Genomic DNA, 115,343 nt, shown 5'->3' on the forward strand with positions numbered 1-115,343 from the left:
GCCACGTGGTCCATGGCGTCGACGAACGCGGCGCCGTCGTCCGGTGCGACGCGGTAGACGACGGAGACCAGCACCGGGCCGTCGGACGGGCCGGGCACGAAGACCAGGGGCGGGGTGGGCCAGTGGTCGGAAGGTGTGGGATCGATGCCCTCCATGCCGTAGAGCCGCCAGCGGTGGAGGCTGAGCGCGCTCAGCAGCATGACGGCCGTGCCGGTGAGGAGGGCCGTGGTCAGGCCCAGCCACTGGACGAGGGCGCCCCACACGGGGGCGGCGAGGGCCTGGCCGCCCTGGAAGACCAGCAGGTAGACGGCGAGTCCGCGGGCCCGGACCCAGCCGGGCAGCCGGGTCTGCATCGCCGCGTTGAGCGTGGACAGCACCCCGATCCAGGCCAAACCGGCGGGCAACAGGACAAGGACCGCGAGCCAGGTGACGTGCACGGTGGCGAGGACCAGCAGGACGAGGGCGAACACGACGGCACCGGCGGCCAGAACGCCGTTGACGCCCAGGCGCCCGCGCAGCCACGGCAGTGCGAACGCGCCGCCCACCGCGCCGAATCCGACCGCGCCGAGCAGCAGTCCGTAGCCGCCCGACCCCATCCCGAGCGAGTCGGCGGCGATCAGCGGGAGCAGCGACCACAGCGCCGCCGCGCCCGGGATGAACAGGGCGGTGCGCAGCAGGACGCGCCGGATGCCGGGCGCGTTCCACACATAGCGGCGGCCCGCGTACAGCGCGGTCAGCAGCCGTTCCCGCTCTGCGGCGGGCACGGTCGTCCTCGGACGGTGCCACAGCAGCAGTACGGCGGCGATGCCGAGGAACGAGAGCGCGTTGAAGCCGAACACCCAGCCCGCGCCGGCCGCGGCGACCACCACACCGCCGAGCGCCGGTCCCACAGCGCGCGCGAGGTTCATGTTCACCGCGCCCAGCGCGGACGCCTGCCCCAACTGCTCCCGCTCCACCAACTCAGGCTGGATCGCCTGCCACGACGGCCCCATCAGAGCCGTACCGCAGCCGAGCAGGAAGGTGAGCGCGAGCAGGGGTACGGCGGACAGGGCGTCCGCGAAGGCCAGCGCCGTCAGTGCGGCGGACACGGCGAACATCGCGAACTGCGCGGCGAGCAGCAGCCCCCGTCGGTCGAACCGGTCGGCGAGGACGCCCGAGGGGAGCGCCAGCAGCACGATCGGCAGACTGGACGCCGTCTGGACCAGGGTGACCATGGTCGCCCCGTGCCCTAGCAGCAGCCATTGCGCGCCGACCGTCTGCATCCAGGTGCCGGTGTTCGACACGAACTGGGCGATCCACAGGGCCCGGAACACCGGCCGGGCCAGCGGCGCCCAGGCCGAGCCGGACCGCGCGTCGCTCCCGGTCGTCGTACTGGCGCTCATGGTGCTGCTCCCGGGGCGAGAGGACTAGGGGACTAGAGGGACCGGAAAGGAGAGGTGTGGACCGTACGGCGATCAGAAGCAGCCGTCCAGCGGGTCGAGCGCACCGCCGAGTTGGTGCGGCACCGGGGCGGGGTCTCCGCGCCGCTCGCGCCAGGCGCGCTGCTCCTCGGAGTCGGCGGCGGCCTCGGTGAAGGCACGGGCCTGTCGTACGCCCGTCACCGCCCGCGCCTGGTAGCCGCCGAAGCGGGCGACCGGGCTCCAGGCCGGGCTGATCTCCGGCAGCGGGGCGGCGATGTTCTCGTAGTCGCCGGCCGCGTGCACGATCTTCCCGCCCGCCACGGTGAGCAGCGCCTCGATACGGTCGATGTCCTCGTCGGGGACGGAGAAGTAGTCGGCGGACAGCACGGCCAGGTCGCCGTACTTGCCCTCGGTGATGGTGCCCTTGACGTCGGCCTCGCCGGTCAGGTGTGCGCCCGCGGCGGTGTACATCTCCAGGGCGGTGGCGCGGTCGACGCGGTTCTCGGCCGGGTAGAGGAGCGTGTCGCCGACGGTGCGGCCGGTGACCAGCCAGGACAGCGACAGCCAGGGGTTGTAGCTGGAGACGCGGGTGGCGTCGGTGCCGGCGGCGACCAGCAGGCCGGTGTCCCGCATGGCGCGGATCGGGGGTGCGGTCGCGGCGCGCTCGGCGCCGTAGCGGTCGATGAAGGCCCGGCCCTGGAACATCATGCGGTTCTGGACGGAGACGGCTCCGCCGAGGGCCTTGATCCGGTCCAGGCTCGCCTGGCTCACGGTCTCGGCGTGGTCGAACAACCACCGTGTCCCGGACGGGAATCCGCCGTCCGCGGCGATCTTCTCGAAGACGTCCAGGTCCTGACGGATCGTCTCGTCGTAGGTGGCGTGCAACCGGAAGCCCCAGCCGTTGCCGAGCAGCAACCGGGCCGCCGCCTCCAGGTCCTGGCTCGCGCGGGCGGTGAGTTCGGGGCGGGGCTCGGCGAAGTTCTCGAAGTCGGCCGGGGACCAGGCCAGGTTCTCGCCGGCGCCGTTGCAGCGCAGCCACTCGTCGCCGTCACCGGGACGGACCATGCCGATCCAGCGGCGCAGGTCGTCGAGTTCCTGCCCGGCGGTCTGCGGGAAGAGGTGGTAGGCGATCCGGACCGTCAACTCCCCGCGCTCGGCCAGCTCGGTGACGGCCGCGTAGTTGTCGGGAAAGTTCTGGAAACCGCCGGCGGCGTCGATGGCGCTGGTGATGCCGAAGCGGTTCAGCTCGCGCAAGTAGTGGCGGGTGGAGCCGAGTTGGTCCTCGGGGGCGAGGATCGGGCCCTTGGCGAGGGTGGAGTAGAGCAGTCCGGCGGCGGGCGCGGCGAGCAGGACGCCGGTGGGGTTGCCCGCGAAGTCGCGGACGATCTCGCCGCCGGGCGGGTTCGGGGTGTCACGGGTGAAGCCGACGGCCTCCAGCGCGGCCCGGTTGAGGATCGCCGACTGGTACAGGTGCAGCACGAAGACCGGGGTGTCGGGCGCGGCGGCGTTCAGCTCGGACACGGTCGGCAGCCGCTTCTCGGCGAACTGTTCGCCCGTCCATCCCCCAACCACCCGTACCCACTGCCCGGTTGGCGTCCGCTCGGCCTGCTCCCGCAGCATGCGCAGCGCGGTGCGCAGCGACCGTACGCCGTCCCAGCGCAGTTCCAGCAGATAGTTCAACCCGCCCCGGATGACGTGCAGATGGGAGTCGTTGAGCCCGGGGATCACCCGCCGGCCGAGCGCGTCCACGACACGGGTGGCGGGGCCGATGTGCGGGGCGATCGTCGAGTCGTCTCCTACGGCGGTGAAGACACCGTCGGTGACGGCCACGGCCGACGCGGCCGGACGGGCCGGATCGCCGGTGTGGATACGGGCGTTGCGGACGACGAGCTGGGCGGGGTTCTCGACCCCGTCGTGCGGGCGTATGCCACCCACGGGCATGGTGCTGCTGAACACGTCTCGGCTCCTGAGGTCGGTCGGCTGGTGGCGGTTCGACGCTAGGTCTGGGACGATGGATCGGTCCAACACATGGTTCCTGTCGAATCAATAAGTCAAATGGATGGATGAGAGGACGGGAGCGGGCGTGGATCTGCGCCATCTGAAGTACTTCCTCGCCGTCGCGGAGACCCGCAACTTCACGCAGGCGGCGGCCAGTTGCTATGTCGCCCAGTCCGCGCTGAGCCAGCAGATCGCCCGTCTGGAGAAGGACGTGGGCGCCCGGTTGTTCAGCCGCACCAGCCGTTCCGTACGGCTGACGGCCGCCGGGGAACTCCTCGAACCGCTGGCCCGCCGCATCCTCGCCGACGTCGACAACGCGCAGGCGGCCCTCGACGCCCTGTCCGGGCTGCGGCGCGGGCGGCTGCGCCTCGGCCTCGTCCAGACCCGCGCCTCCTCGGTCGACCTGGTCGAGGTGATGGCGGACTACCACGCCCGCTATCCCGGCATCGACTTCCATGTGACCAACGCGCCCAGCGTGGAGATGGCCGCGTCGGTCCTGGCCGGGGACCTCGACATCGCGATCGTGGGCCTCGGGCCGCGTCAAGTCCCGGAAGGGCTCGACCACTTGGTGCTGGCCGTCGACCCGCTGGTCCTGATCGTGCCCGCCGATCACGCCCTGGCCGGCGCGGACACGGACTCGGTCGACCTCGCCGATCTGCCGGAGAGCCATCAGCTCATCCAGTTCACCCGGGGCAGCGGACTGCGCCGCCAGGTGGAGGCGGCTTTCGCCCGTGCCGGGGTGGAGCCCGGCCAGCACTTCCAGGTCGGCCAGATCCACGACATGATCCGGCTGGCCGCGCGGGGCATCGGCGTGACGGTCGTACCGCGCTCGTCCGTGTTCGACGACTCGATGGCCGGCGACGACTCCCCGGGCGCGCTGCCGTACGGGGCCCGCGCGCTGCGGGTCGCGGACGAGGCGGCGGTGCACACCATCTGCGCGGTCCACGACAGCAAGCGGCTGGCGCCCGCGGGGGCCGCGTTCCTGGAGGTGGTGGAGCGGCACGCGATACGGGGCAGGCCGTAGCGCGATCGATCGGCTGATCGATCGGTGTAGGAGATTGCTGCGCCCGTATCCATATGTTGGACGGAACGCTCCTGTGGCGCGAGGCTCGTGAGGAAGCCAGATCTCCAGCGAATGGGAGCAATGCCATGCCTGCCGCACTGCGCGACGCGTGGGCCACGGTCGTCCCCGACATGGAGGACCGGCACGGCCCGCTGCCCCCGTTGATGCTCGCGCTGACGGTGGTGACCGGGCTCGTGGACGCGTTCAGCTATCTCGTGCTGGGCCATGTCTTCGTCGCCAACATGACCGGCAACGTCGTCTTCTCCGGCTTCGCGATCGCGGGCGCGGCCGGCTTCTCGCTGGCCGCGTCCGTCGCCGCACTCGCCGCGTTCGCCGCGGGCGCGCTGCTCGGCGGCCGGCTCGCGCACGGGGCCGGGGCCCACCGCGGCCGGGTGCTGCATCTGGCGCTGCTGCTGGAGACGAGCCTGGTCCTGGCGGCCTACGTCGTAGCCCAGGTCACCCACACCACCACCGCGCACATCGGCACGGCGGTCCAGTACACGTTGATCGCGCTCCTCGGCCTCGGGATGGGTGTGCAGAACGCCACCGCCCGCGCCCTGGCCGTACCCGACCTGACCACGACCGTGCTGACGCTCACCATCACCGGAGTGGCCGCGGACAGCCGGCTCGCGGGCGGCAGGGGCAGCAAGGTCGGCCGTCGACTGCTCTCGGCCGGCGCCATGTTCGCCGGGGGTCTGGCCGGTGCCCTCGCGGTCCAGCACGGCGGCCCGGCGCTGCCCCTGCTGTTCGCCGCGCTGCTCCTGGTGGCGGCGTCCGGCACCGCGTTCGCCCTGACGCGCTCCGACGCCTCCTGGACGAAGCCGCTGTGACCGGCGAACGTGCGCGTACCCTGCACTCCGCCCTGCTCGAACTCGCCCTGACCGCACTGATGTTGTTCGTCGTGGCCACCACGGTCCGCTGGCTGATGGGCTCCATCGACCCGGGGTCCGGCGGCTGGTGGAACACCCCCGAGGGCCGGCTCCTCGCCGTGGCCCCGCTGTCCGGGTACACCGTCACCGCCGTGATGCTCTCGCCCTGGGGCCGGACGACCGGCGGACACGTCAACCCGGCGATCACCCTCGCCATGTGGCGCTACGGCCGCACACCCGGCCGAGATGTCCTGCCGTTCATCGTGGGCCAACTGCTCGGTTCGGTGCTCGGCATCGCGGCCGGACGCCTCGTCTGGGGACCGGTGTTCGCCTCTCCGCCCGTGGACTTCGCCGTCATCCGGCCCGCCCCCGGCTGGAGTTGGGCCGCCGTCGCCGCGGTCGAGGCCACCACGATGTTCGTCATCGTCGCCGTCGCGGGCATCGCCGGCTCCAGCCGCAGACTCGCACCGTTCACCCCCTGGGCGGTCGGCACGATGATCGCCGCGCAGATCATCGCCTTCGGCACCCTCTCCGGCGGAATCGCCAACCCCGCCCGCGAGTTCGGCCCCGCCCTCCTCTCCGGCGACCTCTCCCTCCTGCCCGGCTACCTGCTCGCACCACCACTCGGGGCACTCGCCGCGACCACCCTGATCACACGGCTCGGCACCGGCCCTCACACCACCGCACGGGCACCGGCACCCCACACATAGGCGCCGCGACCCGTCCTCGTCCAGCACCCCCGAGGTGGCCGAACGACCCTGCCGGACGGGCGGGTTCATGCGGGCGGTCGCTCGACAATCGCCACGGAGAACGTCACCTTCGACACCCCGACCGGCCGAATCGCCAACCACGCCCCCACGTTCGGCCCCACCCTGCTCACCGGCGACCTCACACGCCCGCCCGGCTACCAACTCGCACCACCGCACCGGCACCCCACGCATACGCGCTGCGACCCACCCTCGCCCAGCACCCCGCGAAGTGACCGAACAGCCCTGCCTGATGGGCCGGTTCATGCGGGCCATCGGCACAATGATCGCCACACAGATCATCGCCTTCGACACCCCGACCGGCCGAATCGCCAACCACGCCCACGAGTTCGGCCCCACCCCGCTCACCGGCGACCTACTCGCACCACCGCACCGGCATCCCGTACCTAGGCCCCGCGCCCCGCCCCCGTCCAGCACCCCGCGAGGTGCCCGAACAGCCCTGCCGGACGGGCGGGTTCATGCGGGCCGCCCGGAGTCGCCGGGTGGGGATTCCGCGCTTCTCCGCGCCCCGGCAGACTCGCGGCCGACGCCGTGCGGTCACCCTGTCCGGAACCGGCCGGGCGGGAGCGTGGTGTGCGCCGGGAGAGGACGTGACGCCATGGAGGGTGTGGGAGGCCTTGGGGTTCCCCTGCCGGTGGACCGCCTCGGAGCGGGCTCCTGCTCCGGTACGGCCGTGGAGTCCAACTCCCGCTACCGGCAACTGATCTCCCGCGGGGCGACGGACCTGAGGGTCGTCTTCGACCTGCCGACCCGGCGGGGCCACGACTCCGATTCCCCCCACTCGCGGGGCGAGGTCGGCAGGGCCGGATTGGCGGTCGACTCGCTCGACGACATGCGGGTGCTGTTCCACGGGATCCCGCTGGAGAAGGTGTCGACGTCGATGACGATCGACGCACCGGCCGCTCCACTGCTGCTCCTGTACCACCTGGTCGCCGAGGAACAGGGCATACCGGCCCGGCAGTTGACGGGCACGCTGCACAGTGACGTGCTCAAGGAGCACATCGTGCAGGGCACCTCCCTCTTCCGGCCGAGGTCGTCGCTGCGGCTCACCTCCGACCTCCTGCGGTACTGCCGGGCCGAACTCCCCGGGTGGAACGCCCTCTCGATCTCCGGCCGTCCCCTGGCGGAGGCCGGCGCGTCACCCGCGCAGGAGATCGCCTTCACCCTCGCCGACGGCATCGAGTACGTCCGTGCGGCGGTCGCGGCCGGCATCGACATCGACGGCCTGGTACCCCGGCCGTCCTTCTCCTTCGCGGCGCGTACGACCCGTGCGACCACGCTCGACGAGGTCGCCAAGTTCCGTGCGGCGCACAGAACTTGGGCCCGGGTGATGCGGGACGGGTTCGGCGTGAGGAGCACCGGGGCGGTCATGCCGTACGTCCGGACACCGGCGTGCGGGACCGACGTGACCGCGTCCCTCGACGCCCGCCTCCTGGAGCGGACGACCGACGACATGGAGGCGGCGGCAACCGGGCTGATGGCCGAGGTCGCGGCGCTGGGCGGCGCGGCCGTCGCGGTCGAACTGGGCTTCCAGCGGCGCGAGATGGGGCGGGACGCCTGCGCTCCCGGCCACCGCTTCCGGGCGGACGAAGGGGAACCGTACACGTCCGTGTGTGTCGATCCGGCCGTCGAGGCCCGGCAGGTCGAACGGCTGGCGAAACTGCGTGCCTGGCGGTGTCATGAGCGGGTCGGCACGGCCGTCCTGGCGCTGCGGAAGGCGGCCGAGGGCGACGACAACGTCCTGTATCCGATGAAGGACGCGCTCGCCGCCGGTGCCACCGTCGGGGAGGTCTGCGACGCGCTGCGAGGAGTGTGGGACACGGACAACCTGCTGGACGATTGCCATCGCGTCTCCGACACGAAAGGGTAGACTCGCCGATCGAACAGTTCGAGCTTGGCACATGGGGGAAGAGTTGCTCAGCTTGCCGCTGAAAGCACGGCTTGACACGGCCGCTTCGAGTCGGCGCACACCCGACGCCGGCAGAAGCGGCAGACCGAGGGGCGCGGCACACGGCCGAACACTGTGAGGCCCGTCATGGACGACGGCCGCCACCCCACCCTCCGTACCCGCGCGCGCCGGGGTACATCGTGCCCGACCGGTCCGAGTCCCACTGGTGACAACGATGTCCCGTGGTACGGGTTCACGGAGGCGGCGGCATGACGGCGAGGACGGCTCCAGGGCCGCCCGGCACCTTCGCCGACCCTAGCGCGCATCACCCCTCCGCGTCAGCCTCCGCCCGGCAGGAACGTCACGGGCGCCGGCGCCGGGCACCGGCGTACGGCAACTCCCGGGACACCGGCGGAAGATGTCCGCCGGGTACGGCCGGACCGCTCCCCGCCCGCCAGGGCTGTCGCCCTTCCCACGGCTGACCCACCGTGGCCGTTCTCCGTCGCCCCCACCGACGGAACCGTCGTCCCACCACAACCGCACGCTCCGGGCCGCTCTCCCGGGGTGCCGGTGCGCCGCGTCCGGCGGACATCCGTGCGGTCTTCCTCCGACGAGTCCCCTCGTGCGCTCCTCACCTCCCCAAGTCCATGCTTCACGCGCCACGTCAGGAGTACTCATGTACAGCCAGGACGCGCGTTCCCGCGCCGAAGGACCGAACGCCGGCGGCCAGAAGCGGATCCGGTTCCATGTGCTGGGTCCGCTGTCCGTCCGGGGCGAGGACGGGCGGACCGTCCCCGTCCCGGGGACGAAGCAGCGGGCCGTGCTCGGCTTCTTCCTGCTCAACCCCAACCAGGTCGTCGCGACCAGCCGGTTGGTGGACACGCTGTGGCCCGGAAGGAAACCGGCGACCGCGCGGAAGATGGTGCAGAACTCCGTCTCGGCACTGCGCACGGTGCTGGCCCAGGGCAACGGTCCGGCCGACGAGGTGGTCCTGCTGACCCACGCGCCCGGCTATCTGCTGCGCGTCGACCCCGACCTGGTCGACCTGCACCGTGTCCGGCGTCTCGCCGAGCAGGGACGGCGGGAGATGGACGCCGGATCGCCCGCCACCGCGGCCGAGTTGTTCCGCCAGGTGCTGGCCCAGTGGCACGGCACGGTGCTCGCGGATCTCGTCGAGGCGGGCGTCTCCTGGCCGGAACTGGCCGCCATGGCCGACGAGCGCCAGGCGGTGCGCGAGGACCGCGTCGACGCCGAGCTGCGGTGCGGCCGGCATCAGCAGATCCTGGGCGAACTGCGGCTCCTCGCCGAGGCGGAGCCCATGAACGAGCGGCTGTGCGCGCTGCTCATGACCGCGCTCTACCGCAGCGGCAAACAGGCCGAGGCGCTGGAGGCGTACCGGCGCCAACGGGCGGTGATAGCCGAGCGGTTCGGGAGCGAGCCCACCCAGGAGCTGCGGGATCTCGAACGGGCGGTGCTCACCCACGACCCCGTCCTCGACCTGACGGTGCCGTCCGCCCCGGCCCGGTCCCAGCCCGCCGCTGCGGCGACCCCGCCGGCGCCCGCGCCGCCCGCCCCGGCCCTCGTCACCGAAGTGCCGCCGTCGTCCCCGGACCCCGCCCCCGCCCCTGCCGCCGGCCCGGACGCCGTGCCGGACCGGGAGGGTGCCCCGGAGACCGGACGGCATCCCGGCGCGGGGGAACGGAAACGGCTGAGCGCCGTCCTGGTGCGGGTCGAACCGCCGACCCCCGGTCCCTGCGACGACGCCGAGGCCTTCGACTCGCACTTCCGCGAGATGTCGGCCGTCGTCGCGATGGAGGCCGCGCGCTACGGCGGAACGGTCGCCGGGCAGATCGGCTCCACGCTGCTGATGCTGTTCGGGCTGTTCCGCAGCCGGGTCGACGACGCGCTGCGGGCGGTGCGGGCCGCGCACGCCGTACGCGACCGGCTGCTGCGGCATCCCCGGCCGGGCGGTCCGTCGTCGGTGCCGCTGCAGGTGCGGGTGGCGGTCTCGACCGGTGACGCGCTGGTGCGCTCCGCCGAGCCCGGCTCCGCCGCCGCGCCCACGGTCGTCGGCGCCCTCCTCGACCGGTGCCTGCGCCAGTTGGAGTCCGCCGAGCCCGGGCACATCCGGCTGTGCGAGGCGACCCGCCGGTCGGCCGAGCTGCTCACCGGCAGCCTCGGGGACGCCCTGCGCCCCTTACCCGTGACCGGCGCCGCGGGAACGTCCGGCCGGCGCCCGCACGCGCCCGGAGCGACGGCCCCGCTCGTCGAGCGCGAGGGCGAACTGGCCGTCCTCACCGCCCTGTTCAACCAGGCGGTGCGCACCGGCAGGCCGCACCAGATCACCTTGCTGGGCGAGCCGGGCGTGGGCAAGTCCCGGCTCGCCGAGGAGTTCGGCCGGGCGGTGCGTGCGCGTGCGGAGGACGCGCACGTGCTGCACCTGCGCATCTCGGTCTTCGGCCGTACCACCGGCCTCGCCACCCTGGGAGAACTGGTCGGTCTGTGCGCGGACGTACAGCCCTCGGACTCCCCGGCGACCGTCGACGAGAAGCTCGCCGCCGCGCTCCGACGCTGGCTGGGCCCGGACGCGGAGGCCCGGGCGGCGGTCCTGCGGCACCTGCGTGTCCTGGTCACCCGGCCGCGGTCCTTCGACACCACGGCCGCCGAGGCGATCGCGGCCTGCCGGAGCGTGCTGGAGGCCCTCGCGTCCAGGAAGCCCCTGCTGCTCGTGGTGGACGACCTGCACCTGGCGGACGACTCCGTGCTGCACTTCATCGACGGGCTGGCCGAGTCCCCGGCCCGCGCTCCCCTGCTGGTGGTGACGACGGCCCGTCCCGACCTGATAGAACGCAGGCCCCACTGGGGCGGGGGCGGCTACCGGACGTCGAGCACCATGAACCTGGAACCGCTCAGCGCGACCGCCACGGCACTGCTCGTGACCCGGCTGTGGGAACGCTGGGGCGTGATGCGGCGGAACGCCGCGACCGACCCCGCGGCGGTGACCGGCGGCAACCCGCTGTTCGTCACGGAGTACGCGGCCCTGTTCCGGCCCACCGAGTCCGGCGTCCACGCGAGCCCTCCGGACCCGCTCACCGGTCAACTGCCCGAGCGGGTACGGGCGGTGGTCACCGAACACATCGACGCGCTGCACCCCCAGGCCAAGGCGGTGCTGCGGGACGCGTCGGTCCAGGGCACCAGGCTCTGGCCGGCGGCCGTCGCGGCCGTCGGACGGCGGGAGGTGGCCGAGTCCGAACGGTGGCTCGCCCATCTCGAACGGCGTCACTTCCTGGTCCGTGCCGCCCGCAGCTCGGTACCGGGATCGGCCGAGTACGTGTTCCGCAGCGCCTGGGTGCGGGAGGTGGCCCGGCTCTCGGTGCTCCAGCCGGCCCGGCAGGAGGGGCGGCGCCGGGCGGACGCGTGGCTCGCGGAGCGGACGCCGCTGCACCGGTGACGCTCAGTGGACCGGGTGTGGAAGGTTGCCTCTACGTCCTCGACCTGGTCGCTGACATGCTGTCCTCCTGGGGCCGGTGAGACCACCGTCGCGCCCGGCTCCGGAAGTGTCCAGGTTCGTACGAGGGGGATGACCGATGTCGTACTTCCACACGGAACTAGAAAAGCCCGCCGACCGGGCGGGCGCGGACGTGCCCGTGCTGACCGTGCTGCCCAACGAGATCGCCCGCCGGGGGGTCGGCAGTCTGCTGGACGGGCACGGGACAGGACGTCCGGCGGTGGCCTGCGCCGATCCGGAGGAGGCCGTCGCACGGCTGCGCGTCAAGCCGTTCGGCGTGATGATCGTGTCGGCCGTCTACGGTGAGCCGCAGCTCGCCGAGCTGGTCGCGGAGAGCTCGCGGCACGGGGTGAAGTCGCTGCTGCTGCTCGACAGCGCCGAGCCGGAGTGCATCCCGTGGATCGCCGCCATACCGTTCGACGGCTATCTGATGCAGGAGGATCTGACGGCGGACTCCCTGGCGGAGGCGCTGAGCCGGCTGGAGCAGGGCAGTCTGCCGATAGCGGACCGGCTGGCCCGGCTGTTCATCCGGCACGCGGGCCGGAGCCGGGACGGGCACCGCAGTCCCCGCGTCCAGCTCACCCCGCGCGAGCAGGCGGTGCTGGGGCTCATCGCGGAGGGGCTGAGCAACCGGATGATCGCGCGCCGGTTCGGTATCTCGGAGCACGGTGTGAAGCGTCATGTGGCCAATCTGCTGGCCAAGTTCAACTGCTCGAACCGCGCGCAGGCCGTGTCCGTGGCCCTGCAGCAGGGGCTGCTGGCCTGAGCGGCATGGTGCCGCCGGAGCACGACCGGCTCCGGCGGCACCGGTTGCTCGCGGCCCGGGCCGAGGCTCAGTCCGCCGACGACAGGGCGTGCCACGCCCCGGTCGCCATCGTCTCGGGGGGAACCGGGTCCGGCGATGTCAGCCAGTGCCGCAGGACGCCGATGAAGGCTCCCGCCGCGCAGTGCGCCCGAAGGGCGACGTCGGAGCCGTCGCCCGGTCCGGCGGAGCGCTCGGTGAGCTGGTGCGCGACCTGCTCGGCGACCAGCTGCTGCAGGCGGTTGAGGAATCGGGCCGAGCCGCACGGGCCCAGCATGCGCCGGTAGAGCACGACATGGGACTCGATGTGGCGGAAGACGTCGACGAAGGCCGACGGTGTCCGGCGCGGGCCGTCCACCAGCGGGCAGCGCGCCAACAGCGCCACCAGTCCGGTCAGTTCGTCCTCCGTGGCGTCGAGCAGCAGCGCGTCACGGTCGCTGTAGTGCTGATAGACCGTCGCGCGGTTGACCGTCGCCCGCTCGGCCACGTCCGCGATGGTGATGCCGGTCAGCTCGCGCTCGGCGGCCAGTTCCAGTGCGGCCGACCGCAACAGCGCCCGGGTGCGCAGCACGCGCGGATCGACGCGTTTGGCGCCGGGTTCTGTCGTCGTGTCGGACATTCGGCCAGGCTACCTCGGTATCCGACAGATGTCGCAGAGTGGTCCGGGCGGGCCGGTGGCGGTGCCCGCACGGTGTGCCCGGACGGCCCGGCCGGACGGGCCTGGGCGGCCCGGCGGGTCTTCGTGAGGATGGCCGACGACCGACGGCCCGAAGACGGAGGAACCCGATGACCGCAGACGATCACAACCCAGTCGACGCCGAGGTGGACGTGTGCGTGGTCGGCGGCGGGGCGACGGCGCTCTTCGCGGCGCTGCGCTGCGCACGGGCTGGCCGTTCCGTCGTGCTCGTCACCCCCGACGCGGAGTTCGAACCGGCCGGCGCCGGCATCTCCCCCCTCGTGGCCCCGCCGACCCTCGGTCTGCTGGGCGCCGAGGGGATCGAGCAGGAGCTCCTCGACGGCGGTCAGCGCATCCTCGGCGCCGAGGACCACGGGCCGGCCGGTCTCCTCCACAGCTGGCGGTACGCCGACATCCCCGGCATCGACCGCCCCTACGGTCTGGCCGTGCCCACCGGGACACAGGTGCAGGCGCTCCTCGCCCGGCTGCGGGCGGAGCCGTCCGCGACGGTGCGCACCGGGCTGCGGGTGAGCGCCGTCGACCAGGACGACAACGGCGTCCGGATCGCCTTCGCCGCGACCGCCGACACCGGCACTGACACCGACGGGGACCCGTACCGGGTCGGGGCCCGGTACGCGGTCGCCGCGGACGGCCGGCACTCCCCGCTGCGGGACCTGGTCGGCATCACCGTCCGCGACACGCCGTTCGGACGTCCCGCATGGCTGGTCGCGGCGCCCGTCGTGCCGCACCGCGAACCGGTGCTGCTGGTGCGGCACCCGGCGCCGCAGGCACTGTTCACCATCCCCACCCCCGGCTCGTCGATGGCCGTCGTCTGGTGCCCCGACCGGCAGCAGGGCGAGGCGCTGGAAGCGGGGGATCCGGAGGTGTTCGCCGCGCAGATCAAGGCGGTGGACCCCGAACTCGCCGACTGGCTGGGCCAGGTGCGGGAGCGGACCTCCCCGGTGTTCCGGATCGACTTCGCGATGTGGCGGGCGGACGCCTGGCGGGCCGGCCGGGTGCTGCTGCTCGGCGAGGCCGCGCACGGTCTGCACACGCTCGGCGGGCAGGGCCTCAACCAGTCCCTGCACAGCGCCGCGTCGCTGGCCCGTGCCGTGGACGACGCGCTCGCGCACCAGGACCCCTCCCGGGTCGAGGTCTACGAACGCGTCCGGCGGCCATACGTGGAGCGGCTGCAGGAGTTGCAGTGGAACACCCCCGCACTGCGCTCGTACAGCGCCGAGCCGCCGGAGCGGGGCGCTCACCAGGACTTCGTCGACGTGATGACGACCCTGCAGCCGGAAGTCGCCGAGCAGCTCGCGGCCGGTCGCTGACCCATCCGTCCCACCACCTCGGTCCGGTCTCCCTCAGGGGGGCCGGACCGTTCGCCGTCCCCGGGCGGGCGGCTGAACGGGTACCCCCGACGCGCGGTCCGGACAGCCGCTCGAACAGCCACGCCGTCCGCGCATTACCGCGCTCCCCCACCGCCGGGAAGCTGTTGCTGCACCGCCGCAGGAGGTGACGGCAGGTATCCGCCGCGCCCCACGTCACGTACCGAATCGAGGTCGACATGGCTCTACCGGACGGCTGGTGGGCACCGCACGACGGCTACGTCGCGCAGGTGCTGTCGGCGCTGACGGCGCACCCGGACCGCATCGTCCTGCACTGGCGTCAACAGGCCCTGTCCGCCGGGGAGTTCGCCGCGTCGGTCGCCGAAACGGCGGACCTGCTGCGGGAGTCGGGCACCGGGCCGGGCAGCGTGGTGGGCATCCTGACCGCGTCCAACAGCCCCGACATGCTCCGGGTGCGGTACGCGGCGCACCTGCTGGGCGCGGCCGTCTGCCATGTGCGGTCCACCAACCCGGGCACCTCCGCGCCCGCGCTGCCCGTCGAGACCCAGCTCCGCATCCTCCTCGACACCCGGGTCGGGGTGCTGTTCACCGACCGGGAGAACGCCGGGCGCGCGCACGTCCTCGCCGAGCGGGCCCGGGGCCGTATCGCGGTCGTGGGACTCGACGTCCGGGACGGCACGCGGGCCGTCGCCGCCGCTGAGTGGCAGCCCCGCGCCCTGGCGGTGATCGGCTTCACCAGTGGCAGCACCGGCCGGCCCAAGGGGATCCGCCTCTCGGCCGCCGCCTGGGACAACCTGGTACGGGTGACCGGGGAGGCGTTCGCCGGGGCGGAGGGGGCCGGCACCCGGCTGCTGGTGACCACACCGCTGAGCCACACCGTGGCCACCATGGCGGACGCCGTACTGGCCGGCGGCGGCGCGGTCGTGCTGCACGAGGAGTTCGCGGCGGACGCGGTGCTGGGGGCCCTGGCCGAGCACCGGATCACCCACACCTTCATGGCCACGGCCCACCTGTACCAGCTGCTCGACCACGAGCGGACGCCGGCCACCGACCTGTCCGCGCTGCGCCAGCTGATCTACACCGGCAGCGCCGCCGCGCCCGCCCGGATCGCCGAGGCCGTACGGCTGCTGGGCCCCGTCCTGGTGCAGGGCTACGGGACCAGCGAAAGCGGACGGATCACCTATCTGCACCCCGGCGACCACCAGGATCCCGCTCTGCACTCCACCGTGGGCCGGGCGTTCCCCGAGAACGAGATCCGCGTCCACGACCCCGACACCGAGCAGGAGGTGGCGCCGGGCGTCACCGGCGAGGTGTGGGTGCGCTCCCCGCACCTGATGGACGGCTACTGGGCCGATCCGGCGCAGAGCATGCGCACCCTGCGCGAGGGCTGGTACCGGACCGGCGACCTCGGCCGGCTCGACGAGCGGGGGTATCTGCACCTGCTGGGCCGGATCGCCGACGTGGTCAAGGCCGACGGGGTGCTGATCCATCCGGCCGTCGTGGAGCGCCGGATCCTGACGCTGCCCGGCGTCGCGCAGGCCGCCGTCTACAGCGTGCGCGACGCGGACCTGCTCGAACACCTCCACGCCGCCGTGGTGTCGCGGCCGGATGCCCGGGTCGGCGCCGAGGACGTCCGCGCGCACCTCGCCGCGGGCCTGACCGCCGAGCACGTGCCCGAGGAGGTCCTGATCCTCGACGAACTGCCCCTCAACGCCGGGGGCAAGCCGGACAAGCACCGGCTACGCCTCGCATGGCAGGACATGACCCATCCGAACACCCGTATACAAGAGGTGAGTTGACGCCATGAACCAGCATCTGGAGCACTTCGCCGGCGAGATGGAGGAACTGGGCGCGCAGCGCCGGGACTTCCTGGAGATCGGCCGTCGCGCCGGCCGGTTCCCCAGCGCCCTCGCCCGTCTGCACGACGCCCCCTCCGACGTGGAGATCAGCGTCTGGTGCAGCAACGACTACCTCGGTATGGGGCAGCACCCCTCCGTCCTGGAGGCGGCCAAGAGCGCCGTGGACGCGTTCGGCGCGGGCTCCGGCGGTTCCCGCAACATCGGCGGGACGAACTTCTACCACGTGCTGCTGGAGCGGGAGTTGGCCGAACTGCACGGCAAGGAGGCCGCGTTGGTCTTCTCCTCCGGGTACACGGCGAACGACGGGGCGCTGACGGTGCTGGCCGGCCGGGCGCCCGGCACCCTCGTCTTCTCCGACGCCCTCAACCACGCCTCCATCATCGACGGACTGCGGCACAGCGGCGCCGAGAAGCACATCTTCCGCCACAACGACGTCGCCCACCTGCGGGAGTTGCTGGCCGCCGCCGACCCCGACCGGCCCAAGCTGGTCGTCCTGGAGTCGGTGTACTCGATGTCCGGCGACGTCGCGCCGCTCGCCGAGATCGCCGCCGCCGCCGAGGAGTTCCACGCCACCACGTTCGTCGACGAGGTGCACGCGGTCGGCATGTACGGTCCGCAGGGCGCCGGCATCGCCGCCCGCGAGGGCATCGCCGACCGCTTCACCGTGTACATGGGCACCCTCGCCAAGGGCTTCGGCACCGCGGGGGGTTACATCGCCGGGCCCGCCGACCTGGTGGACGCGGTGCGCGCGCTGTCCCGGCCGTTCATCTTCACCACCTCGCTGCCGCCGGCCACCGCCGCGAGCGCCCTGGCCGCCGTCCAGCACCTGCGCTCCTCGGAGACCGAACGCGACCGGCTCGCGGCCAACGCGCAACTGCTGCACCGGCTGCTCGGCGAGCGGCGGATCCCGTTCGTGTCGAACATGTCGCACATCGTGTCGGTGTTCGTCGGGGACGACGCGCGGTGCCGCAGGGCCTCGGCGATCCTGCTGGAGCGGCACGGCATCTACGTCCAGCCGATCAACGCGCCCAGCGTCCGGGCCGGCGAGGAGATCCTGCGGGTCGCGCCCTCCGCGACCCACACCCTCGGCGACGTGGAGAAGTTCGCCGAGGCGCTGGACGGCATCTGGCAGGAACTGGGCATCCCCCGCGGCGGCGTCCGCGGCGCCTGACCCCTCCCGGAGTCCGACCCCGCGGGGCGGCCGCGTGACGCGGCCGCCCCGCACCTCTCGGCCGCACAGGCCGGTGCCCCACACCCCTTGCCCGTCGCCGGTGCCCGAAGTCGGCCCGGGCGGAACGGAGTTGATGGCCGATGTCCCTTTCGGTGGCCGCCGTGCTCAGTGAGCCGGCCGCGCGACGCCCGCACCACCCGGCGATCGTCCAGGACGGACAGGAGTGGTCCTACGAGCAGCTGTGGCACCGGGCCCGGCAGTACGCGGCCGTGCTCGGCGAGCACGGGGTGCGCCCCGGCGACCGGGTGGCGCTGCTGCTGGCCAACACACCGCACTTCGCCATGGCCTACTTCGGGGCGCTGGCGGCCGGCGCGGTGGTGGTACCGGTGCACGCGCTGCTCAAGGCCGAGGAGATCGCGTATGTGCTGCGCGACTGCGAGGCCCGGCTGCTGGTGTGCTCGGGCGCCTTCCTCGGCGAGGGCGCGAAGGCGGCCGAGGTGGTGGGCGTCGAGGTGCTGACGGTGCTCGCCGAGGAGGACCCGGAGCACCGGCGGCTGGACGTCCTCGCCGAGCGGGCGGTGCCCCTGGACCACCCGGTGCCGCGCGACGCCGAGGACGCCGCCGTCGTGCTCTACACCTCCGGTACCACCGGCCGGCCCAAGGGCGCGGTGCTGACGCATCTGAACCTGACGCTGAACATCGGCGTCACGATGCTCTCCCCGTTCGACTTCCGCGCCGACGACGTGCTGCTCTGCCCGCTGCCGCTGTTCCACACCTTCGGCCAGATCTGCGGCATGGGGGTGTGTTTCCGCGCGGCGGGGACCATGGTGCTGATGCGGTCCTTCGACGCCGAGGAGGCCGTCGAGCTGATGACCCGTCACCGGCGGATGGCCTTCATGGGCGTGCCCACCATGTACCTGGCCCTGCTCGACGCGGCACGCGAACGCCGGGGACCGGGCCGGCCGCTGCTGGACCGCGCCTACTCGGGCGGCTCCGCGCTGCCGGTGAAGGTCCTGGAGGAGATCCAGGAGGTGTTCGACTGCCCGGTGTACGAGGGCTACGGCCTCACGGAGACGTCGCCCGTGGTCGCGTACAACCAGCCGGGGCTGCCGCGCCGCCCGGGCACCGTGGGATGGCCGGTCTGGGGCGTGGAGGTGGCCGTCGCCGCGCCGGACACCGAGGGCCGGATCGAGACGCTGCCCGCCGGTGAGGTCGGCGAGATCGTCGTCCGGGGGCACAACGTGATGGCCGGTTACCTGGGCCGTCCGAAGGCCACCGCCGAAGTCCTGGTGGACGGCTGGTTCCGCACCGGCGACCTGGGGACCCTGGACGAGGACGGCTGTCTGACCCTGGTGGACCGCAAGAAGGACATGGTGGTGCGGGGCGGATACAACGTGTACCCGCGCGAGGTCGAGGAGGTGCTGTCCCGGCATCCGGCGATCGCGCAGGTCGCGGTGATCGGCGTGCCGCATCCGCGCTACGGCGAGGAGGTGTGCGCGGTGGTGCGCGCGGTGCCCGGCGCGGACGCCACCGGGCGGCTCGGGGCGGAGATCGTGGCCTGGAGCAAGGAGCGGCTGGCCGGGTACAAGTACCCGCGGCGCGTGGAGTTCGTCGACTCCTTCCCGCTGGGGCCGAGCGGGAAGGTGCTCAAGCGGGAGCTGACGGCCCGGCTCGCGGGCTGACGAACTTCCCCTGCGGAAAAGGGCGTTGCCCGGCACCTGGGAGGGTGCCGGGCAACGCCCGTTCTGGTGTCGTCTACTGGCCGGCGAAGGCGCGGGCGAGGTCGGCCGTCCACTGGTAGGAGCCGCTGACGCCCTTGAGGGAGCCGTTGAAACGGGGCGCCACGAACCGGGCGAGGAGTTCCAGACTGCGCTTGGTCTGCTCGCGCCCGGCCCAGTCCATGACGTTGACGAGCAGCCGCCCGAAGCCGCCGGTCTCCTCCTGCACGTCCCGGATCGACTCGACGACCTCGTCGACGGAGCCGACGATCGTGGAGCGCTGGTCGATCAGCTCCTCCAGCAGCATGCGGGCCTCGCCGCGGGAGTGCACCGGCGGGGTGCCGAGCAGGGACCAGTACTCGTTGCGGTACCGCGTCCAGCCGTCGACGATCTCGTCGAGCGCCTGGGCCCGGCTGTCCGACACGTGCACGCTCAGCGCGACCCGCCAGTCGGCCCGGTCGAGCTTGTGGCCGTGCTCGGCGGCCGACTCCTCGGCGTGCTGCCACTGGCCGACGAGGTCGCCGATACGGCTGCCGGGTTTGGGCGGGATGCCGAACGACAGCGGGGTGATGCCGTACTGGCCGGCCAGCCGCATGCCGAACGGGGAGACCGCGCTGGAGACCGCCATCGGCAGCCCGGCGGGCATGCAGGGCCGCAACTGGAGGCGGGCGTCCCGCAGTTGGAACCAGTCGGTCTCCTGGGTGACGGGCTCCTCGCCGGCCACCAGTTTCCGGATCACCTCCAGGGACTCGGCGGTACGGCGCCGGGTCTGCGCCGGGTCGATCCCGAGGAAGTGCATGTCGGTGGGGATCGAGCCGGCCCCGACGCCCAGGGTGAAGCGCCCGCGCGTGAGGTGGTCGAGCTGGAGGGCGCGCGTGGCGACCATGAAGGGGTGGTGGTAGGGCAGGCTCACCACGCCGGTGCCGAGGCGGATGTGCCTGGTGCGCTCGGCGGCGGTGGCGATGAACAGTTCGGGCGAGCCGATGGTTCCCCAGCCGGCCGAGTGGTGTTCGCCCACCCACAGCTCCTCGTAGCCGAGCTGGTCGAGCCACTCGGCGAGTTCCAGGTCCCGCCACAGGCTCAGGGCCGGGTCCTCTCCCAGCGGGTGCAGTGGCGATAGGAAGGCTCCGAAGCCGATCCGGTCCATTGTGCTCCTCAGTCACGAAGTCACCTGGTCGTAGCGGCCCAGTCTGGTGACGTCGGCGGGTGCCCGTACCCCCCGAACGCCGTGCCCGATCGGGCGCCTCAAGAGGCTCGCCCGCCCCGAACCACTATCCGACACATGTTGTCAACACGACATGTGTTGTGGAACGCTGAGGCGGAAGCTCTTCCGGACGAGAGAAAGAGATCGACGTGACGACCCATCAGGAGCGAGCCGTGGCGGACGACTCCGACCACATCGATCCCGACCTGTGGTGGCTCGCCGCCATCATGGCCTTCGGCAGCTTCGCCGGGTTGCTGGACGCCACCATCACCAACGTCGCGATCGGACCGCTGGCCACCGCCTTCGACACCGAGATCGCCACCGTCCAGTGGGTGGTCACGGGGTATCTGCTGGCCATCACCGCCACGCTCCCGCTGGGGGCCTGGGCGATGGCACGCTTCGGGGCGCGGCAGACACTGATCTTCTCCCAGGCCGCGTTTCTGCTCGGGTCGCTCCTCTCGGGGCTCGCCTGGGACGCGCCCAGCCTGATCGGGTTCCGCATCCTCCAGGGCATCGGTGGCGGTCTCGCCCTTCCCGTCGGGCAGGCGCTGATCGCCCAGGCGGCAGGACCCCGCCGCCTGACCAAACTGATGTCCATCGTCACCGTGCCGGCCCTCTTCGCCCCGCTCCTTGGCCCCTCGCTCGGCGGTGTCCTGGTCGACCACGCCAGCTGGCGGTGGATCTTCCTCATCAACGTGCCGTTCTGCGTCGTGACCATCGCCCTGATCCTGTGGCGGGTGCGCAACGTCATCGCCCCCACCAAGGACGCCGTCCTCGACACCCTCGGCCTGGTGCTGCTGGTGCCCGCCCTCGCCGGGCTCGTCTACGGCCTGTCCGAGGCCGGCTCGTCCGGCGGGTTCACCGGCACCAAGGCCCTCACCGGTCTGACCGCCGCCCTCGTCCTGGGCACCGCGTTCGTCGTGCACGCGCTGCGCCGGCGGGCCGAAGGCGTCCTCGACCTGCGGCTGTTCCTCGTCCGCGACTTCGCGGCCGGCAATCTCACCAGCATGGTCATGGCCGTCGCGATGTACGGCGTACTCATCCCGCTGCCGCTGTACTTCCAGGTCGTCCAGGGCACCAGCGTGCTGGTCTCCGCGCTGCTCCTGCTGCCGCAGAGCGTCGGCTACCTCATCGCGGTCACCCTGCTCCAACGGCTGACGGCGGCCCTCGGGGTGCGCACCGTGACCCTGGCCGGTGTGGTCCTCGTCGCGGTGGGGACCCTGCCGTACGTGGTGATCGACGCCGATCCGAACCAGTTCCTGCTGAGCTCGGCGCTGGTCGTGCGGGGCATCGGCCTCGGGGCCTCGATGATGCCGACCATGACCGCTGCGTTCAGCAGTGTGCCCAAGGAGGTCGTGCCGCGTGCCACCAGCGCCTTCCACGTCTTCCAGCGCATCGGCGCCTCGCTGGGCACCGCCGTGCTCACCGTGGTGCTCCAGAACGAGGCGCTGCACCATCTGCCCGCCCGGGTCCCGGGTCTGACGGCCGTACTGCCCGACAGCGCCGTGGCCCACGGGCTCGCGACGTCCTTCCGGGCGCCGTTCTGGTGGGCCCTGGCCTTCACGGGCCTCGCGCTCGTCCCCGCCTTCTTCCTCCCCGGCCGCCGCCCGGCCGCCGCGACCGACGGCTCCGCCGCGCCCACCGGCGTCGCACCGCTGCTCTCCGAGTAGGGCGACACGACAACCGGACACAGAACGGCAGAACGACCCGCACGTTCCCCCCGCTCCGCGCGGTGACGCAGTCCGCGTCACCGCGCGGAGCGCTGTGCGCCCGACCGCCCTGCGAGCGCCAACAGGGCCGGCCCGGTCCGTACGGGCCCCTCGGGACTGCCCGTACGGCCACCTCCTCGACCCTGGCCCCGGGGCCCTGCCGGAGGGCCACCCCGTTCGAGGATTCTGCGGGCGGGCCGCCGACCACAGACTCGGATCACCACAACAGCCGGCGCCTGCGCGGGCGGACAGGGGTGATGGAGCATGGTCGCACTCGACACCGGGGCCGGGGTCCGGCTGGCCCGGCTGTCACGACACCGGGACGGACGCTTCCTGTTCGTCCCGATGGACCACTCGGTGGCCGACGGACCGATCGTCCCGGCGGCCCAGTTCAACGAACTGGTCCGGTCCGTCGTGGAGGGCGGCGCCGACGCGATCGTGGTGCACAAGGGCCGCGCCCGTGCCGTCGACCCGGCCCTGCTGCGCAACTGCTCGCTGATCGTGCACCTCAGCGCCAGCACCCCGCACTCCCCCGACGCCGACGCCAAGGTGCTGGTCGGCGCCGTGGAGGAAGCGGTACGGCTCGGCGCCGACGCCGTCAGCGTGCACGTCAACATGGGCTCCGACACCGAGGCCCGTCAGCTCGCCGACCTGGGCAGTGTGGCCGAGGCCTGCCAGCGGTGGTCCGTACCGCTGCTGGCCATGATCTACCCGCGCGGCCCCCGGATCGCCGACCAGCACGACCCGGCGCTCCTCGCGCACGCGGTCAACGTGGCGGCCGACCTGGGCGCCACGTTGGTGAAGACCACCTGGCCGCTGCCCCTGTCGGAGCTCGCCGCGATCACCGCGAGCTGCCCCGTACCGGTCCTGGTGGCCGGCGGCGGCGACCAGGACGCCGACCTCACCGCCTTCGCCACCGCGGCCATGGAAGCCGGCTGCGGCGGCCTCGCCGTCGGACGCCGGGTGTTCCTCAGCGCCGCCCCGGCCGCCGCCCTCAAGGCCCTGGCGTCCGTGGTGCACGCCGATGTGCCGGTGCGGACGGCCGCGCGTCGCCTCGACGTCGACGCCGCCGTCTGAGGCGCCGTCCCCGACGGAAACCGCAGTCCACCCGCGTCAGAAGGAAGACACCATGCGTGACGAGATCCGCGCGTTCATCCTCACCACCATCGGCGAGGTGATGAACCTGCCGGTCCCCGAGGACACCACGGACGCCACCCCGCTCGGCGAAACCGGCCTCGGCCTGGAATCGCTGTCGAGGCTGGAGCTGATGATCCAGATCGAGGGCGCCTACGCCGTCGAGGTCCCCGAGGCGGACAGCGACGGCCAGCAGGACACGACCCTCGGCGAACTCGTGGACGCCGTCGTGGCCCTGCGCGGCGGCGCGCTCGCCGACGGAGTCGGCCGGTGATCGACGACGCGGCCATCGGCGGGTTGCTGCGCGACTGCGGACTGCTGACCACCGACACCTTCGACGACGACACCGAACTCGCCCTCGACTCGCTCACCCTCGTCTGGCTCGCCCACCTCCTCGACGAACAGCACGGCATCGTCGTGTCCGTCGAGGACGAGGACGGACTGGCGTCCTGCACCTCGGTGCGGGCCCTGCGCCGGTTCCTCGCGGAACGGGCCGACGGCGGCACGGCCGTACCGGAGGTGCTCCATGGCTCATGACGTCGCCATCACCGGCTTCGGGGTCCTCACCGCCTTCGGTTTCGGCGAACAGGCCCTGCTGGACGGGGTGTTCGCCGGCCGGCCCGGCTTCACCCCGGTCACCCGCTTCGACCCGGCGCCCTACCGGGCCGGCCACGCGGCGACCTACGAGGGCGAGGGCCCCGAGATCCCCGGCGTGCCGGTCAAGCCGGGGGTGACCCCGGGACAGGCGGAGGTGCTGCTGGCCTGCGCGGCCGAGGCCCTGCGGATGGCCGGCACCGACGGCCGGGGCGCCCCCGTGCTCCTCGGCACCAACGGCGACCACTCGGCGGCCCCGGACTTCTGGTCGGGCACCGGCGCGCGCACCGCCGCCGACCCGCGCACCCTCGACAGCGTGCCCGCCCGGCTGCCCGAACTGCTCGGCGACGAGCTCGGCCTGGGCACGCCCCGGACCGCCTACGTCAACGCGTGCGTCGCCGGGACCAACGCGCTCGCCCACGGCGCCACGCTGATCCGGCGCGGCATCGCCGACACCGTGGTGTGCGGCGGCGCCTACCTGGTCACCGAGGACGTGTTCGCCAAATTCGACTCCGGCCGGGCGCTCTCCCGCGAGGACGCGGTGCGCCCCTTCGACGCGAACCGGCAGGGACTGCTGCACGGGGACGGGGTCGCCGTCCTGGTCCTGGAGTCCGCCGACCGGGCCCGGGCCCGCGGCGGCGAGGTCCTCGGCCGGATCACCGGCTGGGGCATGGCGGCCGACGCCCACCACGTCATCCAGCCGCATCCGAAGGGGGACGGTCTGGCCAGGGCGGCACGAACCGCCCTGCGCCGGGCGGGCGTCCGACCCGACCGGATCGGGTACGTCAACGCCCACGGCACGGGCACCCCCCTCAACGACGTCGCGGAGACCGCCGCACTGCACCAGATCTTCGGTGTCGACGCGCCCGCCGTTCCGGTCAGTTCGACCAAGAGCAGCACCGGCCACATGCTGGAGGCCACCGGAGCCGTCGAGGCGGTCATCACCCTGATCGCCCTGCGCGAGGGCCTGCTGCCGCCCACCGTCGGGGGCCTGACGCCCGACCCGGCGTGCGATCTGGACTACGTCCGCGACACCGCCCGCCCGGCCCCGATCACCCACGCGCTCTCCCTGAACGCCGCGTTCGGCGGGGTCGACGCGGCGCTCGTCCTGGAGCGGGCGTGACCATCCCGAGCACCCCGACCACACCCAACAGCCCGAGCACGCGCACGCGCACGGAAGGGTTCCCCATGACGGCGACGTCCACCCCGGCACGCGCGGTCCTCGCCGCGGCCTGCCGTACCCCCTGGGGCGGTGCGGCGGCAGGGCTGCCGGGCGCGGCACCGGTCGAACTGCCCAGGGTCGTCGGCTTCGTGACGTCCCGCTTCAGCCCGCTCGTCCACGCGGTGGCCACCGAGTGCCTCGGAGCGCCCGGCACCGCCGAGGACCTGGTCGGCGCGGCCGGTCCCCGTACCGGGATCGTGCTGGCCACGATGTTCGGGGACACGGTGACGCTGGACACCGCCACCCGGCGCCTGACGGAGGGTCAGGTGCACAGTCCGCTGCTCTTCTTCCAGTCCGTGACCACCTCGATCCTCGGTCACCTGGGCAAGACGTACGGCATCACCGGCCCCGTCGAATGCCTCTCCGTCGCCCGCGACGGCGCCGCCGAGGCACTGTTCGCCGCGGATCTGATGCTGGACCAGGACGACGTCGACCAGGTCCTGCTGATCGGCCTGGAACTCGCCGCGAACGAGCGCGCCACCTGGGTGCTGCGCCGCACCGCGGGGGACGGCGGCCTGGATCCGCTGCCCGACGGGGACTGCGGGGTCGCGCTGCTGCTGGCCCGCGAGCCGGCCGACGGCACGACACCGTCGCGGCTCGGCGTCACCCCGGCCGCCACGGAGGCGGCACTGCCCGACTCCCGTTACGCGCGCTTCGGTTGGCTGGCACCGCTGGTCGCGGCCTGCGAGACCGTGCGTCCGCCGGACGGCGTCCCGGTCGGCCCGGTCCGGGTGCCGGGGTGGCACGGCTATGTCGTCGAGCCCGTCGAGCCGGTCCTGTCGGGGAGCGCGGCATGAGCGCCGCCGCCCCCGCCCCGGACACGCTGGCGGATCGCATGGGCATCGAGATCCTGGAGGACGACCCGCGGCGGCTGGTCGCCAGGATGCCCCTGGCCGGCAACCGCCAGATGTACGGCTTCCTGCACGGCGGGGCGAGCGCGGCCTTCGCGCAGGCCCTCGCGGCGCACGCCGCCGCGCTGGAGGTCGGTCCCGGCGGCCGGGTCACCGGCCAGGAACTCTCGTGCACACATCACCGGGCGGCCCGCGGCAACGGCTGGGTCCGCGGGGTGTGCACACCGCTGTTCCTCGGCGACACCCTCGGTTCCTACGACGTGGCCGTGGAGGACCAGCGCGGCAACCGGATCGCCTCCGCCCGCCTCACCTGCCTGCTGCGGCGGTCCGCCGCGGCGGACCGCCGGAAGGAGTCCCTGTGAACCCGGCCCAGCTCCTGGAGGAACGCACCGCGGTCGTGGCCGGCGTCGGAGGCTGGGTGCCTCCGCACGTCGTCACCAACGAGGACCTCTCCGCCCACCTCGACACCTCCGACGAATGGATCCGCACCCGCACCGGCATCCGCACCCGGCACCGGGTGTCCCCCGGCATGGCCACCTCCGACCTCGCGGTGGAGGCGGGACGGCGGGCGCTCGCCTCCTCCGGCGACGAGCGGGCCGGGGCCGTGGTCCTGGCCACCACCACGCCGGACCGGATCTGCCCGGCCACCGCTCCGGACGTGGCCGCCCGGCTCGGCCTGGCCGGTGTGCCCGCCTTCGACGTCTCCGCCGTGTGCACCGGGTTCCTCTACGGACTCGCGACGGCGGCCGGCCTGATCGCCACCGGCCTCACCGACCGGGTGCTGCTCATCGGCGCCGACGCGTTCACCACCATCGTCGACCCCGCGGACCGTTCCACCGCGGTCATCTTCGCGGACGGCGCGGGGGCCGTGGTCCTGCGCGCCGGTCACGCCGACGAACCCGGAGCGCTCGGCCCGGTGGTGCTCGGCACCGACGGAACGCTCAGCCACCTCATCCGGGTCCCGGCCGGCGGCTCCCGGCAGCGGTCGCTGCGCAGGCCGCAGGAACCCGGCGAGGAGTACTTCCAGATGGAGGGCCGGGACACGTTCCGGCACGCCGTCGACCGGATGACCACCGCGTCCCGGCAGGCCGTGGCGTCCACGGGCTGGTCGATCGGCGACATCGACCGGTTCGCCGCCCACCAGGCCAACGCGCGCATCCTGACCGCCGTCGCCGACCGGCTCGGCATCCCCGCCGAGCACCAGCTGTCCAACATCGCCGACGTCGGCAACACCGGGGCCGCCTCGATCCCGCTGCTGCTGGCGCAGTCCCACGCGGACGGCAGCCTCGCCTCGGGACACCGCACCCTGCTCACCGCCTTCGGCGGCGGCCTCGCCTGGGGCGCCACCACTCTCACCTGGCCCAAGCTGCCCGCCAGTTGAGGCCATCCATCTGTCGCAAGGAGACGACCCGACCATGTTCACAACGCTGCGCGACATCCTCGCCGGCCCCTTCAAGGTCGACCCGGAGAAGATCACCCCTGAGTCGACCCTCGAAGAGCTGGGCCTCGACTCGCTCTCCGTCGTCGAGCTCTCCCTCATCCTGGAGACGAACCTCGGCGTGAAGATCAGTGACGACGAGCTGCTGGAGACCCCGACGATCGGTGCCATGGCCGAGCTGATCGGCGAGCGCGGCGCCCCGGTCTGATGACCACGTCGACGAGCGGGACCCACCATGTCCTCGACGGCCCGCGCGCCCTGCCGGACGGCGACGCCTTCCGGCGCGCCATGGGACGGTTCCCGACCGGGGTCGCCGTCGTCACGCAGGGCTGCGGACCACGGACCCGGGCGGTGACCGTCAACTCGGTCACCTCGGTGTCGCTGGAGCCGCTGCTGCTGTCGGTCTGTCTCGGGCAGGTCAGCTCGATCCTCGAACCCCTCCTGGAAGCACGCCACTTCACCGTCAACCTGCTGAGTGCCGGACAGCGCGAGCAGTCCGTGCGCTTCGCCGACAAGAGCCGGCCGACCGGAACCGACGCACAGGAGCACCTGGGCGGACGCCGCGGGGACAACGGCTGCCTGGTGATCGGCGACGCGCTGGCCGCGCTGGAGTGCCGGGTGGCCGGCACGGTACCGGCCGGCGACCACGTGATCGTCCTGGGCCAGGTCGAGACCCTGCACCAGGGGTCCCCCGACGCGGAACCGCTGGTCTTCTACGGCGGCGGCTACCACCGGCTGACCCCGCCCGGCACTCCCTGACACCTCTTTCCGCACCGCACCCACCGGAACGCCGATCGACACCGAGGAGCCACCCCATGTCCGACCACCGTGCGACCGCCGAGGCACAGCCGTTCGGCGTGGGCATCAGGACCATCGGCCAGTACCTGCCCGAACGGGTCGTCACCAACGCCGACCTGGAGCGGATGATCGACACCAGCGCCGACTGGATCACGGAGAAGATCGGGATCCAGTCCCGCCGCTTCGCCGCCGAGGACGACACCACCGCCACCATGGGCGCGAAGGCGCTGCTCGACGCGTGCACCCGGTCCGGCATCGATCCGGACTCGATCGACCTGGTCATCTGCGGCACCGTCACACCGGATCTGATGGCACCGGCCACGGCCGTGGCCATCATGCGGCACGCGGGACTCTCCGAGGCCGTGGCCTTCGACGTCAACAGCGGCGGCTGCGCCGGTTCCGTCTTCGCCCTCGACGTGGCCGCCAAGTACGTGCGCTCCGGCGGCTACCACCGGGTGGCCGTGGTGCTCGCCGACACCGTGACCAAGCTGCTCGACCCGACCGACCGGATGACCGCGGTGATCTTCGGTGACGCCGCGGCCTGCTACATCGTCGAGCCCACGGTGCCCACCAGCGGCATCGGCACCACCGTGCTGCGCAACGACCCCGACGGCTACCACTCCGCCCTGGTGTCGCGGGACCCGGTCACCGACGCCGAGGGCAACGAGGTCCACTCCTCCTTCGGTCAGAACTTCATCCGGATCGTCGGCCGGGACATCCGCAGCTTCGCCCTGGAGAACATCCCCGGCTTCGTCCGCAAGCTCGCGGAGGAGGAGAACCTCACGCCGGAGGACCTGGACATGGTCGTGCTCCACCAGGCCAACCGGCGCATCGTCGAGGGAATCATGGACGCGCTGCAGCTGCCGTACGACAAGACCTCCATCAACGTGGACCGCTTCGGCAACACCTCGGCCGCCGGTTCGGTGCTCGCGCTGCGCGAGGCGGTGGACGCCGGCCGGATCACCCCGGGCGACCGGGTGGTGCTGGTCTCCTTCGGGGCCGGACTCAGTGTGGGCGGCGCGCTCATCCGGTGGAGCGGCCCGCAGGACTTCCTCGCCGTCCCCTGACCGGTGCCGGCGAATCCCCGCACAGCGACGAGGAGCGGCGTGGACACCATGAGGACGCACGACCGTAGGAACGAACCCGACGCCACGGCGGCCGGACCGCCGCTGGCCCTCGGCGCCCTGGACCCGGCGGAGCTGGTCACCACCACCCTGGGCGTGCGGATCACGCGGTGGGACAGCGGCCGGCTCGTCGGCACCCTGCCCGTCGCGGGCAACCGCGACCGCTACGGGCGCCTCGACAGCGCAGCGCTGGCCGTGCTGGCGGAGACGCTCGGCTCGGTCGCCGCCGCGCTCGACCTCGGGGCCGGCGGGATCGTCCTGGGCCAGGAGCTGTCCTGCGCGCATCACGAGGACGTCCGCGACGGCGTCGTCACCGGCGTCTGCCTGCCGCTGCACCGGAGCGACTCCGTCGCCACCTACGAGATCACCGCCACCGACGAGGACGGTCGGCGCCTGTGCACGGCCCGGCTCACCTGCCGGCTCCGCCGCACCGGGCGCCGCCCCGCCGAGCACCCCACCGACAGGAAGGCCTGAGTCATCATGCAGTCCCCCCGGCAGCCGCGGGACCCGTACTGGGACCGGATCGGCTATCACGGCCCGCTGGAGCCGACCCTCGACGTCCTGCGCGAGATCTGCCGCAAACACGTCCTGGAGGTGCCCTTCGAGACGCTGGAGGGCCCCGAGGGCCTCCGTCCGGCCATCGACCGGGCGAGCGTCTACGACAAGATCGTCACCCGGCGCGGCGGCGGCTTCTGTCTGCAGGCCAACGGGCTGCTCTCGCACCACCTGCGGGAGATCGGCTTCGACGTCACCGTGCTGGCCGCGCACATCTGGGTCGCCCACCGGGAGTACTTCAGCAAGGGCGGCGACCACCTGATCATGAAGGTCCGGATCGACGGGGTCGAGTGGCTGGTCGACCCCAGCTACACCCAGCTCGTCTATGTGGAGCCCATCGAACTGGTCCCCGGCGAGCAGCACCAGGACGGCTGGGTCTACCGCGTGCTGTCCGAGGACGGCTGGTACGTGGTGCAGCGCCGGGGCGAGCGGGAGTGGCTGCCGCTGTACCGGTTCGTCCCCGAGCCGCGGACGGTGGAGTACTTCCAGGAGGCGATCACCTTCCATCTGGACGGTGAGTCGGTCTCCGAGACCACCCGGGCGCTGATGTGCTCACGCGGCATCCGCGGCGGCAAGGTCTCCCTGGTCAACAACGTGTTCACGGTCGCCGAACGCGGCACGGTCACCAGCCGTACGGTGCGCGACCCGGAGGACTGCGCGCGGATCATGGCCCGCATCTTCCGCGGTCACCCGGGTCTCGCCGAGCGGGGCCTGCGCGTCTGGCAGCGGATGCGGGACGCGAGCGACGCCGCCGGGCGCGAGGCCGCGCACAGCGCCTGACGCCGGCCCGTCACCTCACTCGACTCCCCTCACCCGTCGCGCACAACCCACGAAGGACAGCCGATGACAACTGACAGCACGTCACCCGTGGCCGTGGTCGGGGCCGGCGTCATGGGCGCGGGCATCGCCCAGGTCGCCGCCGCCGCCGGACGGGACGTGGTGCTCTACAGCCGGGGCCGGACCACCCTGCGCCGGGCGCTGGAGACCGCCCGCGCCTCCCTGGAGCGCAGCGCCGCCCGGACGGGACGGCCGGCGCGGGAGGTCGAGGAGACCCTGGACCGGATCCGTCCGACGACGGACCTGGACGAGGTCGCCGACTGCCCGGTCGCCGTCGAGTCGGTCGCCGAGGACCTCGCCCTCAAGAAGCGGGTCTTCGCCGAACTGGACCGGCTCTGCCCGCCCGGAGCCCTGCTCGCCACCAACACCTCCGGCATCCCCGTCTCCGCGATCGCCGAGGCCACGGCCAGGCCGGGCGACGTCGTGGGCACGCACTTCTTCTCGCCGGTGCCGCGCATGGAACTGTGCGAGATCGTCCGGGGCCGGGCCACCACCGACCGCACCGTCGCCGCGGCCCGCGCCTTCGCGGAGCAGATCGGCAAGCAGTGCGTGGTGGTGGAGAAGGACCTGCCGGGCTTCGTCACCACCCGGCTGATCATCGCCTTCGTCCTGGAGGCGGTCCGGCTCGTGGAGAGCGGCATCTGCGGGGCCGCCGACGTGGACCGGGCCTGCCGGCTCGCCTTCGGACACGCCATGGGCCCGCTGGCCACCGCCGACCAGGCCGGGCTCGACGTCCTGCGCGAGGTCGCCGCGGGACTGGCGAAGGAGTACAGCCACCCGGCCTTCACCACGCCGGACCTGCTCGACCGGCTGGTCGCCGAGGGCCGGCACGGCCGCAAGAGCGGACACGGTTTCCACCGCTACGACGACCTGGGCGCCCCCGTCCCGACGCGCCCCTGACCCCGCCCCGCCCCCTTTTTCACCGTCGTTACCACCATCGAAAGGTACTCCTGTGAAGTTCGCCTGGATCGACCTTCGTTCCACCCGTGACGAAATGCGCGCGGGCGTCGTCGACGCCGCCGTCCACGCCCGCCTCGAAGGAGTGCTCGACGACCGGCTGGAGGTCCTCGCCACCCTGCCGCCGACCGTCACCAAGGTGCTGCTGCCGAAGCCCGGCGTCCCGCTGCCCGCGGAGGCCACCGAGGTCGCCGACATCGTGCTGACCCGCATCGACACCGTCGCCGAGCTCGACAAGCTGAAGCTGGAGAGCGAGGCCGAACCGGCCCGCACCGCCGCCTTCGTCGAGGTCGTCGACGACGCCACCCTGAAGGTCGCCTGCGCCGCCGCCCAGGCGCTGCCGAACACCCTGGTCAAGTTCCGCGACCCGACGAAGATCCCGCTGGAGATCGTGATCGCCGCCGCCGACCACAGCCCCGGACGGCTGATCTGCGAGGCCGGTGACCTGGAGGAGGCCGGCATCATCCTCGACGTCCTGGAGAAGGGCTCGGACGGCCTGCTGCTGGCCCCCAAGGACGCCAACGACGTCTTCGGGCTGACCGGGCTGCTGCGCGAGGGCAGCCCCGACCTGGCGCTCACCACCCTCACCGTGCGGTCGATCGAGCACAACGGCCTGGGCGACCGCGTGTGCGTCGACACCTGCTCGCACTTCGGCCAGGACGAGGGCATCCTCGTCGGCTCGTACGCGCACGGTTTCGTCCTGTGCGTCAGCGAGACCCACCCGCTGCCGTACATGCCGACGCGTCCGTTCCGGGTCAACGCCGGCGCCCTGCACTCCTACGTCCTGGGCGAGGACAACCGCACCAACTACCTCAGCGAACTGCAGGCGGGCAGCACGGTGCTCGGTGTCACCACCGAGGGCCGCACGCGACGGATCGTGGTGGGCCGGGTCAAGCTCGAATCCCGTCCCATGCTGACCATCCGCGCGGTGTCGGAGTCGGGGGTGGAGGTCAGCCTGACCGTCCAGGACGACTGGCACGTGCGGGTGCTGGGCCCGGGTGCCGCCGTGCTCAACGTCACCGAGCTGAAGGCCGGGGACCAGTTGCTCGGCTACCTCGCCGACGACAAGCGTCATGTCGGCTGGCCCGTAGGCGAGTTCTGCATCGAGAAGTGACCGAACGCCTCCGGACGGCCCGGTCCGCCGGTCCGTCCGGAGGCCGGGCGGTCCGTCCACCGCACATCGCGCACAGGTGAGGAAGGATTGTGATGGCTGTCGACACTGGCGCCCCGACGTTCGAGCGCTGGCTCGGTGCGGCGCTGACCGGCGACGCCCTGGACGACACGGTCTGGGGGCACGGCGAACGGGCGGTGACCTTCGGCCGGATGAGGAAGGAGACGGCACGTACGCGTGACGTCCTGGCGGCGCACGGCATCGGCTCCGGCAGCACGGTCGCCGTCCAGCTGCTGCCCAGCTTCACCCTGCTGTGGACGGTGTTCGCGGCCTGGTCGGCGGGTGCTCAGGTCATGCTGATGGACCCGCGGCTGACCCCGGCGGAGACCACCCGGCTGCTGGACCTGTGCGAGCCGCAGTTCCATCTCACCGTGGACGGCCCCGCCCCCACCCTCACCTCCTTCCGGGACGAGTGCGAGACCGTGGTCCTGCCGCGCCGCTCGGGGCGCCCGGCCGAGACCGACCACCGTCTGGTGCAGTTCAGTTCGGGCTCCACCGGTCTGCCCAAGGTCATCGGACGCACCGGGCGGTCGCTGCTCGACGAGCTCGACCGCTTCGCCCTGCTGCCGGAGATGCCCCGGCGCGGTGAGCGGTTGCTGCTGCTCAGCTCCATGGCGTACTCCTTCGGCCTGATCGGAGGGGTGCTGCACGCCCTGCGCCACGGGGTGTCGCTGCACTTCAGCGGCAGCCCCCAACCACGGGATCTGCTACGGATCCTGACGGAGCGTCAGATCCACGCGGTGTTCGGTGTCCCGGTCCACTTCGACCTGCTGAGCCGGGTCGGCCGCCCCGGCGACCTCCCGGCGCTGCGGCTGGCGGTCTCGGGCGGCGAGATGCTGCGGCCGGAGGTGTTCCACCGCTTCGAGGAGGCCTTCGGCGTACGGATCGGCCAGGCGTACGGCATGTCGGAGGTCGGCATCATCGCCACCGACCTGGCCGGCCGTGACGCGCCGCCCGCCGTGGGCCTGCCCGCGGCCGGGGTGCACACCGACGTCGTGGAGGGCACTCTGCGGGTGCGGCTGCCCGAGGACCCGTATCTGCACGCCGACCGCACCCGGCGCTACGAGGACGGCTGGCTGAACACCCACGACCGCTGCCTGGTGCGGCCCGGCGACGGTGTGCTCGAGATCCTCGGCCGGACCGACTCGACCGTGGTGATCGGCGGCCTCAACGTCGACCTCACGGAGATCGAGGCGGCCCTCCTGGAGCATCCGGCGGTGACCGAGGCGGTTGTGGTGTACGGCGAGGCCATCGAGTGCCATCTGGTCGCGGAACCCGCCCTGGCCAAGGGGGAGTTGCTGGCCTGGTGCCGCGAGCGGCTCAGCCCGCACAAGGTGCCCAAGGCGCTGCACTTCGTCCGCAGGCTGCCGCGCACCGCCAACGGCAAGGCCGTCCGCAACCGCGAACTGCTGCACGCCAGCCGGGAACGGGAACGGCAGGTGATCATCCGGTGATCGACGCCTCGTACGCGGGCACCCGCGTCCCGCCCTTCACCGCCGACGTCGAGCGCGGCCGGCTGCGGCAGTTCGCCGCGGCGGTGGGCGCGGTGGGCTCGGGGGACGACGTGTTCCACGACGTCGCCGCGGCCCGCGCGGCCGGCCATCCCGACCTGCCGGTGCCGCCCACCTTCCTGTTCGGCCTGGAGATGGAGCACTCGCAGGACCTGCTGACCGACATGGGGGTGGACGTGACCCGGGTCCTCCACATCGAGCAGGGCTTCGTCTACCACGGCACCGCCCACGCCGGGGACCGGCTCACCTTCGCGCCGGTCATCGTCTCGATCCGCGCCCACCGCGGCGGCAGCCTGGAGCTGATCACCAAGGACACCTCCGTCACCCGGGCGGACGGCTCCCCGGTGGCCGACCTCCATCAGGTCCTCGCGGTGCGCAACACCCCCGACACGCGCGGCTCCGGAGGCCCGGCATGAGCGAGGTCGACCTGTCCGCCGTCACCGTCGGCACCGAACTGCCGGAACTGGTGACACCGCCCGTCACCCGCGCCGTGCTCGCCCTGTACGCCGGGGCCTCGGGCGACCACAACCCCATCCACATCGACTCGGACGCGGCGGTGGCCGCTGGCCTCGACGACGTCATCGCCCACGGCATGCTGTCGATGGCGTTCCTGGGCCGGGTGCTCACCGCCCAACTGCCCGTGACGGACCTGGTGTCCTTCCGGGTGACCTTTCGCGCCCCCACCCCGGTGCACGCCCGGCTGCGCTGCACCGCCCGGGTCGCCTCGGTCGATCCCCCGGCCCCGGGGACGGACGGCCCTCGCACGGCACGGCTCGACCTCGCCGTGCGGATCGAGGGCGGCCCCCTGACGGTGCGCGGCGAGGCCGTCGTACGGCTGCGGGACGCGCCCGGTCCGGCGGACGGCACCCCTCCCCGGGTGGACGCCGTCGCCGGCCCCGCTCACTGACACCGCACGAGAAGGAGACTCGACGATGGCACGTTCCGTGCTGGTCACGGGAGGAAACCGGGGCATCGGCCTCGCGGTCGCCCAGGCGTTCGCCCGGCAGGGCGACCGGGTGGCCGTCACCCACCGCGGCTCCGGGGCACCCCCGGACCTGCTCGCGGTGAAGTGCGACGTCACCGACGCCGGACAGGTGGACGCCGCCTTCAAGGAGGCCGAGGCCGCCCACGGCCCGGTGGAGGTGCTGGTGTCCAACGCCGGCATCACGGACGACGCGCTGCTGCTGCGGATGTCGCAGGAGCGGTTCACCACGGTGCTGGACACCAACCTCACCGGCGCCTACCGCGTGGTGAAGCGGGCGGTGCCGGGGATGCTGCGGATGCGGCGCGGCCGGATCGTGCTGATGTCGTCGGTGTCCGGTCTGTCCGGCGCCGTCGGCCAGGCCAACTACGCGGCGAGCAAGGCGGGGATGGTGGGCATGGCCCGCTCCCTGGCCCGCGAGCTCGGCGGCCGGGGCATCACGGTGAACGTGGTCGCCCCCGGCCTGGTGCTGACGGACATGGCCGAGACGGTCTCCGAGGCGCGCAGGGCGGAGATGCTGGCGGGCGTCCCGCTCGGCCGGCACGCCGAGCCGGACGACGTGGCGGGACCGGTCCGCTGGCTCGCCTCGGACGAGGCCCGCTACATCACCGGAGCCGTGCTGCCCGTCGACGGCGGCCTGGGAATGGGGCACTGACATGGCGAACGGAAGCGGAGCGCCGGCGCGGCCCGGCGGCCCGGAGAGGGGACGCTGATGCGGATCGCCATGGCCCTGCCGTACGCCGGATCCGCGTTCCGCGAGACCGCGGCCCGGCTCGTCGACTACGAACGGGCGGGCCTTGACCGGGTGACCGTCAGAGAGGCCTACGGCTGGGACGCGGTCAGCCAGTTGGGGTATCTGGCCGCGGTCACCGAACGGGTGGAGATCGCCTCCGGTGTCATTCCGCTGCCCACCCGCACGCCGGCGCTCATCGCGATGACGGCCGCCGGCCTCGACCATGTCTCCGGCGGCCGGTTCGTGCTCGGGCTGGGAGTGTCCGGCCCCCAGGTGATCGAGGGGTTCCACGGGGTGCGCGCCGACGCCCCGGTGTCCCGGACGCGGGAGGTGATCGAGATCTGCCGCACGGTGTGGCGGCGCGAGCCCCTGGCGTACCGGGGCCGGCACTACGGGATGCCGCTGACCGTCGAGGACGGCGGCACGGGGCTGGGCAAGCCGCTGAAGCTGATCAACAGGCCGGAGCGGGACCGTATCCCGATCGTGCTCGCCGCGCTGGGGCCGCGCAATGTCGCGCTGGCCGCCGAGGCCGCCGAGGGCTGGGAGCCGATCTGGTTCCACCCCGAGCGGGCCGAGCGGGTCTGGGGCGAGGCGCTCGCCGCCGGTCTCGCCCGCCGCGATCCCGCGCTGGGCCGGCTCGACGTCGTGGCCCCCGTCCACCTGGCGATCGGCGAGGACGCCGACCGGCGCGGGCTGGATCCGGTCCGCGCCGACCTCGCCCTGTACGCGGGCGGCATGGGAGCGCCCGGCCGCAACTTCTACAACGACCTGATGGGCCGCTACGGCTACGCGGACGAAGCGCGCCGCGTCCAGGAGCTGTACCTCGCGGGCCGCAAGGAGGAGGCGGCCGCCGCCGTCCCCGAGGAACTGGCCCGCGCCGTCTCGCTGGTGGGCCCCGAGGACGCGGTACGCAAACAGGTCGCCGCGTTCCGCGAGGCCGGCGTCACCACCCTGAGCGTGGTCCCCACCGCGAGCACCCACACCGCCCGGGTGGCCGCGGTCGAGCGGCTGCGGGACATCGTCGGACCGCGCGCCTGACCCGGATCCGCCCTCTACTGCCGCTCCGGCAGCGGGAGTTGGGGAAGATCGACGGATCTTGCGGCATCGGGGGTCGCCTGGTAGGACTGTGACGCGCCGTCACCGTCGCATGGTCGATTCCGCGGGGGTTCATGTGGTCGCCACGGCCTCCAGGTCCGCCCCGCGGCGCCGCCCGGTCGCTCCGCGTCCGTCGCGGAGGCGGCTTCCCGCCGCTGCCCGGCGGGCCGCTCGGCACGGGCTGGTGCTGGCCGCCGTATCGGTGACCGTGCTGCTGTGTGCGACGGCGCTGGCCACGCTCGCGGCGCTGGCGGGAAGTTCGGTGCAGGCGGGGGCCGTACGGCGGCTGGCCGCCGATCTCGGCGCGCAGGTGACCGTCAACGCGTCCTTCCGGGCCGGGGGGATGGCCGCCGCCGACCGGGATGTGCGGGCCGCCGCCGACCGGGTGTTCGCCGGGGTGCCGCAGCGGACGTACGTCGGACTGCTGGGCACGTCGGCCGTCTCCGTGACGGCGATCGACGGGGACGCGGGCCGGCCGCGCGGTCCCGGAGGCAGCGGGCTGCACCCGGTCGCGGTCCAAAGCGCGGGCAGGTTCGGGGAGTTGACCGCCGGACGATGGCCCGTCGGCACGGCCGACGCCCCGGCCGGCGCGTTCACCTCGCTGCCCGACGTCCGGGTCTCCACCGGGTCCACCGCGCCGGTCGACGCGGCGGTGCCCCAGGCGCTGGCCAGGCTCCTGGGCGTGCGGCCCGGCTCCACCCTTCAGGTGCAGGACGCGTTCGAGCGGAGAATGACCCTGCGCATCACCGGCGTCTTCCGGGCGACCGGTGCGGTCGGGTTCTGGCCCGCGATGGCCGGCGACCTGGCTCAAGGGGAGACCGCCGACCAGGAACTGCTGGTGGTCTCGGCGTCCTCGCTCAACGGCAGCGCCGTACTGAACGGGACGCTGACCGCCCACTGGGCCGTACGTCCCGACCTCTCCCGGCTCGACGCGGACGGCCTCGCCGGGCTGCGCGACCGGCTGCGTGCCTTCTCCGGCAGCGAGAGCCGGGTGTCGGTGTTCCAGGGGCGGCAGCCGTCGTTGGACGACCTGACGGTGGGCTCCGGACTGCCGGGCGCGATCGACGACCTGACGGTGCCGACGGTGGTGGCCCGGTCCTCGCTGTACCTGCCGAGCGTGATGCTGGCCGTCCTCGCCCTCGCCACCCTGGTGCTGGCCGCCCGTGAACTGACGGTGCGCCGGCGCCACGAGCTGGCCCTGCAACAGGCCCGGGGCGCCGGCACCCTGCGGTTGCTGCGCGGTGCGACGGCCGAGTGGGCGCTCACCGGTGTCCCGGCCGCCGCCGTCGCGCCCTTCCTCGCCGGGCTGCTGCGTCCCGGCGGCCGGGGCACCGACGCGTGGGCGGCGGTGGGGCTGACCCTGCTGGTGCACGCCGCGGCCGTCCTGCTGCCGGTGCTGCCGTCGTCGCGGTCGCGGCCGTCCCGGGGCGCGCGGGCCGCCGCCGCGCAGCGGCTGGGCGCCGACCTGGCACTGCTGGCCGTCGCGGTGCTGGGGTATCTGGAGCTGCGGCGGCACCACTCGCTGATCGCCGACGTGGGCACCGGCAGCGCGGCCGCCGACCCTGTGCTGGTCCTGGTACCGGCCCTGGTGGCAGGCACCGCCGCGCTCCTGCTGCTACGGCTGCTGCCGCTGACGGCCCTGCTGCTGGACGCGTTCGGCCGGCGCAGCCGGGGCCTGGTCCTGGCGCTCGCGGGCTGGCAGGTGAGCAGGCGGGCCGCGCGCACCGCCGGACCGGTGGTGCTGATGTGCCTGGCCGTCTCCGTGAGCGCCTTCGCCACCACCGCGCTGGCCTGCCTGGGCGGCCTGGCCTCCGAACAGGCCGCGTTCACCGTCGGCGCGGACGTACGCATCGACCCGTCCGCGGACAACGGCTACCCCGCCTCCGTCCTTGCCGCTGCCTATCGCGCGCTGCCCGCGGTGACCGCCGTGACACCGGTGACGCAGTCCACGGTGAACCTGCCCGGCGGCGCCACCGAGGGCCTGGTCGGCACGGTCGGCGGGCCCGCGCCCCGCACCCCGTCACCGGTCGTCCCCGGGATCCCGCTCCCCGGACTTCCGACCGCGCTGCTGCTGGACGAGCGGCTGCGCAGCGACGGCGGTCGCGCGGCACCGGACCTGGAACTGACCGTGCAGGACGCGTCCGGCCTCGTCAGCGCCGTGACGACCCATCTGCCCGCCGCCGACGGAGCCAGGCACACCGTGGTGGTCCCGCTCGACGTGGCGCTGAGCGACGGCCACCCCCGGACCTATCCACTGACGGTGACCGCCGTCAATGTCCTGCCGCAGCCCAACACGCGCCCCGCCCGGCTGGACCTGGAGCTGCTCCGGATCGGCGCGCGCGGCACCACGGACACCTGGGTCACCGGGCTGCCCGCCGGGCAGATCTGGGCCGACGGCACGGACCATGCCGCCGACGCCACCGCCGGAGCCTGCGCGGGAAGACTGACCGGCGCCTACGACCTCGGCACCCCCGGCGTGTGCTCGATCGCCGCCGGCCGCACCGAGGCCCTCCGAACCACCATCAGCACCGGCATCGCGCCCTCGACGGCGACCAGCGACGCCTTCGGCGGCCTGGCCGTCAGCGACTACGACACCCGGCCCGGCGGCACGGTGCGCTTCGTGGCCGGCCAGGCCGGCACTCCGGCGCCGCTTGCGGTACGCGCCGACGCCACGGCGCTGCGCGACGCACGCCTGAAGGTGGGCTCCACCACCACGCTGGACCTGGGCGCGGGCGGCCGGGTCACCGCCAGGATCGTGGGCCGGGTCGAGTCGCCGCCCGGACTGGGCCGCGGCCAGGGCCATCTGATCGCCGACCAGCGGGAGTTGTCCGCGACAGTGACACGGGCCGGTGGCGACCAGGAGGATCCCGCGTTCTGGTGGCTCGCCAGCGCCGACAGTGCGCGCACGGCCACCGCAGCCGAGGCGCAGCCCGCGCTGGGCCGGGTCACCACCACGGCACGCACCGCCGCGTCCCTCCGGGCCGACCCGTTCCGCGGCGGGCTGCGCCGGGTGCTCGAACTGGTCCGGTACCTGGCCCCCGGTTTCGCGGTGATCGCCTTCACCGCCCACGCGGTGGTCTCCACCCGGCAGCGCCGCACCGAGTTCGCCCTGCTCCGGGCGATCGGCGTCCGCACCAAGAGCCTGTCCGCGCTGCTGGGCGCCGAGCAACTGGGACTGGCCCTCTTCGCGGTACTGCCGGGCGCGCTGATGGGCATGGCCCTGGCATCGGCGGTCCTGCCGCTGGTCACCGTCGACGACACCGGCCGAACCCCCTATCCACCCCTGCCCCAGCTCGTCCCCTGGACCACCGTGACCCTGACCGCACTGGCCACCGCCCTCGCCATCAGCGCGGTGGTACTGGCCCTGGCCCGACTGCTGGCCCGGGTGGACCTGGTGCGCGTACTGCGAGCGGGGGAGGACCGTTGAGCCAGGCAACCGGACCCGACCCGAAGGCGTCGGCGCAGACACCGCCGGCCGGAGAAGACCGATGAACCGGCCGCCCGCACCCGCCCGAAAGGCACCGGCGCCGCCACGCCCCGGCCGCCCGCACGCGGCCGTGACCCGCCGCCTCATCCGCAAGGAGACCCGGGGCGACCTCCCCCTGCTGGCCTGTCTCGCCGTGCTGGTTCTCGTGCTGACGGCGCTCTGCGCCTGGGCCCCCGCGCTCGTGGGCCGTCAGGAGGACCGGGCGTTGCGGCAACGGGTCGGTGCCGCGCAGGCGCGGGGGCCGCTGATCAGCCTGAGCACCACACCGGAGATCTTCGCCACCGAGCCGCCCGCCCTGGACACCGCCGCCCTGCTCGGCTCCGGCCGCACCCTCACCGACCGGCTCGGCGGCTCCGCCGGACGGCTCCTGAGCTACGCCGGCGGCAGCTACGACTACGACCCGGCGACCCTGCTCTCACCGCGACCACTGGGACCCGCGCACACCGACACCCGGCTGACCGTCAGCTATCTGCCGTCCGCGCGGGCTCATCTCCGCTACGTCAGCGGCCACGCGCCCGCCGATCGCGCTCCGGTGGGCAGCGCGCCCCAGATCGGCCTGTCGCAGAGCATCGCGCGGGCGCTCGGCGTCCGGGCCGGCAGCAGGCTGTCCCTTGAGTTCGCCGCGACGCCCGCCGTGCAGAACGCGCCGCCGCACGCGGAGTTGCTGGTGAGCGGGGTCTACCGCACCACGGCCGCGACGGACGGTTTCTGGACCGGCCGGGAGACGCTGGACCAGCCCTCGCGCTATCCGGCGGAGCACTCCGCCGGCACGGTGCTCGCCGTCCGCGGCCTCGTCGGCCTGGACGCCGCCGACCTGCTGGCGGGCGCCGGGGTGGGCGGCCCCCGGGTGACCTGGCAGGTGCGCGCCGATCTGTCGGGGGCCGCGTTCGACCGGGCGCGCGGACTGACCGGGCCGCTGTCCCGCTACAGCGCGGACCTGAGCGCGGACCTGTGCCAGGGCAGCGACCCGATCACCGGCGACGTCGGCTGCCGGTTCGGCGGTCAGACCACCGGGCCCCTGCTGGTGACCGACTCCCTGACCCCGCTGCTGTCCGCGTTCACCGCCCAGGACGAGCAGGCCAGGTCGCTGGCGACGTTCGCCGTCGACGCGCTGGCCGCGGTCGCGCTGGCCACCGTCGCCGTGGCGGTACGACTGCTGCTGCGCCGGCGGCAGGCGCATCTGCGGTTGCAGCGCGCGCGGGGCGCGTCCAGCGCGCGGCTGGTGCTGCTGCGCTGTGCCGTGGCCTGGCCGGTGGTGCTGATCGCCGCGCTACTGGGCTGGGCCGCCGGTTCGGCCCTGGCGCCCACCGGCACGTCCGGTTCGCCGCGTCCGGTGGCCGCCTCCCTCGCCGCCGGGATGGTGGCGCTGACGGTGCCGCTGATGACCTGGCTCGCGGTCCGCGAACCGCGCAAACCCGGTCGGCTGCGCCGCTCGCGCCGCAGGACCCCTGTCGGCCGGCGCGTGGTCCTGGAACTGACGGTGCTGCTCGCGACGGCGGCGGGCGTGGTCGCGCTGCGCTCGCAGGGCCCCGACGGGATTCTGGGCGCGGTACCGGTGCTGGTCGCGCTGGCCGTCGTACTCGTACTGCTGCGCGTCTCCCCGCTCGTACTGCGCCTGGTGCTGCGACGGACCCGGCGCGGCCGGGGAACGGTGGGCTTCGTCGGAGCGGCCCGGGCCGCGCACGACGCCCCGGCGACCGGACTGGCCCTGTTCGTCCTGGTCCTGACCCTCGGCACGGCCGTCTTCGGCGGACTCGTGCACCGGACGATCGACGACGGCCTGGCGACGGGTGCGGCCTGGACGAGCGGCGCCGACGCGAGCGCGACCGTGGCCGGGACCACCACTTCCAGCCCCGGCACTTCCGCCGGGATACGCACCGCCCTCCTGCATCTGCGCAGCCTCGACCTGGTGGGACAGGCCGACGGCGCGGTGATCCCCCAGGTCGCCGTGGTCACCGTGGACCCGCGCCAACTGGCCGCCGTCGCCCCGCAGTCACCGCTCGCCGACGCGCTGCTGTCCAGGCTGCCCGACCCCGCGGGAACCAGGGTCGACGCCGACACCCCCCTGCCGTCCTTCCTCTCCCCCGGTCTACGGACGAGCGAGCACACCGACGGCTTCACCGCCACGGTCGTGCCCGACGGCCGGCCCCCGGTGAACCTGACCTTCAGGCCGGTCGGCACCCTCACCACCACCGACCTGCGCGACCCGCTCCTCGGACCGGTCACCGCGCAGATCGCCGCCGGGACACCGATGCTGATCACCACGTCCACCGCAGAGCAGTTGATGCCCCCGCAGTCCTCGGGAAGCACCGTCCTCCTCCTCAAGGGCGACGGGCCCACCGCACTGCGCTCGGCTGCGGCGAAGGCGCTCGGGCCCCTGGCGCAGATCCGCGTCCGCTCCGAGACGCTGAGCGCCCTGCGCGCGGACGGTCTGACACGCGGACTCTCCACGGTCTACACCGTCGGTTCGATCCTGGCCGCGCTGTCGGGCCTGCTCGCGCTCGCCCTGGAGCTGGTCCTCACGTCCTACGAGCGGAGCCGTACCACCTCGTTCCTGCGCACGCTCGGCCTCGGCGGCAGGGCGGCCGGGACGATGCACTTCCTGCAACTGCTGCCCCTGGCGGTGGCCTCGGCCGTGGGCGGCACCCTGCTCGGCCTGCTCGAACCGCGGCTCATGGAACGGATCATGGACCTGCGGCAGTTCACCGGCGGCCCCGCCCAACCGGCGCTGCGCGCCGACTACTCACTGACCGCCGCCCTCGTCGCCGGCGTGACCGTGTTGATCCTGGCCGCCGCGGCCACCGAGACCGTCCTCGCCCGCAGGCGCCGCCTGGGTTCCGTACTGCGTCTCATGTGAACGCCCGCGCGGCGCGCCCTCCGCGTCGCCCCCGTCTTCCGCCTCTGACCTCGCCCGCCGGGCTGCCTCGTCGGGCCATACGCCGATGTGGTCGCTCTCCAGGGCCAGCCGCACCCGCTTGCGCATGTGCAGCCGCTCGGTGAACTCCCCCGGCAGTTGCAGCCGACCGCTGCCGTCCAGCACCGCGTACTCCTCGGCGGTGAGCACATCGACGCCGTCCTCGCCCGTGGCGACCCGGCGCAGCACCTCGGTCGAGGTCCGGCCGTTGCGGATGAGTACGGTGCGCTGGACCTGCTCGGACACCAGCGCGTCGTGGGTCACCACGATCACGGTGACGCCCAGGTCCTCGTTGGCCCGGCGCAGCGCGGCGAAGACCTCGTCGCTGGTGGCGGTGTCGAGTTCGCCGGTGGGTTCGTCGGCGAACAGCACCCGGGGTTCGTTGGCGTTGGCCACGGCGACGGCCACCCGCTGCTGCTCGCCGCCGGAGAGGGTGTCCGGCGTACGGTCCCGGCAGTGGCCGACGGACAGCAGGTCGAGCAACTCCTCGGCGCGGGCCCGGCGTCGGGAGCGTTTGATCCCGGTGTACGTCATCGGCAGCATCACGTTCTCGGCCGCCGAGAGGTAGGGCAGCAGATTGCGGGAGGTCTGCTGCCAGACGAACCCCACGGTGCTCCGCCGGTACGCGAGCCGCTCGCGGCGCTTCATCGCCAGCAGGTCGTGTCCTGCGACCTCGGCGGCCCCCGCGGTGGGCACGTCCTGGCCGGAGAGTATGCCGAGCAGCGTGGACTTGCCGGATCCCGACGCCCCGATCACCGCGACCATCTCGCCCTGACCCACGGCGAGATCGAGCCCCTGGAGGGCCTGCACCTCGACGCCCTCGGTCCGGTAGATCCGCACCAGGTTCTCGCAGACGACCAGCCCCTCCTCACGCCGCGGCACGGCGGCCACGGCGGCCCGCCGCCGCAACTCGTCCAAGTCCGGTGCCCCGACCGGCTGTTCGTGCACTGCCACGCGGTCTCCTGGGGGGATGGGGTCGGCGGATGCCGCTGTCGGACAGGCGTCAGGGTAGTGCGGAAGGCCGTACGAGGGGCGTGATCCGCCGGGTCGATCTGGCCACCGCCCCCACAACGGACACGGCCCTCAATACCCTGGGTGCTCGACGAGACACGAGCGCCGGCGATCGAGCAGGGGATCATGAGCAGCGAACACACCGACGGGCCGGCGGATCTTCCCGAGGGCAGTCCCGGCAGCGACCAAAGCGCGTCACCCGTCGCCGAGTTGTCGGACATCCTGCTCGTCGTCGCGACGATGGCGGCGACACCGTTCCTGCAGGCGATCTCCACCTACTTCGGGAACGCTCTGGCCAAGGGGATGGGCTCGGGGACGCGCGCGATCATGCACCGGTTCATTCTTCGACAGGCGCGAGCGAGTCTCGAGGATCCCGCCGAGATCGTGGATCTCATCCATCTGCGCACCGAGGACGGGTGGCTGGTCGAGATGAAGGTGTCCGTGGAACCCGAGGCGCTCGCTCAGCTTCCGGAGCTGTGCGCCGCGGACGCACCCGTCGGCGAGTCCGACCGGCGCCCCGGCACCGCGGCGACGATCCGCTGGGACCACGACGGCTACTGGATCGCCGCGACGGTACGGGCGGACGGATACCGCGTCGCCTTCAGGTGGGACCCGGAGGCGAGGCAGTGGCGCGAGCGCACCTACCGCCGTCCCATTCCCGTCACGTAGGCCCGAGCCGAGCGGTCGCGTCGCTCAGGACGCCGCGAGAGACGAGCCCCGATGTTGGACGACCGTCCAAGACGCTGCGTTAACATGGTGGTTCCGTGGATACGCGGATCACTTCCGAAGGAGCGGCGGACCGGATGTCCCGTATGGCAGCGAAGGATCGACGGGAAGAGCTGATCGCGGCCGCCCTTCGAGTCATGGTCCGCGACGGTGTGGCCAAGGCCACGACGCGTGCGATCGTCAACGAGGCCAAGATGCCGCTCGGCGTCTTCCACTACTGCTTCAACTCCCGCGAAGAACTCCTTCAGGAGGTCATCTCCCGTTTCACCGACCGTACGGTCGCGGCGGCACGGAAGGTCTTCGAGGGAGACGGCGACCTCACGTCACGTATCACCAGGAGTCTGAGCGCCTACTGGGACGCTGTGGAGCTCGACCCAGGAGAGCACCAGGTGAGTTACGAGCTCACCCACTACGCCCTGCGCCAAGCCGGATTCGAGGAACTCGCCCGTCAGCAGTACCGGCACTACCTGGAGGTCCACGAGGAACTCCTCGCGGAAGCGGCCAGAAGCACCGGAATCGAGTGGACCGTTCCCCTTCCGGTCCTGGCGCGCTATCTCAACTCGGTACTGGACGGCGTCACGTTGTGCTGGCTGGTCGACCGCGACACCGAGCGGACGCGCGAGGTCCTGCATCTGACCGGCGAGCACCTCATGGCGCTCGCCGGTCGCAAGGAGTGAGCCGGGGCGGGCCTCAGTCGAACAGATCGGGCTGTTCCGCGGTGATCTGGTCCCACAGCGGGCGGAACTGGAACCAGCCCGGAAGCGCGCCGGAGATCTGCGCCCGGACCTGCCGCGCCGTCTCCGGGTCGATGATCTCCGGTTTCCCCGCGGCCATGGCCAGCAGTTGGGCCTGGCAGGAGCGCTCCATGGTGATGAAGTACCAGGCCGCCTCGGCGACTGACGCCCCGACCGTCAGCAGCCCGTGGTTGCGCAGGACCACCGCCTTGCCGTCACCCAGCGCCGCTCCGATCCGGCGCCCTTCCTCGGTGTCGTTGACCACGCCCCGGTAGTCGGCGTAGAGGCCGTGGTCCTCGAAGAAGGCGCAGGCGTCCTGGGTGATGGGCTCCAGCGGGACACCGAGAGCGGAGAAGGCCTTGCCGTGCAGGGAGTGGGTGTGCGCGGCGGCGACCACGTCCGGCCTGGCCCGGTGCACCTCGGAGTGGATGCAGAACGCGGCGTTGTTGACCGGACGTCGGCCCTCCAGGAGCGTGCCGTCGTGGTCGACGAGGATCAGGTCGGAGACCCGGATCCGGCTGAACGCCATGCCGAAGGGGTTCACCCAGAACGCCGACGGGTGCTCGGGGTCGCGGGCCGTGATGTGTCCGGCCACGCCCTCGGAGAAGCCGAAGCGGGCGAACAGGCGGAAGGCGGCGGCGAGTTCCCGCTTGCGCACCAGGCGCTCCTCCTCGACACCCAGGTCCGGGTCGGGCAGCGGAAGGTGCACACCTTCCGGCAGGGCGCCGACGGAGGCGTGCGGAGCTGCGTCGGATGTCACGGTCATGGGTCTGGCCTCTCGTGAACTGAACGGTGGGTGAGGGGAGTTACTCGGCACGGCCACCCAGGCCCGCGCCGTACAGGACGTCGGCCAGGCGCACCATGAACCGGTAGGCCGCGGGCCGGTACGGGATCATGTGCGGGTCCCTGCGCATCGGGAACCGGTTCGTGCTGACGGACTGGAGCCTCGTGTACTTGCGGATTCCTTCGGCGCCGTGCCGGACGCCTAGTCCCGAGTCCTTCCAGCCGCCCATCGGCAGACCTAGCGCCATGTAGTTGGTCTGCGCGTCGTTGATCGTGACGCAGCCGGCCTCGATCCGCTCGGCCAGCCGGCGGGCGCGCCGCGTGTCCGATCCGACGACGGTGGCCTGCAGCCCGTAGTCGCTGTCGTTGACCAGTCGGACGGCCTCCTCGGCGTCGGCGACCTTCATCACGGGCAGCGTGGGGCCGAAGGTCTCCTCCCGCATGCACGTCATGGTGTGGTCGACGTCGACGAGCAGCGTGGGCTCGAAGAACCGGCCGGGGCCCGGTCCGGCCCGGCCGCCCGCGAGGACCCGGGCACCCTTGGTCAGCGCGTCCTGGACGTGGTCCTCCATGACGGCCAGTTGGGGCGGGAAGGTCACGGCCCCCACGTCGGTGCTGCCGAGTCCGGCCGGCCTGCCGGAGGTGACCTGCCGGAACCGTTCGCGGAGCAGGTCGAGGTAGGCGTCGTAGACGGACTCCTCGACGTACACCCGCTCCACCGAGGTGCACATCTGGCCGCCGTTGGAGAGGGCGCCCTGGACGGTGACGTTCACGGCCCGTTCCAGGGAGGCGTCGGCGAGGACGATCAGGGCGTCCTTGCCGCCGAGTTCGAGCGAACAGGGGATCAGCCGCTCGCCCGCGCGTGCCGCGACCAGGCGGCCGGTCCTCGTCGATCCGGTGAACATCACGAAGTCCGCGGTGTCCACCAGCGCCCGGCCGGTGGCTCCCGCGCCGGTGACGACCTGGAAAACGTCCTCGGGCCAGCCGCACTCGCGGGCCATCCGCTCCATCAGCAGCGCGGTCAGCGGGGTGTGTTCGGAAGGTTTCAGGACCACGGCGTTGCCCGCGGCGAGGGCGGGGATGGCGTCGCCGAAAGAGTTGAGCAGGGGGTTGTTCCACGGGCCGATGACGCCCACGACCCCGAGCGGTACCCGACGGGTGTACATACCGCGGCCCAGCACGAAAGGCGAGAGGGATCGGATCCTCGTCCCGGCGAGCAGCTTCCGGGCACGCCCGCCCCAGTGGGCGAAGGCGCTCGCACAGTAGATGATCTCGACGATCGCGTCCTCCTGCGCCTTGCCGTTCTCCTCGACGATCAGGTCGGCGATCTCCTGCCGGTGGGCCATGAGCCAGCGGCGACCCCGTGCGAGGTACCCGGCACGCGACCGGGCGTCCGATTCCGCCCAGTCCCGCTGTGCCCGCCGGGCCCGGGCGACCGCTCGCGTCACCTCTTCCGCGGACATGTCGGGGACGTGGCCGACCACGTCTCCGGTGGCCGGATTGTCCACTGCGATACGGGCGCCCACCGGGGCGCCGCCTGTCATGGGGGATCGAGTCTGAGCCACGGAAACTCCCGCCGGAACGTTGACTTCTCTTCGTTCAGAATGAGACGGTCACTCGTACAAGTCAAGCGTCTTGGTCATACGTCCAAGTCGCACACCTCGCGAAGGTCTCTCTCGATTCCCTCGCGAAGACCCCCTCGATCCGCGCCCCGAAGGAGCGGCCGGATGAAAGGAGCGGCCCGATGAAACGCACGGCGGACGTGGCGTTGCGCGGCCTGGGCGTGCCCGAGTCCCTGCGCTGGTACAGGGGAGCCCTGTGGTTCTCCGATCTCGCGCACGGCACGGTGCACCGCTGGGACGGCACCGGAGAACCGGAAACGGTGCTGAAGGTCCCCGGTCGGGCCGGCGGGCTCGGCTGGCTGCCGGACGGCCGCCTGCTCGTCGCCTCCATGGACGGAGGCCTGGTCTACCGACTGGAACCCGACGGCGAGCTGGCCGAGCACGCCGATCTGCGGCAGGTCGTCGGCGGTCCGGTCAACGACATGCTCGTCGATCCCCAAGGGCGGGCGTACGTCGGCAACTTCGGCTTCGACTACCACGCGTTCTCGCGCGAGAACGCGAACGCCATGCTCTACTCACCGCCCGGCCCGCCGGCCGCCTCCATCGCCTGCCTCGCCCCCGACGGTGGCCTGCTCGGTACGACGGAGCCGCTGCTCTTCCCGAACGGCACCCTGCTCAGCGCCGACGGCGGCACCCTGGTGGTGGCCGAGACCCTGGCCATGCGGCTCACCGCCCTCCCCCGGAACCCCGACGGGACCCTCGGGGAACCGCGCCCCTGGGCCCCGCTGATCCCACCGCTGCTCTGGCGCCTCCTGAACCACCCGGGACCGGCCGGACGCTTGACCCGCCGGGTCTCGGCGCTCCTGGACCGTCCCGCCGTCGCCAAGCGCTCCGCGTCACCGATCGCCCCGGACGGAATCGCCTGGGACGCCGACGGCGAGACGGTCTGGGTCGCCAACGCGCTCCGCGGCGAGTGCGTACGGGTCGCCCCCGGCGGCCGGGTGCTCGACCGGGTCGCGACCAGCCAGAACACCCTGTGCTGCCTGATGGCGGGAGACGACGGACGCACGCTGTTCGCCGCCACGGTGCCGACGGACGATCCGGTCCGCGCCGCCGAACTGAACGGCGGGCGCATCGAGTTGGTCAGGCTGTGAGCCCCCGATTCAGGGCAGCTCCGGTCCCTGTCCACACACCGGCCCGGACGGCCGGCCGAGAGGAGCCTGTGGCCATGCGTACACCATCCGCGAAGGGCCAGGTCGTGCTCGTGACCGGCGCGGCCAACGGAATCGGTGCCGCCGCGGCCGAACTCGCGATCGCGCGCGGCCATCGCGTCCTGCTGACCGATGTCGACGAGAAGGCCGTCCTGGCCCGGGCCGGCGAGCTGGGCCCCCGCGCCACCGGCCTCGTGCTGGACATCCGGAGCACGGAGGACTGGAGCCGCGCGTTCGACGTGGCGGAAGCCGCGTTCGGAGCCGTCGACGTCCTGGTCAACAACGCCGGCATCACCCACACGGGCCACGCCCGGGATCTGAGCCCCCAACAGCACCGCGACATCGTCGAGATCAATCTGCTGGGCACGATCAACGGGGTCTGTACGGCGGTCGAGCGCATGACCGCGCGGGGCCGCGGCCACATCATCAACGTCTGCAGCATGACGGCGTTCCTGCCGCTGCCCGGATACGCCACCTACTGCGGAACGAAGTACGGGGTGCGGGCCTTTCACCACAGCGTCGCCATCGAGGAACGCGACGGCCCTCTCGACTTCACGATCATCCATCCCCCGTCCACCCGGACGGACATGCTCGCCCGGGAGATGGCCGATCCGGCCTGCGCCATCACCTTCGCGGAGAAGTCGTACGCGCCCGAGCGGATCGCCCGGGCCGTGGTCGACGCGATCGCCGGCAAACCGGTCGAGGTGGTGTTCCCGCCGCTCGCGGGCCGCGTCCAGCGGATCGCCGGAGTCTTCCCGAGGCTGATGCGCCGCGTCATCCCCCTGGCGGAGGCCCGGGGGCGCCGACAGCGGGAGGGGCTCCTGTCCGCTCCCCGGCATCGCACCTGACCGTCCGTCGAACACCCACCGCGCCGCCCCGGCCGCCACCGGTCCGGTCGGCGGCGCCAACCTCCCAGAAAGGTGCGGATATGACCGCGCACACGATGTCCGGTCCGGACACGACAGGGGCCGGCTCCGCCGTCGCCGGTACCGGCGAGGTTCGGATGACCCAACTGAGCCGGGCGACCGAGCACTTGGAGCCGCCGTTCGCCGTGGTGGACCTCGACGCGTTCGACGCCAACGCCGCGGAACTGGCCCGTCGCACGGCCGGACGGGCGACCGTCAGGCTGGCCAGCAAGTCGGTCCGCAGCCGCGACCTCGTCCGGCGCGCCGCCGGGCGGCCGGGATACCGGGGCATCCTCGCCTTCACCCTGCCCGAAGCCCTCTGGCTGGCCGAGGAGCACACGGACGTCGTCGTCGGATATCCGACGACGGACCGCACGGCGCTGCGGCGGCTCGCGGCGGACGAGCGCGCCGCCGCACGCGTCACCCTGATGATCGACTCCGTAGGCCAACTGGACTTCGTCGACGCGGTGGTGGGCGCCTCCCGTCCCGAACTGCGCGTCTGCGTCGACCTGGACGCCTCGCTGGAACTGGCCGGCGGCCGTCTCCACCTGGGCCCGTACCGCTCGCCGGTGCACTCCCCGCCGCAGGCCGCCGCCCTCGCCCGGGCCATCACCGAGCGAGCCGGATTCCGTCTGGTCGGAGTCATGTCGTACGAGGGCCAGATCGCCGGACTCGGGGACAACCAGCCCGGGTCACCCCTGCGGCGGGCCGCGATCCGCGCCATGCAGCGCTTCTCCGCCCGGGAACTGGCCGACCGGCGTGCCGCGGCCGTCACCGCCGTCGAGGCGGTCGCACCGCTGGAGTTCGTCAACGGCGGCGGCACGGGCTCCGTCGAGCAGACGGCGGCCGAGGACGTCGTCACGGAGATCGGCGCCGGGTCCGGCCTGTACGGGCCGGGGCTGTTCGACTTCTACCGGCGCTTCAAGCCGCGCCCCGCCGCCTACTTCGTGATGTCCGTCGTACGACGCCCGAACGCCGTGGCCGCCACCGTCCTAGGCGGCGGCTGGATCGCCTCCGGTCCCCCCGGCCGCGACCGCCAGCCGACCCTGAGCTGGCCGCGCGGGCTGCGCATGAACCCCAGGGAAGGAGCCGGGGAGGTGCAGACCCCGGTGCTGGGCGCCGCCGCGCGCGGGCTGCGGCTCGGCGACCACGTGTGGTTCCGGCACGCCAAGGCGGGCGAACTGTGCGAGCGCGTGAACACCCTCCATCTGGTGTCGGGCGCGGACGTCGTCGACCAGGTCACCACCTATCGCGGCGAAGGACACGCCTTCCTGTGACCCGCACCGCCGGGACCGACACCGGCCACGAGCCGACCGAACCCGTCACCAGGAGCTGGACCGCCCTGTTCGGTCTGGTCTGGTTCGGGTACTGGATGGCCGCTCTCGTACCCCTCCAACTGCTGCTCCCCCAGCAGTTGGAGGCGATCGATCCGACGTCCAAGGTGCGCGACTTCGCCGTCGTCAACGGTGTCTCGGGGCTGGTCGCGCTCATCGCCCTGCCGCTGTGCGGCGGACTGTGCGACCGTTCCCGCAGCCGCTTCGGGCGGCGAAGACTCTGGCTGGCCGGCGGAGCCCTGGCGTTCGCCGCCGGCCTGGTCGTCACCGGCGAACAGACGACGGTGACCGGTGTGGCCGCGGCGTGGGGGGCCACCATGCTCGGGCTCGGCGCGGCCACGGCCGGGCTGACCGCCACCGTCGCCGACCGGGTCCCGGCCGAACAGCGCGGCATGGTCTCCAGCGTCATCTACGGACCTCAGGCCCTCGGCGTGGTGGTCGGCATAGCCGTGGTGTCCGTTCTCGGCCTCACCCCCGCGAGCGGCTACACCGTCGTGGCGGCCTGCCTGCTCGTCTGCACCGTGCCGTTCCTGAGGCAGCACCGCGACACCGCTCGCGTCTCCGAGCCTCCGCTGGGAGCAAGGGCGTTGCTCACCTCGATGGGCCGCTCGCTCCGATCACGCGAGTTCGCCTGGGCGTTCGGGGGCCGGCTCCTGGTCAACCTCGCCAATTCTCTCGGCACTTGCTACACGCTCTACTTCCTGACCGACGCCCTGAAGGTCCCCGACCCGGCCGCATCCCTGCTGGCCTGCACCCTCCTCTACGTCCTGGCCGGCATCCTGGCCACGGTGGTGGCGGGGGTGCTGTCCGACCGCCTCGGCCGACGGCGGATCTTCGTAGCGCTGGCGGCGCTGCTCCAGGCCGGCGCGGGTTTCCTCCTGGCCGGCTTCCCGAACCTCCCCGTCACGCTGGTGGCGTCGGCCGTCATGGGCGGAGGCTTCGGCGCCTACATGGCCGTCGACCAGGCCTTGATCACCCAGGTCCTGCCCGACGCCGAGAGCCGGGCGCAGGACCTGGGGATCATGAACATCGGCACGGTCGTCCCGCCCACACTGGCCCCGCTGATCGCGAGTCTCTTCATCACCTCGGACCGCGGCTATCCGCTCCTGTTCACCTGCGTGGGCGCGACCGCGGCCATGGGAGCCCTGCTCGTGTACCGCATCCGGTCCGTCCGCTAGCGCGTCTCCGACCGGCGTTCTCCCGGAACCTCTTCCGTCTGGCAGAAGCCGCCTTGCCCGCCCCCGGCAGGCGTCACGACCCTGGATCCAACCACGGCACACGGGGCGACGATGCCCCGCCGACAGGGACGGGAACGCCATGCCTCACATGACCGCCTTCGCCAGGAACCAGTGGTACGTCGCCGCCTACAGCCACGAGGTCGGCCGCGACCTGCTCGGCCGGACGATCCTCGGCGAACCCCTCGTCTTCTACCGCACCGAGGACGACGGCACCGTGGTCGCGCTGCACGACCGCTGTGTGCACCGCAGGTTCCCGCTCTCCGAGAGCCGGCTCGACGGGGACCGGATCGTGTGCGGGTACCACGGGTTCACGTACGACACGACGGGCGCCTGTGTGTACGTGCCGGGGCAGAAACGCGTCCCCCGCACCGCCCGCGTCGCCTCGTACCCGGTGGCCGAGCAGGACGCGCTGATCTGGGTGTGGATCGGCGACCCGGCCCTCGCCGACCCGCAGGTCCTCCCCCGCGCCCCGCACCTCGCCTCCCCCGACTGGGTCACGGTCAGCGGCATGGAGCCGATCGACGCCGACTACGGCCTCCTCGTCGACAACCTCCTCGACCTCTCCCACGAGACATATCTGCACGGCGGTTACATCGGCTCCCCCGAGGTCGCCGAGACCCCGATCACCACTGAGGTCGACGAGGGCGCGGGCGTCGTACGGGTGAGCCGGCACATGGACGACGCCGAGTGCCCGCCGTTCTACGCAAGGTCCACGGGGATATCCGGGCGGATCACGCGCTGGCAGGACATCGAGTACCACGCGCCCTGCCTCTACCTCCTGCACAGCCGGATCGCCCCGGTCGGCGTGCTCCCCGAGGCGGACGGCAGCGACCCGAACGGCTTCCACACCGAGATCACCTACGCCATCACGCCCTCGTCGGACGGCAAGGTGTACGACTTCTGGGCGGTCTCCCGCGACTGGGCCACCGACGACGCCGAGGTCACCGAGTTCCTGCGGAGCAACAACCACACGGTCGTGATGCAGGACGTGGACGCGCTCAACCTCCTTCAGAAGACGCTGGGTTCGGAGCGCAGCGGCTATCAGGAGCTGAGCATCAACATCGACACCGGTGGTCTCGCCGCCCGCCGTATCCTCGCCCGGCTGGTCGAGGAGGGCGCCAAGCCCGTGGAGAGGGTCCAGTGACCGCTCCGACCGGCGAGGTCTACCGCATCGACTGGCTGCCGGGCACCGACGTCCTGCACGGCACCTGTCACTGCGGCCGCGAGCACACCTCGCAGGACCCGATCGAGATGTGGGAGTGGATGCTCGCCCACCCCCGCGGCCACGCGGTCGACGACCAGCCACAGGGAGCCGGCACATGACCGACCACGAGACCGAACTCGTCGTGGCGGAACGGGAGTTCGCGGCCGACGGCGTGCTCGCCCTCACCCTGCGCCACCCGCTCGGCGAGCAACTCCCCACCTGGGAGCCGGGTGCGCACATCGACGTCGTGCTCGGCCCCGGTCTGGAGCGCCAGTACTCGCTGTGCGGCGACCCCGCGGACCGTACGGCCTGGCGGATCGCGGTGCTGCGGGAGCCGGCCGGGCGGGGTGGATCGGCCTATGTGCACGAGGAGTTGGGGCAGGGCGACAAGGTGCGGGTGCGCGGTCCGCGCAACCACTTCCGGCTGGAGCCCGCGCCGCGCTACCGCTTCGTCGCGGGCGGCATCGGCATCACCCCCCTTCTGCCGATGCTGGCCGCGGCGGAGGCGGCGGGCGCGGAGTGGAGCCTGCTCTACGGCGGTCGCACTCGCGAATCCCTGGCGTTCGTCGGGGAGTTGAGCCGCTACGGCGAGCGCGTCACCCTCGCCCCGCAGGACGAGGTCGGGCTGCTGGACCTGCCGTCGGTCCTCGACGGCGTCCCCGAGGGCACCCTCGTCTACTGCTGCGGACCCGGGCCGCTGCTCGACGCGGTCGAGGAGCGGTGCCCGAGCGGGATCCTGCGGGTGGAGCGGTTCCAGCCGAAGGTCCGACAGACGGGCGCCGACAGCGAGTTCGAGGTGGTGCTGGAGCAGAGCGGCAGGACGGTCACCGTCCCGGCCGGGGTGTCCGTGCTCGACACCGTGCGCGCCGCCGGGGTCGAGGTGCTCTTCTCCTGCACCGAGGGCACCTGCGGGACCTGCGAGACCGACGTCCTCGAAGGCACCCCGGACCACCGGGACTCGGTGCTGAGCGAGGAGGAGCGGGCGGCCGGCGAGACGATGCTCATCTGTGTCTCGCGCTGTCTGGGGAAGCGGCTCGTGCTCGATCTGTGATCCGCAGATCGTCGTCGATCCGCGCCACCGCCGCCAGCAACTGAGGCAGCAGGTCCCGCCGTACGGCGTCGGCGGAGTGCCGGCCGGCGTGCGCCCCGACGCTCACGCCGGCGACCACCGCGCCGTCCCGGTCCCGCACCGGGGCGGCGACCGCTCTGAGCCCCTCCTCCAGTTCCTCGTCGAGGAGCGCGTACCCCTCGTGCCGTATCCGCCGAAGTTCCTTGCGCAGCACGTCGGTCGGCGACCGGGCGTCCAGTTCCGCATCCGGTAGGTGGGCCAGGAGCACCCGGCCGACGGCGGTGGCCCGGGCCGGGTGGCGGGTGCCGACGGTGATCGTGGCGGCCAGAATGCGGCGGGCCGGAAGCGCGGCGACGTGGACGACGTCGTCGCCGTCGAGGACGCACAGGGACGCCGACTCCCCTGTCCGCGCGACGAGTTGCTCCAGATGCGGGGCCACGATCTGCGGCAGGGTGGAGCCGGCGAGGTAGGAGTAGCCGAGCTCCAGGACGCGCGGGGTGAGCCGGAACAGGCGCCCGTCGGACTGGACATAGCCGAGGTCGGCCAGGGTCAGCAGCAGCCGGCGGGCGGCCGCGCGGGTCAGCTCGCAGGCGCGCGCCACCTCGCTGAGCGTCCGGGCGGGGTGCTCGGCGTCGAAGGAGCGGATGACGGCGAGACCGCGCTCGAAGGACCTCACGAAGTGCGGTGCGCGGACTGCCGCAGGCATCGTCGCCTCCAGACGGACGCACGAAGTGCGCTCCGGGAGCACGGTAGAAGCGCGATTCGATAACTGTCAACAATTTTGTTAGCCAAACCATTGACCGGATCGGACGCCGGGTTCTACGTTCCCGCTGAGCACCAAGAAGAGCACCACTGTGCGCTGTGCGCACAGCCTGTCGGAACACCGATGTCTGCACAGGAGGAGCCATGCGTCGTCTGCTCGCCGGTCTCACGGCCGGCACATTCCTGCTCGCCACCGCGGCCTGTGGCTCGTCCGACGGCTCAAGCACGTCGAAGAGCACGTCGTCCGGGGGCATCACCACGGTCAAGGTGGGGGTCATCCCCATCGTCGATGTCGCGCCGCTCTATCTCGGCCAGAAGAAGGGCTTCTACACCAAGCACGGCCTGAAACTGACCACGACCCTCGCGCAGGGCGGCGCGGCCATCGTGCCGGGTGTGGTCAGCGGCCAGTTCCAGTTCGGCTTCTCCAACATGACCTCGCTGATGCTCGCCCAGACCAACGACGTCCCCGTGAAGGCCATCGCCAACGGCGTCGCCTCAACGGGCGTGTCCGGCAAGGACTTCGGGGCCCTGGTCGTCAAGAAGGGCAGCACCCTCAAGTCGGCGAAGGAACTGGAGGGCAAGAAGGTCGCGGTCAACACGCTGAAGAACATCAACGAGACGGCCGTACGCGAATCCGTCCGCAAGGCCGGCGGCGACCCGGACAAGGTGAAGTTCGTCGAGCTGGCCTTCGACCAGATGCCCGCCGCGCTCGACAAGGGCCAGATCGACGCCGCGATGGCCGTCGAACCCGCGCTCACCACCATGCTGGGCCAGGGCGCGCAGCAGATCGCCTGGCCGATGGTCGACGTGGCGAAGGACCTCACCGTCGCCATGTACTTCACCTCGCAGACCTACGCCACGAAGAACCCGGCCGTCGTCAAGGAGTTCCAGGAGGCCACCGCCGAGTCCCTGGCCTACGCCGACGCCCACCCGGACGAGGTCCGGCAGATCGTCGCCACCTACACCAAGGTTCCCGCGAGCGTGCTGGCCAAGGTGATCCTGCCCAAGTGGCCTGCCGACCCGAACCGTTCCTCGATCGAGGCGCTGGAGAAGCTCAGCCAGTCCGACGGGCTCTTCAAGAAGTCCCCCGACCTGGACACGCTGCTCCCGTGAAGGGACTGAACACCGCACTCGGTGCGGCCGGACTCGCGGCCTTCCTCGCTCTCGGCGAGGTCGTGCCGCGCGTCGGCATCGTCAAGGAGGCCTACTTCCCGCCGACGAGCAGGATCGCCTCCGCGTTCTGGGACGAGCTGAAGGACGGCGCGTTCTGGTCGGCGCTCGGCGACACCCTCACCGGCTGGGCCCTCGGCCTCGCGATCGCCGTCGGCGCGGGCATCGTCGTCGGCGTCCTGCTCTCCGTCGTCCCGCACCTGCGCGAGGCGACGGCCTCGACGATCGAGTTCCTGCGCCCGATCCCCTCGGTCGCCCTCATCCCGCTCGCGGTGCTGCTGTACGGCACCGAACTCAAGTCGGTGCTCCTGCTCGTCGTCTACGCCTCCTTCTGGCAGATCCTCATCCAGGTCCTCTACGGCGTCCAGGACGTCGACCCGGTCGCCGAGGAGACGGCACGGTCCTACGGCCTGGGCACCTGGGCCCGGGTGCGGCACGTGCTGTGGCCGAGCGCGCTGCCGTACGTCATGACGGGTGTGCGGCTGGCGGCGGCCGTCGCGCTGATCCTCACCATCACCGCCGAACTGGTCATCGGGGCACCGGGGTTGGGGGCGACCATCGCGGTCGCGCAGACCTCGCAGGCGGTGCCCGAGATGTATGCCCTGATCGTGGTCACCGGGCTGCTGGGGCTGCTCATCAACGTGGGCGCGCGCACGGTGGAGCGGCGGGCGCTGGCCTGGCACCAGTCGGTGCGCGGGGAGGTGGCGGTGTGAGGCGGGTTCTGATCCGGCTGCTGTTCGTCGTCGCACTACCGGCGGTACTGGTCGCCGTATGGTGGCTGGCTTCGGACGGCAGTACCAATGTGTACTGGCCGCCGCTGCGCACCACCCTGCGGACCTTCCCCGACGTGTGGACCGGCGACCGGCTGAAGTCCGACGTCCTGCCCAGCGTGTGGCGGCTCGCGGCCGGCTACGCGGGCGCCGCCGTGGCCGGGGTCGCGCTCGGCACCCTGATCGGCTCCTACCGGCGGGTGCGGGCGGTGTGCGAACCGGTCCTGGAGTTCCTGCGCGCGGTGCCGCCACCGGTGCTGGTCCCGGTCATCATGCTGTTCGCGGGCATCGGCGACACGATGAAGATCGTGGTCATCGCGAGCGGCTGCGTCTGGCCCGTCCTCCTCAACACCGTCGAGGGCGTCCGCGCGGTCGACCCGGTGATGCAGGAGACGGCCCTCTCCTACGGCATCACGGGCACCGCCCGCCTGCGGAACCTGGTGCTGCGCGCGGCGAGCCCGCAGATCTTCGCGGGGCTGCGCCAGGCGCTGTCCATCGGGATCATCCTCATGGTCATCAGCGAGATGTTCGGCGCCACGGACGGACTGGGCTACGCCGTCGTCCAGTTCCAGCGCAGCTTCGCGATCCCCGACATGTGGACCGGCATCCTCGTCCTCGGGATGCTGGGATTCCTGCTCTCCGTCGTCTTCCAGGTGGTCGAGCGGCGGGTGCTCGGCTGGTATCACGGTCTGCGCGCGGCCACCCGCCGGTCCCCGTGAACATCGTGAAAGGGCGGTCCATGCACGCGCTACTCGACGTATCCGGCCTGAACAAGGTCTACGAGGGCTCCGGTCGCCGGGTGGAGGCGGTGCGGGACCTCACGTTCACCGTCGACACCGGTGAACTCGTCTGTCTCGTCGGCCCGTCGGGCTGCGGCAAGACGACCCTCCTGAAGTGCATGGGCGGACTGCTCACCCCGACCGGGGGCGAAGTCCGCCTGAGCGGCCAGAAGGTGAGCGGTCCGCCGCCCGGGATGGCGTTCGTGTTCCAGGAGTACGGGCGCAGCCTGTTCCCCTGGATGCGGGTCGCCGAGAACATCGAACTCCCCCTCAAGCAGAAGGCGTTGACCAAGGCGCGCCGGCGCGAGCTGGTCGCGGACGCGCTGGAGTCGGTGGGGCTGACGGATGCCGCGGGAGCATATCCGTGGCAGCTGTCGGGCGGTATGCAGCAGCGCGTCGCGATCGCCCGCGCGCTCGCCTACGAGCCCGAAGTCCTCTTGATGGACGAGCCGTTCGCGGCGGTGGACGCGCAGACCCGGGCCGATCTGGAGGACCTGGTACGGGGGTTGTGGCGGGAGCGCGGGATCACGATCCTGTTCGTGACGCACGACATCGACGAGGCCGTGTACCTGGGCGAGCGGGTGGTAGTCCTGTCCGCGTCCCCGACCGTCGTGCAGGAGCAGCTGAAGGTCGATCTGCCCGTGGAGCGCGACCAGTTGCACACCCGGGTCGCCCCGCGCTTCGCCGAACTGCGGACCCATGTCTACGAGCAGATCCAGGCGGCGAAGCGCGGGACGCTCCCGGTCCAGGACGCGCTCACCAAGTCCGATACGCCTCCCCTTCGCTGACGGCGCTGCGAAGCCAGGCAGCCGTGTCCCGCGGGAGGCGGCCCCGGTCGTCCAAGGGGCCGCTGGTGAGCAGGAGTTGGGTGTACGGCGGGAGTTCGGCGGGTGTGTCCGACAGGTTGACCACGCAGGTCGCGCCGTCCGTGCGGGTGAAGGCGAGGACGCCTTCGGGGGCGGGCAGCCAGGTGAGAGGGCTGTTGCCGAAGGCCGGGCGGAGGCGGATCGCCTCACGGTAGAGGTGGAGCATGGAGTCGACGGTCCGCTGCTGACGGTCGACCGCATACGACGTCCAGCCGACCGGCTGCGGAAGCCACGGTTCACCGCGCGAGCCGAAGCCCGCGTACGGCGCGTCGGCCACCCAGGGCAGCGGCACCCGGCAGCCGTCGCGGCCGGGGTCGGTGCCGCCCGACCTGAGGTACATCGGATCCTGTATGCGGTCGACCGGCAGCTCGACCTCGGGCAGACCCAACTCCTCCCCCTGGTACAGGTAGACCACTCCGGGCAGGGCCAGTGACAGCAGGGCCGCCGCCCGGGCGCGGCGGGTGCCGAGGGCGAGGTCGGTCGGGGTGCCGAAGGCCTTGGTGGCGAAGTCGAAGCCGGTGTCGGCGCGGCCGTAGCGGGTGACCGTGCGGGTGACGTCGTGGTTGCAGAGCACCCAGGTGGCGGGTGCGCCGATCGGGGCGTGCTCGGCGAGGGTCTCGTCGATCGAGGCGCGCAGCCTGTCGGGGTCCCAGGGGCAGGACAGAAAGGCGAAGTTGAAGGCGGTGTGCAGTTCGTCCGGGCGCAGATAGCGGGCGAAGCGTTCGGTGTCGGGGAGCCAGACCTCGCCGACGAAGACCCCGTCGTACTCGTCGGCGACGGCCCGCCAGGCGCGGTAGATGTCGTGGAGCTCGTCGCGGTCCACGAAGGGGTTCGGGTCGCGGCCCTCGACGAAGTCGGGCAGGGCGGGGTCCTTGGCGAGCAGCGCGGCCGAGTCGATACGGACGCCCGCGACCCCGCGCTCGAACCAGAACCGCAGGATGTCCTCGTGCTCCTGACGCACCGCCGGGTGGGCCCAGTTGAGGTCGGGCTGTTCGGGGGTGAAGAGGTGGAGGTACCAGTCGCCGTCGGGGAGGCGGGTCCACACGGGTTCGGTGGAGCCGGCGAACTGGGACGGCCAGTCGTTGGGCGGGAGTTCACCGTGCTCGCCGCGCCCCGGGCGGAAGTGGAACAGCTCACGCTCGGGGCCGCCGGCCAGGGCGGCGCGGAACCACGGGTGCTGGTCGGAGACATGGTTGGGCACGATGTCGACGATCGTGCGGATTCCCAACTCCCGTGCCTCGGCGATGAGTTTCTCGGCCTCGGCGAGCGATCCGAAGGCCGGGTCGATGGCGCGGTAGTCGGCGACGTCGTAGCCGCCGTCCTTCAGCGGTGACAGATACCAGGGGTTGAACCACAGGGCGTCCACGCCGAGTTCGGCGAGGTAGGGCAGTCTGGAGCGGACGCCCGCCAGATCGCCGGTGCCGTCGCCGTCGCCGTCCGCGAAGCTGCGGACGTACACCTGGTAGATGACGGCGGAGCGCCACCAGTCGTGGCTGAGGGCAGGGGTGGGCTGTCCCACGGTGCTGGCCTTTCTGTCGGAGGGCGTCGAGGGGCGGTGTCAGCCCTTCGTGCTGCCCGCGCTGATCCCGGCGATGATGTGGCGCTGGAAGACCAGGAACATGGCGACCATGGGGATGCTCGCGATCACCATCGCGGCGATGAGCACGGTCAGTTGGATGTTCTGCGACAACTGGACGAGGGCCACGCTGATCGGCTGTTTGCCGGTGTCGGAGAAGACCATCAGCGGCCACAGGAAGTCCTGCCAGACGGCGACCAGCGCGAAGATCGACACGACGCCGAGCACCGGCCGGGACATGGGCAGCACGATGGACCACAGGATGCGGAGTTTTCCGGCGCCGTCGATCTCGGCGGCCTCCATGACGTCGCGCGGGAGCTGGTCGAAGAACCGCTTGAGGAGATACAGGTTGAAGGCGTTGGCGACGGCCGGCAGCCAGATGCCGAGGGGGTCGTTGAGCAGGCTGGTGTGGATCAGTGGGAGGTCGGCGACGGTCAGGTACTTCGGTACGACCAGGGCCTGCGCCGGGACCATCAGCGTCGCCAGGATGCCGCCGAGGATCAACTTGCCGAAGGCGGGCTTCAGTTGGGAGAGGGCGTAGGCGGCCGCCGTGCACAGGACCAGTTGGAACGCCCAGGCGCCGGCGGCCTGGACGACGGTGTTCCACAGGTGCTGCGGGAGTTGCATCAGGTCCCAGGCGTCGGTGTAGCCGCTGAGGTGCCAGTGCTCGGGGATCAGGGTGGGCGGGGTCCGCGCCACCTCGTCCGGCGACTTCATGGCGCCGGTGACCATCCAGTAGACGGGGAAGAGGAAGGCGAGCGCGAAGAGCACGACGACGCCGGTGAACACGGTCCAGTAGACGGCCCGGCCGCGGGGCCGGCCGAGTGTCGCCGGGGAGAGCAGCGTACGGGTGGCGGTCACAGGTCGTCCTCTCCGGAGCGGGTCAGCCGCAGATACCCGGCGGAGAAGACGCCGAGCAGCACGAGGAGCATCACGCTGAGCGCGCAGGCGCCGCCGAAGTCGTTGTAGAGGAAGGCGTATTTGTAGATCAGGTAGAGGACGGTGACCGTGGCGTTCTCCGGGCCGCCGCCCGTGATGACGAACGGTTCCGTGAACACCTGCATCGTGGCGATGATCTGAAGGAGCATCAGCATCAGGATGACGAAGCGGGTCTGAGGGATCGTCACGTACCGCACGCGCTGGAGGAGGCTCGCGCCGTCGAGTTCGGCGGCCTCGTACAGCTCGCCGGGGATGGACTGGAGCGCGGCCAGATAGATCAGGACGGTGCCGCCCATGTTGGCCCAAGTGGCCACGATGACCAGGGAGATGAGGGCGGTGTCGGTGCCGTTGGACCAGTTCGAGGTGGGCAGGTGCAGGAAGCGCAGCGTCTCGTTGGCGAGGCCCGCCCCGGGGTCGTAGAACCACTTCCACAGCAGGGCGGTGACCACCGGCGGGATCATCACGGGGAGGTAGACGACGATCCTGAAGAACGCCTTCCAGTGCCTCAACTCGTTGAGGACCAGGGCGAGTACGAACGGGATCGCGAAGCCGATGAGCAGGGCCAGCAGGGTGAAGACGAGGGTGTTGCGCCAGGCGGCGGTGAACTCGGGGTCGTGCCAGACACGGGTGAAGTTGGCGGTACCGACCCACTCTGGCGAGGAGCCCGGCGTGTACTTCTGGAAGGCGATCACGACCGCGCGGATCGCCGGGTACCAGGAGAACAGGGCGAAGCAGAGGAGCCCGCCGATGAGGAACGCGTAGGCGCGGGCCTGGTCCAGGAGGCGGCGCCGCCCCCGGCCCCCTGCCGGGGGCGGCGCCTGGACCGGTTCTGCCGCCGTCGCCTCGACGGGGCTCCGGGTGGCCGTCCGGGTCATCGGGTCAGCCCCGGGCCAGGATGCCGTCGATCTTTCCGGAGGCGTCCTTGAGGAGTTGGTCGATGTTTGCGTCCTTCTTGGTGAGGACGGCGGAGACGGCTCCGTCGAGGACGGAGTAGATCTGCTGGGCGTCCGGCGGCTCGATCTTCATCTGGAGGGACTGGTTGCCGTCGAGGAAGGCCTGGTAGTTCTGCACCGGGACATTGGCGTTGGCCTTCTTGACCTGCTGGTCCTTGGCGTCGGCGGCGCCGGTGAACAGCCGCGGCTCGGGCAGTCCGACGGGTGCGTTCGCCTTCTTGGCGCGGGCGTAGTCGCCGAGGAAGCCGGTTCCGGGTGTCAGGAACATGTGGTCGAGCCACTTGAGGCCGGCGCGGATCTGGGCGGGCGTGTCGTGCTTGTTGAACATGTAGCCGTCGCCGCCGATGAGCGTGCCCTGGCCGCCGGGCATCGGGCCGAGGGCGAGGTCGTCGTAGTTGCCGCCCTTCTCCTTGACCAGGATCGGGATGTTGTCCGGGGCGGAGAGGTACATGCCGAGCTTGCCCGAACCCATGAGCTGCTGCACGTCGTTGATGACGAGGAGCTGCTTGCTGCCCATCGAGTTGTCGCCCCAGCGCATGTCGTGCAGGTTCTGCAGGACGGCCTTGCCCTGGGGTGTGTCGACGGTGGCCTTCTTGCCGTCGGCGCTGACGACGTCACCGCCCTGCGAGTACATCTCGGCGGTGAAGTGCCAACCCCCTTGGTTCTGGGCGCTGTAGTCGGCGTAGCCGACGGTGCCCTTGCCGAGCGCGGCGATCTTCTTGGCGTCGGCGCGGACCTCGGCCCAGGTGGCCGGGGGCTTGTCGGGGTCGAGACCGGCCTGTTGGAAGAGCTTGCGGTTGTAGATCAGGCCCATCGAGTAGCCGGTGCGGGGGATGCCGTAGATCTTGCCGTCGACGGTGTAGATGTCGCGCAGTTGCCGCTGAAGAGTGTCGTAGCTCTTCAACTCCTTGATGTACGGCGTGAGATCGGCCGCCTGGTTGATGTTCACGACGTGCTTGGCGTCGGTGAAGTACGTGTAGAACACGTCCTCCATCTGACCGCCGGCGAGTTTGGCGTCGAAGGTCTTCGGGTCCTGGCACGGGAACGCGTCGTGCGTGACGACGTCGATGTCCGGGTTCTGCTTCTCGAAGGACGCGACGTCGGAATCGAAGAACGTGCGGTCGACCTTGGCGCTCTTGGGCGGCTCGCAGTTGACCGTGATGCGCGTCTTGCCGCTCGCCGAGTCGTCGCCGGACCCGCAGGCGGCGGCGGTGAGCGCGAGCGAACAGACGCCGATCGCGGCGAAGGTGCGGCGGAACCCGGTGCTTCTCATCGGTGGACCCCTTTGGGCAGGAGCGGTGGGCGCCGCACACTCAAGCACCGCCGACACCTGTCCGCAAGATGTCGCGCAGAATCTGTAATTATTCGACAGCGCGACGGCTCTCAGCCGCGCGGCGCTTGCGCGGTGGAACCGCGGACCACCAGTTCCGGTTCGAAGAGGAGCTCCTCGGCGGGTACGGCGGTGCCGCCGACCTGAGAGTTCAGCAGCTCCACGGCCGCCCGGCCCATGGCTTCGATGGGCTGGCGGACGGTGGTCAGCGGGGGCTCGGTGCAGTTCATGAAGGCGGAGTCGTCGTAACCGACGACAGAGATCTGTGACGGTACGTCAAGTCCCTTGCGGCGAGCGGCCCTTATGGCACCCAGGGCGAGCGGGTCACTGGCGCAGATGATGCCGGTGACGCCCCGGTCGATCAGCCGGGAGGCGGCGGCGTGGCCGCCCTCGATGGAGAAGATGGCCCGCGCGACGAACTCGTCCGGCAGGTCCCCGGCCAGGGCCCGGGCGGCGGCCAGTTTCCGCGCCGACGGCATGTGGTCGGCCGGTCCGAGGACGAGCCCGATGCGCTCGTGCCCGAGGGAGGCGAGGTGCCGCCAGGCCTGCTCGACGGCGACCGCGTCGTCGCACGAGACGGCGGGGAAACCGAGGTGGTCGATGGCCGCGTTGACCAGGACGACCGGGATGTTGCGCTCGGCGAGCAGCCGGTAGTGGTCGTGCGGCGCGTCCGCCTGCGCGTAGAGACCGCCGGCGAAGACCACTCCGGAGACCTGCTGTTCCAGCAGCAGGGTCACGTAGTCGGCCTCGGAGACGCCGCCCTTGGTCTGGGTGCACAGCACCGGGGTGAGGCCGAGTTGGGCGAGCGCGCCGCCGATCACCTCGGCGAAGGCGGGGAAGATGGGGTTCTGCAGCTCGGGCAGCACCAGTCCCACGAGCCGCGCGCGTTCACCGCGCAGTTGGGTGGGCCGCTCGTAGCCGAGGACGTCCAGGGCGGAGAGCACCGCCTGTCGGGTCGGCTCGGAGACTCCCGGTTTGCCGTTGAGCACCCGGCTGACCGTGGCCTCACTGACCCCGACCTTCTTCGCCACCTCAGCAAGTCGTCGCGTCATGCGCGCAAGAATAGCGCAAGATACGCAAGTGGTTTGCGTTATCGGGCGGAAGAAAGAAACGGATCGGTGTTACCGGTGCCGGTCAGTCGTGGGCGGCCCACAGTCCGCGGACATGCCCGAGGTGGCGGGTCATGATCTCGCGTACAGCCCGCTCGTCCCGGTCCAGCAGGGCGTCGAGGAGTTCCAGATGCTCCTGGGCGGAGGCCAGCAGGCGTCCGGCCTCGACGAGAGCGGTCAGCCCGTAGAGGCGGGAGCGCTTCCGCAGGTCGCCGACGACCTCGACGAGATGGGCGTTGCCGGCCAGGGCGAGCAGCGCGAGATGGAAGCGGGTGTCGGCCTCGACGTACGCGATGAGGTCACCGGTCACGGCGGCGCCGACGATCTCCCGGGCGGCCGGACGCAGCGCCTCCAGCGACACGGGGTCGGTGCCGGCGGCCAGCCCCACCACCGTGGGGATCTCGATCAGCGCGCGGATGTGGGTGTACTCGTCGAGCTGCCTCTCGGAGACCGCGGTGACCCGGAACCCCTTGTTCGGGACGGTGTCGACCAGCCCCTCCTTGGCGAGGTCCAGCATGGCCTCGCGCACCGGGGTCGCCGAGACACCGAAGCGGGCGGCGAGCGTCGGCGCGGAGTACACCTCGCCCGGCCGCAGTTCGCCCGCGATCAGCGCGGCCCTCAGGGCATCGGCGACCCGCTCGCGGTAGCTGCTCTTCGTGCCGCCCAGCGAGGGCAGCTCCGGAGCGGTGGCGGGCGGGGCACTGGTGCGCTGGGCGGCCATCGGGTCTCCTAGTGGTGCAATGTCACACATGCCGCACGTCAGGCACGGTACGGGTCATGCGTGATGCAATGTCACGCGTGACATTGCCCCCATTATCCCCGAGCTAGAGGACGAATCCGCCCGGGAACGGGTCGGTGGGATCGAGCAGGTACTGGGCGGTGCCGGTGACCCACGCTCGCCCGGTGAAGCTGGGCAGGACGGCGGGGAGGCCGGCGACCTCGGTGGTGTCCAGCAGCCGCCCGGTGAACCGTGTCCCGATGAAGGACTCGTTCACGAACTCGGTGTGCAGCGGGAGTTCACCCCGTGCGTGGAGCTGTGCCATGCGGGCGCTGGTGCCCGTGCCACAGGGCGAGCGGTCGAACCAGCCCGGGTGGATCGCCATCGCGTGCCGCGAGTGCTGAGCGGTGGCGCCGGGCGCGTACAGGTGGACGTGATGACAGCCGCGGATGGAGGGGTCCTCCGGGTGGACGGGCTCGTCCCGCGCGTTGATCGCGTCCATGAGTGACAGGCCCGCCTTGATGATGTCGTCCTTGCGGGACCGGTCGAAGGGCAGCTCGAACTGGTCCAGCGGCAGGATGGCGTAGAAGTTGCCGCCGTACGCCATGTCGTATGTCACCGTCCGCCCGTCGGCGAGGGTGGCCTTGCGGTCCAGGCCGACGGAGAACGACGGGACGTTCCTGAGGGTGACGTTCTTCGCGGCGCCGTTCTCGACCGCGACCTCGGCGACGACGAGTCCGGCCGGGGTGTCGAGCCGGATCGTGGTGACCGGCTCGACGACCTCGACCATGCCGGTCTCGACGAGCACGGTGGCCACGCCGATCGTGCCGTGCCCGCACATCGGCAGATAGCCGGAGACCTCGATGTAGACGACGCCCCAGTCGCAGTCCGGGCGGGTGGGCGGCTGGAGGATCGCGCCGCTCATCGCGGAGTGGCCGCGCGGTTCGTTCATCAGGAACTGCCGGATGTGGTCGCGGTGTTCGCGGAAGTACAGCCGCCGCTCGTTCATGGTCGCGCCGGGGATGGTGCCGATGCCGCCGGTGATCACCCGGGTGGGCATGCCCTCGGTGTGCGAGTCGACGGCGTGCAGGACGAGTGTGCTGCGCATGACGCTCCTGGTGGATCGATGCGAGGGTGCTCAGGCGAGTCCGGCCGCGACCGCCTTCTCGGTGGCGGCGCGCACGACGGCCTCCTGCTCGGGCAGCAGCGGGACACGCGGCGGGCGGACCGGTCCGCCGTGCCGGCCGACGATGTCCATGGACAGCTTGATGGCCTGCACGAACTCGACCTTGGAGTCCCAGCGCAGCAGCGGGTGCAGTTGCTCGTACAGCTTCTTCGCGGTGGCCAGGTCGCCGCCGGTGGCCGCGTGGTACAGCTCGACGCTCGCGGCGGGCAGCGCGTTCGGGTAGCCGGCCACCCAGCCCTTGGCGCCGGCGAGCGCCAGCTCCAGCAGAACGTCGTCGGCGCCGATCAACAGGTCGAGTTCCGGGGCGAGTTCGGCGAGCTGGTAGGCGCGTCGGACGTCTCCGGAGAACTCCTTGACGGCGTGGATGTACCCCTCGCCGTGCAGCTTGGCGAGGAGTTCCGGCACCAGGTCGACCTTGGTGTCGATGGGGTTGTTGTACGCCACGATCGGCAGCCCCGCCTTCGCGACCTCCGCGTAGTGCGCGAGGACGGAACGCTCGTCGGCGCGATAGGCGTTGGGCGGCAGCAGCATCACGGAGGCACAGCCGGCGTCGCGGGCCTGCTCGGCCCAGCGCCGGGACTCGGCTGAGCCGTAGGCGGCGACGCCGGGCATCACCCGCGCGCCACCGATCGCGGCGACGGCCGTCTCGACGACCTTGGCGCGCTCCTCGGGAGTGAGCACCTGGTACTCACCGAGCGAGCCGTTGGGCACGACGCCGTCGCAGCCGTTGTCGACGAGCCAGGAGCAGTGCTCGGCGAACTTGCCGTGGTCGACGGCCAGTTCGTCGGTCAGCGGGAGCGCGGTGGCGACGAGGACGCCGCGCCAGGGGCGGTTCGGGGCGGTGGTCATGGGGAGTCCCCTCTCGATGGTTCTGATCGGTCGTCGTCGGTCCCGCCGGCGCGCGCCAGCACACCGAGCGGCACAGGAAGCGCGAACGGCCGCCGGGATACGGCGAGTTCGCACCCGGCGAGCCCCGCCACCCCGGGTCCGCACATCCGTCCCTGGCACCAGCCCATCCCGGCCCGGGTCAGCAGCTTCACGGTCCGTACGTCACCGGCGCCGAGCCCGTCCACCGCCTCGCGGATCACGCCCGCCGTGACCTCCTCGCAGCGGCAGACGACGGTGTCGTCGGTGACGAGGTCGGCCCAACGGGCGGGCGGCGCGTACACGGCTTCGAGCGCGGCGGAGAACTCCCGTAGTCCGCTACGGGACTTGGCGGCCCTCGCCCAGGTGCGGGGGTCGGGTTCGGTGCCGTTCAGGCGTGCGGCGGCGGAGCGTCCCGCGATATGGCCCTCGGCGAGGGAGAGGGCGGCTCCGCCGACGCCGGTGGTCTCGCCCGCCGCCCAGACGCCGGGGACGTCGGTGCGCTGTTCGTCGTCGACGTGGACGTCCGTCCCGTCGAGCCGGCAGCCGAGGGTCTCGGCGAGGTCGGTGTGCGGGAGCATGCCGTGGCCGACGGCGAGGGTGTCGCAGGCGATACGGCGCGCGGTGCCGGGCCGGACCCGCCCGTCGGTGTCGAGCGCGGCGACGCTCACCGCCTCCAGCCGGTGAACGCCGTGCGCCTCGACGACGGTGTGCCGGGTGAGCAACTCGACGCGGCGGCGTAGGAGTTGGGCGGCATAGCGGGCACCTTCGGCGACTTTGCCCGGCTGCGCGCCGAGTGCGCGGGTCCGTCGTAGGAACGCCTTGGGGTCGGCGGACTCGACGAGCGCGGCCACGTCGACTCCGGCGGCCGCGAGTCCGGTCGCCACCGGGAGCAGGAGGGGGCCGGTGCCGGCGACCACGGCGGTGCGGCCGGGGACGGCGAGGGTGCCTTTGAGCATGGCCTGGGCGCCGCCCGCGGTGAGGACTCCGGGGAGGGTCCAGCCCGGGAAGGGGAGGACCTTCTCGTAGCCGCCGGCGGCGATGAGGACGGCGTCGGCGCGCACCTCGACCGGGTCCTCCTGCGCGGGGCCGAGCAGGGCGTGCACGGTGAAGTGGTCCGACCGGCGTTCCACGAACCAGACATGATGGTCCGTCAGGTGTGTCACGCGGCCTGCCCTTACCTGCTCGTCGAGGGCGTCCCGCAGCCGCTCCCACGTGCGCCACTGGTGGTGCAGGGCCTGTGGGCGACGGGCGTTCAGTCCGGTGGCGGGCTGCCGGTGGAACTGTCCGCCCGCCCGTGCCCCCGAGTCGAGCAGGGTGACGCGCACGCCGTGCGTCGCGGCGGCCGTCGTGGCGGCGAGTCCGGCCGGGCCCGCGCCGATCACCGCGAGGTGCGGTCGGTCAGTCATCGTGGCCCGTCCCCTCCTGGGTGCGGATGGCGTCCCCCGGGTGCAGGGGCACCAGGCAAGCCCGTTGGTTCGGGCGGTCGTTGACGGTGACGAGGCAGTCGTAGCAGATCCCGATCCCGCAGAAGACGCCGCGCGGGCGTCCCTCGCCGCGGGTGGTGCGCCAGGACGTCACGCCCGCCGTCCACAGCGCGGCGGCGACGGTCTGGCCGGGGAGTGCTTCGATCTCGCGGCCGTCGAGGGTGACCGTGAAGGCCGGGTCCGGGTGGGCCCCGGCGAGGTCCAGGGGGGATCTCACGCGCCCTCCTCGACGGGGAGGCGGTCCGGGAAGCGATCGGGGCGGAAGGGTGTCGGGTCGAGGTCCGGGGGCCTGCCGCTCAGCAGTTGGGCGATCAGGTGCCCGGTGCCGGTGGCGAGTCCGATGCCGGCGCCCTCGTGCCCGCAGGCGTGCACGAGGCCGGGGACACGGGGATCGGGGCCGACGGCGGGGAGGTGGTCCGGGAGGTAGGGGCGGAAGCCGAGGTAGGAGCGCATCGCGCGGACGTCGGACAGGAACGGGAACAGCTTGGTCGCGCCCGCCGCCAGCGCCCGCAGGACCGGAAGCGAGAACGTGCGGTCGAAGCCGACGCGTTCGCGGCTCGCGCCGATCAGGACGGGCCCGGCGGCCGTGCCCTCCACGACCGGTGAGGTCTGGAGGGCGGCCGAGTCGCTGGCCACGTCGGCCACGTAGTCGGCGGCGTACACCTTGTGGCGGACCAGGCGCGGCAGCGGCTCCGTGACGAGGACGAAGCCGCGGCGCGGGAGGACGGGGAGGGCGACTCCGGCGAGGGCGGCGAGTTCACCGCCCCAGGTGCCGGCCGCGTTGACGACGGTGGGGGCGAGGATGTCGCCCCGGTCGGTGCGTACGCCGTCGACGGCGCCGTCCGCCTTGAGGAGCACGTCCGCCACCGTGTGCCCGGTGAGCAGGCGGGCGCCCGAGGCCCGGAGGAGGTGGGCGGCGGCCAGGGCGGGCATCACCTGAGCGTCCTGGGGGTAGTGCACGCCGCCCGGAAGGCCGGGGGCGAGTCGGGGTTCGAGGTCGTGGAGCGCTTCGCCGTCGACCGGTTCGGCGACGACTCCGGCGGTGCGCTGGCCCTCGGCGAAACGCTGGAGCGCGGTGAGGCTGTCGGGTGTGGAGGCCACGACGAGGCCGCCCTTGGCCTCGTATTCGACGAACTCCCCTAGTTCCTGGGCGAGTTGGTCCCACAGTCGGCCGGAGAGGAGGGCGAGGTCGAGTTCCGGGCCGGGTTCCTTGTCGGAGACGAGCAGGTTGCCCTCGCCGGCGCCGGTCGTGCCACCGGAGACCGGGCCACGGTCCACGACGACGACATCGAGGCCCGCACGAGCTGTGTAGAGGGCGCAGGCCGCGCCCACCATTCCGGCTCCGACGACCACGACATCGCAGGTCAGTACCTTGCTCACGACAGTACTATGTCACATGACGCCATAGCTGGGAATGCCGCCACGCACGTCGTTCGAGGCGAAGCCGACGTCGGGGCCGGGGCTCAGTCGGCCGCCGGGACCACCCGCAGATGCGCGGTGCCGCGCCCCTTCCCGCGGGCCCTGACGGGTGCGCGGCGGGTCTCGCGGAGGACCAGCGTCAGGCGTGAATAGCCCATGTTCTCAAGGGTTTTGGGGGTCTCACCGACGATCCGGCAGTCCGTCGCGCCCCAGCGCGGGTCGGGGTGCAGCACCGGGCGGACCGCTCCGTCGTGCTCCACGGCCTCCGCGCCGACCGCGCGGATCCAGTGCGGCAGCCCCTGCCGGTAGGCGGCCTCCATGATGGGGTCCTGGGCGATGTCACGGCGGATCGCCTGCAAGGCGTGGTCGTGACCGTGGTTCTCCACGACGGAGGCGAAGTGGGCCAGCATCGGCAGGCACCAACGCGACTCGTGCTCGCCGAGAACGGTGCTCGCGTCGGGGTGGAAGAGGACGAAGCGAAGGAAGTTGTCGCCCGGCATGGCCGTCGGATGCGGGCCGACCGCCCGGAAAAGTGACTTGAACGCGCCGTTGGTCAACACCACGTCCCAGCGGTGGTCCATGACGACGGAGGGGAAAGGAACGGCCTCCAGCAGCGTGGCGTAGTCCAGCAGATACGCCCGGGCCTCGGGACTCTCGGGGACGGGCCGCGGCGCTGACCGCTGCCCACCTGCCTGGTACGCCATCGGGAGGTCACCCCTCTTGCCTATGCGGCCTTCTCGCGGCGCCTTGATCCTGCTGCCCCGACGCGAGCCGTGTCAACTATCGTGGCATTTCATGCTGGTTGACGGCTGAAATTGGCCACAGTTGTGGCGAGACCTGGATGCGAGTTCGAACGAACCGCTACCCTCCGGGATGTTCACGGCCCCCCGTTTGTGAGAAGCCTGTGAGAGACGTAGGAGATCTGTCGGTGTCGGATGGCTTCGAGGTACCGGGTGCGACGGCGGACGCCGTGCTGCCCGCCGTCGTCGAGCGCGTCACCGCGCTCGCCGAGCGGCTCGACGTTCCGCAGGCCGAGGTCTTCCACCTGGGCCGGCTGTCGGCGGCCTGCGGGGTCCCGGAGTCCGTGGTCAGAGCCCTGCTGAACGGCCGTCCCGCGGGCGAGCCCGATGTGCAGTCCCGGTTCCTGCAGCGCCTCGACCTGCTGCGCCACACCAGGCTCAAGCCCAACGGACGCAAGTACACCCAGCAGGAGATCGCCGACGGCGCGGGCATGTCCCGCCAGCAGGCGGGCGCGCTCATCAACGGCGACCGGCGCCCCACCATGGAGCACTGTGACGCCCTCCAGCGCTTCTTCCGCGTGCATGCCGGTTTCCTCACGGCCGAGGAGCCCGAGGCCCTCGCCGGAGCGCTCCAGCGCACCGAGCAGGAGCTCCTGCAGAAGCTCGCCGACCGCGAACGGGCGGCGGCCGAGGCCGTGGACGACCCGCTGGAGCGGCTGCTCCAGGACCACGGCGTGCGCGGAATCGCCTGGCGCGCCGCCCAGTTGCCCACCGACCAGCACCGCGACAAGGTCGCCGAGTGGCTGGACATGCTCCTGGAGAGCGTGAAGCGTCCCGAGTCGTGAGGTGACGCGGCGTCAGGTCGCGCTGCGTTCGCTCGCCTCCCTCAAGTCCCGTTCCACCACCGTGCCGTGGGCCGTGGTGGTGCCCGGGTGGCCCTCGCGCAGGAGGTCGCGCCAGTGCTCGCGGCTCCAGTCGGCCGGGGCCGTGGTGCGGGTGAACTCCTCGACCAGGGCGAGGAATCGGGCCGGGTCGGTGTGGAACGGGAAGTGTCCCGCGCCCTCGAAGATCTCCAGCCGGCTGCCGGGCATCGCCTCGTGGGCACCGTACGCGTGCCGTACCGGCACCACGCTGTCCCGGTCGCCCCACAGCAGCATGGTCGGCATGCCCTCGGTCAGATAGCAGCGGTCGAGCATGGTCACCACCTGGCCCCGCCAGTCGACGACCGCGCGCAGGGTCCGGATGAAGGCGTTGCGGGCGGTCTCGTCGGGCAACGCGTCGACGAGGGTGAGGAGTTCGGGGGCGTCCTGGCCGAGGTCGGTGCCGAGCAGTCTCATCAGTCCCACGGTGAGGCCGACTTGGAGGCGCATGCCGGGCAACCGGAGTGCGGACAGGGCGAGATGGGAGCCCGGGAGCGTGACGAGCCGTAGTACGGGGTTGACCTCGCGGCCCACCCCGCCGGCGCTGACGAGGACGAGCCGTTCGGTGCGCTCGGGGAACTGGTAGGCGAACTGCATCGCCACTCCCCCGCCCAGCGAGTGCCCGAGCAGCGTCGCGGACTCGATGCCGAGGGTGGTGAGCAGATCGCGCAGGCCGTTGGCGTAGGCGGCGACCGAGTAGTCGGCCCGCGGTTTGTCGGAGGCGCCGTGGCCCAGGAGGTCGGGGGCGATCACCGTGTGGGTGCGGGCGAGTTCGGGGATCAACTCGGCCCAGGTGGCCGAGGAGTCGCCGATGCCGTGGATGAGGACCAGGGCCGGGCCCTGGCCGGCCATGCGGAAGGCGCGGCGGTATCCGTGCACGACGCGGTACCGCAACTCGCCTTCTCCGTCGCGCACCGGGCGCAGTCGTGCGGCGCGCACCGGGCGCCGTACCGGGACGTCCGCCACGCACTCGCCTCCCGTTCACCTGGCCGCCCGGAGACGGCCGAAAGCCCTTCCCTCCAGCGTAGGGCCGCTGTTCCACGGGGGATTTCGGTGACGTTTCGCCTCGGCTAAGCGGGCGAACCGGGGCCCGGTGGAACGGGATTGTCAGTGGCACCCGGCAAGCTGGAGTCGTGCCACCGCCGTGCGGGGGCGCATGACGCCGACCAGGGGAGAGCCGTCCTATGCAGACCGCAGTGATGACCGACCGCGAACGCGCCGCCGTCCAGGCCTATCTACGGCTGCTGCACACGGTCCGCGCAGCCTTCGACGGCCCGCCGGGCGCCGCCCGCCCCGTGCTCGTCCCGCCCTCGGTGCTGGCCGAGGCGGACCAGGCGCTGACGGACGCCGGGCTCGCGGGCAACGAGGAGGCGTTCTTCGGGCTGCTGGAGAGCTGGTGCCCGGAGGGGTGAGGAGCGGGGGCTGAGGAATGGGGGCCGAGGGGCGGGTTCAGGGATGCGGGACCGTGATCGCCGTGGCGACCAGTCCGCGCGCGACGGTCCAGCGGCCCTCGAAGACGCCGAGGCGCTCTCCGTCGACCACCGGGCCGGGGACGAGGAGGCGGGCGCGCAGGCCGCCGCGTGGTTCGTCCCCGGGGTCCGCGAAGAGTTCGATGTCCGCCTCCGAGAAGTCCAGCCACTTCCCGGTGAGGGGGAACCACGCCTTGTAGACGGACTCCTTGGCGCTGAACAGGAGCCGGTCCCAGTGCACGGCGGGCCGCTCGGCGGACAGTCGCGCCAGGCGGGCCCGTTCGGCGGGCAGGGAGACGGAGGGCAGGACGCCGTCGGGGAGCGGCGCGTGCGGTTCGGCGTCGATGCCGAGCGAGGCGAGGTCGCCGGCGCGGGCCAGCGCGGCGGCGCAGTAGCCGTCGCAGTGGGTCATGCTGCCGATGACACCCTCGGGCCAGGTCGGCGCGCCGTGGGCGCCGGGCAGGATCGCCTGTGCGGGCACGCCGAGCTTGTCCATGGCACGCCGGGCACAGGCCCGGACGGCGGTGAACTCGCGGCGGCGCTTGGGCACCGCGCGGGCCACGCGGGCCTCTTCCTCGGGGTACAGCGGGGCGTCCTGAAGCCCCTCGTCACCGTGTGTCTCCACGGTCACCACGGAGTCCGGGAGCAGCTCCTCGATCACCGGTCGCGACCTCCATCGGCAGGATGCGGCGCAGTCTGCCCGGGGGTTCCGGGCGCTTCTGCCACTCGCGGGGGTATCCCACGGACACCTCCTCGAAGCGGACGCCCTCGTGGTGGGTGGTCCGGGGGATGTGGAGGTGGCCGTAGACCATGGTGTCCACGCGGAACCTGCGGTGCCAGTCGGCGGTCAGCGCGGTGCCGCACCACATGGCGAACTCGGGGTACCACAGGACCTCGGTGGGGTGCCGGTCCAGCGGGTAGTGGTTGATCAGGACCGTGGGCAGGGTGTCGGGCAGTTCGGCGAGCCGGCGTTTGGTCTCGGCGACCCGGGCCCGGCACCAGGCCTCGCGGCTGGGGTAGGGGTCGGGGTGCAGCAGGAACTCGTCGTTGCAGACGATGCCGGTGCCGTGCGCGTACGCCAGTCCCTCGTCCTTGGTGGCGCAGCCCGGCGGGAGGAACGTGTAGTCGTAGAGCAGGAAGAGGGGGGCGACGACCACCGGGCCGCCGGGGCCCTCCCACACGGGGTACGGATCCTCCGGCGTGTTGACGCCCAACTCCCGGCACAGGGCGACGAGATGGTCGTAGCGGGCGACGCCGCGCAGGGTGACCGGGTCCTTGGGGTGGGTCCACAGTTCGTGGTTTCCGGGGGCCCAGAGGACCTTGCGGAAGCGGCCGGCGAGCAGTTCGAGGACCCAGCGGATGTCGGTCACGGTCTCGGCGATGTCACCGGCCACGATCAACCAGTCGTCGTCCGTGACGGGGCGCATGTTCTCGACCAGGGCGCGGTTCTCGGCGTATCCGATGTGGAGGTCGCTGATGGCCAGCAGTTGTCCGGCGCCGCCGCCCGTCGACTCCACCCCTGGCCCCCTCCGCGCTCCCGAATGACCCCACGAGATCACATCCCGCCGTTCCGCGACAAGACGGCAGGGCGGCAGGGCGGCAGGGCGGCAGGGCGGCAGGGCGGCAGGACCACCGGATGGCAGCGGGGCAGGGCGACCGGACGGACGAGGGCATCGGGCGGCGCGGCGACGGGCGTTCACGTGCCGGGTGGGCACCATCGGGAAATCCGTAACACGGGCGTTGCACGCGGCGCCCTTCGCAAGCCGTATGATCGCCCCAACACCACCGTCACGAACGCCCCTTCGCCGAGGGCGGTTTGGTGTACCTCCAACCACCCTGGCCGGGCACGGCCCTGCTTCGCCGTGCCCGCGAACCCGAAAGGACGGCCCTGCATGGTCTCTCGCGTACGCGTCTGGCTCAACCGCACGTACGCGGAGAACGTGTTCTTCATGGATCAGCTGCGGAGAAATCCCAGCGATCGGGCCGTCGAGATCCATGCCACGCACGGCGACGCGGACTCCCCCGTACTGGCCGCCGCCGACACCGCCGACCTGGAGCCCGAGGGCCTGTCCCCGGCCGCGTACGTCGAGTTCGCCCTCGACCAGTGCGCCCGTCGCGGCATCGACGTGTTCGTGCCCCGCCTGCACCAGTCGGAGATCGTGGCGCACCGCGCGGACTTCGCCGCGGTGGGCACGGCGCTGCTCGCGCCGACCCCCGAGGCGGTCGCCGTCTTCCACGACAAGGTGATCGCGTACGAGGCCGTCCAGGCCGTCGGGGTGCCCGTGCCGCCGTGGTGGCGGGTCCGTACGGCGCCCGAACTCGTCGCGGCCGTCGAGGAGTTGGAGGCCGCCGGGCACAAGGCGTGCTTCAAGCCGGCGTCCGGTGCGGGCGGCGTGGGCTTCCGCGTGATCACGCGCGCCCCCTTCTCACTCATGCACCTCAACGGCTTCCCGAGCCCCTACGTCCCGCTCGACACGGTGGTCACCGCGCTGGAGCAGGCGGACGAGCAGGTCGACTGGCTGGTGATGCCGCGCCTGGAGGAGCCGGAGGTGTCGGTGGACTGCCTGACCGGTCCCGACAACGCGGTCCGGCTCGCCGTGGGTCGCACGAAGAACGGCCGTCGTCGCGGTTTCACCCTGCACGAGCAGTGGCTGGAGCCGGCCCGCCGGATCTCGGAGGGCTTCGGGCTGCACTACCTGTCCAACATCCAGTTCCGGATGTTCGGCGACAAGCCCGTGCTGATGGACGTCAACACCCGTCCGGCCGGCGGTCTGCACCAGCTCTCGCTGTGCGGGGTCAACGCCCCTTGGGCGGCGGTGCAGTTGGCGCTCGGTGAGGACCCGGGCACGATGGAGCCGCCGTTCCTCGGCGCGGACTACGCGGTGGTGTCCGGCCCGCGGCAACTGCGTCCCGTGTCGCTCCCGCACCAGCGCGCGGAGGAGTCGGAGCCCCTGCTGCCGGCCGCGCCCGCACCCGTGCAGGACGCGGTTCAGACGGCGCCGGAGACCTCCGCGACCGGCAGTCGGGCAGCCGCCCGCGCCTGAGCCACAACCACACCTTCATACCGGTCTGGACCAATCATGGCGTAGCACCTTGACACCGTGATTGGTCCATACCAACTTGGTTGCGCACCTTCCTGCACTCCCGAACACCCCCATTCCAACAGGGAGATCGCGTGCGCAACACACTCAGACGTTCCAGACATCGCCTCCTCGCCCTCCTCGGCACCGTCGCCCTGGCCATGGCCGGGGCCATCGCGCTGCCCGGTACCGCGCAGGCGGCCAACGTGCTGACCAATCCCGGCTTCGAGTCGGGCAGCCTCTCCCCCTGGTCCTGCACCGGGAACCTCGGCTCGGTCGTCTCCTCGCCCGTGCACGGCGGCTCCAAGGCCCTTGCGGGAGCGGTGAGTTCGAGCGACACAGCGCAGTGCACCCAGACGGTGGCCGTACAACCGAACACGGCCTACTCGCTCAGCGGCTGGGTGCGCGGAAGTTACGTCTACCTCGGTGTCAACGGCGGCTCCTCCACGTGGACTTCGTCCCCGTCGGCGTACAGCCAGTTGACGACGTCGTTCACCACCGGCGCCTCGCAGACCAGCGCCACCATCTACGTCCACGGCTGGTACGCGCAGGGCACCTACTACGCGGACGACATCAGCCTCGACGGACCGGGCGGCGGCGGTGGCACGGACACCCAGGCGCCCACCGCGCCGACCGGACTGACGTCCACGGGCAAGACCTCCTCCAGCGTCTCGCTGTCCTGGGGCGCCTCGACGGACAACGTGGGTGTCACGGCGTACGACATCTACAGCGGTTCGAACCAGGTCCTCAGCGTCTCCGGTACGAGCGGCACGGTCAGCGGCCTTTCGGCCAGTACCGCCTACACGTTCACGGTGAAGGCGCGCGACGCGGCCGGGAACACGTCGGCGGCGTCCAACGCGGTGAGCGTGACGACGAGCGCCGGTACCGGCGGCGGCACCGGGTTCACCCAGGCCGCGCCCTATCTCTACGAGGGCTGGGGCGATCCGCCGAGCCCGAGCACGGTGATGAGCGCGACCGGCATCAAGTGGTTCACGATGGCGTTCGTGCTGGACTCCGGCGGCTGCAACCCCGCCTGGGACGGCAGCCGGGCACTGACCGGTGGCGTCGACCAGACCGCCATCAACCAGATCCGCGCGGCGGGCGGTGACGTCGTCCCGTCGTTCGGCGGCTGGCAGGGCAGCAAGCTCGGCGCCAACTGCTCCTCGGCGAGCGCCCTGGCAGGAGCGCTGCAGAAGGTGATCAGCGCCTACGGCCTCAAGGCGATCGACATGGACATCGAGAACACGGACGAGTTCGAGAACGAGGCCGTCCAGGCGAAGATCCTCACCGCGCTGAAGACCGTCAAGGCCAACAACCCCGGCCTGAGGACGATCGTCACCTTCGGCACCTCGACGACCGGCCCGACGTACTACGGCAACCGGCTCATCGAGCAGGCACAGTCGCTCAACGCCGGCATCGACGTCTTCACCATCATGCCGTTCGACTTCGGCGGCGGCTCCGACATGTACGGCAGCACGGTCGCCGCGGCCGAGGGCCTGAAGACCAAGCTGAAGTCCACCTTCGGGTGGGACGACGCCACGGCCTACTCGCACATCGGCATCTCCGGCATGAACGGCCTGTCGGACCAGCAGGAGACGACGACTCCCGCGATCTGGACCCAGATCCGCGACTGGTCGAACTCGCACCACATCGCCCGGCTCGCCTTCTGGTCGGTCAACCGGGACCGCGGGTGCGCCGGTGGCGGAGTGGTGAGCAACTGCTCCGGCATCAGCCAGAACACCTGGCAGTTCACCTCCATCACGGCCGGTTTCACCGGCTGACGGCCCCCACCCCTGGCGGCCGGTCCCCCGTGTGGGCCGGCCGCCTCGGTGCGTCAACCTCCGCCCCGATGCGGGTACTTCAGAAGCGCCCGGATCCCCGGTACAGCTCCAACTCCCCGTCCAGTTCCACGGCGAGCACCGTGGCGAGCGGGTCGAGATCGGCCAGGGGCGGCGGGTCGATCCACAACTGCCCCACGGCCTCGTGGAGTCCGCCGACGACCCGGTGGGCGAGTTCGGTGCCGGTGCCGAGCACGGTGACCCCGCGGACCGGGGTGACCAGTCCACGGACGCCGATCTCGGCACGCGGGATGTCGTACAGCGTGAGATAGAGGGTGCGCCGGTCGGCGGAGAGGGTGCTCGGCCCGTAGTGGTGTCCGGCCGGGAGGCCGCGCACCGTGCCGTACACGGCGTCGGCGTGCTTGCGGATCCACTCCCCGAGGCCTTCGAGGCGCTCCACCTGCGGCTGCGGGATCGTGCCGTCCTCCATCGGGCCCACGTCGAGGAGGAGGTTGCCGCCCCCGCCGATCGTCTCCGTGAAGTAACGGACCAGCTGGCTCAGCGACTTGTGGTTGACGTCGTGGTGCTGGTAGCCCCACGAGTCGTTGATGGTGAGGCACAACTCCCAGGGCCCGTCCGGGGGTTCGATGGGGGCGCCCTGTTCCGGCGTCGCGTAGTCGCCCTCGCTCAGCATGCGGGCGTTGAAGACCACGTCCGGTGTGTACGAGCGGATGAGCGCGGCGAGTTCTCCGATGCGCCACTGTTCCTCGCTGCGTTCCCACTCGCCGTCGAACCACATCAGGTCGGGCCGGTAACGAGAGGCCAACTCCCTTGTCTGGCCGTCCCGGTAGGCGATGAACCGCGCCCAGGCCGCCAGGTCCTCGTCCTCGGCGGCACACTCGGAGTACGGGTTGTCCTCCAGTTCCGGCGGGCGGCCCGGCTTGCGGGTGGTGGCGTAGTCGGGGTGGTTCCAGTCGGAGTGCGAGTAGTAGAAACCCACCTTGAGGCCCCGCTCGCGGAGGGCGTCCGCGTAGCCGGTGAGGTAGTCCCTGCCGAGGTCGAGCTCGCCGAACTCCGTGTCCCACAGGGCCACTCCGTCGTGGTGGCGGCTGGTGAGGACGGCGTACTTGGCTCCGGCGCGGGCGAACAGGTCGGCCCAGGCGCGGGGGTCGTAGTTCGCTCCGGTGAAACGGTCGAGCTGGGACATGTACTGCTCGTGCGGCACGACGCCGTCGTAGAACGACCAGGACTCCTGGACGCCGTCGACGGCGTAGATCCCCCAGTGGACGAAGATCCCCAACTTGGCGTCGGTGAACCACGGTTGCATGGGCACGGCTGAACTCCCGTTCCGTACAAGGTCGGTTGGGGAAAACATGCCAGGGGGCGGGGCCGGCGTGCGACGACCGGGCCCGCCCCCTGGGGTCTACTGGCCCGCGCCCGCCCGCTTCAGACGGAGCGTCAGGATCTGGAAGGGCCGCAGGGCCACGGCCACCGAGTCGCCGTCGACCTCCGCCGCCTCCAGAGGCCGCTCCAGCAGGTCGGTGATCTGGGCGCCCGCGAACGGGAAGCCCGTGCGCAGAACACCTTGAGCGCGGCCGCCGCTCGACTCGTAGAGCCGGACGACGACATCGCCGGACTCGTCGTCGGCGAGCTTGACCGCCTCGACGGTGACGCTCTCGCCGTCGACGGAGACGACCGGTTCCGGGGCGCCGTCCGAATCGGCCACCCGCAGCGGGAGGTTGAGGGCGTAGCCCTCGGCGACCGCGTCGTCGATGCTCGCGCCGGGCAGCAGCGAGTAGGTGAAGCGGTGCCTGCCCTGGTCGGCGCCCGGGTCCGGGATGCGCGGGGCGCGCACCAGGCTCAGGCGGACCGTGGTGGTCGTACCGCCGTCCTCGCGGACCGTGCGGGAGACGTCGTGGCCGTACGTCGAGTCGTTGATGACGGCGACGCCGTAGCCGGGCTCGGCGAGGTGCACCCAGCGGTGGCCGGAGACCTCGAAACGGGCCGCCTCCCAACTGGTGTTGGTGTGCGTGGGCCGCTGGATGTGGCCGAACTGGATCTCGGCGGAGGAGTGCGCCGCCCGGATGTCGACGGGGAAACCGGCCTTGAGGAACTTCTCGGCCTCGTGCCAGTCGATGTCGGTCTCGAAGTCGATCCGGGGGCTGCCCGCGCGGACGGTGATCGTCTGCACGATCTTCGAGCCCTTGCCGAAGGACCGCTCCACCCGGATCGCGCCGAGCAGCGGGTCCTGCTCGACCACCGTGACGGAGTCGGCGTCCAGGAGGTCGGTGAAGCGGTTCTTGTAGTGCTTGTCGACGTCCCAGGCGTCCCAGTAGTTCGGCAGGTCGGTGTGCAGACGGAGCAAGTTGCCCTGGTCGGCGAGGACTTCACGGCCGCCGTGGCGCAGGTCGCGCACGGAGGCGAGGGTGCCGTCGTCGGCGAGTTCGACGCGGACGATGCCGTTGTCCAGGACGCGGTCGGTGACGGTCACCGCCTGCGGGACGTACTCGGCGGCCAGCGGGGCGCTGCCGTTCGCGGGAACCGTCGCGTACATCGGGACGCCGGTCGCCGTGCGGATGACCTCGGCGCGGTCGTAGGGGCTGGTGTTGAAGACGCGGGTACCGCCGCCGCCCAGCGCGGCCACGGCCGCCGCCGTCAGCTCCTCCAACTCCGTTGCCACACGCGCGTATTCGGCCTCCGCCTCACGGTGCACCCAGGCGATCGAGGAGCCCGGCAGGATGTCGTGGAACTGGTGCAGCAGGACCGTCTTCCACAGCCGGTCGAGCTTCTCGTAGGGATAGGCGTAGCCCGGTGCGTGCAGCGCGGCCGTGGTCGCCCACAACTCGGCCTCGCGGAGCCGGTGTTCGCTGCGCCGGTTGCCCTGCTTGGTACGCGCCTGGGAGGTGTAGGTGGCGCGGTGCAGCTCCAGGTACAGCTCGCCGACCCAGACGGGGGCGTCCGGGTACTCGGCGCGGGCCTTGGCGAAGAACTCGTCGGGGTGCTCGACGACGACCTTCGGCGAGCCCTCCAGGTCGGCGAGCCTGCGCGCCCGTTCCATGATCTCGCGGGTGGGACCGCCACCGCCGTCGCCCCAGCCGAACGGGGCCAGCGAGCGGGTGCCGTTGCCTTTCTCCTGGTAGTTGCGGACCGCGCGGGACATCTCGACACCGCTGAAGCGGGCGTTGTAGGTGTCGACCGGCGGGAAGTGGGTGAAGATGCGGGTGCCGTCGATGCCCTCCCACCAGAAGGTGTGGTGCGGGAACTTGTTGGTCTGGTTCCAGGAGATCTTCTGGGTGAGGAACCACTCGTTGCCGGCCAGCTTGGCGAGCTGCGGGTAGGCCGCGTTGTAGCCGAAGGAGTCGGGCAGCCAGACGCCCTTGGTCTCGATGCCGAAGTGCTCGATGAAGAACCGCTTGCCGTGGACGAGTTGGCGGGCGATGGCCTCGCCGCCGGGCAGGTTGCCGTCGGACTCGACCCACATGCCGCCGACCGGCGCCCACTGGCCGCGCTTGACGGACTCCTGGATGCGGGCCCACACCTGCGGGTAGTTGTCGCGCACCCACTCGTACTGCTGGGCCTGCGAGCAGGCGAAGATGAAGTCCTCGTACTCGTCGGCGAGGGACGTCACGTTCGAGAAGGTGCGGGACGTCTTGCGCTTGGTCTCGCGGATCGGCCACAGCCACGCCGAGTCGATGTGCGCGTGCCCGACCCCGGAGACGATGTGCGCGCTGGCGTTGGCGGGCTTGGACAGCACCGGCTTGAGCGCGGCCCGTACGTCGGCCGCCGTACCGGCGACGTCGTCCAGGTCGAGCAGGTCCAGGGCCCGGTCGAGCGCGTGCATGATCTCGTGCCGGCGCGGGTCGTGCTCGCCGAGTTCCAGCATCAGTTCGCGCAGCACCTGGACGTCGAGGTCGAGGTGGAAGACCTCCTCGTCGAGGACGGCGAGGTCGGCGCGGCGGAATGTATACAGTGGACGGTCGCCCGCCGTCAGTACATCGCCGAGAGGGGTCGGCTCCGCGAAGTCGTTGGCGAGGATGTCGGGGTTGGAGGCCGCCTCGACCAGGTAGTCGATCACCTCGCCGCCGGTCGCCGGGTTGGCGATCGCCACGTACTGGTTGAGCGGGTTGACGGCCTTGAGCGGGGTCCCGTCCGTGAGGTGGACGAGCGCCTCGGCCTGGTTGCCGGGCCAGTCGCCCGTGAAGCCGAGGTCGATGACGGCCTCGACGCGCTTCCCGGCCCACTCGGCGGGCACCTCTCCGTGCATCCGGAACCAGGTGGTGCCCCAGGGCGGACCCCACGGGGTGTCCATCGCGAACGGCGCGTACGGCGCCCCGGCCGCCTCCTCGAAGGGGACCGGCTCCCCGGGGGCCTGCCAGGCCTCGACGGTGAGGGGCGCGGTGGCCGCGTAGATCGCGGGCTTGATGCGCTGGTTGTGGGCGCGCTCGACGCGCTCCTCGATCCGGCGGCGTTCGTCGTGCATGGGGAGTCTCCAGGGAACCAGGGAGCTGCTGAGAGGTGGGGAAGCCGCTGCGGACAGCGAACTGGCGAGAACGGGGGAAAGCGCTTACCAGACGGTTGCCTACTTAAGGTACGCCAGGCCCGGGTGGACCTCGGTATACCCCTCGACCAGCCTGCGCGCGACATTCACCGAGTCCACCAGCGGATGCAGCGCGAAGGCCTTCACCGCCGTCGCACGGGAGCCGTTCTCCGCCGCCGTGAGGATCTCGCGCTCGACGCCCTTGACCGCGCAGACCAGGCCGGTGGCGTGGTCGGGCAGCGGGTCGACCGCGACGGGATGGGCGCCGTTGGCGTCGACCAGGCAGGGCACCTCGATGACGGCGTCCGCGTCGAGGACCGACAGCGCGCCGTGGTTGCGCACATTGAGGATCAGGGTGGTGCGTTCGTCGCGGGCGATGGCCCGCATCAGGGCGAGGGCGACCTTCTCGTAGCCGCCGGAGAGGTCGTCGGCGTCGCGTTCGCCGGCGCCGGCGGTCTCCCGGTTCTCCGACATGTAGGTCGCCTCGCGCTCGGCGCGGGTGCGGTCCCAGGCGGTCAGCGCGGAGGCGTCGGGGCGCTTCATCTCGTCGTAGAACCGCGCCTGCTGGTCGCGCAGGAACGCGCCCCGGGTCTTCTCGACCTCGCGGTAGGCGCGGACGGTCTCGCGGTTGAAGTAGTAGTAGTGCAGGTACTCGTTCGGGATCGCGCCGAGGGACTGGAGCCAGTCGGTGCCGAAGAGCTTGCCCTCCTCGAAGGAGCCGAGCAGGTCGGGGTCGGCGAGCAGGCGCGGGAGTTCGTCCCGGCCGGCGACGCGCAGGCCGCGTACCCAGCCGAGGTGGTTGAGGCCGACGTAGTCGATGAAGGCCTCGCGCGGGTTGGCTCCGAGGACCTTGGCGATACGGCGGCCGAGGCCGACCGGTGAGTCGCAGATGCCGATGACGCGGTCGCCGAGGTGGCGGGACATGGCCTCGGTGACCAGGCCCGCCGGGTTGGTGAAGTTGATGACCCAGGCGTCGGGGGCGAGCCGGGCCACGCGCTGTGCGATGTCGACGGCGACGGGCACGGTTCGTAGACCATAGGCAATACCGCCGGCGCCGACCGTCTCCTGGCCGAGGACGCCTTCCGCCAGCGCCACTCGCTCGTCGTTCGCGCGGCCCTCCAGGCCGCCGACGCGGATCGCCGAGAAGACGAAGTCGGCGCCGCGCAGGGCCTCGTCGAGGTCGGTGGTGGCGGTGACCTCGGGGGCGTCGGGCACGGTGGCGGCCTGTTCGGCCAGTACCCGGGCGACCGCATACAGTCGACTGTCGTCCAGGTCGTGCAGCACCACCTCGGTGACCCGGCCCTCGCCGCGGTCCGTCAGGAGGGCCCCGTACACGAGCGGCACCCGGAACCCGCCGCCGCCCAGAATCGTCAGCTTCACGCTTTCACCTTTCCTGCCACGACGACCTCGACGCCCGCTTCCTCCAGGGAGGAGCGGGTCGCCGGGTCGACCGGGGCGTTCGTCACCACCGCGTCCAGGTCCTCGGGACCGCACACCTTCGCCATGCCCGTACCCGGGAACTTCTGCGCGTCGGCGAGCAGGACGACCTTTTCACCGGCCTTGATCATGGCCCGCTTGACCGGCACCTCGACGACCGTCGTGTCCATCACCTGCCCGCCGGGCCGCACCCCGCTGGTGCCGAGGAACAGCCAGTCGGCGTGCAGTTGGCGCAGATTGTCCTCGGTGAGGAAGCCCACCAGGGAGCGGTACTCGCGCCGGACCATCCCGCCGAGCAGCACCAGCTCGATGCCCTCGTCGTCGGCCAGCTCCTCGTAGACCACGAGGTTGCTGGTGATCACGGTGAGCCGGCGGCCGTGCAGTTGCCGGGCGAGCCGGTAGGCGGTGGTGCCGATGTCGAGGAGGACCGACTGGCCGTCCGCGACCATGGCGGCGGCGTGCGCGGCTATCGCGTCCTTCTCGGCCACCCGCACCTCGGCGACCTCGGCGAAGGGCTGGTCGCCCTCGTCGGCCACGGCACCGCCGTGGACCCGGGTGAGCAGCCCGTCCTCCTCCAGCTTGAGCAGATCTCGCCGGATCGTGGCGGGGCTCACACCCAGCTGCTCGGAGAGATCGGTCACGGCCGCGGGGCCACCGGAGCGCAGGGCCCGCAGGATGAGTTGATGTCGTCGTTCTGCCAGCACACCGCGAACACTACTCGTCATCTTCAATCATTTCTATGCTCAGTTCTGCTCGGGTATTGACCAATCTCGTCGAGCGGCGCACGATTCCCGTCACCGAAATGAAGAGTTTTGACGAGAGGATGTGCGCGTGGATGACGACCGGCCCGATGTGCTGCTGACCGGGCTGCTCTTCTACGACCTCGTCCTCACGGGTCTGGGGCAGCCGCCGACGCCGGGCGAGGAGATCTGGACGTCCGGCATGGGCTGCGGCCCCGGCGGTATCGCCAACCTGGCGGTCGCCGCGTCCCGCTTCGGCCTGAACACCTCTCTGGCCACGGTCTTCGGCGACGACTTCTACGGCACGTACTGCCACGAGGTCCTCGCCGGCCAGGAGGGCGTCGACCTCTCCCTGTCCCGCACCGCGAACGGCTGGCACACCCCCGTCACCGTCTCGCTCGCGCACGGCGAAGACCGGGCGCTGGTCACCCACGGCCAGGAACCGCCGTACTCCCAGGACGAGTTGATGGGCGACCCGCCCGAGGCGCGCACCGCGCTGGTGCACATCGAGGCCGAGCCGCGCGCCTGGCTCGCCAAGGCCTCCGCGAACGGCACGCACATCTACGCCGACGTCGGCTGGGACCCCACCCAGCAGTGGTCCCGCGACCTCCTGGACCAGCTCGCCCTGTGCCACGCCTTCCTCCCCAACGAGGCCGAGGCGATGGCCTACACCCGCACCGACAGCGCGGTCGCGGCGCTCGGCACGCTCAGCGAGCTGGTGCCGGTCGCGGTGATCACGCGCGGCGGCGACGGGGCGGTCGCCGTCGACCAGACGACGGGCGAGTACGCGGAGGTCCCGGCCCTGGACGTGGACGTGCTGGACGCGACGGGCGCGGGTGACGTGTTCGGCGCGAGCTTCGTCGCGGCCTCGCTCGGCGGCTGGCCGCTGGAGGAACGGCTGCGGTTCGCGGTCCTCGCCGCCGGACTGTCCGTCCAGCACCACGGCGGCGCGCTGGCGGCGCCCGGCTGGTACGGCGTCGACCGTTGGCTGCATACAGTCCGCGATCCCGAACTGCGGCGTGCATACGGCTTCCTTGTCGACAGGATCCCGGCGGACCCCGGCCCGCCGGTCACGTACGCGCCGGTCACTCCCCCCGCACCGCGGTAGCCCCCACACGTCTCGCAAGTCCCCCTGGTCACCACCTCGCAAGTCCCCCGGAATTCCCCCCACTCAGCCCCTCTGTGCACGACCCGAACAGATCGAACAGATCCGAAAGGCGGTGAGAGCTGTGCGGCTCTCACGAAGAGGCCTGCTCCGTGCGGGCCTGGCCGGTACGGCCGCCACGGCGCTCGGCGGCCTGGCGTCCGGCTGTGCCGTTCCGACCGGTTCCACCGGCCGGAACATGGTCCTGTGGTACTGGGACGGCGGCCTCGGCGACACGGTCGTCAAGAAGGCCAAGGCGCGTTACGACAGCACGGTCGACCTCCAGGCGATCAAGATCGGCGGCTACTACCGGTCGAAGCTGATCACCACGATGGCCGGCCGGGCCCACATCCCCGACATCGCCGGCCTCAAGGGCGAGGACATGGCGTCCTATCTGCCCAACTCCGACCAGTTCGTGGATCTCAGGACGCTCGGCGCGGACAAGTACAAGAGCCAGTTCCTGACCTGGAAGTGGGAGCAGGGCATCGCCGACGACGGCACGATGGTCGGCTTCCCGATCGACTGCGGGCCGGTGGCGCACTTCTACCAGTACGCCGTGTTCCGCAAGGCGGGGCTGCCGTACGAACCGGCCGACGTCTCCAGGGAGTTGAACACCTGGGAGAAGTTCTTCGCGGCCGGTGTGCAGTTGAAGAAGCGGATCCCGGGGACCTCGCTGCTGACCGACGTCAACAGTGTCTTCGAGAAGGTCGTCGAGCAGGGGAGCAAGCGGTACGTCGACAAGGACCGGCACTTCATCGGCGACCAGGAGCATGTGCGCAACGCCTGGGCGCTCGCGGTGGAGGCCAAGCGGCGCGGGATCGTCTCGGACCTCGTCACCGGCACCCCGGACCAGATCTCGGCGGTCGACACCGGGAAGCTGCCCAGTCAACTCGGCGCGTCCTGGGCGACGTACGACATCAAGAGCGGCAACCCGAAGACCAAGGGCAGGTGGCGGGTCGCGGACATGCCGGTGCGGCCGTCCAACAACGGCGGCTCGTTCCTGTCGGTCACCAAGGCGTGCCGGGAGCCCGAGCGGGCCTTCGAGATCATCGCGTGGATGCTCAACGCGGCCAACCAGGCGTCGGGTTACATCGACGCGGGCCTCTTCCCCTCCACACCCGCCTCATACGGGCTGAAGCAACTGCGGGCGCCCGACCCGTTCTTCGGCGGTCAGGTGACGACGGACGTCTTCGGTCCGGCCGCGCAGAAGATCACCGTTGCCTACAACAGCCCGTTCGACGTAGCGCTCGGGCAGCCCATCAAGGACGAGATCAAGAACGTCGGTGTCCTCGGGAAGGACCCCGAGAAGGCCTGGAGTGACGCCATGAGCAAGTGCCGGCGCATCGCGGACCACCTGGGGGTGAGCCACTGATGGCCACCGCACTCGACAAGCCCCCGGTCGCCGTGGACAGGACGTCCGCCGCCGCAGGACCCAGGACGGGATGGCGCAAGTACTGGCACCTGTATGCCGCCATCTCTCCGTTCTATCTGCTGTTCCTCTGCTTCGGGCTGATCCCCGTCGGCTTCTCGCTCTACCTCTCCTTCCACCGCTGGGACGGCCTCGGCTCGATGGAGTGGGCGGGTCTGTCGCAGTACAAGTACCTGCTGAGCGACACCGACTTCTGGAACTCGATCGGCAACACCCTGATCATCTGGGCGCTGGCCACCTTCCCCATGATCTTCCTGGCGATGGTCACCGCCGTGATGCTCAACTCGGCGGTCCGCTTCAAGAACGTCTACCGCTTCGCCTACTTCCTCCCGAACGTCACCTCGGTGGTGGCGATCGCGATCGTCTTCGGCTCGGTGTTCTCCACCAACTTCGGCCTGGTGAACGCCCTGTTGCAGGCGGTGGGGATCGATCAGATCGCCTGGCTCAACACCCCGTGGGGCATCAAGATCGCCATCGCGACGCTGATGACCTGGCAGTGGACCGGCTACAACGCGATCATCTTCCTCGCCGGTCTGCAGACCATCCCGAGCGAACTCTACGAAGCGGCACGGATGGACGGCGCCGGACCGGTGCAGACCTTCTTCCGGATCACGCTGCCGCTGCTGCGCCCGGTGCTGCTGTTCGTGCTCGTCATCTCGACGGTCACCGGACTGCAGAGCTTCTCCGAACCACAGGTGCTGCTGCAGAACACCTCGAACGACTCGACGTTCGCGGGCGGTCCGGGGCACTCCGGCCAGACGATGGTCCTGTACTTCTTCCAACAGACCTTCGACAACAACGACTTCGGTTACGGCGCCGCCGTGGCCTGGGGCATCTTCCTCGTCGTCATCCTCTTCTCCATCGTCAACTGGCGCCTGGTGCAGCGCCGGGGCGAAGACTAGGGAGTCGGTCACCATGGCATTCCTCCAAGGCACACGGCGGCCGAAGGCGATCCGGGGCACCCGGAGCCGCGGCATCGCCCTGCATGTCTCCCTGATCCTGGGCGTGTTGCTCTCGGCCTTCCCGTTCTACTGGGCCGTGATCATGTCGACGCACACCTCGTCGGAGATCTTCTCCTACCCGCCGAAGCTGCTGCCGGGTTCGCACTTCCTGGAGAACGTGCGCAGCCTCTTCGACAACATCGACTTCTTCGGCTCGATGTTCAACTCGGTGCTCGTGGCGGGGTCGGTGACCTTCCTGGTCCTGTTCTTCGACTCGCTGGCCGCGTTCGTCTTCGCCAAGTTCCAATTCCCGGGCAAGAACGTCCTGTTCGCCCTGCTGATGGTCATCTTCATGGTGCCGGCCCAGCTCGCGGCCATCCCGCAGTTCGTGATCATGGCCAAGCTCGGCTGGATCGGCTCGATGACCGCGCTGATCGTGCCGGCGGCGGCCAACGCGTTCGGCATCTTCTGGATGCGCCAGTACATGAAGAGCGCGATCCACGACGAACTCCTCGATGCCTCCCGCATCGACGGCGCGCACTTCCTGCGCCAGTACTGGCACGTGGCCCTTCCGGTGGTCCGGCCGGGCCTCGCCTTCCTGGGCATCTTCACCTTCATGGGCCAGTGGAACGACTACGCCTGGCCCCTGATCGCCCTCACCAACCCGAACAACGTGACGCTCCAGGTGGCTCTTTCCCAGCTCAACGGCACCCACGGCACCACCGACTACGGAATGGTCATGACCGGCGCGCTCCTCGCCCTCGTCCCCCTGCTGATCGTGTTCGCGGTCGGCGCCAAGCAGATCATCGGCGACCTCGGCAAGGGAGCCATCCGCTGATGACCGACCCGCTGCTCGCGCTCCGCCCCTGGGAGTCACCCGAGGTGACCTCCTGGGGGCGGTTGCCCATGTCCGCCGTCGACCGCCGCGCCGGCGCGCTCGCGCTCGACGGGGACTGGCGCTTCCAACTGCTGCCGGCGCCGGACGCGCCGGTCGGGGACGCTTGGTCCTCGGTATACGTGCCGAGTGTATGGACTATGGAATCCACCGGCGCCGCCGCCGACGCCGACGCCGCTGGCTCCGACGCCACCCACGCCGACCTGCCGCAGTACACGAACGTCCGTATGCCGTATACAGAATTCCCTCCACTGTCGCCCGCCGACAATCCGACGGGTGTGTACGAGCGGGAGATCGACGTCCCGGCCGACTGGGCAGGGCGGCGGATCGTGCTCCAGGTGGGGGCCGCCGAGAGCGTGCTGCTCGTGCACGTGGACGGACGGCCCGTCGGCATCTCCAAGGACTCGCACCTCGCCGCCGAGTTCGACCTCTCGGACGTCGTACGTCCCGGCGGGCGCGCCACTGTACGGCTGACCGTGGTCAAGTGGTCGGACGCCTCGCACATCGAGGACCAGGACCAGTGGTGGCACGCGGGCATCACCCGGTCGGTGCTGCTGTACGCGACCGATCCCCTGTATCTCGCCGACGTGACCGTGCGAGCCCGGTTCGACGGGGAGCTGCGGGTCGACTGCCAGGTGCGGGACGCGGGCGGTGCGCTGCCCGCCGGGTGGTACGTCGTCGGCGACCTCGACGGCCAACTCCTTTGCCAGGACGAGGAGTTCGACCGGTTCAACCAGGAGGACGACCGGGTCTCCGACTTCCTCGGCGAGGCCCGGATCAGGGCCACGGTCCCCGGGGTCCGCACCTGGAACGCCGAGACGCCCGAGCTGTACGGGCTGACGGTCCGGCTGCACCGCGCGGACGGAACGGTCGCCGACACGTCGTACCGGCGCATCGGTTTCCGTGATGTGGAGATCGTCGGGCGGGACCTGCTCGTCAACGGGGAGCGGGTGTTCGTCCGGGGCGTCAACCGGCACGACTTCCATCCACTGACCGGCCGCACGGTGTCGTACGACGACATGCGCGCGGATCTGGTCCTGCTGAAGCGGTTCGGTTTCAACGCGGTCCGCACCGCGCACTACCCGAACGACCCGGCGCTCTACGACCTCGCCGACGAACTGGGCCTCTACGTCGTCGACGAGGCGAACGTCGAGTCGCACGACCACGCGCACGAGATCGCGGACGACCCGCGCTATCTGAACGCGTTCGTGGACCGGATCTCGCGGATGGTGCTCCGCGACAAGAACCACCCCTCCGTCATCGTGTGGTCGCTGGGCAACGAGTCCGACTACGGCGCGAACCACGACGCGGCGGCCGGCTGGGTGCGCCGGCACGACCCGACCCGGCCGGTCCAGTACGAGGGCGCGGCCAAGCGCGGCTGGGCGGATCCGGATCTCGCCTCCGACATCGCGTGCCCGATGTACGCGTCGCTGGAGGACTGTGTCGCGCACGCGCTGTCCGGGGAGCAGACGAAACCGCTGATCCAGTGCGAGTACTCGCACGCGATGGGCAACAGCAACGGCACGCTCGCCGACCACTGGGCTGCCATCGAGTCAACCCCGGGTCTTCAGGGCGGCTTCATCTGGGAGTTCTGGGACCACGGGATCCTGCAGCGTGTGAGCGACGGAAGACCCACCGGCCGAGCGGGAGCCGGCCTCTATGACAACGGTGTCGCCGCGCCCGGCCACCGCTGGGCGTACGGCGGTGACTTCGGCGAGAGCGTCCACGACGGCGCGTTCATCGCGGACGGCGTGGTCTTTCCCGACCGCACACCCAAGCCGGTGCTGTTCGAGCACCGGGAGATCGCGGCGCCGGTGCGCATCGAGTGCTTCCGGCACGAGGGCATCGTCCTCGGCAACCACCAGCACTTCCGGGGCCTCGACTGGCTCGCCGGGACCTGGGAGTTGGCGCTCGCGGACGGCCGCACGCTGACGGCTCCGGCCGAACTGCCCGCGCTGTGCCCGGGCGAGACGGTGGCGGTTCCGCTGCCGTTCGACCTGCCGGAGGACGGCGGGGAAGCCTGGCTGACGCTGCGGGTGAGAACGGCCGAGGACCAGGCCTGGGCGCCTCGCGACACGGAGGTGTGCACACCCCAGGTCCGGCTGCGGGCGGCGGCGCGCGTGACGGCACGCCCCGTGACCAGCGGTCGGGTGGAGGTCGACGGCGAGGGCCTCCTCCTCCACCCGCTGCTGGCCCTCGCCCCGACCCTGTCCCTGTGGCGGGCGCCCACCGACAACGACGAGTTGGGCGGAATGGCGCCGCGCTGGCGGGCCTGGGGGCTCGATTCGCTGGTCCGGAAGGTCGTTTCGGTACGGCGGGACGGCGAGCGTGTGACGACGGTCGCCGAGTACGCCGGGGCGGTCGGTGTGGTCCGGCACTGCCAGGTGTTCACGCCGGTCGAGGGCGGGGTCCGGGTGGAGGAGTCGGCCGAACTGCCCGAGGAGTTCGACGACGTGGCCCGGGTGGGCACCGTGTTCGAGACGGTGCCGGGTCTTGATCTGCTGGAGTGGTTCGGCCGGGGTCCGTGGGAGTCGTACCCCGACCGGAGTACGGGCGCGCCCGTGGGTCACCACTCGGTCCCCGTCGACGAGTTGTTCACCCCGTATCTGCGGCCGCAGGAGAGCGGTGGCCGGCACGGGGTACGGCGGTTCACGCTGTCGGCGCCGGACGCCACCGGTCTCACGGTCGACCTCGACGAGCCCCGCCAGGTCTCGGTCACCCGCTATCGCGCCGAGGATCTGACCGCCGTACGGCATCACGACGAACTGGTGCCGCGCTCGACCTGTGTGGTGCATCTCGACGCGGCGCACCGGGGTCTTGGCACGGCCTCGTGCGGCCCCGACACCTCGGCCCAGTACCTCGTCGCACCGGGCGTCCATCGCTGGAGCTGGACCCTGCGCGTTCTCTGAACTCCCCAGTTCTCAGCTGCTTTCACGAGCACTCACCCTGTACGGAGCACACGTGTGTACTTCGCATGACCACGATCAGTGCGAGACGGCCCAGGCCGGCGCCGGACGGCGCAGTTTCCTCCGCGCGACGGCCCTGCTCGGTGCCGCCGCGACGGCCGGTGTCGCGCTGCCGGCCGGCGCCGAAGCGGCCCCGGCGACGGCGAGTTGGCGGCCCGACTCCGACAGCCGCCGCTTCACGCTGGCCGTGATGCCGGACACTCAGTACCTCTTCGACGGGCCGAGCATCGACAAGGCGCCGATCGAGGCCTCGCTGCGCTACCTCCTGGAGCACGGCAAGGAGAAGAACATCGTCTTCCTGTCGCACCTGGGCGACCTGACGCAGAACGGGGCCGAGCCCGAATTCGCCGCGATCGGCGAGGCGTTCAGGCTGCTGGACCGGCGGGGCGTCGGCTACAGCGTGCTGGCCGGCAACCACGACATCAAGTCGTCGACGGACGACCAGCGCGGCACGTCGCCGTACCTGGACGCGTTCGGCCCGCAGCGCTTCAAGGACAAGTCGACGTTCGGCGGGGCCTCTTCGGACGGCTACAACACGTACCACGTGTTCCAGGCGGCCGGGCGGGAGTGGCTCGTGCTCGCGCTGGACTGGCGGCTGTCGGCGAAGGGCTACGCCTGGGCCAAGGACGTCATCGCCCGGCACCCGAAGACACCGGTCATCCTCACCACGCACGAACTGGTCGTCGACGACGACACGTTGTCGGACTACGGGCAGCAACTGTGGGACCAGCTCATCGCGGACCACGACCAGATCTTCCTCACCCTGAACGGCCACTACTGGCCCGCCCGCCGGGCGACCCGCAAGAACGCGGCGGGCAACGACGTCCACCTGCACCTGACGAACTATCAGAACCGCTATTTCGGCGGCGCGGCGATGATCCGCCTCTACCACTTCGACCTGGACCGCGACGTCATCGACGTGGAGACGGTGTCGCCGTGGATCCTGGGCCGGGCGGCGAAGGGTCTCAACGAGCTGGAACGGCAGGAGATCGAACTCAGCGGCGACGCCGACCGGTTCTCCGTCGACATCGACTTCGCGGACCGCTTCGCGGGCTTCGACCCGGTGCCGGTCCGCGCGGCGCGCCCCGCGTCGAGGATGGTGATCCCGGGCACGGCCGCCTACTGGCGCTTCGAGTCCCCGGTCACCGGCACCGTCCGTGACCTGTCGGGCCGCGGCAACGACCTCACCGTGGTCTCCGTGAACGGCGGCACCCTGGGCTGGTCGGCCGAGCACCACCCCGACCAACCGGGCCACGGCAGCCTGGAGTTCACCGGCTACAAGTCCCCGCTGAAGGGCGCCTACCTGCGGACCGTCGACGGTGCTCCGCTCAACTCGGCGACGTTCAAGGACGGTTACACCATCGAGGCGTTCTACTGGCTGCCCGCCGACTGGAACGCCTCGCACAACGCCTGGGCGGGACTGGTCAGCCGCACCGGCCGCAACGGCTCCGTCGGCACGGTGACGGACGACCCCGACGAGCCGCTCGCCACCCTGTCCCTCTCCGACGGCCCGGGCCCGCAGTGGGCGGTGCACCCGCTCAACCAGCGGCAGTTGGCGACCAACTGGGGCGACGAGACCGACCCCGAGATCTGGTGGCACCTCGCCGTCGTCAACGACGGACGGCACACCACGATGTATGTGCAGGGCTGCCCGGTGGCCCGCAATCCGCACGCCCCCGCGATCGGCATCGCCTCCTCCGGACAGCCGTGGCTGCTCGGCGGCTACGAGTACGCGGACAAGATCGACCAGATCCTGCACGGCCGCCTCGGCGACGTCCGGATCGTCTCCCGGGCGCTGCCCGTGTCCTCCTTCATGACCCACTGACAGCCCTCCAGAGGAATCACACCGATCATGACCGAGCAGCAACTGCCCACCTGGGCCGACCCGTCCGTCTCCCCCGCCGCCCTCGACGCGCAGGGCGTCTCCCGACGTCAACTCCTGCGGCGCGCGGGGCTGTTCGGCGCCGCGTTCACGCTCGGCGCGGGACCGCTCGCCACCTCCGCGTCGGCGGCCGGTCGCGGCTACGGCGGCGACGACCCGCGCCTCGCCTACCTCGTCGGCGACCACCATGTGCACTCCGTGTACAGCCACGACGCCAAGTACACGTTCTCCCAGCAGGCGAAGGCCGCCGCGAAGTACGGTCTCGACTGGATGGTGTTCAACGAGCACTCCAACTTCGGACACGCCTACTACGGCGCCGAGTTGGAACATGCCGAGATCCTCAAGGCGCGCGCCGAGAACCCGCGTCAGCTCATCTTCCAGGGCCTGGAGTGGTACATCCCGGCCGCCGAGCACTGCACGGTGTTCGCCGCGCCCGGCCCTCACGAGGTCGATCTGCTCACCCAGTTCGAGCTGGCCTACGACGGCAAGCTCCTGGCCTACACGGAGGGCGCGGCCGGCGCCACGGACACCGCCCGCAACGAGGCCCATGCCGTCAAGGCCATCAAGTGGCTGGCCGAGCAGCGCCGTTCGGGCTATGTCGACGACGTCCTCGTGCTCGCCAACCACCCGCTGCGGCTCGGCATCGACTCCCCGCACGAGATGCGGGCCTGGCGGGACGCCGCCCCCGAGATCATGATCGGCATGGAGGGCGCGCCCGGCGCCCAGGGCGCGGCCCTCCCCGGCTGGCGCGGCGCCACCTCTATCCGCGGCGAGTACGAGAACAAGCCGTCGGCGCAGTCCTGGTCGGGCTATCCGGCGGACGCGTATGTGACCTACGGCGGTTTCGACTGGGCGACGGCGACCGTCGGCGGGCTGTGGGACTCGATGCTGGCCGAGGGTCGGCTGTTCTCGATCACCACCAACTCCGACAACCACCGTACGGTCTACGACACCTGGGCCAACGGCGCCTGGCCCGAGGGGCAGAACTTCGACAACACCGGCAAGCTGCCCGACCCGGTGAACACCGACACCGCGCAGCCCGGCAGCGACTTCTGGCCGGGCGAGTTCAGCCGGACGCACGTCGGTGTGACCCGTTACGGCTACGGCGCGGTGATGGCCGGTATGCGCGCGGGCCGGGTCTGGGTCGACCACGGGCATCTGCTGGACGGGCTCGACGTCCGGCTGAAGCGGGACTGCGACCACGGTCGGGGCGTCACGCTGGGCGGCCGGCTGCGGGTCCGCAAGGGTGACCGGCTCACCCTGGAGGTCACCGTGACGACGGCCTCGCGGCCCAACGCCCAGGGAATCCTGCCCGAGTTGGCGCACGTGGACGTGATCCGGGGCGCGGTGCGCGGTGCGGTGTCCGACCGGGACGCGTGGCGGGCGCCGGACACGAAGGTCGTCCGTACCGCTGAAGTGAGCGGCCGCAAGGGGACGTACACGCTGCGCGTCCCGGTGACCGCCGGGGACGAGTCCTTCTATCTGCGGCTGCGCGGGAGCGACGGCAAGCGGCACGGCGCGGGCTACCTCGGCGCCTCGATCGACCCGCACGGCCCGATCCCCCACGAGCCCGGCAACGGTGACCCGTGGGCCGACACATGGTTCTATTCCAACCCCATCTTCGTCGACCTGGCAGGTATCTGATGAAGTCTCTGATGAAGCGTCAACTCACCGTCCTCGCCGCCTTATTGGGTGCCCTCACGCTCGGCGTGAGCACCGCCTCCGCGGCCGGCTCCCCCTGGGCGGAGACCGGCACGGCCTACACCGACAGCCTGGGCGGCGGTGAGGGTGTCGCCAGTCGCGCGGACGGCTCGCTGCTGTACCGCGGCCTGGCGTCCATCCCGCTGGATCTGCGCAGCCAGGGCTGGAACCACATCGGTGACCCGGACATCGCGAACGGCTATGTGTTCGACGCCTACCAGGGCGCCGACACGGGGACGTCGAAGATGTTCGCGGTGACCACGCCGTCCGGGACGCGCTACACCTACGTCCACACGCTCGACTCGGGCGAGAAGATCAACAACTCCTTCGACGCCGTCTCGCCCGACACCCAGTGGATGGTGTCGGGCGAGTGGGGCGACCAGTCCAGACTCCAGGTCTTCCCCACACCCCTGCTCAACCCGTCCACGCCGGCGACGGGCGGAGCGCTGCCGCAGGCCGGGCAGATCACCCTGGACAAGACGGTGAACGACATCCAGGGCTGCGACTTCGTAACGGACACCCGCCTGGTGTGTGTCTCCGACGACGCCTCGGGGAGCAAGTTCCCCGAGATCCGCCCGCTGCTCCAGGTCGACCTGGAGCACAAGCTGGACGGGCAGCCGATCACCGGCACGGTCACGAGCCTGTTCGCGCTGCCCCAACGCAGCATCTGCACGGGCACGTTCGAGGCCGAGGGCATCGACTACGACGTGAACAGCGGCACGCTCCGCGCCGAGGTCGTACAGCCGGGCGTGTGCGTGGTGTCGACCAGCGTCTACTCGTACAAACAGCAGTAGACAGGCAGCAGCGGACGGGCAACAGTAGACAATCGACAGCAGGCGCCGCTCAGGCGTAGAACCGCGAGAGACTCTGCAGGACGGCGGCGGGCTTCGGCCCGCCGTCGATCTCTATCGTGCCGTCGACGGCGATCTGCACCCCGCCCGGCACGTCCTCGACCGAGGCGAGCCTCGCGACCAGCCGGATCCGCGACCCGACCTTGACCGGTGCGGGGAAACGCACCTTGTTCAGGCCGTAGTTGACCTTCGTCGACACGCCCTCGACGTCCAGCAGCTCGGTGAAGAGCGGAATGAAGAGGGAGAGGGTCAGATAGCCGTGCGCGATCGGGGCGCCGAACGGTCCCTGCGCGGCCTTCTCCGGGTCGACGTGGATCCACTGGTGGTCGCCCGTCGCGTCGGCGAACGTGTTGATGCGTTCCTGAGTGATCTCGATCCACTCGCTGGTGCCCAGGTCGCTGTCCGCGAGCTTCTTGAGTTCGTCGAGGCCGTTCACGGTGATACCCATAGAGCTGTCCTTAACTTGGGAGTCGGTACTCAGGAGTTGGTGCCGAAGCGCTGGCGCACCCGGGACTTGAGGAGCTTCCCGGAGGCGGTGCGCGGGAGTTCGTCGGCGACCACCATCGACTTGGGGATCTTGTACTTGGCGAGCCGGCCGGCCAGCGAGGCGAGCACTTCGTCGGGGTCGGGCGAGGCCCCTTCGCGTGGCACGACGACCGCCCTCGGTACCTCGCCCCACTTGTCGTCGGGGACACCGATGACCGCGCACTCGACGATGTCGGGGTGGGCCAGGAGCAGGTCCTCGATCTCGGCGGGGTAGATGTTCTCCCCACCGGAGATGATCATGTCCTTCATACGGTCGACGATGTACACGTACCCGTCCTCGTCGGTCCGGGCCGCGTCCCCGCTGCGGAACCAGCCGTCGGCGAAGACCGCGGCCGTCTCCTCAGGCAGCCCCCAGTAGCCGGGCATGACATGCGGTCCGCGCACCACGACCTCGCCGGTCTCGCCGACGTCGGCGGGGGTGAGGTCCGGCCGTACGACCCGTACGTCGCTGAAGAAGTGCGGTACGCCCGCCGATCCCGCCTTGCTCACGGCGTGTTCGGCGTCGAGGAAGAGGGTGCCGGGCGCGGCCTCCGTCATGCCGTAGCCCTGGAGGAAGGTCAGTCCGCGCTCCTGGTAGGCGGCGATCAGCGGTGAGGGGACCGGGGAGCCGCCGCAGGTGAGGATGCGCACCGAGGACAGGTCGGCGTCGGCCCAGCGGGGGTGCCGGGCGAGCTGGTCGAACATCGTGGGCACGCCGAACATGAAGGTGATCCGGTGCCGTTCGATGAGGTCGAAGGTGGCCGCCGGTTCGAAGGCCTCGACCAGGACGCAGGTCCCGCCCTTGAGCAGCACCGGCAGGGTGAGCATGTTGAGGCCGGCCGTGTGGAACAACGGGGCGGAGACCAGGGCGCGTTCGTCGGCGATCAGGTCGGTGTCGACGAGGACGTTGACCGCGTTCCAGGTGAGGTTGCCGTGGGTGAGCATGGCGCCCTTGGGGCGGCCGGTCGTTCCCGAGGTGTACATGATGATGCAGGTGTCGTCGGCCGCGACGGGCTCGTCGATGGGGTCGTCGGGCGCCGCGTCGAGCAACTCCTCGTATTCGGCGCCGACTTCGATGTAGATGCGTACGTCGGTGCTGCCCGGCAGTCCGGCGACGAGTCCGGCGTGTGTGGGGCCGTAGACGAGGATCTTGGCGCCGGAGTCGGCGAGTTGGTAGGCGATCTCGGGGCCGGCGAGGCGGGTGTTGAGGGGGACGAAGACCGCGCCGAGGATGCCGGCGGCGAACAGGGTCTCCAGGTAGGAGGGGTGGTTGGGGCCGAGGTAGGCGATGCGGTCGCCGCGTCGGACGCCCCGGGTGCGCAGGGCATGGGCGAGGCGGGTGGTTCGTGTATGCAATGTGCTGTAGTCGGTCGACGTATGCGAAGTGGTGTAGCCGGTCGACGTATGCGATGTGCCATGGTCGGTCGACGGTCCGTTGTGGACCAGGGCGGTACGGTGCGGGGTCTTGCGGGCCCGGCGTGCGGGCCATGACCCCAGTCCCTCGTTGCGCATCCGGCGCCCCTTATGTCAGCCCGAGCAGGCGGGCGGCGTTCTCCTTGAGGATCTTCGACCTGACCTCGTCCTTGATCGGCAGCTTCTCGAAGTCGGCGAGCCAGCGGTCCGGAGTGAGGACGGGGTAGTCGGAGCCGAAGAGGACCTTGTCCTTGAGCAGGGTGTTCGCGTACTGCACCAACTGCGGCGGGAAGTACTTCGGCGACCAGCCGGAGAGGTCGATGTGCACGCCCGGCTTGTGGGTGGCGACGGCGAGGGCCTCGTCCTGCCAGGGGAAGGACGGGTGCGCCAGAATGATCTTGAGGTGCGGGAAGTCGGCGGCGACGTCGTCCACGTGCAGGGGGTTGGAGTACTTGAGGCGGATGCCGCCGCCTCCCGGCACTCCCGCGCCGATACCCGTCTGACCGGTGTGGAAGAGGGCGATGGTGCCCGTCTCCTCGATGACCTCGTACAGGTCGTAGGCCACGGCCCGGTCGTTGGGGAAGAAGCCCTGGATGTTGGGGTGGAACTTGAAGCCCTTCACCCCGTACTCCTCGACCAGCCGCCGTGCCTGCTTCACGCCCGCCCGGCCCCGGAACGGGTCGATGGACGCGAAGGGGATGAGCACGTCGGCGTTGGCGGCGGCGGCCTCGGCGACCTCCTCGTTCGGGACGGGTTCGGTGCCCGTCGCGGACTCGGCGTCGACCGTGAAGATCACGGCGGCCATCTTCCGCTCGCGGTAGTAGGCGGCGGTCTCCTCCAGGGTCGGTTTCCGCTTGCCCTCGACCTTGAAGTAGGCGGAGGAGGCGTCGTGCAGTTCGTCGTCCAGGGAGGCGTGGCCCTTGGAGGACACCTCCGCGTGGGTGTGGACGTCGATCGCGACGAGGTCGCCGGGGTTCATGGGGGATGCCATCACGCCTCCGGGAGCTTCGGTGCGGGAATGCCCACCGACTGGAGTTCGGCGCCGACCGAGGTGGGGAAGGCGTCGGCCAGGGTGTCGGGGGTCCAGCCGCCGTCGGCGTAGGCGGCGCTGATCTCCTGCGGGTGGGACCAGAGTGCCACCTTGTCACCGCCGATGCCGATGGCCTGGCCGGTGATGGAGCGCGCGGCCTCGGAGGCGAGGAAGGGAACGAGGGCGGCACAGTCCTCGGGAGTGCCGAAGCCCTCGCCCTTGCGGAGGAAGTCCGGGAAGGACTCCCCGTTCTTCAGTGCCTCGACGTACGGGGCGAAGGCGGGGATCGTCTCGGTCATCGCGGTCGCGGCGACCGGCACGATCGCGTTGACGGTGATGCCCGCGCGCCCCAGCTCCATCGACCAGGTGCGGGCGAAGGCGGCGATGCCCGCCTTGGCGGCCGCGTAGTTGGTCTGGCCGAAGTTGCCGCGCTGGCCGGCCGGCGAGCCGACCAGGATCAGGGTGCCGCCCTCACCCTGCTCGCGCATACGTACGGCGGCGGCGCGGGCGCAGGTGAAAGTGCCCTTCAGGTGGGTGGTGATCACCGCGTCGAAGTCGTCGTCGGTCATCTTCCACAGCACCTTGTCGCGCAGGATGCCCGCGTTGGTGACCAGCACGTCGAGCCGCCCGAACTCCTCGACGGCCCGGTTCACCAGTCGCTCGGCGGCCTCCGTGGTACCGACCGGGACCACCTCGGCGACGGCGGTGCCGCCCGCCTCGGTGATCGACTTCACGGCCTGCTCGGCGACCGCCTCGTCGATGTCGTTCACCACCACGGACGCGCCGTGGGCGGCCAGGGCGTGTGCGTAGGCGAGGCCGAGGCCCCGGCCACTGCCGGTGACGACGGCGACCTTGCCGGTCAGATCGATGCTGGGCACGGGTGGGTCCCTTCACATGGGGGTGCGGCGTCCCGCACGGGTGCGGTGCCAGGATCGAAGCTAAGAGCAATAATTGTTGACGTCAATAGTTGTTGGCGGCCTCTCAGTGCGACATGCTGGAATCTCCAGGACGCCTCGGACCCAGGGAGCCCGCCATCACACGCCAGCACGTCACCCCCAAACCCATCGACGCGCACGAGCCGTGGATGCGCGGGCTGCACGCGGACACGGGCTACCTCATGTACCGGCTGGGGCTGCGCTCCGGCCAGTTGTTCAACACGTTCCTCCAGGAGTCGGGCCTACGGCTGCGCCACTACGCCCTGCTGCGCTTCCTCGCCACCTCCGAGGGCGCCCTCCAGCGCGAGTTGAGCACCCGGCTCGGCTACGACCCGAGCGCGATCGTCGGGCTGGTCGACGACCTGGAGAAGCTGGGTTTCGCCGAGCGCCGCCCTTCCCCCGACGACCGCCGCAGCCGCATCGTGGTCCTGACGGAGAACGGCCGCGGCTTCCTGCGCGACACGGACGAGGCCGGGCTGCGCGTCACGAACGAACTGCTCGGCCCGCTGGACGCGACCGAGCGGGAGACCCTGCACACGCTGTTGCAGCGGGTCGCCGAGGACGGACTCGCCTGACACCGACACCGACACCGGACGGAGGCCCGGCCGCCATGACCACCACCCGGCCTGTGCCCACCACACGGTCCGCGCCCACCACACGGTCCGCGCCCGACCGGCTGCTCGCCGTGCTCGCCGCCTTCGACCACGAGCACACGGCCCTGTCCCTGTCCGACATCAGCCGCCGGGCCGGCCTCACCCTGACCACCGCCCACCGGCTCGCGGGCGCCCTCACCGCGTGGGGCGCGCTGGAGCGGGACGCGTCGGGCGTCTACCACGTCGGTCTACGGCTGTGGGAGATCGCCGCCCTCGCGCCGCGCGGCCTCGCCCTGCGCCAACTCGCCCTCCCCTACCTGGAGGACCTGTACGAATCGACGCACGAGAACGTGCAGTTGGCGGTCCGGGACGGCGACGAGGTCGTCTACACCGAGTGGATCTCGGGCCGTTCGGCGGTCGGCGTGCACATCCGGGTCGGCGCCCGCTGGCCGCTGCACGCCACCGGCGTGGGCCTCGCCCTGCTGGCACACGACGGCCCGGACGCCCAGGAGGCCTACTGCGCGGGCCCGTTGGCGTCCTTCACGCCGTACACGATCACCGATCCGGTTCGGCTGCGGCGGGTGCTGGCCGAAGTCCGGCGCACCGGCGTCGCGGTGAGCAGCCGTCAGGTCACGGACGACGCGCTGTCGGTGGCCGCTCCGGTACGCGGGCCGGGTGGTGCGGTGGTGGCCGCGGTGTCGGTCGTGGTGCCCCATGTGGACGCCCAGGTACCGGCGTTGATCCCGGCGGTGCGGCTCGCGGCACGCGGGATATCCCGGGCGCTGGGGTGGCGGCCGGAGCCGTAGAAAGGTCCACCGTGCCGGGCGCGGATATCCCTCTCACCGGCGAGGCCGGGTCCGCGGGGGCTCGCGATACTGGAACGGCCCCTGCCCCGAGGAGCCGTTCATGCCCGTCCAGCACTGGTTCGCGCCGCTCACCGTCCGGCTCAGGACGGCCAATCCGTACGTCGTCGACTCGGCCCTCGCCGCGCTCGTCCTGTTCGCGGTGTCCTTGCAATGGCTCTTCCCCGACGAGGGCGGCGACCCGCTGAGCCCGCGGGGCTGGCTCCTCGGGGCCGCTACGGCGGTGCCGCTGGTGTGGCGGCGCAGGGCGCCGTTCGCGACGGCGTGGGTCGTGTCGGCGGCGACACCCGCGATGGCGGTCTACCACGCGCCACCGCCGGACGTGATGTACGGCGGCCTCGTCGTCGTGTACACCCTCGCGGCCCGGAGCCTGCCCTGGCAGCGGCGGCTGATGCTGGTGGGCTGGCTGATCGGCGTGTCCGTGGTCATGCGGCACAAGGAGCACGCCCAGCCCTTCGAGTACGCCTTCCAGCTGCTGAGCCTGCTGTGCGCGTACGGCTTCGGCACCCTCGCCCGGGTCCAACGCGCCTACACCGCCGCCCTGGAGGACCGGGCCCGGCGTCTTGAGCGGGAGCGCGAGGCCGACACGGCGCGGGCCATGGCCCAGGAACGGGCCCGGATCGCCCGGGACATGCACGACATCCTGGCCCACGCGGTGAGCCTGATGGTGGTGCAGGCGGAGGCAGGGCCAGTGGTCGTGCGCAGTGATCCCGAGCGGGCCGAGGCCGCCTTCGACGCGATCGCGGGAGCCGGCCGGGACGCGATGGCACAGCTCCGGCGCATCCTCGGCGTACTGAAGGAGGAGCAGCGGGAGGGGAGTTCGGGGCACCGGCCGCAGCCTGGGGTCGCCGCGCTGCCCGACCTGGTGCGCCAGGTCGCCGAATCGGCCGCTCTGCGCGTCGAGTTGAGGACGTACGGCGATCCCCGCCCGCTGCCCCCGGACACCGAGGTCGCCGTCTACCGGGTCGTGCAGGAGGCCCTCACCAACACCGTGAAGCACGCCCGCGCCTGCGCCGCTACTGTCGAACTCGACTGGACGGGGGACGAGTTGGTGCTCACGGTGACGGACGACGGAAGAGGTCCGGCGGGAACCGTCGGCGGGCACGGGCTGATCGGTGTCGGGGAGCGGGCGGCCGCCTGCGGGGGCACGGCGGAGACCGGTCGCGGACCCGACGGCGGCTTCCGGGTCGTCGTACGGCTGCCCGTCCCCACCGGCCGGCAGGCGGCCCTGGGGTGAGCATCCGGGTGGTGGTGGCCGACGACCAGGAGCTGGTCCGCAGCGGCTTCAGCATGATCCTGGAGGCCCAGCGGGACATCGAGGTCGTCGCGGAGGCCGGGGACGGCGCCGAGGCGGTCGCCGCGGTGCACCGGCACGCGCCGGACGTGCTGCTGCTCGACATCCGGATGCCGGTCATGGACGGTCTGGAGGCGGCCCGTCAGGTGTGCGCGCGGTCCGTCTGCAAGGTCGTCATGCTGACCACCTTCGACCTGGACGAGTACGTGTACGAGGCGCTGTACGCGGGCGCCAGCGGCTTCCTCCTCAAGGACGTGCGCCGCGACGACCTCGTGCACGCCGTCCGCGTGGTCGCGGCCGGTGACTCGCTGCTCGCGCCGACGGTGACCCGCCGGCTGGTCGCGGACATCGTGCGGCGGCGCCGCGAGGAGGCCGCCGCCGAGGTCGCACCGCAGCGCCTCGAGGTCCTCACCGCGCGCGAGGAGGAGACCCTGCGGCTGCTCGCCCGCGGGCTGTCCAACGCCGAGATCGCGACGACCCTGTTCGTCAGCGAGCACACCGTGAAGACCCATGTCAGCAATGTGCTCGGCAAGTTGGGGCTGCGGGACCGGGTGCAGGCGGTGATCTGCGCGTACGAGACGGGGCTGGTGTCGCCGGGGACACCCCAGTAGCGCCGTTCAGGAAGGCCGAGGGCTCTTCAACGCCCTTACCGGCAGCGGGGATTCCTCCCTCGGAGGGGTGAGAGACACCCCCGTCTCCCCCGCACGGGCGACCGCCCGAAACCCCTCGCCCCGGCGATCCGGCGACGCCCCCTCCCCCACCAGCCTGGGAGACACGTCATCCGATGCCCCGCCGGGAGGAACCGTGCTCTCCACACTCGCCCGGGCGGCGACCCGCCGCCCGCTGACCGTAATCGCCGTCTGGGTGCTCTTCCTGCTGCTCGGCTTCGGGCTCGGGACGGGCGTGTTCGGGCGGCTGTCCGACAACGTGCCCGAAGTCCCGGGCACCGAGTCGGAGTTGGCCTCGCAATATCTCGACCGCGTCGACCCGGTCGGTGAGACCGTCACCGGTGTCGTCGAGGGCGTCACCGTCACCGACCCCGCCGTGCGCGCCCAGGTCGAGCGGGCCGTGGCCGAGGTGCGCGCCCTCGCCGGGGTCGCCGCCGTACCGGACCCCTACACGACGGGCGGCCTCACCTCGCGGGACGGGCGGGCGCTGCTCGTCGCCGTCACGTTCAAGGGCGGCCTGAGCGACGACGCCGAGGAGCACACGATGGACGCGGCTGCGGACCGGATCCGGCAGATCGACGCGCCCGAAGTCCATGTCAGCGGCGGCCCGTTGCTGGGCGAGCAGATCGGTGGACGCGCTCAGGAGGACGTGAAGCGCGCCGAGTTGATCTCGCTGCCGGTCGTACTGGCCCTGCTGCTCGTGGTGTTCGGCGGTCTGCGCGCCGCCGCGCTCCCGCTGGTGATCGCCGTGAGCGGGATCGCGGGGGCGTTCCTGGCACTGTTCGCCTTCAGCCACGTCACCGACATCTCCGTGTACGCGATCCAGGTGACCACGATGCTGGGGCTCGGACTCGCCGTGGACTACGCCCTGTTGATGCTGGTCCGCTTCCGCGAGGAGCGCCGGCACACGGACGACGTGGTGGAGGCCGTGCACCGAACGGTCGCACGGGCGGGCCGAACGGTCCTGTTCTCCGGCCTCACGGTCGCCGTCAGCCTCACCGGTCTCCTCGTCTTCCCGAGCACGTTCCTGCGCAGCATGGGGCTGGCGGTGGCGGCCGTGGTCGTCGTCGACATGCTGGCCGCCGTCACCCTGCTCCCGGCCCTGCTGGCCCGGTTCGGCGCGAGGATCACGCCGGCGCGCACCGGGCCGGAGGCCGAGGAGGGCCGGGTCTTCGCCCGCCTGGCCCGCTTCGCGGCCCGCCGCCGTATCGCCGTCCTGGCCGTCGTCGTCCCGGCCCTGCTCGTGCTCGCGCTGCCCGTCGCGGGTCTGAGGATCAGCATCGGCGACGCCCAGCAGCTCCCGAAGTCCACCGAGGCACGGCAGTTGTACGACACGGTCGACGCGCACTTCCCGGCCGGGACCGGAGTGTCACCGGTGACGGTCCTCCTGAAACCGGGCACCGGCACCACGACCGCCGCCCGCATCCGCGCCCTCTCCCCGGCCACCACGTCCCGCGCCCTGCCGGACGACAGCACCGTCATGTCGCTGCAGCCGTCCGGCAGTGCCGACGGCAGGGCGGCGACCGACCTCGTACGGCGGATCCGGGAGACACGCGGCTCCGCACCGGTCCAAGTCACCGGCACGGCCGCCCGGTTGGTCGACTTCCGCACGATGCTCGCCGACCGGGCGCCCTGGGCCGCCGCGACCGTCCTGGCCGGAATCTTCCTGCTGCTGTTCGCCTTCACCGGCTCGGTGCTGATCCCGCTGCGCACGATCGCGACGACCCTGCTCAGCCTGGGGGCCGCGCTCGGCGCCGTGGTGTGGGTCTTCCAGTACGGCCATCTCGCGGGCGCCCTCGGTGCCCAGGGGCTGGGCTCGTTGAGCCTGACCGCGCCGCCGCTGATCGTCGCGATCGCGTTCGGACTCGCCATGGACTACGAGCTGTTCATCCTGGCCCGGATGCGCGAGGCCCGGCAGCGCACGGGCGACGACCAGGAGGCCGTGGTGACCGGTCTGCGCCGCTCGGGCCGCGTGGTCACCTGTGCCGCGCTCCTCCTGGCCGTCGTCTTCGGCGCCTTCATGACGGGCGGCTTCTCCCCCATCCTCCAGATAGGCCTCGGCCTGACCCTCGCGGTGCTGATCGACGCGACGGTCGTACGGATGCTGCTGGTTCCGGCGACGATGGCGCTGCTCGGCCACCGCGCCTGGTGGGCACCGAAACCACTGCGCCGGGCGCACGACCGGTACGGGTTGCGTGAAGAGCCGTCTGTGGAGCGGGAGTTGGCAAGCCGCTGACGCCGCTGATGCCCGCTGCTCCGCGGAAGGGCCGCGGAGTACCGGCACACCTCACTCTGGCAACCCGGCCAGCATCCGCCGGTCCCTGGGCGCCGCCTTCCGGTCCAGGCGCGCGTCCAGCAGTCGTCGTGCCGCGTCGCACCGGCCCGCCGACACCAGCGCGTACAGCAACGTCTCCTCGACGACCTCGCGTTGGGCCGCGCCGCCACCCACCTTGCGCAGGACCGGCAGCAGGGCGTCGAGGCCTCGCGCGGCCTCTTGGAAGCGGTGTTCGACGAGGGCGGCGAGGTCCTCGCAGAGCGGTGCGACGACCTCGCGCTGGACCGGGCCGGCGCCCGCCGCGTGTCGCGGAGGCGGCGCAGGGCGGGCAGATCGCCCGCGGCGGTCAGGGCCACCGCCGCGTGCAGCGCGGTGAACGCGGTCGCGGGGCGCTCCAGGACCTCGCAGGCCACGGCGTCCAGGATGTCCGAAGTGGGCAGCTCCCCCTGCCAGTTGCCGCTGAGCCGGGCCCACCAGAGCAGGGACCCGGAGTCGACCAGCGCACGTACCCCGGTGACCCGTCCGGGCGCCAACTGGGCGCACCAACGCCTGCGGCCGGCGGCCGTACCGTGGGAGCGGACGACGGCCCGGGCGAGGGTGTCGGCGAGGTAGGCGCCGTAGCGGTAGCGGGTGGCGAAGTCGGCGGCGCCGACGGTGGGTTCGCCGTGGCGGCACAGCCAGCGGGTGAAGTGGCCGGGGTCGTCGGGGTAGCAACTCATGCCGCCCGCCGGGACGTTGAGGCGGTGGCGTGGATCCTGGGTCGCGTAGGCCGTGCCGCGGCCGGCCTCCGGGGCCGGGTCGACCAGCACCAGGTCGAGGGGGGTCCGGCGGCGGGTGGCGCTCTCGCAGAGCTGGACGGCGGTCAGCGTGCCTGCCGCGCCCGCTCCGACGATCGCCACGGTGGGCCGCTTGCGGACTTCGGTCACGAATACCTCCGGCGGTGGTCCGCCACGGAGCCGTAGAAACGGAACTCCGCCTTCAGGTCCCCACCATTCCGACCGGACAGGTGGGGAAGCCATGACGGGACCGGGACCTCACCGGGTACTCAGGGCACCGGTCGGCGCGTTCATACTCTGTTCACACTCACGGAGCGTCCGGCAACTGTGGTTTCAGGCCTTCCTTCAGGCTCTCCTCACAGGAATCTCAGGTGGAGCCCCTGGGATTCAAAGATTCAACCCATGGAAGTGACGCAGGATGCAACGGCACTGGTGATCTCGTCGCGTACGACCAGGGGGCGGGCGCGACATGCGGAGGAAGGCCTGCCGTGGGCGTGTCGCACATATCCAACCGGTCCGAGAAGCAGTCGGAGAGGTGGTCCCGGCGTGGGGTCCTCACCGTGCTCGGGGTGGTGCCGGCCGCCGTACTGACAGGGTGCAGCGGTTCGGCGGACGCCACGGAGGGTTCCTCGTCCGGGGGTTCGTCGGCGACCGCGTCCGTGAAGGCCGCGAAGGCACCGACCGTCACGGTCTCGCCCGCCGACGGCACGAAGAAGGCCGATTTCACCGCCCCGGTCACGGTGACGGTGGCCGACGGCACACTCTCCACCGTGAAGGTGACCGGCAACGACGGCTCCACGCTGGCCGGGTCGTTCAACGACGCGAAGACCAAGTGGACGTCCACGAAGAACCCGTACTCGGGTACCAAGTACACGGTCTCGGCGCAGACGCAGGGAGCCGCCGCGCAGACGGCGACCTTCACCACCAAGTCGCCCGGCGAGACCTTCGTCGGCTACTTCACCCCCGAGGCGAACTCCACCTCCGGCGTCGGCATGCCCGTGTCGATCAACTTCACGCACGCGGTCACCGACCGGGCCGCCGTCCAGAAGGCGATCACGGTCACCGCCGAGCCCGCCGTCGAGGTGGTCGGACACTGGTTCAGCGACACCCGCCTCGACTTCCGCCCCGAGACGTACTGGGCGGCCGGCACGAAGATCACGCTCAGTCTGCGGCTGAAGGACGTCGAGGGCCAGGACGGTATCTACGGCGTGCAGTCCAAGGACGTCACCTTCGACATCGGCCGCGAGCAGATCAGCACGGTCGACCTGTCCAGCAAGGAGATGGTCGTCAAGCGGGACGGCAAGACCCTCGCCACCTACCCGGTCAGCGGCGGCAACGCCCAGCACACCACCTGGGCCGGGATCATGGTGATCAGCGAGCGGTTCAAGCAGACCCGCATGGAGTCCTCGACGGTCGGACTCGGCGACGAGTACGACATCTCCGACGTCCCGCACGCCCAGCGCCTGACCACTTCCGGCACCTTCGTGCACGGCAACTACTGGGCGTCCACCTCGGTGTTCGGCAGCGAGAACACCAGCCACGGGTGCGTGGGCCTGCACGACGCCAAGGGCGCGAACGACAGCTCGGTCGCGGGCTACAAATTCTACGACAGCTCGATGCTCGGTGACGTCGTCATCGTCAAGAACTCCGGCGACAAGACGGTGGCGGCGGACAACGGCCTCAACGGCTGGAACCTGTCGTGGACGGACTGGAAGGCGGGCAGCGCGGTCTGACCCCGGCCGGGGGGCGACATCTCGGAAACCTCCCTCTTCATCGCCTGAACTCCCGCACACCGAAAGGACTTTCACGGCTTCACCTCTTGACGGCCGGAGTTGCGACGAGCACATTGACCGCGCACCCACTGCGTGAGAGCGCTCTCAAGCAGGCACCCGCACCCCACTCCGTACCCGAGAGGCACCCATGAGTGAAACCTCCGGCACGCAGCGCAGACCCCGTCCCCTCCGGCGTGTCCTGATCGCCGTCCTCAGCACGCTCGGCCTGGCGGCCGCCACCGCCACGGCCTTCACCCTCCCCGCGAACGCCTCCGCGCCCACTCCCCCGTCGGGCTGGACCCAGGTCTTCCTGGACGACTTCAACGGCACCGCGGGCTCCGGCGTCTCCACCACCAACTGGCAGTACGACACCGGGACTTCGTACCCCGGTGGCGCCGCCAACTGGGGCACAGGCGAGGTCGAGACGATGACCTCCTCCACCAACAACGTGGCGCTGGACGGCAACGGCAACCTGCTGATCACCCCGCGCCGGGACGCCTCCGGCAACTGGACCTCGGGCCGTATCGAGACCAACCGCACCGACTTCCAGCCCCCGGCCGGCGGGAAGCTCCGCGTCGAGGCGCGGATCCAACTGCCCAACGTCACCGGCTCGTCGGCGCTCGGCTACTGGCCCGCGTTCTGGATGCTGGGCGCGCCGTTCCGGGGCAACTACCAGAACTGGCCCGGCGTCGGCGAGTTGGACGTCATGGAGAACGTCCAGGGCCTGAACACCGACTGGTCGACCATGCACTGCGGCACCAACCCGGGCGGCCCCTGCAACGAGACGAGCGGCATCGGCGGCAACACCGCCTGCACCGGGACGACTTGTCAGGCGGGCTTCCACACGTACGCCATGGAGTGGGACCGGTCGACGAGCCCGGAGCAGATCCGCTTCTACCTCGACGGCGTCAACTTCCATACGGTGAACGCCAGTCAGGTCGACGCCACCACCTGGGCCAACGCCACCAACCACGGCTTCTTCATCATCCTGAACGTGGCGATGGGCGGCGGCTTCCCGGACGCGTTCGGCGGCGGCCCCACCAGCGCCACCGACCCGAACCACCCGATGACCGTGGACTACGTCCAGGTGCTCCAGTCCACGGGCAGTGGGAGCGGTACCACGACCCCGCCGACCGGAAACCGGGACGCCTACGGCGCCATCCAGGCCGAGTCGTACGACAGCCAGTCCGGCACGGTCGCCGAGACCACCACGGACACCGGTGGCGGCCAGGACCTCGGCTCGATAGCCAACGGCGACTGGGCGCTCTACAAGGGCGTCAACTTCGGCTCCACGGCGGCCACCCAGTTCTACGGCCGGGTCGCGAGCGGTGCGGCGAGCGGGGTCAGCGGGCTGGTGCAGGTACGCCTCGACAGTCCGACCGCGACTCCGGTCGGCAGCTTCGCGCTGGCGAGCACCGGGGGCTGGCAGTCGTGGAAGACGGTGCCCGCGAACATCAGCTCGGTCACCGGGACCCATGACGTCTATCTCACGTTCAGCAGCGGCCAGCCGGCGGACTTCGTGAACGTCAACTGGTTCGACTTCGGCCACTGATCCCGACCGCCTGCGGGCGAAGGGGGGTTCACGCGTTTCGCGTGGGCCCCCCTTCCGCATGTCCGGGCCGTCAGCGCAGCTCGGCCCGGAACCCCGCCGGCGTCACATCCGTGTGCTGCTGGAAGAACTTGGAGAAGTTCGCGGCGTCGGGGAAGCCGACCGCCGCGCCGACGCGGCCGATCGGCAGGTCCGTGTGGGCCAGGAGACGCTTCGCCTCCAGGACGACGCGTTTGTCGATGAAGCCCTTGGGGGTCTCGCCGGTGGCGGCGCGGACCGCGCGGACCAGGGTGCGGCGGGAGTAGCCGAGGGCGTCCGCGTAGGCGCTGACGCTGTGGTTGGTGGCGAAGCCCTGCTCGACGGCGTCGCGGAACAGGGTGAACGTGGTGTCGGACTGCTGCCGGGCCGCCTCCGCCGAGCTGGCGGCGAGATGCGCGAGCCGGAGCAGGAACGCGGTCAGGGAGTGCCGCAGGACCGAGGTGTGCAGGCTCAGCGGGAGGGTCGTCGAGTCCTCGTACTCGCGCTGGAGCTGGCCCAGCGATGAGCGGAGGGCCGCGAGGCGGGGCTCGTCGGGGCGCAGGAGGGGCGGCAGGTCGTAGCGGTAGAGGCCGGTCGCCTCGACCGTGGCGCGGGGCAGGAAACCGGGCTGCATGGTCAGGACGGTGCCGTGGTAGGCGTCCATGCGGGAGAAGCGGTGGACCTGGCCGGGGCGGATCCACAGGACGTCGCCGGCGTTCGCCTCGTACTCGGCGAAGTCGATCATGTGGCGGACCGGGCCCTCGTCGAAGAGCATCACCACATGGAAGTCGATGCGGTGGACGCGGTGCAGGGGCGCGTCCGCGTGCCAGGGGCGCCCGGTGCTCATCGGGCCGACCTGCATGCCGACCCCGCAGACGCTCAGATCGACAGGGAAGGGAAACGTTCTGATCACGTCGCCGTCACCGCCGACGCCTTGGATGGTTCTGTCCGCCATGTCCTTCTCGTGCCGCCTCAGTGCGGGTCCCGGTGTCCCACTTTCACCACAGGCTGGCACACGGGCACCTTCCCTCCTAAAAGTCAGACTTTTAAGTTTGAACACGTCCGAGCAGTTCTTCCGCTCTACCGAGGACTTCTTGAAGATGAGCGCGCACACACCTGACAGCTTCGAGTGGACCGATCTCGACCGTCGAGCCGTCGACACCGCACGTGTTCTGGCAGCCGACGCGGTGCAGAAGGTCGGCAACGGCCACCCGGGCACGGCGATGAGCCTGGCCCCCGCCGCGTACACGATCTTCCAGAAGGTGATGCGTCACGACCCCGCGGATCCCGAGTGGACCGGCCGTGACCGCTTCGTCCTCTCCCCCGGCCACACCTCGCTGACGCTCTACACCCAGCTCTACCTCGCCGGGTACGAGCTGGAACTGGACGACCTCAAGGCGTTCAGGACGCACGGCTCGAAGACGCCTGGCCACCCCGAGTACGGGCATACGGCCGGAGTGGAGACCACGACCGGCCCGCTCGGACAGGGTGTCGCCAACGCCGTCGGCATGGCGATGGCCGCCCGCTACGAGCGCGGCCTGTTCGACCCCGAGGCCCCCGAGGGCGAGTCGCCCTTCGACCACACCGTCTGGGCGATCGTCTCCGACGGCGACCTGGAGGAGGGCATCTCCGCCGAGGCCTCCTCGCTGGCCGGCCACCAGAAGCTCGGCAACCTCGTCTTCGTCTACGACGACAACCACATCTCCATCGAGGGCGACACCGCGACCGCCTTCTCCGAGGACGTTCTCAAGCGGTACGAGGCCTACGGCTGGCACACCCAGCGCATCGAGCCCGGCGCCGACGGCGACATCGACGTCCACGCGCTGTACACGGCGCTGAAGGCGGCGCAGGCCGAGACCGGGCGCCCCTCGATCATCGCGATGCGCACGGTCATCGCCTGGCCCGCCCCGACGGCCCAGAACACCGAGGCCGCCCACGGCTCCGCGCTCGGCGCCGACGAGGTCGCCGCCACCAAGCGCGTCCTCGGCTTCGCCCCGGAGAAGTCCTTCGAGGTCGCCGACGAGGTCATCGCCCACAGCCGCCGGGCCCTGGACCGGGGCGCCGAGGCGCACTCCGCGTGGGACAAGCGGCTCGGCGAGTGGCGGGGTGCCCAGCCCGAGCGCGCGCGGCTCTTCGACCGGATCGTCGCCGGTCAGCTCCCCGAAGGCTGGGAGGACTCCCTGCCGGTCTTCGAGCCCGGCTCCTCCGTCGCCACCCGCGCCGCCTCCGGCAAGGTGCTCCAGGCGCTCGGCGCGGTCCTGCCCGAGCTGTGGGGCGGCTCCGCCGACCTGGCCGGCTCGAACAACACCACCATCGACAAGACCTCGTCCTTCCTCCCGGAGGGCAACCCGCTCCCGGAGGCCGACCCGTACGGCCGTACGATCCACTTCGGCATCCGCGAGCACTCCATGGCGGCCGAGATGAACGGCATCGCCCTCCACGGCAACACCCGCGTCTACGGCGGCACCTTCCTGGTGTTCTCCGACTACATGCGCAACGCCGTGCGCCTGTCCGCGCTGATGCAGCTCCCGGTGACGTACGTCTGGACGCACGATTCCATCGGTCTCGGCGAGGACGGCCCCACCCACCAGCCGGTCGAACACCTCGCCTCGCTGCGCGCCATCCCGGGTCTGAACATCGTCCGCCCCGCCGACGCCAACGAGACGGCGATCGCCTGGGCCGAGATCCTCAAGCGGCACGCCACCAAGCCCGCCCCGCACGGCCTCGCGCTCACCCGCCAGGGTGTCCCCGTCTACGAGCCCAACTCCGATGCGGCGCGCGGCGGTTACGTCCTCAAGGACTCCTCCACCGAGACCCCGGACGTCGTGCTCATCGCGACCGGTTCCGAGGTCCACCTCGCCGTCGAGGCGCGCGAGCGGTTGGAGGCGGAGGGTGTGGGCGCCCGGGTGGTGTCGATGCCGTCCGTGGAGTGGTTCCAGGAGCAGTCGCGCGAGTACCGCGACAGCGTCCTTCCGCCGTCCGTGAAGGCCCGCGTTGCGGTCGAGGCCGGGATCGGTCTCACGTGGTACCGGTTCGTGGGTGACGCAGGACGCATCGTCTCCCTCGAACACTTCGGCGCCTCCGCCGACGCCAAGACCCTGTTCGCCGAGTTCGGCTTCACCGCCGAGAACGTCGCCGCAGCAGCGAAGGAATCCCTCGCTGCCGCGCGCGGTTGATCCGATCGCCAGAAAGAAGATGATCACAGTGACCGAAGTGACCGCCACAGCGGGAACACTCAAGCGCCTCTCCGACGAGGGCGTCTCCATCTGGCTGGACGACCTGTCGCGCAAGCGGATCGAGTCCGGCAACCTCGCCGAACTCGTCGACACGAAGAACGTCGTCGGCGTCACCACCAACCCGTCCATCTTCCAGGCCGCGATCGGCTCCGGCGAGGGCTACGAGGAGCAGCTCGCCGACCTGGCCGTGCGCAAGGTGACGGTCGAAGAGGCCGTACGGATGATGACCACCGCCGACGTCCGCGCCGCCGCCGACATCCTGCGCCCGGTGTACGAGGCGACCGGTGGCCGGGACGGCCGGGTCTCCATCGAGGTCGACCCGCGGCTCGCCCACAACACGGCGGCGACGATCGCCGAGGCCAGGCAGCTCTCCTGGCTGGTGGACCGCCCCAACGTGATGATCAAGATCCCGGCGACGAAGGCCGGACTCCCCGCCATCACCGAGGTCATCGGCCAGGGCATCAGCGTCAACGTCACGCTGATCTTCTCCCTGGAGCGCTACCGCGAGGTCATGGACGCCTACCTGGCCGGCCTGGAGAAGGCGCGTGCCGCGGGCATCGACCTGGCGACCATCCACTCGGTGGCGTCCTTCTTCGTCTCCCGCGTCGACTCCGAGATCGACAAGCGCCTCACCGCGCTCGCCACGGACGAGGCCCTCGCTCTCAAGGGCAAGGCGGCGCTCGCCAACGCGCGGCTCGCCTACCAGGCCTACGAAGAGGTCTTCAGCGGCGACCGCTGGACCGCCCTCGCCGGCGCCAAGGCCAACAAGCAGCGCCCCCTGTGGGCCTCCACCGGCG

100 protein-coding genes and 1 pseudogene (2 of these 101 only partly in view) are annotated in these 115,343 nt (G+C 71.5%); 67 read left to right on the forward strand and 34 right to left on the reverse strand.

Annotated elements, in window-relative coordinates:
• Together AB0M63_RS37950 and AB0M63_RS37955 are read right to left on the reverse strand one after the other, a co-directional pair.
• Window positions 1-1,382 carry the 5' portion of an MFS transporter gene (locus tag AB0M63_RS37950; RefSeq protein ID WP_366022552.1) on the reverse strand. Its footprint begins 244 nt before the window's first position, so only the first 1,382 of its 1,626 coding nucleotides appear in the window; it begins with the start codon at window positions 1,380-1,382; its stop codon lies off the left edge, out of view.
• Window positions 1,383-1,454: 72 nt separating this feature from the next.
• Window positions 1,455-3,341 (reverse strand): amidohydrolase, encoded by a 1,887-nt coding sequence (locus AB0M63_RS37955; protein WP_366022661.1) that lies wholly within the window; start codon window positions 3,339-3,341, stop codon window positions 1,455-1,457.
• A 118-nt stretch (window positions 3,342-3,459) separates the two neighbouring features.
• Here AB0M63_RS37955 and AB0M63_RS37960 point away from each other — a divergent pair, with 118 nt between their 5' ends.
• The 6 genes from AB0M63_RS37960 to AB0M63_RS37985 all read left to right on the forward strand — a co-directional run bounded on the left by AB0M63_RS37960 (window position 3,460) and on the right by AB0M63_RS37985 (window position 12,259).
• Window positions 3,460-4,422, forward strand: coding sequence for a LysR family transcriptional regulator (locus AB0M63_RS37960; protein WP_366022553.1), 963 nt, complete (start codon window positions 3,460-3,462; stop codon window positions 4,420-4,422).
• Window positions 4,423-4,547: 125 nt separating this feature from the next.
• Window positions 4,548-5,291 carry a YoaK family protein gene (locus AB0M63_RS37965; RefSeq protein WP_366022554.1) on the forward strand — a complete coding sequence of 248 codons (744 nt, stop codon included), beginning with the start codon at window positions 4,548-4,550 and terminating at the stop codon, window positions 5,289-5,291.
• Window positions 5,288-6,040: an aquaporin gene (locus AB0M63_RS37970; protein WP_366022555.1), complete on the forward strand. Its 753-nt coding sequence runs from the start codon at window positions 5,288-5,290 to the stop codon at window positions 6,038-6,040. Before AB0M63_RS37965 ends, AB0M63_RS37970 begins: the two co-directional genes overlap by 4 nt.
• A gap of 655 nt (window positions 6,041-6,695) precedes the next feature.
• Window positions 6,696-7,967, forward strand: coding sequence for a methylmalonyl-CoA mutase family protein (locus AB0M63_RS37975; RefSeq protein WP_366022556.1), 1,272 nt, complete (start codon window positions 6,696-6,698; stop codon window positions 7,965-7,967).
• A gap of 694 nt (window positions 7,968-8,661) precedes the next feature.
• A complete protein-coding gene (locus AB0M63_RS37980) occupies window positions 8,662-11,436 on the forward strand; it encodes a BTAD domain-containing putative transcriptional regulator (protein ID WP_366022557.1) in 2,775 nt (924 codons plus the stop codon).
• A 136-nt stretch (window positions 11,437-11,572) separates the two neighbouring features.
• Window positions 11,573-12,259 (forward strand): response regulator transcription factor, encoded by a 687-nt coding sequence (locus AB0M63_RS37985; protein ID WP_366022558.1) that lies wholly within the window; start codon window positions 11,573-11,575, stop codon window positions 12,257-12,259.
• A gap of 67 nt (window positions 12,260-12,326) precedes the next feature.
• Here AB0M63_RS37985 and AB0M63_RS37990 read toward each other — a convergent pair whose 3' ends face one another.
• Complete coding sequence (locus tag AB0M63_RS37990; protein ID WP_366022559.1) at window positions 12,327-12,914, reverse strand: TetR/AcrR family transcriptional regulator; 588 nt, start codon at window positions 12,912-12,914, stop codon at window positions 12,327-12,329.
• A gap of 167 nt (window positions 12,915-13,081) precedes the next feature.
• Here AB0M63_RS37990 and AB0M63_RS37995 point away from each other — a divergent pair, with 167 nt between their 5' ends.
• The 4 genes from AB0M63_RS37995 to AB0M63_RS38010 all read left to right on the forward strand — a co-directional run bounded on the left by AB0M63_RS37995 (window position 13,082) and on the right by AB0M63_RS38010 (window position 19,032).
• Complete coding sequence (locus tag AB0M63_RS37995; protein WP_366022560.1) at window positions 13,082-14,302, forward strand: NAD(P)/FAD-dependent oxidoreductase; 1,221 nt, start codon at window positions 13,082-13,084, stop codon at window positions 14,300-14,302.
• A gap of 236 nt (window positions 14,303-14,538) precedes the next feature.
• Entirely contained in the window at window positions 14,539-16,119 is a 1,581-nt protein-coding gene (locus AB0M63_RS38000) for a fatty acid--CoA ligase family protein (RefSeq protein WP_366022561.1), read from the forward strand.
• Window positions 16,120-16,123: 4 nt separating this feature from the next.
• A complete protein-coding gene (gene hemA, locus AB0M63_RS38005; protein ID WP_355919767.1) occupies window positions 16,124-17,350 on the forward strand; it encodes a 5-aminolevulinate synthase in 1,227 nt (408 codons plus the stop codon).
• Between the two features lie 140 nt (window positions 17,351-17,490).
• Window positions 17,491-19,032 (forward strand): long-chain fatty acid--CoA ligase, encoded by a 1,542-nt coding sequence (locus tag AB0M63_RS38010; RefSeq protein WP_355924154.1) that lies wholly within the window; start codon window positions 17,491-17,493, stop codon window positions 19,030-19,032.
• 73 nt (window positions 19,033-19,105) lie between these two features.
• Here AB0M63_RS38010 and AB0M63_RS38015 read toward each other — a convergent pair whose 3' ends face one another.
• Window positions 19,106-20,215, reverse strand: coding sequence for an LLM class flavin-dependent oxidoreductase (locus AB0M63_RS38015; protein ID WP_355924152.1), 1,110 nt, complete (start codon window positions 20,213-20,215; stop codon window positions 19,106-19,108).
• A 206-nt stretch (window positions 20,216-20,421) separates the two neighbouring features.
• On the opposite strand from AB0M63_RS38015, the gene AB0M63_RS38020 reads away from it, so the two are divergent.
• The 22 genes from AB0M63_RS38020 to AB0M63_RS38125 all read left to right on the forward strand — a co-directional run bounded on the left by AB0M63_RS38020 (window position 20,422) and on the right by AB0M63_RS38125 (window position 43,327).
• A complete protein-coding gene (locus AB0M63_RS38020) occupies window positions 20,422-21,942 on the forward strand; it encodes a DHA2 family efflux MFS transporter permease subunit (protein WP_366022562.1) in 1,521 nt (506 codons plus the stop codon).
• A gap of 303 nt (window positions 21,943-22,245) precedes the next feature.
• Window positions 22,246-23,058 (forward strand): 2-amino-3,7-dideoxy-D-threo-hept-6-ulosonate synthase, encoded by an 813-nt coding sequence (locus tag AB0M63_RS38025; protein WP_355924149.1) that lies wholly within the window; start codon window positions 22,246-22,248, stop codon window positions 23,056-23,058.
• 52 nt (window positions 23,059-23,110) lie between these two features.
• Window positions 23,111-23,389 (forward strand): acyl carrier protein, encoded by a 279-nt coding sequence (locus AB0M63_RS38030; protein ID WP_366022563.1) that lies wholly within the window; start codon window positions 23,111-23,113, stop codon window positions 23,387-23,389.
• Window positions 23,386-23,652, forward strand: coding sequence for a hypothetical protein (locus tag AB0M63_RS38035; RefSeq protein ID WP_355924145.1), 267 nt, complete (start codon window positions 23,386-23,388; stop codon window positions 23,650-23,652). Before AB0M63_RS38030 ends, AB0M63_RS38035 begins: the two co-directional genes overlap by 4 nt.
• Window positions 23,642-24,832, forward strand: a complete 1,191-nt coding sequence (locus tag AB0M63_RS38040) for a beta-ketoacyl-[acyl-carrier-protein] synthase family protein (RefSeq protein WP_366022564.1) — start codon at window positions 23,642-23,644, stop codon at window positions 24,830-24,832. Before AB0M63_RS38035 ends, AB0M63_RS38040 begins: the two co-directional genes overlap by 11 nt.
• Window positions 24,833-24,897: 65 nt before the next feature.
• The gene (locus AB0M63_RS38045) at window positions 24,898-25,728 is read left to right on the forward strand and encodes a ketosynthase (protein WP_355924141.1); all 831 of its coding nucleotides are present in this window, start codon (window positions 24,898-24,900) and stop codon (window positions 25,726-25,728) included.
• On the forward strand, window positions 25,725-26,144 hold the full coding sequence (locus tag AB0M63_RS38050; RefSeq protein ID WP_355924139.1) for a hotdog fold thioesterase: 420 nt from the start codon (window positions 25,725-25,727) through the stop codon (window positions 26,142-26,144). The genes AB0M63_RS38045 and AB0M63_RS38050 overlap by 4 nt, the downstream gene beginning before the upstream one ends.
• Complete coding sequence (locus AB0M63_RS38055; protein ID WP_355924137.1) at window positions 26,141-27,163, forward strand: beta-ketoacyl-ACP synthase III; 1,023 nt, start codon at window positions 26,141-26,143, stop codon at window positions 27,161-27,163. Before AB0M63_RS38050 ends, AB0M63_RS38055 begins: the two co-directional genes overlap by 4 nt.
• A 34-nt stretch (window positions 27,164-27,197) precedes the next feature.
• Window positions 27,198-27,428: an acyl carrier protein gene (locus AB0M63_RS38060; RefSeq protein WP_355924135.1), complete on the forward strand. Its 231-nt coding sequence runs from the start codon at window positions 27,198-27,200 to the stop codon at window positions 27,426-27,428.
• Window positions 27,428-27,979 (forward strand): flavin reductase family protein, encoded by a 552-nt coding sequence (locus AB0M63_RS38065; protein ID WP_355924133.1) that lies wholly within the window; start codon window positions 27,428-27,430, stop codon window positions 27,977-27,979. Before AB0M63_RS38060 ends, AB0M63_RS38065 begins: the two co-directional genes overlap by 1 nt.
• A gap of 56 nt (window positions 27,980-28,035) precedes the next feature.
• The gene (locus tag AB0M63_RS38070; protein WP_355924131.1) at window positions 28,036-29,085 is read left to right on the forward strand and encodes a ketoacyl-ACP synthase III; all 1,050 of its coding nucleotides are present in this window, start codon (window positions 28,036-28,038) and stop codon (window positions 29,083-29,085) included.
• 48 nt (window positions 29,086-29,133) lie between these two features.
• The gene (locus AB0M63_RS38075; RefSeq protein WP_355924129.1) at window positions 29,134-29,616 is read left to right on the forward strand and encodes a hotdog fold thioesterase; all 483 of its coding nucleotides are present in this window, start codon (window positions 29,134-29,136) and stop codon (window positions 29,614-29,616) included.
• Between the two features lie 6 nt (window positions 29,617-29,622).
• Window positions 29,623-30,477 carry an arylamine N-acetyltransferase gene (locus AB0M63_RS38080; protein WP_355924127.1) on the forward strand — a complete coding sequence of 285 codons (855 nt, stop codon included), beginning with the start codon at window positions 29,623-29,625 and terminating at the stop codon, window positions 30,475-30,477.
• Window positions 30,478-30,540: 63 nt separating this feature from the next.
• The gene (locus AB0M63_RS38085; protein ID WP_355924125.1) at window positions 30,541-31,434 is read left to right on the forward strand and encodes a 3-hydroxyacyl-CoA dehydrogenase family protein; all 894 of its coding nucleotides are present in this window, start codon (window positions 30,541-30,543) and stop codon (window positions 31,432-31,434) included.
• 52 nt (window positions 31,435-31,486) lie between these two features.
• Window positions 31,487-32,605, forward strand: a complete 1,119-nt coding sequence (locus tag AB0M63_RS38090) for a 3-dehydroquinate synthase II (protein WP_355924123.1) — start codon at window positions 31,487-31,489, stop codon at window positions 32,603-32,605.
• Between the two features lie 92 nt (window positions 32,606-32,697).
• Window positions 32,698-34,116 carry a class I adenylate-forming enzyme family protein gene (locus AB0M63_RS38095; protein WP_366022565.1) on the forward strand — a complete coding sequence of 473 codons (1,419 nt, stop codon included), beginning with the start codon at window positions 32,698-32,700 and terminating at the stop codon, window positions 34,114-34,116.
• Window positions 34,113-34,589, forward strand: coding sequence for a MaoC family dehydratase N-terminal domain-containing protein (locus AB0M63_RS38100; protein ID WP_366022566.1), 477 nt, complete (start codon window positions 34,113-34,115; stop codon window positions 34,587-34,589). The genes AB0M63_RS38095 and AB0M63_RS38100 overlap by 4 nt, the downstream gene beginning before the upstream one ends.
• Entirely contained in the window at window positions 34,586-35,080 is a 495-nt protein-coding gene (locus AB0M63_RS38105; protein WP_355924117.1) for a MaoC/PaaZ C-terminal domain-containing protein, read from the forward strand. Before AB0M63_RS38100 ends, AB0M63_RS38105 begins: the two co-directional genes overlap by 4 nt.
• 25 nt (window positions 35,081-35,105) lie before the next feature.
• On the forward strand, window positions 35,106-35,810 hold the full coding sequence (gene fabG / locus AB0M63_RS38110) for a 3-oxoacyl-ACP reductase FabG (RefSeq protein WP_366022567.1): 705 nt from the start codon (window positions 35,106-35,108) through the stop codon (window positions 35,808-35,810).
• Window positions 35,811-35,867: 57 nt separating this feature from the next.
• Entirely contained in the window at window positions 35,868-36,926 is a 1,059-nt protein-coding gene (locus tag AB0M63_RS38115; protein WP_366022568.1) for an LLM class F420-dependent oxidoreductase, read from the forward strand.
• A gap of 241 nt (window positions 36,927-37,167) precedes the next feature.
• Window positions 37,168-40,410 (forward strand): ABC transporter permease, encoded by a 3,243-nt coding sequence (locus tag AB0M63_RS38120; RefSeq protein WP_366022569.1) that lies wholly within the window; start codon window positions 37,168-37,170, stop codon window positions 40,408-40,410.
• Between the two features lie 61 nt (window positions 40,411-40,471).
• Window positions 40,472-43,327 carry a hypothetical protein gene (locus AB0M63_RS38125; RefSeq protein WP_366022570.1) on the forward strand — a complete coding sequence of 952 codons (2,856 nt, stop codon included), beginning with the start codon at window positions 40,472-40,474 and terminating at the stop codon, window positions 43,325-43,327.
• Here AB0M63_RS38125 and AB0M63_RS38130 read toward each other — a convergent pair.
• Window positions 43,214-44,302 (reverse strand): ABC transporter ATP-binding protein, encoded by a 1,089-nt coding sequence (locus AB0M63_RS38130; RefSeq protein ID WP_355924158.1) that lies wholly within the window; start codon window positions 44,300-44,302, stop codon window positions 43,214-43,216. The two genes, AB0M63_RS38125 and AB0M63_RS38130, sit on opposite strands and share 114 nt — an antisense overlap.
• 219 nt (window positions 44,303-44,521) lie before the next feature.
• On the opposite strand from AB0M63_RS38130, the gene AB0M63_RS38135 reads away from it, so the two are divergent.
• Window positions 44,522-45,064 carry a hypothetical protein gene (locus tag AB0M63_RS38135; protein WP_355924107.1) on the forward strand — a complete coding sequence of 181 codons (543 nt, stop codon included), beginning with the start codon at window positions 44,522-44,524 and terminating at the stop codon, window positions 45,062-45,064.
• A gap of 134 nt (window positions 45,065-45,198) precedes the next feature.
• The gene (locus AB0M63_RS38140) at window positions 45,199-45,798 is read left to right on the forward strand and encodes a TetR family transcriptional regulator (protein WP_355924105.1); all 600 of its coding nucleotides are present in this window, start codon (window positions 45,199-45,201) and stop codon (window positions 45,796-45,798) included.
• Between the two features lie 13 nt (window positions 45,799-45,811).
• On the opposite strand, the gene AB0M63_RS38145 is transcribed toward AB0M63_RS38140, so the two are convergent.
• Complete coding sequence (locus AB0M63_RS38145; RefSeq protein ID WP_355924103.1) at window positions 45,812-46,621, reverse strand: class II aldolase/adducin family protein; 810 nt, start codon at window positions 46,619-46,621, stop codon at window positions 45,812-45,814.
• Between the two features lie 40 nt (window positions 46,622-46,661).
• The gene (locus AB0M63_RS38150; RefSeq protein WP_366022571.1) at window positions 46,662-48,203 is read right to left on the reverse strand and encodes a succinic semialdehyde dehydrogenase; all 1,542 of its coding nucleotides are present in this window, start codon (window positions 48,201-48,203) and stop codon (window positions 46,662-46,664) included.
• Window positions 48,204-48,382: 179 nt separating this feature from the next.
• On the opposite strand from AB0M63_RS38150, the gene AB0M63_RS38155 reads away from it, so the two are divergent.
• From AB0M63_RS38155 to AB0M63_RS38185, 7 genes are all read left to right on the forward strand, one after another.
• Window positions 48,383-49,354 (forward strand): SMP-30/gluconolactonase/LRE family protein, encoded by a 972-nt coding sequence (locus tag AB0M63_RS38155; RefSeq protein WP_366022572.1) that lies wholly within the window; start codon window positions 48,383-48,385, stop codon window positions 49,352-49,354.
• A gap of 74 nt (window positions 49,355-49,428) precedes the next feature.
• Window positions 49,429-50,259 carry an SDR family NAD(P)-dependent oxidoreductase gene (locus AB0M63_RS38160; protein WP_366022573.1) on the forward strand — a complete coding sequence of 277 codons (831 nt, stop codon included), beginning with the start codon at window positions 49,429-49,431 and terminating at the stop codon, window positions 50,257-50,259.
• Between the two features lie 155 nt (window positions 50,260-50,414).
• Window positions 50,415-51,593, forward strand: a complete 1,179-nt coding sequence (locus tag AB0M63_RS38165; RefSeq protein WP_366022662.1) for an amino acid deaminase/aldolase — start codon at window positions 50,415-50,417, stop codon at window positions 51,591-51,593.
• A complete protein-coding gene (locus AB0M63_RS38170; RefSeq protein WP_355924095.1) occupies window positions 51,590-52,828 on the forward strand; it encodes an MFS transporter in 1,239 nt (412 codons plus the stop codon). Before AB0M63_RS38165 ends, AB0M63_RS38170 begins: the two co-directional genes overlap by 4 nt.
• Window positions 52,829-52,967: 139 nt before the next feature.
• Window positions 52,968-54,032, forward strand: a complete 1,065-nt coding sequence (locus AB0M63_RS38175; RefSeq protein ID WP_366022574.1) for an aromatic ring-hydroxylating dioxygenase subunit alpha — start codon at window positions 52,968-52,970, stop codon at window positions 54,030-54,032.
• Window positions 54,029-54,211 (forward strand): hypothetical protein, encoded by a 183-nt coding sequence (locus AB0M63_RS38180; protein ID WP_355924091.1) that lies wholly within the window; start codon window positions 54,029-54,031, stop codon window positions 54,209-54,211. Before AB0M63_RS38175 ends, AB0M63_RS38180 begins: the two co-directional genes overlap by 4 nt.
• A complete protein-coding gene (locus AB0M63_RS38185) occupies window positions 54,208-55,143 on the forward strand; it encodes a PDR/VanB family oxidoreductase (protein WP_366022575.1) in 936 nt (311 codons plus the stop codon). Before AB0M63_RS38180 ends, AB0M63_RS38185 begins: the two co-directional genes overlap by 4 nt.
• Here the strand turns inward: AB0M63_RS38185 and AB0M63_RS38190 are convergent.
• Entirely contained in the window at window positions 55,094-55,867 is a 774-nt protein-coding gene (locus tag AB0M63_RS38190; RefSeq protein WP_355924087.1) for an IclR family transcriptional regulator C-terminal domain-containing protein, read from the reverse strand. The two genes, AB0M63_RS38185 and AB0M63_RS38190, sit on opposite strands and share 50 nt — an antisense overlap.
• A 200-nt stretch (window positions 55,868-56,067) precedes the next feature.
• Between AB0M63_RS38190 and AB0M63_RS38195 the strand changes: the two genes are divergently transcribed.
• The 4 genes from AB0M63_RS38195 to AB0M63_RS38210 are packed head-to-tail and all read left to right on the forward strand — an operon-like array spanning window position 56,068 to window position 59,430.
• The gene (locus tag AB0M63_RS38195) at window positions 56,068-57,036 is read left to right on the forward strand and encodes an ABC transporter substrate-binding protein (RefSeq protein ID WP_355924085.1); all 969 of its coding nucleotides are present in this window, start codon (window positions 56,068-56,070) and stop codon (window positions 57,034-57,036) included.
• The gene (locus tag AB0M63_RS38200) at window positions 57,033-57,806 is read left to right on the forward strand and encodes an ABC transporter permease (RefSeq protein ID WP_366022576.1); all 774 of its coding nucleotides are present in this window, start codon (window positions 57,033-57,035) and stop codon (window positions 57,804-57,806) included. The genes AB0M63_RS38195 and AB0M63_RS38200 overlap by 4 nt, the downstream gene beginning before the upstream one ends.
• The gene (locus tag AB0M63_RS38205; protein ID WP_366022577.1) at window positions 57,803-58,582 is read left to right on the forward strand and encodes an ABC transporter permease subunit; all 780 of its coding nucleotides are present in this window, start codon (window positions 57,803-57,805) and stop codon (window positions 58,580-58,582) included. The genes AB0M63_RS38200 and AB0M63_RS38205 overlap by 4 nt, the downstream gene beginning before the upstream one ends.
• Before the next feature lie 20 nt (window positions 58,583-58,602).
• A complete protein-coding gene (locus AB0M63_RS38210) occupies window positions 58,603-59,430 on the forward strand; it encodes an ABC transporter ATP-binding protein (protein ID WP_366022578.1) in 828 nt (275 codons plus the stop codon).
• Here AB0M63_RS38210 and AB0M63_RS38215 read toward each other — a convergent pair.
• The 12 genes from AB0M63_RS38215 to AB0M63_RS38270 form a co-directional block, all read right to left on the reverse strand.
• The gene (locus tag AB0M63_RS38215) at window positions 59,399-61,027 is read right to left on the reverse strand and encodes a glycoside hydrolase family 13 protein (protein ID WP_366022579.1); all 1,629 of its coding nucleotides are present in this window, start codon (window positions 61,025-61,027) and stop codon (window positions 59,399-59,401) included. The genes AB0M63_RS38210 and AB0M63_RS38215 overlap by 32 nt on opposite strands.
• A 39-nt stretch (window positions 61,028-61,066) precedes the next feature.
• The gene (locus AB0M63_RS38220) at window positions 61,067-61,945 is read right to left on the reverse strand and encodes a carbohydrate ABC transporter permease (protein WP_355924075.1); all 879 of its coding nucleotides are present in this window, start codon (window positions 61,943-61,945) and stop codon (window positions 61,067-61,069) included.
• Complete coding sequence (locus AB0M63_RS38225) at window positions 61,942-62,898, reverse strand: sugar ABC transporter permease (RefSeq protein ID WP_366022580.1); 957 nt, start codon at window positions 62,896-62,898, stop codon at window positions 61,942-61,944. Before AB0M63_RS38225 ends, AB0M63_RS38220 begins: the two co-directional genes overlap by 4 nt.
• 4 nt (window positions 62,899-62,902) lie before the next feature.
• On the reverse strand, window positions 62,903-64,249 hold the full coding sequence (locus AB0M63_RS38230; RefSeq protein WP_355923210.1) for an extracellular solute-binding protein: 1,347 nt from the start codon (window positions 64,247-64,249) through the stop codon (window positions 62,903-62,905).
• 110 nt (window positions 64,250-64,359) lie between these two features.
• Complete coding sequence (locus AB0M63_RS38235; RefSeq protein ID WP_355923208.1) at window positions 64,360-65,358, reverse strand: LacI family DNA-binding transcriptional regulator; 999 nt, start codon at window positions 65,356-65,358, stop codon at window positions 64,360-64,362.
• 82 nt (window positions 65,359-65,440) lie between these two features.
• Window positions 65,441-66,136, reverse strand: coding sequence for a GntR family transcriptional regulator (locus AB0M63_RS38240; RefSeq protein WP_366022581.1), 696 nt, complete (start codon window positions 66,134-66,136; stop codon window positions 65,441-65,443).
• Between the two features lie 103 nt (window positions 66,137-66,239).
• Window positions 66,240-67,241 (reverse strand): proline racemase family protein, encoded by a 1,002-nt coding sequence (locus AB0M63_RS38245; RefSeq protein WP_366022582.1) that lies wholly within the window; start codon window positions 67,239-67,241, stop codon window positions 66,240-66,242.
• Between the two features lie 30 nt (window positions 67,242-67,271).
• On the reverse strand, window positions 67,272-68,168 hold the full coding sequence (locus tag AB0M63_RS38250) for a dihydrodipicolinate synthase family protein (RefSeq protein ID WP_355923202.1): 897 nt from the start codon (window positions 68,166-68,168) through the stop codon (window positions 67,272-67,274).
• A complete protein-coding gene (locus AB0M63_RS38255; protein WP_366022583.1) occupies window positions 68,165-69,592 on the reverse strand; it encodes an FAD-dependent oxidoreductase in 1,428 nt (475 codons plus the stop codon). The genes AB0M63_RS38250 and AB0M63_RS38255 overlap by 4 nt, the downstream gene beginning before the upstream one ends.
• Window positions 69,585-69,887 (reverse strand): (2Fe-2S)-binding protein, encoded by a 303-nt coding sequence (locus AB0M63_RS38260; RefSeq protein WP_355923198.1) that lies wholly within the window; start codon window positions 69,885-69,887, stop codon window positions 69,585-69,587. Before AB0M63_RS38260 ends, AB0M63_RS38255 begins: the two co-directional genes overlap by 8 nt.
• Window positions 69,884-71,050, reverse strand: coding sequence for an FAD-binding oxidoreductase (locus tag AB0M63_RS38265; RefSeq protein ID WP_366022584.1), 1,167 nt, complete (start codon window positions 71,048-71,050; stop codon window positions 69,884-69,886). The genes AB0M63_RS38260 and AB0M63_RS38265 overlap by 4 nt, the downstream gene beginning before the upstream one ends.
• Window positions 71,051-71,133: 83 nt before the next feature.
• Window positions 71,134-71,793 carry a hypothetical protein gene (locus AB0M63_RS38270; protein WP_366022585.1) on the reverse strand — a complete coding sequence of 220 codons (660 nt, stop codon included), beginning with the start codon at window positions 71,791-71,793 and terminating at the stop codon, window positions 71,134-71,136.
• A gap of 224 nt (window positions 71,794-72,017) precedes the next feature.
• Here AB0M63_RS38270 and AB0M63_RS38275 point away from each other — a divergent pair, with 224 nt between their 5' ends.
• A complete protein-coding gene (locus AB0M63_RS38275; RefSeq protein ID WP_366022586.1) occupies window positions 72,018-72,674 on the forward strand; it encodes a helix-turn-helix transcriptional regulator in 657 nt (218 codons plus the stop codon).
• Between the two features lie 12 nt (window positions 72,675-72,686).
• On the opposite strand, the gene AB0M63_RS38280 is transcribed toward AB0M63_RS38275, so the two are convergent.
• Window positions 72,687-73,715, reverse strand: a complete 1,029-nt coding sequence (locus tag AB0M63_RS38280) for an alpha/beta hydrolase (RefSeq protein ID WP_355923190.1) — start codon at window positions 73,713-73,715, stop codon at window positions 72,687-72,689.
• 218 nt (window positions 73,716-73,933) lie between these two features.
• On the opposite strand from AB0M63_RS38280, the gene AB0M63_RS38285 reads away from it, so the two are divergent.
• On the forward strand, window positions 73,934-74,161 hold the full coding sequence (locus AB0M63_RS38285; RefSeq protein WP_355923188.1) for a hypothetical protein: 228 nt from the start codon (window positions 73,934-73,936) through the stop codon (window positions 74,159-74,161).
• A gap of 37 nt (window positions 74,162-74,198) precedes the next feature.
• Here AB0M63_RS38285 and AB0M63_RS38290 read toward each other — a convergent pair whose 3' ends face one another.
• Window positions 74,199-74,879 carry a 4'-phosphopantetheinyl transferase superfamily protein gene (locus tag AB0M63_RS38290; RefSeq protein ID WP_355923186.1) on the reverse strand — a complete coding sequence of 227 codons (681 nt, stop codon included), beginning with the start codon at window positions 74,877-74,879 and terminating at the stop codon, window positions 74,199-74,201.
• Window positions 74,827-75,735, reverse strand: coding sequence for a metallophosphoesterase (locus tag AB0M63_RS38295; protein WP_366022587.1), 909 nt, complete (start codon window positions 75,733-75,735; stop codon window positions 74,827-74,829). The genes AB0M63_RS38290 and AB0M63_RS38295 overlap by 53 nt, the downstream gene beginning before the upstream one ends.
• A gap of 375 nt (window positions 75,736-76,110) precedes the next feature.
• On the opposite strand from AB0M63_RS38295, the gene AB0M63_RS38300 reads away from it, so the two are divergent.
• Window positions 76,111-77,262, forward strand: coding sequence for an ATP-grasp domain-containing protein (locus AB0M63_RS38300; protein WP_366022588.1), 1,152 nt, complete (start codon window positions 76,111-76,113; stop codon window positions 77,260-77,262).
• A 131-nt stretch (window positions 77,263-77,393) separates the two neighbouring features.
• Complete coding sequence (locus tag AB0M63_RS38305; protein ID WP_366022589.1) at window positions 77,394-79,079, forward strand: carbohydrate binding domain-containing protein; 1,686 nt, start codon at window positions 77,394-77,396, stop codon at window positions 79,077-79,079.
• A gap of 79 nt (window positions 79,080-79,158) precedes the next feature.
• On the opposite strand, the gene AB0M63_RS38310 is transcribed toward AB0M63_RS38305, so the two are convergent.
• The 4 genes from AB0M63_RS38310 to AB0M63_RS38325 form a co-directional block, all read right to left on the reverse strand.
• Window positions 79,159-80,409 (reverse strand): alpha-L-fucosidase, encoded by a 1,251-nt coding sequence (locus AB0M63_RS38310; RefSeq protein ID WP_366022590.1) that lies wholly within the window; start codon window positions 80,407-80,409, stop codon window positions 79,159-79,161.
• A 90-nt stretch (window positions 80,410-80,499) separates the two neighbouring features.
• Window positions 80,500-83,556, reverse strand: coding sequence for a glycoside hydrolase family 38 C-terminal domain-containing protein (locus AB0M63_RS38315; RefSeq protein ID WP_366022591.1), 3,057 nt, complete (start codon window positions 83,554-83,556; stop codon window positions 80,500-80,502).
• A 99-nt stretch (window positions 83,557-83,655) separates the two neighbouring features.
• The gene (locus AB0M63_RS38320) at window positions 83,656-84,993 is read right to left on the reverse strand and encodes a 6-phospho-beta-glucosidase (RefSeq protein WP_366022592.1); all 1,338 of its coding nucleotides are present in this window, start codon (window positions 84,991-84,993) and stop codon (window positions 83,656-83,658) included.
• Window positions 84,990-85,754 (reverse strand): DeoR/GlpR family DNA-binding transcription regulator, encoded by a 765-nt coding sequence (locus AB0M63_RS38325; RefSeq protein WP_317879370.1) that lies wholly within the window; start codon window positions 85,752-85,754, stop codon window positions 84,990-84,992. Before AB0M63_RS38325 ends, AB0M63_RS38320 begins: the two co-directional genes overlap by 4 nt.
• Window positions 85,755-85,881: 127 nt before the next feature.
• Between AB0M63_RS38325 and AB0M63_RS38330 the strand changes: the two genes are divergently transcribed.
• From AB0M63_RS38330 to AB0M63_RS38365, 8 genes are all read left to right on the forward strand, one after another.
• Window positions 85,882-86,898: a carbohydrate kinase family protein gene (locus AB0M63_RS38330; protein WP_366022593.1), complete on the forward strand. Its 1,017-nt coding sequence runs from the start codon at window positions 85,882-85,884 to the stop codon at window positions 86,896-86,898.
• Between the two features lie 121 nt (window positions 86,899-87,019).
• Window positions 87,020-88,306, forward strand: a complete 1,287-nt coding sequence (locus AB0M63_RS38335; protein ID WP_355923169.1) for an extracellular solute-binding protein — start codon at window positions 87,020-87,022, stop codon at window positions 88,304-88,306.
• Window positions 88,306-89,265: a sugar ABC transporter permease gene (locus AB0M63_RS38340; protein ID WP_366022594.1), complete on the forward strand. Its 960-nt coding sequence runs from the start codon at window positions 88,306-88,308 to the stop codon at window positions 89,263-89,265. Before AB0M63_RS38335 ends, AB0M63_RS38340 begins: the two co-directional genes overlap by 1 nt.
• A gap of 13 nt (window positions 89,266-89,278) precedes the next feature.
• Window positions 89,279-90,142 carry a carbohydrate ABC transporter permease gene (locus AB0M63_RS38345; RefSeq protein WP_355923165.1) on the forward strand — a complete coding sequence of 288 codons (864 nt, stop codon included), beginning with the start codon at window positions 89,279-89,281 and terminating at the stop codon, window positions 90,140-90,142.
• The gene (locus AB0M63_RS38350) at window positions 90,142-93,108 is read left to right on the forward strand and encodes a glycoside hydrolase family 2 TIM barrel-domain containing protein (RefSeq protein WP_366022595.1); all 2,967 of its coding nucleotides are present in this window, start codon (window positions 90,142-90,144) and stop codon (window positions 93,106-93,108) included. Before AB0M63_RS38345 ends, AB0M63_RS38350 begins: the two co-directional genes overlap by 1 nt.
• Before the next feature lie 52 nt (window positions 93,109-93,160).
• Window positions 93,161-94,990 (forward strand): LamG-like jellyroll fold domain-containing protein, encoded by a 1,830-nt coding sequence (locus AB0M63_RS38355; RefSeq protein ID WP_366022596.1) that lies wholly within the window; start codon window positions 93,161-93,163, stop codon window positions 94,988-94,990.
• A gap of 27 nt (window positions 94,991-95,017) precedes the next feature.
• On the forward strand, window positions 95,018-96,691 hold the full coding sequence (locus tag AB0M63_RS38360) for a PHP domain-containing protein (protein ID WP_366022597.1): 1,674 nt from the start codon (window positions 95,018-95,020) through the stop codon (window positions 96,689-96,691).
• A gap of 11 nt (window positions 96,692-96,702) precedes the next feature.
• Window positions 96,703-97,542: a hypothetical protein gene (locus tag AB0M63_RS38365; protein ID WP_366022663.1), complete on the forward strand. Its 840-nt coding sequence runs from the start codon at window positions 96,703-96,705 to the stop codon at window positions 97,540-97,542.
• Between the two features lie 49 nt (window positions 97,543-97,591).
• Here AB0M63_RS38365 and AB0M63_RS38370 read toward each other — a convergent pair whose 3' ends face one another.
• The 4 genes from AB0M63_RS38370 to AB0M63_RS38385 are packed head-to-tail and all read right to left on the reverse strand — an operon-like array spanning window position 97,592 to window position 101,445.
• Window positions 97,592-98,047, reverse strand: coding sequence for a MaoC family dehydratase (locus AB0M63_RS38370; protein WP_366022598.1), 456 nt, complete (start codon window positions 98,045-98,047; stop codon window positions 97,592-97,594).
• A 29-nt stretch (window positions 98,048-98,076) separates the two neighbouring features.
• A complete protein-coding gene (locus tag AB0M63_RS38375) occupies window positions 98,077-99,636 on the reverse strand; it encodes a long-chain fatty acid--CoA ligase (protein WP_366022599.1) in 1,560 nt (519 codons plus the stop codon).
• A 10-nt stretch (window positions 99,637-99,646) separates the two neighbouring features.
• Complete coding sequence (locus AB0M63_RS38380; RefSeq protein ID WP_366022664.1) at window positions 99,647-100,516, reverse strand: amidohydrolase family protein; 870 nt, start codon at window positions 100,514-100,516, stop codon at window positions 99,647-99,649.
• 11 nt (window positions 100,517-100,527) lie between these two features.
• Complete coding sequence (locus AB0M63_RS38385; protein WP_366022600.1) at window positions 100,528-101,445, reverse strand: SDR family oxidoreductase; 918 nt, start codon at window positions 101,443-101,445, stop codon at window positions 100,528-100,530.
• Window positions 101,446-101,651: 206 nt separating this feature from the next.
• On the opposite strand from AB0M63_RS38385, the gene AB0M63_RS38390 reads away from it, so the two are divergent.
• The 5 genes from AB0M63_RS38390 to AB0M63_RS38410 all read left to right on the forward strand — a co-directional run bounded on the left by AB0M63_RS38390 (window position 101,652) and on the right by AB0M63_RS38410 (window position 107,156).
• On the forward strand, window positions 101,652-102,077 hold the full coding sequence (locus tag AB0M63_RS38390) for a MarR family transcriptional regulator (RefSeq protein WP_043671884.1): 426 nt from the start codon (window positions 101,652-101,654) through the stop codon (window positions 102,075-102,077).
• Window positions 102,078-102,112: 35 nt separating this feature from the next.
• Window positions 102,113-102,901, forward strand: a complete 789-nt coding sequence (locus AB0M63_RS38395) for an IclR family transcriptional regulator (protein ID WP_366022601.1) — start codon at window positions 102,113-102,115, stop codon at window positions 102,899-102,901.
• A 100-nt stretch (window positions 102,902-103,001) separates the two neighbouring features.
• The gene (locus AB0M63_RS38400; RefSeq protein WP_366022602.1) at window positions 103,002-104,195 is read left to right on the forward strand and encodes a sensor histidine kinase; all 1,194 of its coding nucleotides are present in this window, start codon (window positions 103,002-103,004) and stop codon (window positions 104,193-104,195) included.
• Window positions 104,192-104,863 (forward strand): response regulator transcription factor, encoded by a 672-nt coding sequence (locus AB0M63_RS38405; protein ID WP_366022603.1) that lies wholly within the window; start codon window positions 104,192-104,194, stop codon window positions 104,861-104,863. Before AB0M63_RS38400 ends, AB0M63_RS38405 begins: the two co-directional genes overlap by 4 nt.
• Window positions 104,864-105,056: 193 nt before the next feature.
• Window positions 105,057-107,156: an MMPL family transporter gene (locus tag AB0M63_RS38410; protein WP_366022604.1), complete on the forward strand. Its 2,100-nt coding sequence runs from the start codon at window positions 105,057-105,059 to the stop codon at window positions 107,154-107,156.
• 51 nt (window positions 107,157-107,207) lie between these two features.
• Here the strand turns inward: AB0M63_RS38410 and AB0M63_RS38415 are convergent, their stop codons facing one another.
• Window positions 107,208-107,369, reverse strand: coding sequence for a hypothetical protein (locus tag AB0M63_RS38415; RefSeq protein WP_366022665.1), 162 nt, complete (start codon window positions 107,367-107,369; stop codon window positions 107,208-107,210).
• On the opposite strand from AB0M63_RS38415, the gene AB0M63_RS38420 reads away from it, so the two are divergent.
• The gene (locus tag AB0M63_RS38420) at window positions 107,349-107,807 is read left to right on the forward strand and encodes a hypothetical protein (protein WP_366022666.1); all 459 of its coding nucleotides are present in this window, start codon (window positions 107,349-107,351) and stop codon (window positions 107,805-107,807) included. The two genes, AB0M63_RS38415 and AB0M63_RS38420, sit on opposite strands and share 21 nt — an antisense overlap.
• Before the next feature lie 20 nt (window positions 107,808-107,827).
• Here AB0M63_RS38420 and AB0M63_RS38425 read toward each other — a convergent pair.
• Window positions 107,828-108,214: pseudogene (locus AB0M63_RS38425) on the reverse strand (FAD/NAD(P)-binding protein); the annotation flags it as partial.
• A 245-nt stretch (window positions 108,215-108,459) separates the two neighbouring features.
• Here AB0M63_RS38425 and AB0M63_RS38430 point away from each other — a divergent pair.
• Together AB0M63_RS38430 and AB0M63_RS38435 are read left to right on the forward strand one after the other, a co-directional pair.
• Window positions 108,460-109,704, forward strand: a complete 1,245-nt coding sequence (locus AB0M63_RS38430) for an Ig-like domain-containing protein (protein WP_366022605.1) — start codon at window positions 108,460-108,462, stop codon at window positions 109,702-109,704.
• Between the two features lie 187 nt (window positions 109,705-109,891).
• Window positions 109,892-111,295, forward strand: a complete 1,404-nt coding sequence (locus tag AB0M63_RS38435; protein ID WP_355923136.1) for a glycoside hydrolase family 16 protein — start codon at window positions 109,892-109,894, stop codon at window positions 111,293-111,295.
• A 70-nt stretch (window positions 111,296-111,365) separates the two neighbouring features.
• Here AB0M63_RS38435 and AB0M63_RS38440 read toward each other — a convergent pair whose 3' ends face one another.
• Window positions 111,366-112,265, reverse strand: coding sequence for an AraC family transcriptional regulator (locus AB0M63_RS38440; protein ID WP_355923134.1), 900 nt, complete (start codon window positions 112,263-112,265; stop codon window positions 111,366-111,368).
• A gap of 145 nt (window positions 112,266-112,410) precedes the next feature.
• On the opposite strand from AB0M63_RS38440, the gene tkt reads away from it, so the two are divergent.
• Both tkt and tal read left to right on the forward strand, forming a co-directional pair.
• Window positions 112,411-114,486, forward strand: a complete 2,076-nt coding sequence (tkt, locus tag AB0M63_RS38445; protein WP_366022606.1) for a transketolase — start codon at window positions 112,411-112,413, stop codon at window positions 114,484-114,486.
• 19 nt (window positions 114,487-114,505) lie between these two features.
• Window positions 114,506-115,343, forward strand: the 5' portion of a protein-coding gene (gene tal, locus AB0M63_RS38450) for a transaldolase (RefSeq protein WP_366022607.1). 308 nt of this gene lie beyond the right edge of the window; 838 of the gene's 1,146 nt are visible here — the first part of the coding sequence; it begins with the start codon at window positions 114,506-114,508; its stop codon lies beyond the right edge, outside the window.

Origin of the sequence: Streptomyces sp. NPDC051576, from assembly GCF_040681835.1 — a bacterium.
GTDB lineage: Bacteria > Actinomycetota > Actinomycetes > Streptomycetales > Streptomycetaceae > Streptomyces.

Excerpts from the sequence above, each read along its gene's own strand:
- AB0M63_RS37955 (WP_366022661.1), bottom strand. The coding sequence starts at position 3,341 with ATGCCCGTGGGTGGCATACGCCCGCACGACGGGGTCGAGAACCCCGCC.
- AB0M63_RS37960 (WP_366022553.1), top strand. The coding sequence starts at position 3,460 with ATGGATGAGAGGACGGGAGCGGGCGTGGATCTGCGCCATCTGAAGTAC.
- AB0M63_RS37965 (WP_366022554.1), top strand. The coding sequence starts at position 4,548 with ATGCCTGCCGCACTGCGCGACGCGTGGGCCACGGTCGTCCCCGACATG.
- AB0M63_RS37975 (WP_366022556.1), top strand. The coding sequence starts at position 6,696 with ATGGAGGGTGTGGGAGGCCTTGGGGTTCCCCTGCCGGTGGACCGCCTC.
- AB0M63_RS37980 (WP_366022557.1), top strand. The coding sequence starts at position 8,662 with ATGTACAGCCAGGACGCGCGTTCCCGCGCCGAAGGACCGAACGCCGGC.
- AB0M63_RS37985 (WP_366022558.1), top strand. The coding sequence starts at position 11,573 with ATGTCGTACTTCCACACGGAACTAGAAAAGCCCGCCGACCGGGCGGGC.
- AB0M63_RS37990 (WP_366022559.1), bottom strand. The coding sequence starts at position 12,914 with ATGTCCGACACGACGACAGAACCCGGCGCCAAACGCGTCGATCCGCGC.
- AB0M63_RS37995 (WP_366022560.1), top strand. The coding sequence starts at position 13,082 with ATGACCGCAGACGATCACAACCCAGTCGACGCCGAGGTGGACGTGTGC.
- AB0M63_RS38000 (WP_366022561.1), top strand. The coding sequence starts at position 14,539 with ATGGCTCTACCGGACGGCTGGTGGGCACCGCACGACGGCTACGTCGCG.
- hemA (WP_355919767.1), top strand. The coding sequence starts at position 16,124 with ATGAACCAGCATCTGGAGCACTTCGCCGGCGAGATGGAGGAACTGGGC.
- AB0M63_RS38010 (WP_355924154.1), top strand. The coding sequence starts at position 17,491 with ATGTCCCTTTCGGTGGCCGCCGTGCTCAGTGAGCCGGCCGCGCGACGC.
- AB0M63_RS38015 (WP_355924152.1), bottom strand. The coding sequence starts at position 20,215 with ATGGACCGGATCGGCTTCGGAGCCTTCCTATCGCCACTGCACCCGCTG.
- AB0M63_RS38025 (WP_355924149.1), top strand. The coding sequence starts at position 22,246 with ATGGTCGCACTCGACACCGGGGCCGGGGTCCGGCTGGCCCGGCTGTCA.
- AB0M63_RS38030 (WP_366022563.1), top strand. The coding sequence starts at position 23,111 with ATGCGTGACGAGATCCGCGCGTTCATCCTCACCACCATCGGCGAGGTG.
- AB0M63_RS38040 (WP_366022564.1), top strand. The coding sequence starts at position 23,642 with ATGGCTCATGACGTCGCCATCACCGGCTTCGGGGTCCTCACCGCCTTC.
- AB0M63_RS38045 (WP_355924141.1), top strand. The coding sequence starts at position 24,898 with ATGACGGCGACGTCCACCCCGGCACGCGCGGTCCTCGCCGCGGCCTGC.
- AB0M63_RS38050 (WP_355924139.1), top strand. The coding sequence starts at position 25,725 with ATGAGCGCCGCCGCCCCCGCCCCGGACACGCTGGCGGATCGCATGGGC.
- AB0M63_RS38060 (WP_355924135.1), top strand. The coding sequence starts at position 27,198 with ATGTTCACAACGCTGCGCGACATCCTCGCCGGCCCCTTCAAGGTCGAC.
- AB0M63_RS38065 (WP_355924133.1), top strand. The coding sequence starts at position 27,428 with ATGACCACGTCGACGAGCGGGACCCACCATGTCCTCGACGGCCCGCGC.
- AB0M63_RS38070 (WP_355924131.1), top strand. The coding sequence starts at position 28,036 with ATGTCCGACCACCGTGCGACCGCCGAGGCACAGCCGTTCGGCGTGGGC.
- AB0M63_RS38075 (WP_355924129.1), top strand. The coding sequence starts at position 29,134 with ATGAGGACGCACGACCGTAGGAACGAACCCGACGCCACGGCGGCCGGA.
- AB0M63_RS38080 (WP_355924127.1), top strand. The coding sequence starts at position 29,623 with ATGCAGTCCCCCCGGCAGCCGCGGGACCCGTACTGGGACCGGATCGGC.
- AB0M63_RS38085 (WP_355924125.1), top strand. The coding sequence starts at position 30,541 with ATGACAACTGACAGCACGTCACCCGTGGCCGTGGTCGGGGCCGGCGTC.
- AB0M63_RS38095 (WP_366022565.1), top strand. The coding sequence starts at position 32,698 with ATGGCTGTCGACACTGGCGCCCCGACGTTCGAGCGCTGGCTCGGTGCG.
- AB0M63_RS38105 (WP_355924117.1), top strand. The coding sequence starts at position 34,586 with ATGAGCGAGGTCGACCTGTCCGCCGTCACCGTCGGCACCGAACTGCCG.
- fabG (WP_366022567.1), top strand. The coding sequence starts at position 35,106 with ATGGCACGTTCCGTGCTGGTCACGGGAGGAAACCGGGGCATCGGCCTC.
- AB0M63_RS38115 (WP_366022568.1), top strand. The coding sequence starts at position 35,868 with ATGCGGATCGCCATGGCCCTGCCGTACGCCGGATCCGCGTTCCGCGAG.
- AB0M63_RS38125 (WP_366022570.1), top strand. The coding sequence starts at position 40,472 with ATGAACCGGCCGCCCGCACCCGCCCGAAAGGCACCGGCGCCGCCACGC.
- AB0M63_RS38135 (WP_355924107.1), top strand. The coding sequence starts at position 44,522 with ATGAGCAGCGAACACACCGACGGGCCGGCGGATCTTCCCGAGGGCAGT.
- AB0M63_RS38140 (WP_355924105.1), top strand. The coding sequence starts at position 45,199 with ATGTCCCGTATGGCAGCGAAGGATCGACGGGAAGAGCTGATCGCGGCC.
- AB0M63_RS38145 (WP_355924103.1), bottom strand. The coding sequence starts at position 46,621 with ATGACCGTGACATCCGACGCAGCTCCGCACGCCTCCGTCGGCGCCCTG.
- AB0M63_RS38155 (WP_366022572.1), top strand. The coding sequence starts at position 48,383 with ATGAAACGCACGGCGGACGTGGCGTTGCGCGGCCTGGGCGTGCCCGAG.
- AB0M63_RS38160 (WP_366022573.1), top strand. The coding sequence starts at position 49,429 with ATGCGTACACCATCCGCGAAGGGCCAGGTCGTGCTCGTGACCGGCGCG.
- AB0M63_RS38165 (WP_366022662.1), top strand. The coding sequence starts at position 50,415 with ATGACCCAACTGAGCCGGGCGACCGAGCACTTGGAGCCGCCGTTCGCC.
- AB0M63_RS38175 (WP_366022574.1), top strand. The coding sequence starts at position 52,968 with ATGCCTCACATGACCGCCTTCGCCAGGAACCAGTGGTACGTCGCCGCC.
- AB0M63_RS38185 (WP_366022575.1), top strand. The coding sequence starts at position 54,208 with ATGACCGACCACGAGACCGAACTCGTCGTGGCGGAACGGGAGTTCGCG.
- AB0M63_RS38190 (WP_355924087.1), bottom strand. The coding sequence starts at position 55,867 with ATGCCTGCGGCAGTCCGCGCACCGCACTTCGTGAGGTCCTTCGAGCGC.
- AB0M63_RS38195 (WP_355924085.1), top strand. The coding sequence starts at position 56,068 with ATGCGTCGTCTGCTCGCCGGTCTCACGGCCGGCACATTCCTGCTCGCC.
- AB0M63_RS38210 (WP_366022578.1), top strand. The coding sequence starts at position 58,603 with ATGCACGCGCTACTCGACGTATCCGGCCTGAACAAGGTCTACGAGGGC.
- AB0M63_RS38225 (WP_366022580.1), bottom strand. The coding sequence starts at position 62,898 with ATGACCCGGACGGCCACCCGGAGCCCCGTCGAGGCGACGGCGGCAGAA.
- AB0M63_RS38230 (WP_355923210.1), bottom strand. The coding sequence starts at position 64,249 with ATGAGAAGCACCGGGTTCCGCCGCACCTTCGCCGCGATCGGCGTCTGT.
- AB0M63_RS38235 (WP_355923208.1), bottom strand. The coding sequence starts at position 65,358 with ATGACGCGACGACTTGCTGAGGTGGCGAAGAAGGTCGGGGTCAGTGAG.
- AB0M63_RS38240 (WP_366022581.1), bottom strand. The coding sequence starts at position 66,136 with ATGGCCGCCCAGCGCACCAGTGCCCCGCCCGCCACCGCTCCGGAGCTG.
- AB0M63_RS38245 (WP_366022582.1), bottom strand. The coding sequence starts at position 67,241 with ATGCGCAGCACACTCGTCCTGCACGCCGTCGACTCGCACACCGAGGGC.
- AB0M63_RS38250 (WP_355923202.1), bottom strand. The coding sequence starts at position 68,168 with ATGACCACCGCCCCGAACCGCCCCTGGCGCGGCGTCCTCGTCGCCACC.
- AB0M63_RS38255 (WP_366022583.1), bottom strand. The coding sequence starts at position 69,592 with ATGACTGACCGACCGCACCTCGCGGTGATCGGCGCGGGCCCGGCCGGA.
- AB0M63_RS38270 (WP_366022585.1), bottom strand. The coding sequence starts at position 71,793 with ATGGCGTACCAGGCAGGTGGGCAGCGGTCAGCGCCGCGGCCCGTCCCC.
- AB0M63_RS38285 (WP_355923188.1), top strand. The coding sequence starts at position 73,934 with ATGCAGACCGCAGTGATGACCGACCGCGAACGCGCCGCCGTCCAGGCC.
- AB0M63_RS38300 (WP_366022588.1), top strand. The coding sequence starts at position 76,111 with ATGGTCTCTCGCGTACGCGTCTGGCTCAACCGCACGTACGCGGAGAAC.
- AB0M63_RS38315 (WP_366022591.1), bottom strand. The coding sequence starts at position 83,556 with ATGCACGACGAACGCCGCCGGATCGAGGAGCGCGTCGAGCGCGCCCAC.
- AB0M63_RS38340 (WP_366022594.1), top strand. The coding sequence starts at position 88,306 with ATGGCCACCGCACTCGACAAGCCCCCGGTCGCCGTGGACAGGACGTCC.
- AB0M63_RS38345 (WP_355923165.1), top strand. The coding sequence starts at position 89,279 with ATGGCATTCCTCCAAGGCACACGGCGGCCGAAGGCGATCCGGGGCACC.
- AB0M63_RS38350 (WP_366022595.1), top strand. The coding sequence starts at position 90,142 with ATGACCGACCCGCTGCTCGCGCTCCGCCCCTGGGAGTCACCCGAGGTG.
- AB0M63_RS38360 (WP_366022597.1), top strand. The coding sequence starts at position 95,018 with ATGACCGAGCAGCAACTGCCCACCTGGGCCGACCCGTCCGTCTCCCCC.
- AB0M63_RS38365 (WP_366022663.1), top strand. The coding sequence starts at position 96,703 with ATGAAGCGTCAACTCACCGTCCTCGCCGCCTTATTGGGTGCCCTCACG.
- AB0M63_RS38370 (WP_366022598.1), bottom strand. The coding sequence starts at position 98,047 with ATGGGTATCACCGTGAACGGCCTCGACGAACTCAAGAAGCTCGCGGAC.
- AB0M63_RS38375 (WP_366022599.1), bottom strand. The coding sequence starts at position 99,636 with ATGCGCAACGAGGGACTGGGGTCATGGCCCGCACGCCGGGCCCGCAAG.
- AB0M63_RS38380 (WP_366022664.1), bottom strand. The coding sequence starts at position 100,516 with ATGAACCCCGGCGACCTCGTCGCGATCGACGTCCACACCCACGCGGAG.
- AB0M63_RS38390 (WP_043671884.1), top strand. The coding sequence starts at position 101,652 with ATGCGCGGGCTGCACGCGGACACGGGCTACCTCATGTACCGGCTGGGG.
- AB0M63_RS38395 (WP_366022601.1), top strand. The coding sequence starts at position 102,113 with ATGACCACCACCCGGCCTGTGCCCACCACACGGTCCGCGCCCACCACA.
- AB0M63_RS38400 (WP_366022602.1), top strand. The coding sequence starts at position 103,002 with ATGCCCGTCCAGCACTGGTTCGCGCCGCTCACCGTCCGGCTCAGGACG.
- AB0M63_RS38435 (WP_355923136.1), top strand. The coding sequence starts at position 109,892 with ATGAGTGAAACCTCCGGCACGCAGCGCAGACCCCGTCCCCTCCGGCGT.
- AB0M63_RS38440 (WP_355923134.1), bottom strand. The coding sequence starts at position 112,265 with ATGGCGGACAGAACCATCCAAGGCGTCGGCGGTGACGGCGACGTGATC.
- tkt (WP_366022606.1), top strand. The coding sequence starts at position 112,411 with ATGAGCGCGCACACACCTGACAGCTTCGAGTGGACCGATCTCGACCGT.